General features: G+C 26.7%; 106 protein-coding genes, 8 tRNA genes and 1 pseudogene (2 of these 115 running past the window's edge). 59 read left to right on the plus strand and 56 right to left on the minus strand.

Annotated features, from left to right (window positions below; genetic code table 11):
• The 7 genes from AAQM_RS02300 to AAQM_RS02330 all read left to right on the plus strand — a co-directional run.
• Nucleotides 1-259, plus strand: partial view of a DUF6394 family protein gene (locus tag AAQM_RS02300; protein WP_128985355.1) — the 3' portion only. It extends 86 nt beyond the left edge of the window; only the last 259 of its 345 coding nucleotides appear in the window; its start codon lies beyond the left edge, outside the window; its stop codon occupies nucleotides 257-259.
• The gene (gene leuS, locus AAQM_RS02305; RefSeq protein ID WP_129094323.1) at nucleotides 259-2,724 is read left to right on the plus strand and encodes a leucine--tRNA ligase; all 2,466 of its coding nucleotides are present in this window, start codon (nucleotides 259-261) and stop codon (nucleotides 2,722-2,724) included. Before AAQM_RS02300 ends, leuS begins: the two co-directional genes overlap by 1 nt.
• 6 nt (nucleotides 2,725-2,730) lie before the next feature.
• Nucleotides 2,731-3,255 carry an LPS assembly lipoprotein LptE gene (lptE, locus tag AAQM_RS02310; RefSeq protein ID WP_129094322.1) on the plus strand — a complete coding sequence of 175 codons (525 nt, stop codon included), beginning with the start codon at nucleotides 2,731-2,733 and terminating at the stop codon, nucleotides 3,253-3,255.
• Nucleotides 3,256-3,257: 2 nt separating this feature from the next.
• Nucleotides 3,258-4,430: a folylpolyglutamate synthase/dihydrofolate synthase family protein gene (locus AAQM_RS02315; RefSeq protein WP_129094321.1), complete on the plus strand. Its 1,173-nt coding sequence runs from the start codon at nucleotides 3,258-3,260 to the stop codon at nucleotides 4,428-4,430.
• The gene (locus tag AAQM_RS02320; RefSeq protein ID WP_228722699.1) at nucleotides 4,414-6,540 is read left to right on the plus strand and encodes a DEAD/DEAH box helicase; all 2,127 of its coding nucleotides are present in this window, start codon (nucleotides 4,414-4,416) and stop codon (nucleotides 6,538-6,540) included. Before AAQM_RS02315 ends, AAQM_RS02320 begins: the two co-directional genes overlap by 17 nt.
• A gap of 11 nt (nucleotides 6,541-6,551) precedes the next feature.
• Nucleotides 6,552-8,177, plus strand: coding sequence for a cation:proton antiporter (locus AAQM_RS02325; protein WP_129094320.1), 1,626 nt, complete (start codon nucleotides 6,552-6,554; stop codon nucleotides 8,175-8,177).
• A 151-nt stretch (nucleotides 8,178-8,328) separates the two neighbouring features.
• On the plus strand, nucleotides 8,329-8,844 hold the full coding sequence (locus AAQM_RS02330; protein ID WP_129094319.1) for a rhodanese-like domain-containing protein: 516 nt from the start codon (nucleotides 8,329-8,331) through the stop codon (nucleotides 8,842-8,844).
• 25 nt (nucleotides 8,845-8,869) lie between these two features.
• Here the strand turns inward: AAQM_RS02330 and olsF are convergent, their stop codons facing one another.
• A complete protein-coding gene (olsF, locus tag AAQM_RS02335; RefSeq protein ID WP_129094318.1) occupies nucleotides 8,870-10,582 on the minus strand; it encodes a bifunctional ornithine lipid synthase OlsF in 1,713 nt (570 codons plus the stop codon).
• 118 nt (nucleotides 10,583-10,700) lie between these two features.
• On the opposite strand from olsF, the gene AAQM_RS02340 reads away from it, so the two are divergent.
• Entirely contained in the window at nucleotides 10,701-11,408 is a 708-nt protein-coding gene (locus AAQM_RS02340) for a DUF445 domain-containing protein (protein WP_129094317.1), read from the plus strand.
• Nucleotides 11,409-11,455: 47 nt separating this feature from the next.
• On the opposite strand, the gene AAQM_RS02345 is transcribed toward AAQM_RS02340, so the two are convergent.
• Nucleotides 11,456-11,692 carry a hypothetical protein gene (locus AAQM_RS02345; RefSeq protein ID WP_129094316.1) on the minus strand — a complete coding sequence of 79 codons (237 nt, stop codon included), beginning with the start codon at nucleotides 11,690-11,692 and terminating at the stop codon, nucleotides 11,456-11,458.
• Nucleotides 11,693-11,826: 134 nt separating this feature from the next.
• On the opposite strand from AAQM_RS02345, the gene AAQM_RS02350 reads away from it, so the two are divergent.
• Together AAQM_RS02350 and mfd are read left to right on the plus strand one after the other, a co-directional pair.
• Nucleotides 11,827-12,132 (plus strand): hypothetical protein, encoded by a 306-nt coding sequence (locus AAQM_RS02350; protein WP_129094315.1) that lies wholly within the window; start codon nucleotides 11,827-11,829, stop codon nucleotides 12,130-12,132.
• Nucleotides 12,132-15,119: a transcription-repair coupling factor gene (gene mfd, locus AAQM_RS02355; protein ID WP_129094314.1), complete on the plus strand. Its 2,988-nt coding sequence runs from the start codon at nucleotides 12,132-12,134 to the stop codon at nucleotides 15,117-15,119. Before AAQM_RS02350 ends, mfd begins: the two co-directional genes overlap by 1 nt.
• 155 nt (nucleotides 15,120-15,274) lie before the next feature.
• Here mfd and AAQM_RS02360 read toward each other — a convergent pair whose 3' ends face one another.
• Nucleotides 15,275-16,276, minus strand: a complete 1,002-nt coding sequence (locus AAQM_RS02360; RefSeq protein WP_129094313.1) for an endonuclease/exonuclease/phosphatase family protein — start codon at nucleotides 16,274-16,276, stop codon at nucleotides 15,275-15,277.
• Nucleotides 16,273-18,387 (minus strand): cache domain-containing protein, encoded by a 2,115-nt coding sequence (locus AAQM_RS02365; RefSeq protein ID WP_129094312.1) that lies wholly within the window; start codon nucleotides 18,385-18,387, stop codon nucleotides 16,273-16,275. The genes AAQM_RS02360 and AAQM_RS02365 overlap by 4 nt, the downstream gene beginning before the upstream one ends.
• A 141-nt stretch (nucleotides 18,388-18,528) precedes the next feature.
• Between AAQM_RS02365 and AAQM_RS02370 the strand changes: the two genes are divergently transcribed.
• The 16 genes and pseudogenes from AAQM_RS02370 (at nucleotide 18,529) to AAQM_RS02440 (ending at nucleotide 34,271) form a co-directional block, all read left to right on the plus strand.
• Nucleotides 18,529-18,993 (plus strand): Spy/CpxP family protein refolding chaperone, encoded by a 465-nt coding sequence (locus AAQM_RS02370; protein ID WP_129094311.1) that lies wholly within the window; start codon nucleotides 18,529-18,531, stop codon nucleotides 18,991-18,993.
• A 25-nt stretch (nucleotides 18,994-19,018) separates the two neighbouring features.
• Entirely contained in the window at nucleotides 19,019-19,699 is a 681-nt protein-coding gene (locus AAQM_RS02375; protein WP_129094310.1) for a response regulator transcription factor, read from the plus strand.
• Entirely contained in the window at nucleotides 19,696-20,943 is a 1,248-nt protein-coding gene (locus AAQM_RS02380; RefSeq protein WP_129094309.1) for an ArsS family sensor histidine kinase, read from the plus strand. Before AAQM_RS02375 ends, AAQM_RS02380 begins: the two co-directional genes overlap by 4 nt.
• A 29-nt stretch (nucleotides 20,944-20,972) precedes the next feature.
• On the plus strand, nucleotides 20,973-22,079 hold the full coding sequence (locus tag AAQM_RS02385; protein WP_206731540.1) for an aminoacetone oxidase family FAD-binding enzyme: 1,107 nt from the start codon (nucleotides 20,973-20,975) through the stop codon (nucleotides 22,077-22,079).
• A gap of 584 nt (nucleotides 22,080-22,663) precedes the next feature.
• Nucleotides 22,664-23,140: pseudogene (locus AAQM_RS12830) on the plus strand (methyl-accepting chemotaxis protein); the annotation flags it as partial.
• A gap of 48 nt (nucleotides 23,141-23,188) precedes the next feature.
• Entirely contained in the window at nucleotides 23,189-23,560 is a 372-nt protein-coding gene (locus tag AAQM_RS12835; RefSeq protein ID WP_228254493.1) for a CZB domain-containing protein, read from the plus strand.
• The gene (locus AAQM_RS02395; RefSeq protein WP_129094306.1) at nucleotides 23,557-23,934 is read left to right on the plus strand and encodes a response regulator; all 378 of its coding nucleotides are present in this window, start codon (nucleotides 23,557-23,559) and stop codon (nucleotides 23,932-23,934) included. The genes AAQM_RS12835 and AAQM_RS02395 overlap by 4 nt, the downstream gene beginning before the upstream one ends.
• Nucleotides 23,935-25,974, plus strand: coding sequence for a PAS domain-containing protein (locus tag AAQM_RS02400; protein ID WP_129094305.1), 2,040 nt, complete (start codon nucleotides 23,935-23,937; stop codon nucleotides 25,972-25,974). It abuts the gene before it with no gap.
• The gene (locus tag AAQM_RS02405) at nucleotides 25,971-28,358 is read left to right on the plus strand and encodes a PAS domain-containing sensor histidine kinase (RefSeq protein WP_171920640.1); all 2,388 of its coding nucleotides are present in this window, start codon (nucleotides 25,971-25,973) and stop codon (nucleotides 28,356-28,358) included. Before AAQM_RS02400 ends, AAQM_RS02405 begins: the two co-directional genes overlap by 4 nt.
• A 46-nt stretch (nucleotides 28,359-28,404) precedes the next feature.
• Nucleotides 28,405-29,229, plus strand: a complete 825-nt coding sequence (locus tag AAQM_RS02410) for a TIGR00282 family metallophosphoesterase (protein WP_129094150.1) — start codon at nucleotides 28,405-28,407, stop codon at nucleotides 29,227-29,229.
• A 79-nt stretch (nucleotides 29,230-29,308) separates the two neighbouring features.
• Entirely contained in the window at nucleotides 29,309-30,100 is a 792-nt protein-coding gene (locus AAQM_RS02415; protein WP_128985378.1) for a P-loop NTPase family protein, read from the plus strand.
• Complete coding sequence (locus AAQM_RS02420) at nucleotides 30,097-30,345, plus strand: hypothetical protein (RefSeq protein ID WP_129094151.1); 249 nt, start codon at nucleotides 30,097-30,099, stop codon at nucleotides 30,343-30,345. Before AAQM_RS02415 ends, AAQM_RS02420 begins: the two co-directional genes overlap by 4 nt.
• Nucleotides 30,346-30,370: 25 nt before the next feature.
• Nucleotides 30,371-31,081 (plus strand): bifunctional demethylmenaquinone methyltransferase/2-methoxy-6-polyprenyl-1,4-benzoquinol methylase UbiE, encoded by a 711-nt coding sequence (gene ubiE, locus AAQM_RS02425; protein WP_129094152.1) that lies wholly within the window; start codon nucleotides 30,371-30,373, stop codon nucleotides 31,079-31,081.
• A 19-nt stretch (nucleotides 31,082-31,100) separates the two neighbouring features.
• On the plus strand, nucleotides 31,101-32,354 hold the full coding sequence (xseA, locus tag AAQM_RS02430; RefSeq protein ID WP_129094153.1) for an exodeoxyribonuclease VII large subunit: 1,254 nt from the start codon (nucleotides 31,101-31,103) through the stop codon (nucleotides 32,352-32,354).
• Between the two features lie 72 nt (nucleotides 32,355-32,426).
• Entirely contained in the window at nucleotides 32,427-32,906 is a 480-nt protein-coding gene (locus AAQM_RS02435) for a chemotaxis protein CheW (RefSeq protein ID WP_128985382.1), read from the plus strand.
• Between the two features lie 12 nt (nucleotides 32,907-32,918).
• Entirely contained in the window at nucleotides 32,919-34,271 is a 1,353-nt protein-coding gene (locus tag AAQM_RS02440; RefSeq protein ID WP_129094154.1) for a response regulator, read from the plus strand.
• A gap of 22 nt (nucleotides 34,272-34,293) precedes the next feature.
• Here AAQM_RS02440 and AAQM_RS02445 read toward each other — a convergent pair whose 3' ends face one another.
• Nucleotides 34,294-34,827 carry a peptidylprolyl isomerase gene (locus tag AAQM_RS02445; protein ID WP_129094155.1) on the minus strand — a complete coding sequence of 178 codons (534 nt, stop codon included), beginning with the start codon at nucleotides 34,825-34,827 and terminating at the stop codon, nucleotides 34,294-34,296.
• Between the two features lie 145 nt (nucleotides 34,828-34,972).
• Between AAQM_RS02445 and AAQM_RS02450 the strand changes: the two genes are divergently transcribed.
• The 7 genes from AAQM_RS02450 (at nucleotide 34,973) to AAQM_RS02480 (ending at nucleotide 40,382) form a co-directional block, all read left to right on the plus strand.
• Entirely contained in the window at nucleotides 34,973-35,335 is a 363-nt protein-coding gene (locus tag AAQM_RS02450) for a (2Fe-2S) ferredoxin domain-containing protein (RefSeq protein WP_129094156.1), read from the plus strand.
• Between the two features lie 14 nt (nucleotides 35,336-35,349).
• Nucleotides 35,350-35,733, plus strand: a complete 384-nt coding sequence (panD, locus tag AAQM_RS02455) for an aspartate 1-decarboxylase (RefSeq protein ID WP_129094157.1) — start codon at nucleotides 35,350-35,352, stop codon at nucleotides 35,731-35,733.
• Nucleotides 35,726-36,046 (plus strand): YbaB/EbfC family nucleoid-associated protein, encoded by a 321-nt coding sequence (locus tag AAQM_RS02460; RefSeq protein WP_129094158.1) that lies wholly within the window; start codon nucleotides 35,726-35,728, stop codon nucleotides 36,044-36,046. The genes panD and AAQM_RS02460 overlap by 8 nt, the downstream gene beginning before the upstream one ends.
• 3 nt (nucleotides 36,047-36,049) lie before the next feature.
• Nucleotides 36,050-36,910, plus strand: coding sequence for a polyprenyl synthetase family protein (locus AAQM_RS02465; protein WP_129094159.1), 861 nt, complete (start codon nucleotides 36,050-36,052; stop codon nucleotides 36,908-36,910).
• Between the two features lie 141 nt (nucleotides 36,911-37,051).
• Nucleotides 37,052-37,309 (plus strand): co-chaperone GroES, encoded by a 258-nt coding sequence (groES, locus tag AAQM_RS02470; protein ID WP_129094160.1) that lies wholly within the window; start codon nucleotides 37,052-37,054, stop codon nucleotides 37,307-37,309.
• Nucleotides 37,310-37,358: 49 nt separating this feature from the next.
• Nucleotides 37,359-38,993 carry a chaperonin GroEL gene (gene groL, locus AAQM_RS02475; protein WP_129094161.1) on the plus strand — a complete coding sequence of 545 codons (1,635 nt, stop codon included), beginning with the start codon at nucleotides 37,359-37,361 and terminating at the stop codon, nucleotides 38,991-38,993.
• Nucleotides 38,994-39,161: 168 nt separating this feature from the next.
• Nucleotides 39,162-40,382 carry an HD-GYP domain-containing protein gene (locus AAQM_RS02480; protein WP_164967016.1) on the plus strand — a complete coding sequence of 407 codons (1,221 nt, stop codon included), beginning with the start codon at nucleotides 39,162-39,164 and terminating at the stop codon, nucleotides 40,380-40,382.
• A gap of 210 nt (nucleotides 40,383-40,592) precedes the next feature.
• On the opposite strand, the gene AAQM_RS02485 is transcribed toward AAQM_RS02480, so the two are convergent.
• From AAQM_RS02485 to AAQM_RS02525, 9 genes are read right to left on the minus strand one after another with little or no spacing between them, the layout of a single operon-like run.
• A complete protein-coding gene (locus AAQM_RS02485; RefSeq protein WP_129094163.1) occupies nucleotides 40,593-41,969 on the minus strand; it encodes a sensor histidine kinase in 1,377 nt (458 codons plus the stop codon).
• The gene (locus AAQM_RS02490; protein ID WP_164967017.1) at nucleotides 41,959-42,630 is read right to left on the minus strand and encodes a response regulator; all 672 of its coding nucleotides are present in this window, start codon (nucleotides 42,628-42,630) and stop codon (nucleotides 41,959-41,961) included. Before AAQM_RS02490 ends, AAQM_RS02485 begins: the two co-directional genes overlap by 11 nt.
• Complete coding sequence (locus AAQM_RS02495) at nucleotides 42,627-43,364, minus strand: metallophosphoesterase (RefSeq protein WP_129094165.1); 738 nt, start codon at nucleotides 43,362-43,364, stop codon at nucleotides 42,627-42,629. The genes AAQM_RS02490 and AAQM_RS02495 overlap by 4 nt, the downstream gene beginning before the upstream one ends.
• On the minus strand, nucleotides 43,361-43,816 hold the full coding sequence (locus AAQM_RS02500) for a hypothetical protein (protein ID WP_129094166.1): 456 nt from the start codon (nucleotides 43,814-43,816) through the stop codon (nucleotides 43,361-43,363). The genes AAQM_RS02495 and AAQM_RS02500 overlap by 4 nt, the downstream gene beginning before the upstream one ends.
• A gap of 3 nt (nucleotides 43,817-43,819) precedes the next feature.
• The gene (locus AAQM_RS02505) at nucleotides 43,820-44,341 is read right to left on the minus strand and encodes a YceI family protein (RefSeq protein WP_129094167.1); all 522 of its coding nucleotides are present in this window, start codon (nucleotides 44,339-44,341) and stop codon (nucleotides 43,820-43,822) included.
• The gene (locus AAQM_RS02510) at nucleotides 44,334-45,308 is read right to left on the minus strand and encodes a hypothetical protein (RefSeq protein ID WP_129094168.1); all 975 of its coding nucleotides are present in this window, start codon (nucleotides 45,306-45,308) and stop codon (nucleotides 44,334-44,336) included. The genes AAQM_RS02505 and AAQM_RS02510 overlap by 8 nt, the downstream gene beginning before the upstream one ends.
• Nucleotides 45,290-46,855 carry a hypothetical protein gene (locus AAQM_RS02515; RefSeq protein WP_129094169.1) on the minus strand — a complete coding sequence of 522 codons (1,566 nt, stop codon included), beginning with the start codon at nucleotides 46,853-46,855 and terminating at the stop codon, nucleotides 45,290-45,292. The genes AAQM_RS02510 and AAQM_RS02515 overlap by 19 nt, the downstream gene beginning before the upstream one ends.
• A complete protein-coding gene (locus tag AAQM_RS02520) occupies nucleotides 46,839-47,474 on the minus strand; it encodes an ABC transporter ATP-binding protein (protein WP_129094170.1) in 636 nt (211 codons plus the stop codon). Before AAQM_RS02520 ends, AAQM_RS02515 begins: the two co-directional genes overlap by 17 nt.
• Nucleotides 47,471-48,553: an ABC transporter permease gene (locus tag AAQM_RS02525; protein ID WP_129094171.1), complete on the minus strand. Its 1,083-nt coding sequence runs from the start codon at nucleotides 48,551-48,553 to the stop codon at nucleotides 47,471-47,473. The genes AAQM_RS02520 and AAQM_RS02525 overlap by 4 nt, the downstream gene beginning before the upstream one ends.
• A 193-nt stretch (nucleotides 48,554-48,746) precedes the next feature.
• Here AAQM_RS02525 and AAQM_RS02530 point away from each other — a divergent pair, with 193 nt between their 5' ends.
• The 16 genes from AAQM_RS02530 (at nucleotide 48,747) to AAQM_RS02605 (ending at nucleotide 67,257) form a co-directional block, all read left to right on the plus strand.
• Nucleotides 48,747-49,520: an inositol monophosphatase family protein gene (locus AAQM_RS02530; protein WP_129094172.1), complete on the plus strand. Its 774-nt coding sequence runs from the start codon at nucleotides 48,747-48,749 to the stop codon at nucleotides 49,518-49,520.
• 83 nt (nucleotides 49,521-49,603) lie between these two features.
• Complete coding sequence (glmS, locus tag AAQM_RS02535) at nucleotides 49,604-51,406, plus strand: glutamine--fructose-6-phosphate transaminase (isomerizing) (protein WP_129094173.1); 1,803 nt, start codon at nucleotides 49,604-49,606, stop codon at nucleotides 51,404-51,406.
• Complete coding sequence (locus AAQM_RS02540) at nucleotides 51,406-53,178, plus strand: Na/Pi cotransporter family protein (RefSeq protein WP_129094174.1); 1,773 nt, start codon at nucleotides 51,406-51,408, stop codon at nucleotides 53,176-53,178. The genes glmS and AAQM_RS02540 overlap by 1 nt, the downstream gene beginning before the upstream one ends.
• Nucleotides 53,156-53,386, plus strand: a complete 231-nt coding sequence (locus tag AAQM_RS02545; protein ID WP_129094175.1) for a hypothetical protein — start codon at nucleotides 53,156-53,158, stop codon at nucleotides 53,384-53,386. Before AAQM_RS02540 ends, AAQM_RS02545 begins: the two co-directional genes overlap by 23 nt.
• 172 nt (nucleotides 53,387-53,558) lie before the next feature.
• Nucleotides 53,559-54,773 carry a methionine adenosyltransferase gene (metK, locus tag AAQM_RS02550; protein ID WP_129094176.1) on the plus strand — a complete coding sequence of 405 codons (1,215 nt, stop codon included), beginning with the start codon at nucleotides 53,559-53,561 and terminating at the stop codon, nucleotides 54,771-54,773.
• Between the two features lie 14 nt (nucleotides 54,774-54,787).
• Nucleotides 54,788-55,654, plus strand: coding sequence for an acetyl-CoA carboxylase, carboxyltransferase subunit beta (gene accD, locus AAQM_RS02555; RefSeq protein WP_129094177.1), 867 nt, complete (start codon nucleotides 54,788-54,790; stop codon nucleotides 55,652-55,654).
• Nucleotides 55,655-55,657: 3 nt separating this feature from the next.
• Entirely contained in the window at nucleotides 55,658-56,269 is a 612-nt protein-coding gene (locus AAQM_RS02560) for a thiamine phosphate synthase (RefSeq protein ID WP_129094178.1), read from the plus strand.
• Nucleotides 56,259-56,714, plus strand: a complete 456-nt coding sequence (locus AAQM_RS02565; RefSeq protein WP_129094179.1) for a 23S rRNA (pseudouridine(1915)-N(3))-methyltransferase RlmH — start codon at nucleotides 56,259-56,261, stop codon at nucleotides 56,712-56,714. Before AAQM_RS02560 ends, AAQM_RS02565 begins: the two co-directional genes overlap by 11 nt.
• Before the next feature lie 60 nt (nucleotides 56,715-56,774).
• Nucleotides 56,775-57,788 (plus strand): hypothetical protein, encoded by a 1,014-nt coding sequence (locus AAQM_RS02570; RefSeq protein ID WP_129094180.1) that lies wholly within the window; start codon nucleotides 56,775-56,777, stop codon nucleotides 57,786-57,788.
• Nucleotides 57,788-58,720, plus strand: a complete 933-nt coding sequence (locus AAQM_RS02575) for a tRNA dihydrouridine synthase (protein WP_128985400.1) — start codon at nucleotides 57,788-57,790, stop codon at nucleotides 58,718-58,720. Before AAQM_RS02570 ends, AAQM_RS02575 begins: the two co-directional genes overlap by 1 nt.
• 90 nt (nucleotides 58,721-58,810) lie before the next feature.
• The gene (locus AAQM_RS02580) at nucleotides 58,811-59,629 is read left to right on the plus strand and encodes a 50S ribosomal protein L11 methyltransferase (RefSeq protein ID WP_129094181.1); all 819 of its coding nucleotides are present in this window, start codon (nucleotides 58,811-58,813) and stop codon (nucleotides 59,627-59,629) included.
• Between the two features lie 3 nt (nucleotides 59,630-59,632).
• The gene (gene ftsH / locus AAQM_RS02585; RefSeq protein WP_129094182.1) at nucleotides 59,633-61,651 is read left to right on the plus strand and encodes an ATP-dependent zinc metalloprotease FtsH; all 2,019 of its coding nucleotides are present in this window, start codon (nucleotides 59,633-59,635) and stop codon (nucleotides 61,649-61,651) included.
• A gap of 335 nt (nucleotides 61,652-61,986) precedes the next feature.
• Complete coding sequence (locus AAQM_RS02590) at nucleotides 61,987-63,540, plus strand: 2-isopropylmalate synthase (protein WP_129094183.1); 1,554 nt, start codon at nucleotides 61,987-61,989, stop codon at nucleotides 63,538-63,540.
• 1 nt (nucleotide 63,541) lies between these two features.
• Nucleotides 63,542-63,874, plus strand: coding sequence for a thioredoxin family protein (locus AAQM_RS02595; protein WP_228722700.1), 333 nt, complete (start codon nucleotides 63,542-63,544; stop codon nucleotides 63,872-63,874).
• A 3-nt stretch (nucleotides 63,875-63,877) separates the two neighbouring features.
• Nucleotides 63,878-64,300: a heme-binding domain-containing protein gene (locus AAQM_RS02600; protein WP_129094184.1), complete on the plus strand. Its 423-nt coding sequence runs from the start codon at nucleotides 63,878-63,880 to the stop codon at nucleotides 64,298-64,300.
• Nucleotides 64,297-67,257 (plus strand): MutS-related protein, encoded by a 2,961-nt coding sequence (locus AAQM_RS02605; RefSeq protein WP_129094185.1) that lies wholly within the window; start codon nucleotides 64,297-64,299, stop codon nucleotides 67,255-67,257. Before AAQM_RS02600 ends, AAQM_RS02605 begins: the two co-directional genes overlap by 4 nt.
• A 19-nt stretch (nucleotides 67,258-67,276) precedes the next feature.
• Here the strand turns inward: AAQM_RS02605 and AAQM_RS02610 are convergent, their stop codons facing one another.
• From AAQM_RS02610 to AAQM_RS02630, 5 genes are all read right to left on the minus strand, one after another.
• Nucleotides 67,277-69,133 carry a GGDEF domain-containing protein gene (locus AAQM_RS02610; RefSeq protein WP_129094186.1) on the minus strand — a complete coding sequence of 619 codons (1,857 nt, stop codon included), beginning with the start codon at nucleotides 69,131-69,133 and terminating at the stop codon, nucleotides 67,277-67,279.
• An 84-nt stretch (nucleotides 69,134-69,217) separates the two neighbouring features.
• The gene (hisA, locus tag AAQM_RS02615; RefSeq protein ID WP_129094187.1) at nucleotides 69,218-69,925 is read right to left on the minus strand and encodes a 1-(5-phosphoribosyl)-5-[(5-phosphoribosylamino)methylideneamino]imidazole-4-carboxamide isomerase; all 708 of its coding nucleotides are present in this window, start codon (nucleotides 69,923-69,925) and stop codon (nucleotides 69,218-69,220) included.
• 17 nt (nucleotides 69,926-69,942) lie between these two features.
• A complete protein-coding gene (locus AAQM_RS02620; RefSeq protein ID WP_129094188.1) occupies nucleotides 69,943-70,794 on the minus strand; it encodes a TIGR01777 family oxidoreductase in 852 nt (283 codons plus the stop codon).
• 9 nt (nucleotides 70,795-70,803) lie between these two features.
• On the minus strand, nucleotides 70,804-71,412 hold the full coding sequence (hisH, locus tag AAQM_RS02625) for an imidazole glycerol phosphate synthase subunit HisH (protein WP_129094189.1): 609 nt from the start codon (nucleotides 71,410-71,412) through the stop codon (nucleotides 70,804-70,806).
• 40 nt (nucleotides 71,413-71,452) lie between these two features.
• Nucleotides 71,453-72,025 (minus strand): ComF family protein, encoded by a 573-nt coding sequence (locus AAQM_RS02630; protein WP_129094190.1) that lies wholly within the window; start codon nucleotides 72,023-72,025, stop codon nucleotides 71,453-71,455.
• A 299-nt stretch (nucleotides 72,026-72,324) separates the two neighbouring features.
• Here AAQM_RS02630 and AAQM_RS02635 point away from each other — a divergent pair, with 299 nt between their 5' ends.
• Complete coding sequence (locus tag AAQM_RS02635) at nucleotides 72,325-72,528, plus strand: hypothetical protein (protein WP_129094191.1); 204 nt, start codon at nucleotides 72,325-72,327, stop codon at nucleotides 72,526-72,528.
• A 111-nt stretch (nucleotides 72,529-72,639) separates the two neighbouring features.
• On the opposite strand, the gene lepA is transcribed toward AAQM_RS02635, so the two are convergent.
• The 4 genes from lepA to AAQM_RS02655 form a co-directional block, all read right to left on the minus strand.
• Nucleotides 72,640-74,427, minus strand: a complete 1,788-nt coding sequence (gene lepA / locus AAQM_RS02640) for a translation elongation factor 4 (RefSeq protein ID WP_129094192.1) — start codon at nucleotides 74,425-74,427, stop codon at nucleotides 72,640-72,642.
• Between the two features lie 125 nt (nucleotides 74,428-74,552).
• Nucleotides 74,553-75,614: an OmpA family protein gene (locus AAQM_RS02645; RefSeq protein ID WP_129094193.1), complete on the minus strand. Its 1,062-nt coding sequence runs from the start codon at nucleotides 75,612-75,614 to the stop codon at nucleotides 74,553-74,555.
• A 143-nt stretch (nucleotides 75,615-75,757) separates the two neighbouring features.
• Nucleotides 75,758-76,774, minus strand: a complete 1,017-nt coding sequence (locus tag AAQM_RS02650) for an OmpA family protein (protein WP_129094194.1) — start codon at nucleotides 76,772-76,774, stop codon at nucleotides 75,758-75,760.
• Between the two features lie 59 nt (nucleotides 76,775-76,833).
• Nucleotides 76,834-77,766 carry a ribose-phosphate pyrophosphokinase gene (locus tag AAQM_RS02655; RefSeq protein WP_129094195.1) on the minus strand — a complete coding sequence of 311 codons (933 nt, stop codon included), beginning with the start codon at nucleotides 77,764-77,766 and terminating at the stop codon, nucleotides 76,834-76,836.
• Nucleotides 77,767-78,029: 263 nt separating this feature from the next.
• Here AAQM_RS02655 and AAQM_RS02660 point away from each other — a divergent pair, with 263 nt between their 5' ends.
• The gene (locus AAQM_RS02660; RefSeq protein ID WP_129094196.1) at nucleotides 78,030-79,151 is read left to right on the plus strand and encodes an Opr family porin; all 1,122 of its coding nucleotides are present in this window, start codon (nucleotides 78,030-78,032) and stop codon (nucleotides 79,149-79,151) included.
• A gap of 32 nt (nucleotides 79,152-79,183) precedes the next feature.
• Here AAQM_RS02660 and mnmA (AAQM_RS02665) read toward each other — a convergent pair whose 3' ends face one another.
• From mnmA (AAQM_RS02665) to AAQM_RS02680, 4 genes are read right to left on the minus strand one after another with little or no spacing between them, the layout of a single operon-like run.
• Nucleotides 79,184-80,221, minus strand: coding sequence for a tRNA 2-thiouridine(34) synthase MnmA (mnmA, locus tag AAQM_RS02665; protein WP_129094197.1), 1,038 nt, complete (start codon nucleotides 80,219-80,221; stop codon nucleotides 79,184-79,186).
• Between the two features lie 11 nt (nucleotides 80,222-80,232).
• Nucleotides 80,233-81,336, minus strand: a complete 1,104-nt coding sequence (mnmA, locus tag AAQM_RS02670) for a tRNA 2-thiouridine(34) synthase MnmA (protein WP_129094198.1) — start codon at nucleotides 81,334-81,336, stop codon at nucleotides 80,233-80,235.
• A gap of 10 nt (nucleotides 81,337-81,346) precedes the next feature.
• Nucleotides 81,347-81,835 carry a 2-amino-4-hydroxy-6-hydroxymethyldihydropteridine diphosphokinase gene (folK, locus tag AAQM_RS02675; RefSeq protein WP_129094199.1) on the minus strand — a complete coding sequence of 163 codons (489 nt, stop codon included), beginning with the start codon at nucleotides 81,833-81,835 and terminating at the stop codon, nucleotides 81,347-81,349.
• A 19-nt stretch (nucleotides 81,836-81,854) separates the two neighbouring features.
• Nucleotides 81,855-82,880 carry a M24 family metallopeptidase gene (locus tag AAQM_RS02680; RefSeq protein WP_129094200.1) on the minus strand — a complete coding sequence of 342 codons (1,026 nt, stop codon included), beginning with the start codon at nucleotides 82,878-82,880 and terminating at the stop codon, nucleotides 81,855-81,857.
• 76 nt (nucleotides 82,881-82,956) lie between these two features.
• Between AAQM_RS02680 and aroQ the strand changes: the two genes are divergently transcribed.
• The 3 genes from aroQ to sppA are packed head-to-tail and all read left to right on the plus strand — an operon-like array spanning nucleotide 82,957 to nucleotide 85,538.
• Nucleotides 82,957-83,427: a type II 3-dehydroquinate dehydratase gene (aroQ, locus tag AAQM_RS02685; protein ID WP_129094201.1), complete on the plus strand. Its 471-nt coding sequence runs from the start codon at nucleotides 82,957-82,959 to the stop codon at nucleotides 83,425-83,427.
• A gap of 10 nt (nucleotides 83,428-83,437) precedes the next feature.
• On the plus strand, nucleotides 83,438-84,661 hold the full coding sequence (gene mqnF, locus AAQM_RS02690; protein ID WP_129094202.1) for an aminofutalosine deaminase family hydrolase: 1,224 nt from the start codon (nucleotides 83,438-83,440) through the stop codon (nucleotides 84,659-84,661).
• Complete coding sequence (sppA, locus tag AAQM_RS02695) at nucleotides 84,654-85,538, plus strand: signal peptide peptidase SppA (RefSeq protein ID WP_129094203.1); 885 nt, start codon at nucleotides 84,654-84,656, stop codon at nucleotides 85,536-85,538. The genes mqnF and sppA overlap by 8 nt, the downstream gene beginning before the upstream one ends.
• A gap of 57 nt (nucleotides 85,539-85,595) precedes the next feature.
• Here sppA and AAQM_RS02700 read toward each other — a convergent pair whose 3' ends face one another.
• From AAQM_RS02700 to AAQM_RS02815, 24 genes are all read right to left on the minus strand, one after another.
• A complete protein-coding gene (locus tag AAQM_RS02700) occupies nucleotides 85,596-86,798 on the minus strand; it encodes an acetate/propionate family kinase (protein ID WP_129094204.1) in 1,203 nt (400 codons plus the stop codon).
• 28 nt (nucleotides 86,799-86,826) lie between these two features.
• On the minus strand, nucleotides 86,827-87,822 hold the full coding sequence (gene pta / locus AAQM_RS02705; RefSeq protein WP_129094205.1) for a phosphate acetyltransferase: 996 nt from the start codon (nucleotides 87,820-87,822) through the stop codon (nucleotides 86,827-86,829).
• A 279-nt stretch (nucleotides 87,823-88,101) separates the two neighbouring features.
• Nucleotides 88,102-89,295: an acetate/propionate family kinase gene (locus tag AAQM_RS02710; protein ID WP_129094206.1), complete on the minus strand. Its 1,194-nt coding sequence runs from the start codon at nucleotides 89,293-89,295 to the stop codon at nucleotides 88,102-88,104.
• 83 nt (nucleotides 89,296-89,378) lie between these two features.
• The gene (locus AAQM_RS02715) at nucleotides 89,379-90,311 is read right to left on the minus strand and encodes a cation diffusion facilitator family transporter (protein ID WP_228254486.1); all 933 of its coding nucleotides are present in this window, start codon (nucleotides 90,309-90,311) and stop codon (nucleotides 89,379-89,381) included.
• Between the two features lie 102 nt (nucleotides 90,312-90,413).
• Nucleotides 90,414-91,034: a 3'-5' exonuclease gene (locus AAQM_RS02720; RefSeq protein ID WP_129094207.1), complete on the minus strand. Its 621-nt coding sequence runs from the start codon at nucleotides 91,032-91,034 to the stop codon at nucleotides 90,414-90,416.
• Nucleotides 91,027-92,868: a putative nucleotidyltransferase substrate binding domain-containing protein gene (locus AAQM_RS02725; protein ID WP_129094208.1), complete on the minus strand. Its 1,842-nt coding sequence runs from the start codon at nucleotides 92,866-92,868 to the stop codon at nucleotides 91,027-91,029. Before AAQM_RS02725 ends, AAQM_RS02720 begins: the two co-directional genes overlap by 8 nt.
• A 124-nt stretch (nucleotides 92,869-92,992) precedes the next feature.
• Nucleotides 92,993-94,624 (minus strand): cation acetate symporter, encoded by a 1,632-nt coding sequence (locus tag AAQM_RS02730; RefSeq protein WP_129094209.1) that lies wholly within the window; start codon nucleotides 94,622-94,624, stop codon nucleotides 92,993-92,995.
• Nucleotides 94,624-94,941 carry a DUF485 domain-containing protein gene (locus tag AAQM_RS02735; protein ID WP_129094210.1) on the minus strand — a complete coding sequence of 106 codons (318 nt, stop codon included), beginning with the start codon at nucleotides 94,939-94,941 and terminating at the stop codon, nucleotides 94,624-94,626. The genes AAQM_RS02730 and AAQM_RS02735 overlap by 1 nt, the downstream gene beginning before the upstream one ends.
• A gap of 187 nt (nucleotides 94,942-95,128) precedes the next feature.
• Nucleotides 95,129-95,761 carry a 3'-5' exonuclease gene (locus AAQM_RS02740; RefSeq protein ID WP_129094211.1) on the minus strand — a complete coding sequence of 211 codons (633 nt, stop codon included), beginning with the start codon at nucleotides 95,759-95,761 and terminating at the stop codon, nucleotides 95,129-95,131.
• A complete protein-coding gene (locus tag AAQM_RS02745; RefSeq protein ID WP_129094212.1) occupies nucleotides 95,761-97,581 on the minus strand; it encodes a DUF294 nucleotidyltransferase-like domain-containing protein in 1,821 nt (606 codons plus the stop codon). Before AAQM_RS02745 ends, AAQM_RS02740 begins: the two co-directional genes overlap by 1 nt.
• A gap of 97 nt (nucleotides 97,582-97,678) precedes the next feature.
• Nucleotides 97,679-99,574: a sodium:solute symporter family protein gene (locus AAQM_RS02750; RefSeq protein ID WP_171920642.1), complete on the minus strand. Its 1,896-nt coding sequence runs from the start codon at nucleotides 99,572-99,574 to the stop codon at nucleotides 97,679-97,681.
• Nucleotides 99,575-99,585: 11 nt separating this feature from the next.
• The gene (locus tag AAQM_RS02755) at nucleotides 99,586-99,840 is read right to left on the minus strand and encodes a DUF4212 domain-containing protein (protein WP_128985468.1); all 255 of its coding nucleotides are present in this window, start codon (nucleotides 99,838-99,840) and stop codon (nucleotides 99,586-99,588) included.
• A gap of 164 nt (nucleotides 99,841-100,004) precedes the next feature.
• Nucleotides 100,005-100,667, minus strand: coding sequence for a response regulator transcription factor (locus tag AAQM_RS02760; RefSeq protein WP_129094214.1), 663 nt, complete (start codon nucleotides 100,665-100,667; stop codon nucleotides 100,005-100,007).
• Complete coding sequence (locus tag AAQM_RS02765; RefSeq protein ID WP_129094215.1) at nucleotides 100,648-102,231, minus strand: sensor histidine kinase; 1,584 nt, start codon at nucleotides 102,229-102,231, stop codon at nucleotides 100,648-100,650. The genes AAQM_RS02760 and AAQM_RS02765 overlap by 20 nt, the downstream gene beginning before the upstream one ends.
• 73 nt (nucleotides 102,232-102,304) lie before the next feature.
• Nucleotides 102,305-102,381, minus strand: a tRNA-Asp gene (locus AAQM_RS02770).
• An 87-nt stretch (nucleotides 102,382-102,468) separates the two neighbouring features.
• Nucleotides 102,469-102,544 (minus strand) — tRNA-Val (locus AAQM_RS02775).
• 19 nt (nucleotides 102,545-102,563) lie between these two features.
• Nucleotides 102,564-102,638 (minus strand) — tRNA-Glu (locus AAQM_RS02780).
• 26 nt (nucleotides 102,639-102,664) lie between these two features.
• Nucleotides 102,665-102,740 (minus strand) — tRNA-Lys (locus tag AAQM_RS02785).
• 15 nt (nucleotides 102,741-102,755) lie between these two features.
• A tRNA-Asp gene (locus tag AAQM_RS02790) sits at nucleotides 102,756-102,832 on the minus strand.
• 87 nt (nucleotides 102,833-102,919) lie between these two features.
• Nucleotides 102,920-102,995: transfer RNA gene (locus AAQM_RS02795), tRNA-Val, on the minus strand.
• A gap of 19 nt (nucleotides 102,996-103,014) precedes the next feature.
• Nucleotides 103,015-103,089 (minus strand) — tRNA-Glu (locus AAQM_RS02800).
• Between the two features lie 26 nt (nucleotides 103,090-103,115).
• A tRNA-Lys gene (locus tag AAQM_RS02805) sits at nucleotides 103,116-103,191 on the minus strand.
• 64 nt (nucleotides 103,192-103,255) lie between these two features.
• Nucleotides 103,256-103,762 (minus strand): CinA family protein, encoded by a 507-nt coding sequence (locus AAQM_RS02810; RefSeq protein WP_129096105.1) that lies wholly within the window; start codon nucleotides 103,760-103,762, stop codon nucleotides 103,256-103,258.
• A gap of 138 nt (nucleotides 103,763-103,900) precedes the next feature.
• Complete coding sequence (locus AAQM_RS02815) at nucleotides 103,901-105,259, minus strand: FAD-dependent oxidoreductase (RefSeq protein ID WP_129096106.1); 1,359 nt, start codon at nucleotides 105,257-105,259, stop codon at nucleotides 103,901-103,903.
• Between the two features lie 219 nt (nucleotides 105,260-105,478).
• Between AAQM_RS02815 and ileS the strand changes: the two genes are divergently transcribed.
• The 4 genes from ileS to AAQM_RS02835 all read left to right on the plus strand — a co-directional run bounded on the left by ileS (nucleotide 105,479) and on the right by AAQM_RS02835 (nucleotide 110,476).
• Entirely contained in the window at nucleotides 105,479-108,208 is a 2,730-nt protein-coding gene (gene ileS / locus AAQM_RS02820) for an isoleucine--tRNA ligase (protein ID WP_129096107.1), read from the plus strand.
• 123 nt (nucleotides 108,209-108,331) lie between these two features.
• On the plus strand, nucleotides 108,332-108,610 hold the full coding sequence (locus tag AAQM_RS02825) for a NifU family protein (protein WP_129012850.1): 279 nt from the start codon (nucleotides 108,332-108,334) through the stop codon (nucleotides 108,608-108,610).
• 2 nt (nucleotides 108,611-108,612) lie between these two features.
• On the plus strand, nucleotides 108,613-109,206 hold the full coding sequence (locus AAQM_RS02830) for a hypothetical protein (protein ID WP_129096108.1): 594 nt from the start codon (nucleotides 108,613-108,615) through the stop codon (nucleotides 109,204-109,206).
• Nucleotides 109,187-110,476, plus strand: coding sequence for a UDP-N-acetylmuramoyl-L-alanyl-D-glutamate--2,6-diaminopimelate ligase (locus tag AAQM_RS02835; protein ID WP_129096109.1), 1,290 nt, complete (start codon nucleotides 109,187-109,189; stop codon nucleotides 110,474-110,476). Before AAQM_RS02830 ends, AAQM_RS02835 begins: the two co-directional genes overlap by 20 nt.
• Nucleotide 110,477: 1 nt before the next feature.
• Here AAQM_RS02835 and AAQM_RS02840 read toward each other — a convergent pair whose 3' ends face one another.
• Genes AAQM_RS02840 through AAQM_RS02860 form a run of 5 tightly spaced genes read right to left on the minus strand, consistent with a single transcriptional unit; the run spans nucleotide 110,478 to nucleotide 114,941 of the window.
• Nucleotides 110,478-111,827, minus strand: coding sequence for a PAS domain-containing sensor histidine kinase (locus tag AAQM_RS02840; protein WP_171920643.1), 1,350 nt, complete (start codon nucleotides 111,825-111,827; stop codon nucleotides 110,478-110,480).
• 36 nt (nucleotides 111,828-111,863) lie between these two features.
• Nucleotides 111,864-112,766, minus strand: a complete 903-nt coding sequence (locus tag AAQM_RS02845; RefSeq protein ID WP_129096122.1) for a VWA domain-containing protein — start codon at nucleotides 112,764-112,766, stop codon at nucleotides 111,864-111,866.
• Nucleotides 112,759-113,154: a hypothetical protein gene (locus AAQM_RS02850; RefSeq protein ID WP_129096123.1), complete on the minus strand. Its 396-nt coding sequence runs from the start codon at nucleotides 113,152-113,154 to the stop codon at nucleotides 112,759-112,761. Before AAQM_RS02850 ends, AAQM_RS02845 begins: the two co-directional genes overlap by 8 nt.
• Entirely contained in the window at nucleotides 113,151-113,984 is an 834-nt protein-coding gene (locus tag AAQM_RS02855; RefSeq protein ID WP_129096124.1) for a DUF58 domain-containing protein, read from the minus strand. The genes AAQM_RS02850 and AAQM_RS02855 overlap by 4 nt, the downstream gene beginning before the upstream one ends.
• Before the next feature lie 3 nt (nucleotides 113,985-113,987).
• Nucleotides 113,988-114,941, minus strand: coding sequence for an AAA family ATPase (locus AAQM_RS02860; protein ID WP_129096125.1), 954 nt, complete (start codon nucleotides 114,939-114,941; stop codon nucleotides 113,988-113,990).
• Nucleotides 114,942-115,177: 236 nt separating this feature from the next.
• On the opposite strand from AAQM_RS02860, the gene rpsB reads away from it, so the two are divergent.
• Nucleotides 115,178-115,343, plus strand: the 5' portion of a protein-coding gene (gene rpsB, locus AAQM_RS02865) for a 30S ribosomal protein S2 (RefSeq protein WP_129096126.1). It continues 626 nt past the right edge of the window; 166 of the gene's 792 nt are visible here — the first part of the coding sequence; it begins with the start codon at nucleotides 115,178-115,180; its stop codon lies beyond the right edge, outside the window.

Raw genomic sequence — 115,343 nt, forward strand, 5'->3', positions numbered from 1 at the left:
CGCGTTATTTATAGCAGCTGGAGTTAATGTAATTTCAACAATACTTAAACTAGGTGTTAAAAATTTACTTGCAGCTGAATTATTAGCAAGTTCATTAGTGGCTGATTTACACCTGATACCAGCTTTTATGGTGCTTGTTTTTAGTGATAATCTTGCTCTTGCTATCTCTTTAGCAATAGGTGCAGTTGTCGCAAATGTTTTCTCTATAGCATTAGCATTAATTGAAAGCGCAAAAAGTCAAGATAAGGAAGAATTTTAATGGAATATATTTCAAAAGATATTGAAAAAAAATGGCAAAATTTTTGGAGCGAAAACCAATCTTTTGAACCAAGTGATGATTTAACTAAAGAGAAAAAATATATTTTAAGTATGTTCCCATATCCAAGTGGTAGAATCCATATGGGGCATGTTAGAAATTATTGTTTAGGTGATGCTTTTGCTAGACATTTTAGAAAATCAAATTTTAATGTTTTACATCCAATTGGATGGGATAGTTTTGGAATGCCAGCTGAAAATGCAGCGATAAAACATAAACTTCATCCAAAAAAATGGACTTATGAAAATATTGATTATATGAGAGATGAGTTAAAAGCTTTAGGTTTATCTTTTAGTGAAACAAGAGAGTTTGCAACAAGTGATGAACTTTATACAAAATGGGAACAAGAGTTTATCATTAAAATGTATGAAGCTGGAATCATTTATAGAAAATCAGCAACAGTAAATTGGTGTCCACATGATTTAACAGTTTTAGCAAATGAGCAGTTAGAAGATGGTTGTTGTTGGAGATGTGGAACACAAGTTGTTCAAAAAGAGATGCCAGGATATTATGTAGGAATTACAAAATATGCTCAAGAGTTACTTGATGATTTAGAATTACTAAAAAATGATTGGCCAAGCCAAGTTTTAACAATGCAAGAAAATTGGATTGGAAGAAGTGAAGGCTTAGAGTTTAAGTTTGAATTATCTATAGAATCAAAAGCAAAATTAGAAAGAACATTTAGTAAATATTTTGTATTTACAACTCGTCCGGATACAATTTATGGAGTTTCATATTCAGCTCTTGCACCTGAGCATCCAATCGTAAAATATATAGTTGAAAATAATCTTTTACCAGAAAAAAAGATAAAAGCAATCAAAGATATGCAAAAAGTTCCTGAAAGAGATAGAGCTATTCAAGAAAAAGAAGGTGTTTGTCTTGAAATAGAGGTTATGCATCCATTAACAGGTGAAAAAATTCCTGTTTGGGTTGCTAACTTTGTTTTAGCTTCTTATGGTGGAGGAGCTGTTATGGCTGTTCCTGCACATGATCAAAGGGATTTTGAGTTTGCTAAGAAATATGATTTGCCAATTAAACAAGTAATTGTAGGAACTGAAGGAGTTATAGCTAATCCGACAGAAGCATTTACAGGTGAAGGAACTTTAATCAATAGTGAAAGTTTTACAGGATTACCAAATATAAAAGCTAAAAAAGCAATTATTTATCACTTCGAACAAAACTCTTTAGGAATTAAACAAGTTAATTTTAAGCTTAGAGATTGGGGTGTTTCAAGACAAAGATATTGGGGTGCTCCTGTTCCATTTATTCATTGTGATGATTGTGGATTAGTTCCTGAAAAAATTGAAAATTTACCAGTTGCATTGCCTGATGATGTAGAAATTACTGGAGAAGGAAATCCTTTAGATTCTCATCCTACTTGGAAACATTGTTCATGTCCAAAATGTGGTAAACCAGCAATTAGAGAAACAGATACATTAGATACATTTGTTCAATCTTCTTGGTATTTTTTAAGATATGCAACAAATCCAAAGGTTTGGAATGAATCAGGAATTTCAAAATCTGATAGTGATTATTGGATGGATGTTGACCAATATATTGGTGGAATAGAACATGCAATTTTACACCTTTTATATGCAAGATTTTTTACAAAAGTTTTAAGGGATTTAGGTTATACAAATTCTACAGAACCATTTAAAAGATTATTAACACAAGGAATGGTTTTAAAAGATGGTGCAAAAATGTCTAAATCAAAAGGAAATGTTGTAGATCCTGATTTAATTGTAGAAAAATATGGAGCTGATACTGCAAGATTATTTATGATGTTTGCAGCTCCGCCAACAAAAGAACTTGAATGGAATGATAGTGCGGTTGATGGTGCTTATAGATTTATTAAAAAATTCTTTGAAAGAGCAGAAAATGTAACAACTTCATCTGTAAAAGAACTTGAAAATATTAATCATTCATCTTTAAATAAAGAAGAGAAAGAAGCAAGAAAAAAAGTTTATGAAGCATTATTAAAATCAAATGAAGTATTTACAAAAACTTATACTTTTAATACATTAATTGCTTCTTCAATGGAAGCTTTAAATGCTTTACAAGCACAAAAAAATGAACTAGTTTGGGCGGAAGGTTATTATATTTTAACAAATATTTTAGAGCCAATTATTCCTCATGCTTGTTGGGAATTATCAAAAAAATTATTTGAATTAAAAAATTTTGATGGAAAAATAGAGATTAAAGAAGAAGTTTTTGCTTTAGAATCTATAGTTTTAGCAGTTACTATAAATGGTAAAAAAAGATGTGAAATTGAAGTAGCACCTGATGCTTCAAAAGAGGAAATTTTAGCTACTGCAAAAACTGCATCAGCTAAATGGTTAGGAAATAGTGAATTAGTAAAAGAGATAGTTGTTCCTAATAAATTAGTTAATTTTGTAATTAAAGGATAAAAAATTATGTATATTTATAAAAATTTACCTTTTCTTGTTTTTACATTCATTTTTGCTTTTTTATTTAGTGCTTGTGGATATAAACCATCTAGTTATTATGCAAAGCAAGAGATGCAAGGTAATGTTTTTGTAAAACTACAAGTTAGTTTGGAAGATCCAAAAAACTCTGTTTTGGTAAAAGATGCTGTAAATAAAATCTTAATTCAAAAATTAGATTCAAGAATAGTAAATGACATAAATAATGCAGATGTTATTATGAATTTAGCTATTAGTAGTGTAAGTATTACAGCTTTACAGTATGATAAAGAAGGATATAATCAACTTTATAAAGCTGTAGTTGTTATTAGTGTTAATTATTTTAGAAAAGATAATGGAATAAAAAAATCTTTTACAGTTGATGGAGAGTATGACTTCTCAATTGGAGGTGAAACAGTTATTACAGAAACTCAGAGATTTAATGCAATTACTAATGCTTCAAATAAAGCTGTAGATGAAATTTTATCAAAAATCGCTGTTTCGTCATTTAAATAAATATGCAATTAGATTTAAAAAAAGCAACTTTAAAAGAGTTTTTAGAACATAAAACTCTTTATTATGACAAGATAGATTTTAGTTATATAAAATCTTCTTGGACTATTTTATCTTCTAAAATGAAACTTCCTTTTGTTATTCATATTGTTGGGACAAATGGAAAGGGAAGTACAGGAAGATTTTTAGCTCACTATTTAAATAAAAAAAAGTTTAATGTTTTACACTATAGCTCTCCACATATTATGAAATTTAATGAAAGAATCTGGATAAATGGATTTGATGTTAGTGATGAAAAATTAGAAATTGCTCATCAATTTTTGCAAAAGTTATATGAAGTAGAACTTTTAGAAAAATTAACATATTTTGAATATACCACTTTGTTAGCATTTTATTTATCAAAAGATTTTGATTATTTAGTTTTAGAAGCAGGACTTGGTGGTGAGTTTGATGCAACAAATGTTGTACCAAATGATATTTCATTAGTTACAACAATTGGACTTGACCATCAAAATTTTTTAGGAAATAGTGTTGAAAAAATAGCAACTACAAAAATGCGTTCAGTTGATAATAAAATGCTAGTTGGTTATCAACTTTTTGATAGTGTTATTAAAACAGCTTATGAAGTAAAAGAACAGATTTTAAAAGAAAGAGATAAAAATATAGAAATTATTGAATTAAAAGAGTTTGATAAATATGAAATAAATCCAAAATTTGCCACTTATCTAAAACGAAATTTACATTTAGTAATTGCTTGTTTAAATGAACTAAAAATTCCAGTTGATTTAAAGCTTTTTGATGATACTCCACTTTTTGGAAGATGTCAAAGAATATTGCCAAATGTAACTATTGATGTAGGACATAATCCACTAGCTGCACAAGTTTTAGTAAAAGAGTTTGAAAATAAAAAAATAAATCTTATTTACAACTCTTATGGAGATAAAGATTATAAAAGTGTATTAGAAATTTTAAAACCAATAATAAAAAGTATAACTATTATTGAATTAAATGATAAAAGAATAGTAAAAAAAGAAGAGTTACAACAAGTAATATATGAACTAAATTTAACAAAACAAGAAGAAATAAAAATAGAAAAAAATGAAGAATATTTAGTTTTTGGTTCATTTTTAGTTGTAGAAAAATTTTTGTCTTTGATTGGTTATGATGGAAACTCTTGAAAAAAGATTAGATGAACTTTATATTCAAAAAACTAAAATAGAAGAAGAAATAGAACTTTTAAAAGAGCAAATAAAACAAAAAAATCAGTTAGCATCAATCAAAAAAAAATTTACAAAAGATGAAAAAATTGAACTTTTTAAATCTTTATTTATTGCACGATTTGATATATATGCTAAGAAATGGATAAGTCGTGATGGAACAAAACAGGGTTTTTATCCTGTAACTGCTACTTTTCAAGCAGAAGATTATCTTCCTTTGACAAATAAAGAGATTGAAGAACATTTAAGAGGAAATGTTTTTTTAGCGACTTATTGTATAAATCAAAATAATATGTCAAAATTCATTGTTTTTGAAATAGCTGATGAAGATAAATTTAAATTACAGATAGCTTTAAATTCTTTAAATATAAAAGCATATTTTGAACTTAGTTCTTATAATTCTTTATTTGTGTGGATATTTTTACAAGAGGAGATTTCTTCTAAAATAGCTTTTAATTTTGCCTTATATCTTTTGAAAAAAGCAAATATAAGTGCTAAAACTTATCCAAATAAAGAGTTTGCAACAAAAGAAAATCTTGGGAATAGTATAGAATTACCTTTACATTTAAAACATAGAGATAAAAACAGGACAGTTTTTATAGATGTAAATACAAATAAAATTTATGAAGACCAATGGAGCGTTTTAGCAAATGTTTCAAAAGTTTCAAAACAAATCATTTCTAATTTTGCAGATGTTCCAAATTCTTTAAGTATTGAAAAAAGTCAAAAAAAGATAGATTTCCCATTACAAACTATAGAGATGATTTTAGAAGATTATATCTATATTCCGACTCTTAAATTATCTAAGTCATTAATTAGTAAATTAAAATCTTTTGCTACTTTTGAAAATCCTCAAATAAAAGTTTTATTATCTTTGAGAAAACCACTTTTTAATACTCCTAAATATATTAGGTCATTTGAAGAGAATGAAAATTATTTGATGCTTCCAAGAGGATTAAAACAGATAATTGAAGATTTTTTTAATGAGTTTGCTGTTAAATATTCATTTATTGATAAAAGAGTTTATAATCAAATTGAAACAAAAAAAGTAACTTTTAATCTAAGACCAGAGCAAAATGATGCAATAAAAGAGATAAAAAAAAGTGATTATTCTATTTGTGTTGCTCCTCCTGGATTTGGTAAAACTCTACTTGGTGCTAAAATATTTGAAATAAGAGCTTGTAATACTTTGATAGTTGTGAATAAAAATATGCTTTTAAATCAGTGGATTGAAAGATTTGTGGATTATTTTGGATATTCAAAAAAAGATATTGGATATTTAGGAAAAGGACATAATAAATTAAATGGAATGATAGATGTTGCAACTATGCAAAGTTTAAAAAATGATTCTAAAATCATTGAAAATTACTCTTTTGTAATAGTTGATGAGTGTCATCACATTCCTGCTTTAACTTTTGAGCAAATTATTAAAAATTTTAGAGGAAAATATATTTTAGGTTTAAGTGCTACTCCAAATAGAAAAGATGAATTACAACCTATTTTATATCAGCAATTAGGTGAAATTTCTTATGAGTATAAAAAGAAAAGAACACATACAAATAAACTACAAATAATTAGAACAGAATTTGTAAGCAATGCTGATAACTATGCTACAATCATAAATGAATTATGTATAGATGAAAACAGAAATAATTTAATAATAGATGCTATAAAAGCAAATATTCAAAGAAAAATTTTAGTTTTAACTGATAGAATAGAACATATAAATATTTTGGAAAATTTATTGCAAAAACAAAATATTGATTATATTTGTGTTCATGGAAGTCAAAATAAAAAAGAACAAGTGGAGAATATGGCACTAGTTAAAACAAAATCTTTAATTCTTGCAACAACTTCATATTTTGGAGAGGGAATTGATTTCCCACATCTAAATACTATTATGTTTGTAACTCCTATTTCATATTATGGAAGATTAATTCAATATTTAGGAAGAATAGGACGTGGAAATCAAGAGTGTTTAGCAATTGATTTTTTAGATTCAAAAAATGCTATGTTAAATTCAGCTTATAAAAAAAGGCTTGAAGGTTACAAGCAAATGCACTATAAATAGAAAGGGGTTTTATGTTAGGAATAATAGTAGCAGCAACATCTATTGCTTTAATCATAAATTTGATATTAAAAAAAGTACATTTACCAACAATTATTGGTTATATTTTAACAGGTACAATAATAGCTTATGTATTTGATTTACATGAAGCTGTAAATAATCATGAATTAAGAGAAATAGCTGAGTTTGGTGTAGTTTTTTTAATGTTTACTATTGGATTAGAATTCTCTTTAAATCACTTAAAAAAGATGAGAAGAGAAGTTTTTTTAACAGGTAGTTTACAAATTTTAGTTACAGCTTTATTTGTATTTTTAATAGCAAGATATATAATTGGACTTGAAACTCAAACTTCTTTGATAGTTGGAATGGCACTGTCTTTATCTTCAACGGCAATAGTTTTAAAAACATTTAATGAAACTAAAGAGATTACAAAACCACATGGAAGAAGAGTTCTTGGAATTTTGATTATGCAAGATATCGCAGTTATTCCTATTCTTTTAATGATTTCATTTTTTTCCATGAAAGGTGATGCTTCATTAACTTTTACTATTGGAAAAACTGTATTAGCAGCTATTATTCTTCTTTCTTTACTCTATTTTGCAGGTAAATATTTATTAGAACCATTTTTAAGATATGTTTCATTGACAAGATCAGATGAATTATTTGTTGCATCTGTTTTACTTTTGGCTGTTGGGTCTGCTTATTTAGCTTATTATTTTGGATTTTCATACTCTTTAGGAGCATTTATAGCAGGTATGATGATTGCAGAAACAAAGTTTAAACATCAAGTTGAAGCGGATTTAATTCCTTTTAGAAATATTTTATTAGGGATATTTTTTATAACTGTTGGTATGCAAATTAATTTTAAAGTAATTTATGATTATGCATGGATAATAGCTATGTTATTACCAGCTGTAATGGCTTTAAAATTTGGTGTTATTTATGCTCTTGTTAGATATGAAGATAATAAAAGAGTTGCATTTAAAACTGCTTTATCTTTGATTCAAATAGGAGAATTTTCTCTAGCTATTTTAGAACTTGCAAGAAGTCAAAGTTTAATAGATACAACATATTCTCAAATTTTGATTGTAACAATAGTAATTTCAATGATTTTAACACCAATAATTTTAAAAAATCTTTCAAAAGCAGCAGCAAAATTAATTCCTGAAGATGTTATGATGATTACAAATACTCATAATGTTTCAGAAGATACAGAAAATCACGTTATTGTTTTAGGATATGGAAGATTTGGGCAAACTATTGTTGAAGAGTTAAAAGCATTTGGACAAAAGTATGTTATTTTAGAACATAATGTTAAATTTTATCAAATAGGAAAAGATAGAGGAGAACCTATTATTTTTGGAAATGCAGCTCAAAGGCATATTTTAAATTCATTAAATATCACAAAATCTTCAGCTGTTATAGTTGCTGTTAACAATCCTGAAGTTTTATATTTGATTTGTGAAGCAGTTGGTGAACTTACACACAATAGTAAGACAATAGTAACAGTTACAAGTGAAGCTGAAAAAGAACACTTAAAAGGTTTAGATTTAGAACATGTTATTGTTGCTACAAATCAAATAGCAAAAGCTGTTGTTGATGAAGTAATGTATTGTAGATTAAGTAATAGCCAATACTAATATCAGTTTACAATATAATTAATATTAATAAATAGTATATAAGAAATTATTATAATATTTTATATATCTTTAAACTCTTTTTTACTAAACTCTTATTATCAAAAGTGGCTAAAGTTAAGCTTTAGCTACTATTTTAATATAAGGGGTACAAATGAAACTTTCAAAAATTCTTTTTTCAGTTAGTTTAATAGCTAGTTCTGTTTTTGCATCAGAGTTTATTGATTATAGTAAATTATCAAAGTCATTAAAAGAAGAAGCAAAAAAAACTGGTAATTATGCAACAACAGAAGAGGTAAAAAAAGCTCTAACTCAAAAAGATTGGGCAGTTGTTGATGTAAGAACAGCAGAAGAATGGGCAGCTGGATTTATAAAAGGTACTCAAAGAGTAGGAAGAGAAGCACCTGAAAAAGCACTTGAAAATGTTGTTTTAGATGATGAAGATAAATTTGTAAAAGATAATTTAATAGTTGTTTGTAATACAGCTTCAAGAGCAGCTATTGAAGCTGAAACTTTTAGAAAAATGGGATTCAAAACAGTGAAAATTTATGATATGCACAAATGGATTGATGAGTGTAATCCTGTAAGTACAAAATATAGTGATGCAGAAGATAAAACAGGAACTAAAAATAAATTTGGTGCTTATTACGCTGAACATTGTAAAAAATAGTTTTATTAAAAAAGAGTAGTTTTTTCTACTCTTTTTCTATATATCTTTTTCTAGCACTATCTTTTATCTTATCAACTTCAACTAAAATGAAGCTGTCTATACAATCACCAAAATTTTTATCAATATTAAAATCTAAAAATTTTATACCATCATCCGTAGCAATTTCACCATATTGTTTATATAAAGTAGGAATAGATAACCCTATATTTGATAGGGTAGATTTGAGAAATTTAAAATCTTTTGTTTTATCATTTAAATCAAATAGTTCTTTTATTTCATTTACATTGTTTGAATAGTGATATGAATCTTTAGCCTCAACTAAAGTTAAAGGACTACTAAAATAGTGTGAATAATAAAAAACAATTAAATCTTTTGCTACATTAGGAAAAGAAGCACTTAAAGAAACAGGTCCAAACATATATTTAATATTTGGGTTGTTTTTTAAATAAGCACCAATTCCAAACCATAAATAATCTAATGCTCTAGTTCCCCAATATTTTGGTTGAACAAAACTTCTTCCTAGTTCTATAGAGTTTTGTAAATATGGCATAAAATCTTCGTTATATTTAAATAAATTATTTGAATAAAAGCCTTTAACTCCAATATTTTTAAATATAAAATCAGAATTTCCTATTCTATATGAACCTACAATTTCAAGTTCATTTTCATCCCATAGAATTATATGTTGATAATAAATATCGTATTTATCTGTATCTCTTTTTTTATTTACGCCTTCTCCAACTTTTCTAAAAGATATTTCTCTTAATCTTCCAAGTTCTTTTAAAACTATAGAGTCCTCAACATAATCATATAAATAGATTTTTTTTCCATCTAAGGTTTGACCTATTAGTTTGGATTTTTTTAATTCATTTAATAAATCAATTCTACTAACAGGATGAGCAATAGCACTTTGGGTTTCAAAAAAAGATTTTTTACCTTTTTTTAAAGCATAAAGATGCTTTTTATATAAATTTAATAAAAATTTTTTATCTATACCTTTTGGAACAATATTTTCATTTGGAATTATTTTCCCTATTTTTATGTTGATTCTTTTTGATTTTTTATTAAACATTTCATGTGATAAAAGTAAAGTTGAGAAAGTTTTATTAATAATAGAGATTGTATAAAAAGTTTTAGAGTTTTTTGCATCTAAAAATATCGGTAATATTGGTGCATTAGAGTTTTGTGCAAAATTTAAAAAACCTCTATTCCAAGAAGGGTCTTTTATTCCTTTTGTTGTTGCACGACTAACTTCTCCTGCTGGAAAAATAATAACAGCCTCTTCTTTGTTTAAAGAGTCATAAATTTTTTTTATATCGGTTTTAGATTGTTTTACTTTGTAATTATCAATCATAATTGTTAAAGAATTCAAAGCTTCAAAACCTGCTAAAAAATCATTTGCAACTATTTTTACATCTTTTCGAACAGTTGAAATAAGTCTTAATAAACATAAAGCATCTAATCCTCCTAAAGGATGATTTGCAATTATTACAACTTTTCCTGATGTTGGAATATTTTGTAAATCATTGCTTGAAATAGTATAATCAAAATCAAAATAATCCAATACAGCATCAACAAATTCAAAACCTTTTAAGTGAGAATTTTGTGATAAAAATTGGTTTATTGAATCTTCATGAACAATTTTTTTTGCTATTTTAAACAAAGATTTTTTTAAAAAATTCTCTTTTTCTTTTATTTTTGGAAATTTTTTTTCTATCTCTTTTTGAACATCAATCATTTATACTCCTATTTTAAAAATTCTAAATCAATTTGATTACAAAAGGGTGACAAATTAGTTTATAAAGGCTTTTAAAAAGTTATGATAAAATCCAATTTATTCATAAAAGGAGAGAATTATGAACAAAACAGATATAACAAATTTGGTAACTGTATTGATAATGGCATATGGTTATTCAAATGGAAATGATGTGATTTTTATGGTAGGATTATTTGCATTAAGTGGTGCTGTTACAAATACTTTGGCTATTCATATGTTATTTGAAAAAGTTCCATTTTTATATGGAAGTGGAGTAATAGAAAGTAAATTTTCAGTTTTTAAGAGTTCAATTCATTCTATGATTATGAACCAATTTTTTACACCACAAAATTTAACAAAATTTTTCCAAGAAGAGGTAAATAGTGCAAAAAATACTATAGATTTTGAGAAAATTTTGAATAAAACAGATTTTACACCTGCATATAATTCTTTGAAAGAATCAGTAATAGAGTCTCCTTTTGGTGGAATGCTAGGAATGTTTGGAGGAGAAGCTGCACTTGAGCCATTAAAAGAGCCTTTTGTAAAAAAACTTCAAGCTTCTATTATTTCAATTACAGGTTCTCAAGCTTTTCAAGAAGTTGTAAATGAAAGTCTTAAGTCGGAGGATTTAAGTGCAGATATACACCAAAAATTAAGCTTGATAGTTAGTGCAAGACTTGAAGAGTTAACTCCTAAAATGGTGAAAGAGTTAGTACAAGAGTTGATTAAAGAGCATTTAACTTGGCTTGTTATTTGGGGAGCTGTATTTGGTGGACTGATAGGTTTAGTTAGTTCATTGCTTGCATAAAATAAATTTTATTATTCAAAAGTTAGAATAGACTAACTTTTGAATATTTATGAGTAGTAAGAAAAAGGTTCTTTCTTTTCATCTTCTTTAAACTCTAAAGCAGATTTTAAAGCTTCTATCTCTTTTTGTAAATCTTTTTTTTCATCTTCTAATTTATTGATTTTAGATTTTAGATTTTCTATCTCAGTGTGTAAGATTTCATTTCTTTTTCTTAAAATCAAAGCTTCATTTCTTGATTTTTCTGATTCTTCCATAGCAATTTTACTTAATAATTCGTAATTCATTTTGAATCCTTAAAAAGAAATTTCTTATTTATATTGTTATTTTACTCTAAATCGGATAATTTTACTATTTTATTACACAATGAATAACAAAACTTTAATATGTTAGAATAAATTAAAAATTTTTAGGGATGTTTATGGCTGGAATAGAGGTATTAGTTTTACTTGATGTTGGTGGTTTAGAAGATAAAGAGAAATTTGATAAACATGTTAAAAAAGAGGGATTCAAAGCAGTTGATGGAGAAGATTTTGTATATACAGCAAATTCTACAACTACAACTTTTTCTACAAAAGCGTATATTTTAGAAGTATTTAAAAAAGGTCTTTTAAAAAATAACTTTAATGATGCAAATTTAATATTCTTATTAAATGAAACGCCTTACCCTACATATTATTATGATAAAGAAACAAATGATTTTGAGTTATTACAAGTAGAAAAATAGTGAAAAATATTTATGAATTTTTAAAAAATTTAAAAGAAGAAAAACGATTAAAAAAGTGTCAGCTTTTAATCGTAAATGATGATAGACAAGCTCAAATAGCTTCTGATATAGTTTCATATTTAGGTTTTAAGCCGTTTGTTTTAGCTGATTTTAGAGCAAATTTTGGTGATGACTTACTCTCTTTTAGCGATGAATTACATGAAATTACAAAGGCTTTAGGAGATTTTTACTCATATAAAAAACAAGATAAAATCTTAATCTCTCCAATAAGAACTATCTCTTATCCTCTTCCAAAAGAAAAATGTTTTGAAAGTTTTACTATAAATTTTGCAGATACTTTACATTTAGAAGAATTGAAATCAAAACTTTATAATTGGGGATATTATTTTGTAGATATTGTTACAAGTGAAGGTGAAGTATCAATTAGGGGAGATATTATTGATATTTGCCCACTTGGTAGTGAAGCTGGATATAGAGTAAGTCTATTTGATGATGAAGTTGAAAGTATTAGAAAATTTGATATTGAAGATCAAAAATCATCAAAAGAAGAGATAGAAAGTTTTTCTATAAATCCAGCATTCTTAGCACTTGATGAAGCATCTTTTGAAGAGATAAATGAACAAGTTCAAACAGTTTCAAGTGATGCGTTTATAAAAGATATTCACTCTTTAGGATTTTGGTATTTAAATGATTTAGGGGAATATTTACCTCAAAATTTAAGCTCATTTATTACTCAAGAAGCATTGGAAGAGTTGGATGAAGTTTATGTTTTTGAAGAAAAAAGAATAAACAAAGATAAGTTTTTATTAACACCTCAGATTTACAATAGTAAAAATTATCAAGAGATAAATCCAGCAAATGTAAAAGAGTTTATCTCTTTTCATAAAGATAAAAAAATCACAATTATCTCTGGAACTGAAGCAAAAGTAAAAGGTTATGATTTAGATTTAAGTGATAAAAATATCAAATATATTTTTGATAATCAAATCATAAACCTTGTAAGTGACAGTGAAGTAATAATCTCTTTAAATAAAGAGGTAAAAAAACGAAGAAAGAAAAAAGTAAAACTTGTTCTTGATGAACTTCAATACAATGATTTTGTAGTACATGAAAAACATGGAATTGGTCAATACAAAGGAATTGAACCTGTTACTGTAATGGGAGCAAAAAGGGACTTCGTAATTGTTCAATATCAAGGAGAAGATAAACTTTTAATTCCTGTTGAAAATATAGATTTAATTGATAGATATGTTGCTGATGGAAACTCTTATGCTGTTGTTGATAAGCTTGGAAAAGGCTCATTTGCTAAACTAAAAGAAAAAGTTAAAGATAGACTTTTTGCTATTGCAAATGATATTATAAAACTAGCAGCTGCAAGGGAACTTGTAAATGGTATCAAAATAAATACTGATAAAAAAATCCTTGAAGATTTTCCAAAAAGTGCGGGATTTGAATATACAAAAGACCAAAAAAGAAGTATTAAAGAGATATTTAATGATTTAAGTTCAGGAAGAGTTATGGATAGACTTCTTTCTGGTGATGTTGGTTTTGGAAAAACTGAAGTTGCTATGAATGCTTTACTTGCTGTTATCATAGATGGTTATCAAGCAATTTTTGTATGTCCTACAACACTTCTTGCAACTCAACACTATCATGGAATAAAAAAGAGATTTGAAGAGTTTGGAATAAATGTTGCTAAACTTGATGGAAAAACAACAGCAAAAGAAAAAACTGCTATCAAAAAAGGTTTAGAAAACGGTGATATAAAACTAGTTATTGGAACTCACTCATTACTTGATATAAAAACTTCTAATTTAGCTTTAGTTATTATTGATGAAGAGCATAAATTTGGAGTAAAACAAAAAGAGAAATTAAAACATTTAAGAGAAGATGTACATATTTTCTCTATGAGTGCAACACCAATCCCAAGAACTCTAAACCTAGCTTTATCAAAACTAAAAGGTATGAGTTCCCTTCTAACACCTCCTAGTGAAAGAATAGGTGTTCGTACTTATGTAAAAGAGTATAGTGAAAAATTAATCAAAGAGATAATTTTAAGAGAAAAAAGAAGAGGTGGACAACTTTTTTATGTTCATAATAATATTGCTTCAATTGAAGCTAAAAAAGCTGATATTGAAGCAATAATTCCAAATATTAAAATAGATATTATTCACTCTCAAATAAAACCTGACCATGCTGAAAAAATTATAGAAGCCTTTGAAAACAAAGAGTTTGATATTTTACTAGCTACTTCAATAGTAGAATCAGGAATTCACTTGCCAAATGCAAACTCTATTATTATTGATGGTGCAGATAGATTTGGAATTGCAGATTTACATCAGCTTAGAGGAAGAGTTGGACGAAGTAATAAAGAGGGATATTGTTATTATGTGGTTGAAGATAAAAAACAAATCACAGATGATGCAGTAAAAAGACTTGTAGCTCTTGAATCAAACTCATATTTAGGAAGTGGAACAGCTTTAGCTCACCAAGATTTAGAAATCAGAGGTGGTGGAAATATCATAGGTGAAGCTCAAAGTGGTCATATAAAACAAATAGGATATGGTTTATATCTAAAAATGTTAGAAGATGCACTTGCAAGTCTAAGTGGTGAAAATAAACCAGAGAAAAAATCTGTTGATATAAAACTTGCAATTTCTGCTTATATTAGTGATGATTATATAAATGAAGATAGAGTAAGACTTGAACTTTATAGAAGATTGAGTAAGGCAATTGATATTCAAGAGGTTTACACCATAGAAGAAGAGATGGAAGATAGATTTGGAAAACCTGATGTAGTAACAAAACAGTTTATAGAGTTAATTATCATAAAGATTTTAGCTTTAAAACTTGGAATTCAAACTATTAGTTCATATGAGATGAATATTACATTTACAAAATCAGATGATATAAAAGAGACTATAAAAAGTCCAAGTAAAGATGATGATGATATTATCGCTACTACATTGAGGTATCTTAGAAAATAAAAAGAGAAAGAAAGCACACTTTCTCTTTTTTATGATAGGAAGAGCTTGTTTGAATTCAAATAGGTTAAAATTTTTAGTTGCTCTTATAATAAATCACTGCAAAATTTATTATGAAAGAATTATATAAAAATAAAGTGTAAGAAAAGTGTCTTTTTTTATAAAAATTCCAATTCGCAAACAACTTGAGCATGGTCGCTATTTAATAAAGAACCATTTTGATTTTTTTGAAGATGTATATCTAATATCTCATAATTTGTAACTTTAGCGATTGAATTTTTATTTTTTTTATCAAAATGTTTTGAAACAAAAATAAAATCTAAAACATTTCCTTTTCCTGCAAAATAGCTTGTAGGAGTTCTTTTTATACCCTTAAATTCAGGATGAGGATTATAGATTTTTTTTTCAAAAAGATGATAAGCATCAATTAATAAAAAATCATCTTTTTTTAGTGTTTCATTATGATATCTTTTATTTGTTAAAGCATCAATTGTTAAAGAAAATTCTCTATCATTTAAATCACATACTAAAATAGTTGGTTTATTATTTCGTTTTATATCACTAAATAAAGAACTTGCTTCACAAAGTCTTTGTTTTAATGACATTGAATAGTTATTTTCTAAAGCAGTTTTCACTTTTTTTAGTTTATCTTCTAATTTTTCATCTTTTGTAAATATATACTCAAATTCATTTTCTCTATTTGATTTAAGATGACAAACATATAAACTTATTTCTAATTGATTTGGGAAAATTATCGTAGCTTTTATTGGTTCTCTTGCAAATTTGAAAAAGCCTTCAACATTATGTTTTTTAAGAGTTGAGAAATCTATTTGTACTTTTTTTAGATTTTTAATTGGAAACTTTGAAGCAAGAGCAACTGTAGTGCTTATATAGACAGATTCATTTTTTTTATCTAATTTTGCATTATCAATAGTTTTAAAATATTTAAATCCTAATTCAAAAAGTAAATCTTTTAATGCATCTTTTGAAAAAACCTCTTGAAAACCAATAATATCACAGTCCATAACTTGAATTTGTTTTTTTATCCAAGCTGTTTTTTCTTCCCACTCTTTATTTGTAAATTTCTCTTTTTTTGTATACCATGAAAATGGTGGTTCAACAAACTGAAAAAGATTAAATGTTCCTACTTTTATTTTCATTTATCTTCATTATAGTAAATTGAATTTCTGCCTTGTTTTTTTGCTATATAAAGGTTATCATCAGCTTCTTTATAAAGTTTATCACTATTTTCTATATCTATTGCATATTTTGAAACTAATCCAATAGAAATAGTTAAGTGTTTTGAGATAGTACTTGATTTGTGTTCAATTTTAAGTTTTTCAATATCACTTCTTATAACTTCAGCAAATTCAATAGCTTTTTCTTTTTCCAAAGTAGTTATTATTGCAAACTCTTCTCCACCCAATCTAAATGCAAAATCACTAGCTCTGTTTGTTCTATTCGCTAATACTTTTGCTACACTCTCTAATACAAAATCACCTTTTTGATGACCATATGTATCATTGTATTGTTTAAAATAATCTATATCAAGAATCAATAAACAAAGAGTTTTATTTTCTCTTTTTGCTCTATTTATCTCTTCTTCTATTTTATTATTAAAAAATCTTCTATTATATAGTTTTGTTAATTCATCGGTAATTGAAAGTTGCTCAATATATTTTTTATCAGTAATATTATTTCTAATTGCTGTAAATCCTTGAATTTCATTATTGATTAAAATTGGCGTGATGATTGCATAAACCCAATAAGTTTTTCCATCTTTTGATTTATTTTTTATTTCACCTTTCCATTCTTTTCCACTTAAAAGTTGATTCCACATATCTTTGTAAAAATCACTTGAAGTTTCAGGATGTTTTACTAAAGAGTGAGTTTTTCCTATTAACTCATCTTTTGAATATCCAGAAACTTTACAGAAAGCTTCACTAACATTCTGAATTTTTCCTTCTTTATTTGTTGTTGAAATAATTACATTTTGATTTACTATTTGTATATAATCTTGTAATTTTTTTTCTACCATATTTTTATTTTCAAGGGTTTTATTTAAATTATCAGCAAGAGAGACAAACTCTTTATATGTTAACTCTTCAGTATTTATTTTTTCATTGTTTTGTGAAGCTTTAGAAAATGCTTGAATCAAACTATTAATATTATAATTGATAAAAGTTGAAATTCTTTTTGATAATAGATAAATAATTACAACTAAAAGTAAAAATATAATTAACATAGATTTTATTTGATTATTTATAGTCTCTTTAAACATTATCTCTTTTCTTTTTAATTCATTGTTCAATTCATCTAAGTAAACACCACAACCAATAATCCAATTATATTCATCATATTTTTTTATAAATGATACTTTATCAAATTCTTGAACAGTATTTGGTTTTTTAAATTTATATTCATAAAAATCACCATTTGGATTTTGTGCAGTTTCTAATTGTTGTTTCATTAATTCAGGAAAAGGATGAGGTTTTACTTCTACAATATTTCCTTCAAAAACTAATGTTTCTCCATTTGTTGAATTAACAAAGATATAACCACTATTTTCAAATCTTAATGACGCAATCCAATTTAACAACTCTTTTTTGTTTTTCTCTCTTAGTTCATCAATATATTCACCAATTCCTATATGCCAATTAAAAGGTTCAAAAAGCTTTACATAAGATAGTTTTGAATATTGTTTAGTATCATTTGAATCAGGTTTTATAAAAGTACTTATTAAAAAACCCTCTTTTTTTTCCAAAGCTATTTTAGATTGATTTTGGATTATGAAATTTCCATTATCATCTTTTAAATTCCAAACATCATGATATTTATCAAATTTTATCTCTTTATTAAATAATATAGCTTGACCTTTGTTACTATTTATAAAAAAGTATGTATTATCATTTTCATAGGTTAAATCTTTTAAAGCTAGGGCAATTAGATATTTAATCTCTTCATCTGTTTTTTTATTTTTATTTGTTTCATAAATATTTTTTGCAATTCCATAGGCTAAATTAACTTTTTCTTTTAATCTTCTTTCAACTTCTTTTTTGAGTAATTCTTCTTTATGCTCAACTAGGTTATAAACCATTAGAACTTCATTTTTAATCTCTTTCTTTTTTTGTTCAGTGAACTCCTTTTTTATATGAATCATGTCATTTTCAAAATTATGATATTGATAAAGTACAGATATTAAAAAGGCCAACAATAAAGAGGAAAAAGCAGTTAAAAAAATAAATCTTCTTATAAATTTTGATAGTTTCACTTGTATATTCTTTTTTATTTAGATTTTATCTAAATAAATATTATTACTGGCTATATTTTGTTAAGTTTTCATTAATATAAAATTTAAATATGGTTAATTTGGAAATGTGATAATTTCACATATCAAAAAAAAGGATAAAAAATGAAAACTCAGAATAAAATTTTTAAAGGATTATTAGTAAGTGCTATTTTAGCAGGAGGTTTATATGCTTCAAATTGTGATATGAATAAAAAAGATAAAGATAGAACAAATTGTGATAAATCAAGTTGTATGATGCAAAAAGGCAAATCTCACAAAGGTTATCATAAAAAAGATGGACATATTTTTGCTATGTTCAAAGAGTTAAATTTGACACAAGAGCAAGAAAAAAAGGTTGAAGAGATTATTGCCCAAACTAGAAAAAATAATAAATCACCAAATGAAGCATTTTCAAAAGATGGTTTTGATAAAGCTAAGTATATTCAGATTATGAATGAAAAAAGAGATAATATGATAAAATCAAAAGCTGAAATAATAGAGAAATCTTATGCGGTTTTAACTCCTAAACAAAAAGAGCAGTTAAAAGTTTTAATAGATTTACAAAATGAAAAAATAGATAAAAAATAATAAGATAAATTCAGAAGGATAAATTTTGATAAAAATTGCAATGATAGAAGATGATTTAGAATTAGCTAGTGTTCTATGTCAATATTTAAAGCAATTTAATATAGAAGTTACCAATTATGAAGAGCCATTTTTGGCTCTTTCTGCTTTAAAAATAAATAAATATGATTTAATAATTTTAGATTTAACACTTCCTGGAATGGATGGATTAGATGTTTGTAAAATAATTGTAAAAGATTTTGATATTCCAATAATTATTTCAAGTGCAAGAAGTGATATAACAGATAAAGTAACTGCACTTAAAATGGGAGCAGATGATTATTTACCAAAACCTTATGATCCAAGAGAGTTGGAGGTTCGAATAAAAACAATTTTACGAAGATTTAATCACTCAAATAACCAAGAAGATGATAATAAAAATAAAATATTTATTTTGAATGAAGAGAAAAAAGAGATAACTAAAAATGGCAAATATCTAAAACTAACAGCAGCTGAGTTTGAAGTTTTATCACTTTTGATAAAAAGAGAAGGTTTTGTAATAAGTAGAGAAGATATTTTTGAAAATTCTGATATATTAAACCAAGATTATGAAAGTTCAGGTTCACTTGCAGTTATAATAAATAGAATTAGACATAAAATTGAAGATAATATAAAAGAACCTCAATTTTTGCATACAATTAGAGGAATGGGATACAAATTTATACAATGAATAGACAATCAATATTTTTTACAATTACAGTTAGTTTTATAATATCAATACTTTTGGTAGTGGTTAGTTTTTTAATTCTTTTAACACATAATTACAAAACTCAAGAAAATCAACTTTTAGATAAATATGTTTATGTTTCTAAAATGGTAAACAAACAAGATTTTAGATTTTCAGAGACTTTTATAAAAAATCTAGAAGATATAAATTATAAACTTATTTTTGAAAAATCACAAATAAATGCAATTACATATAATCCAAAAACAAAAGTTTTAGTAGAAAGAGTTCATCCAAAACATAATGACATTTTTAGAGTTTTAAATCTAGATGATGTAAATTATGTTTACATAAAAAAAAGAGGTGAAACTATTTTAATAAAAGATGAAGACACTTCACATAATGATACTTCAATTTATATTATTTTAGTTTTTGCTATTTTGTTTATTACTATTGTTTTAGTTTATTTAATAACTTTACGAAAATTAATGCCTTTAAAAATATTAAAAGATAAAGTTAAAACTTTAGGTGATGAAAATTTTGATTTTGAATGTTGTAATACAAAAGGAAAAGATGAGGTTTCATTATTAGCAGTTGAATTTAAAAAATCAGCAGAAAAATTGAAAAATTTAAAAGAAGCTAGAAATATTTTTATTAGAAATATTATGCATGAGTTAAAAACACCAATTACAAAAGGAAAATTTTTAACTTCTCTAGCGCAAAATGAAGAAAATAATGAAAAATTAAAATCAGTTTTTAATAGATTGGAATCTTTAATAAACGAGTTTGCTTCAATAGAAGAGTTAATCTCTTCAAATAAAAATATTGACAAAAAATTCTATTTTTTAGATGATATTATTGATAATGCAAAAGATATTTTGATGATTGAAGATGAACATGTGATTTCAAAATATGAAAATAAAAAGTTAGAAGTGAATTTTAAATTATTTTCAATAGCTGTTAAAAATTTAATTGATAATGCAATTAAATATTCACCAAATAAAGAAGTAATAATAAAAACAGAAGATGAAAATATAATTTTTGAAAATTTAGGATTAGAGCTTGAAGCTCCCTTTGAAAAATATTTTGAGCCATTTTTCTCAAATGAAGATAAATCAAAAGACTCTTTTGGTTTAGGTTTGTATATAGTTCATAATATATTAAAAGCAAATGGATATATTTTAGAATATGAATATAAAAATGAAACAAATAGATTTATTTGTAAAAAGGATGAAACATTTACGATATAGCAATAATTGGAGCAGGTGCAAGTGCTTTAATGCTTGCTTCAAATTTAGATAAAAAAAAGTATAAAAATATCTGTCTAATTGATACAAATACAAAATTAGCACCAAAAATAAAAGTTTCAGGTGGAGCTAAATGTAATATTACAAATGAGTTAGTAAGTAAAAAAAATTATTTAGGAGATAGAGATTTTGTAGAAAAATTATTAAATAAATTTTCAAAAAATGATTTATTAGCCTTTTTAAATAAAAATCAAGTTTTCCCAAAAATAAATCCAAAAATTGTAAAAGGGACATATTTTTGTGATTCAAGTCAAGATGTTATCGATATGTTTACAAAAATAACAAGCCATGTAAAAAAATATCTAGGAACAACTGTTTTAGATGTTGATTTTGAAAAGCATTATAAAATCAAAACAGATACAAAAATAATTGAAGCAAAAAAGTTAGTAGTTGCAAGTGGAGGTTTGTCGTATGCTAGTTTAGGAGCTAGTTCTATAGCTTTTGATATAGCAAAAAAATTTGGACATACTATAGAAAAACTTGAACCTGCACTTGTAGGATTTACGGTTCAAAAAGAACAATTTTGGTTTAAAAATTTAGCTGGTATTTCGATGATTGTTAATTCTTTTGTAGATGAAAAAAGTTTTGAAGGTTCACTTTTATTTGCCCATAAGGGATGTTCAGGTCCTGTTATTTTAACTACATCTTTATATTGGAAAAAAGGCAAAATCGCACTTGATTTTTTACCAAAACAAAAAATAGAGAAGTTTTTAGTTGGTAATAAAAATATTTCAACAGCAATTCCTCTTCCTAAAAGATTTATTCAAGAGTTTTTACAAAGTATTGAACTTGAAGATAAAAAAGTTTCTATTTTAAGTAGTGAGGAAAAAGAGAAATTAAAATTATTGAAATATTATGAATTCTCTCCTGCAGGAAATTTTGGTTATACAAAAGCAGAAGTTACAAAAGGTGGTGTAAATACTGATGAAATCAATCATAATAGTTTTGAAAGTTTAAAACAAAAAGATTTGTATTTTATAGGAGAGTGCTTAAATATCACAGGAGAATTAGGTGGTTTTAATTTTCAAATTGTTTTTAGTCAAGCTTATGTTTGTGCGCAGCAACTAAATAGCAATTAAAAGTTATTTTTAGTAAATATTTATTCATTTTTGGTTATTATCTTATATCATTCACCATTAATTGAGGTTATAAAATGTTTTTTGGAAATAAGCACTTAGAAGAAAAAGTTATCCTTTTAGAAAAAGAGATTGAAGAATTAAAAAAACAGTTAAATTCTAAAGACTCTTTAATTGAACAAATAGAATCAAATCATTCAAAAGAAATAGATAGTTTAAAAAATGAAGAGAAAAATAAACTACAACTTTTCAAAGAAATAGCAGCTTTTTCTCAAGAAGAAGGATTAGTTGTATTTGATGAAAACAACAAAGTTTTTTTTACAAATAAACTAGCAGGAGCTAATGTAAAAGATTTTTCTGTTGTCTTAGAAGCTGTTTTAGGAAATAGTAATAGATTAGTTTTAGAAGATTGCGAAGCAAATATTGAAATTAAAACATATAACCAATATAAAATAGTTTCTTTAAGAAAAACATCAATTCACGATAATAAAGATGGTGGTTTATTATCAAGACATAACAAAAATATGACGAGATCTCTTGATACTACTCAAAAAACTTATTTATCATTACTTGATGAATTACAAGAGATGTCAAAAGAGTCAAAAGAGACAGCAAGTGGTTCAACTGAAGGTTTATCTCTTATAACTGAAATTGTTGCAGATACAAATGAACTTCATAAAGAAATAGAATTAGAAAATGAAGTTGTTAATTTACTAGTTGCAAAAAGTAAAGATATTGCACAAGTTATCAATATAATTCAAGAAATAGCTTTCCAAACAAATATTTTATCTTTAAACGCGGCAGTTGAAGCTGCAACTGCAGGAGAAGCAGGAAGAGGTTTTGCTGTTGTTGCTCAAGAAGTGAGAAATTTAGCAAGTAGAAGTGCTGAAGCTGCAAAACAGATAAAAGATGTAGTAACTTCAATTCAAAATGAAACGCAAAAAATTAAAAATAGTTCAGAAGCTGTTTCAGGTGTAGTAAATGAAACAAAATCAAGAATAGATATTTTAAGTAAATTGATGAATACTTTCCAAAAAAATGCAAATAGATCAGTATATGAAGTTGAAAGTATTTCAAATAAAATATTTATAAATTTAGCAAAATTAGATCACGTGATTTATAAAAATAATGTTTATCAACTAATTTTCGGAGGAGAACATAATTTTAAAGCTGTTGATCATCATAATTGTAGACTTGGAAAATGGTACGATACAGGATTAGGAAAAGAACAGTTTAGTTTTGTGCCTTCTTATAAAGGTTTAGAAAAACATCATCATATTGTTCATCATGAAGCAAATATTTTAGCAAAAGAGTGTTCAGGACATAGTGTTTCTTGTTCAAAACAATTAATTGAAGATAAAATAGAATTAGTAGAACAAGCAAGTGAACAAGTATTTATTTACTTAGATAGAATTTTAGAAGAGAAAAATGAGGCTGTTATGAAAGATGCAGCAAAAAGATTATTTGATGGAGAAGTAAAATGAGTAAAAAATATTCTATAGCAATAGTTGATGATGAAACAGAAATTTTGAATGTATTAAGTAGATTTTTGACAAGAAATCCAAATTTTTCAGTAAATACATATTCAAATCCAGTTTCAGCAGTAGCGTCTGTTGATAATAGTAAGTATGACTTAATACTATTAGATATTATGATGCCCCAAATGAATGGTTTGGAAGCTTTAGAAAAAATAAAGTCAAAAAATCCCGAACAAAAAGTTATTATGATGACAGCTTATTCAACATTGGATAAGGTTTTGAAATCTCATAAAGAGGGTGCAACAAATTATGTAATGAAACCTTTTGATTCATTACAACTTTTAGAAAAAAAGATAATAGAAGTTCTTGAGTCAAAATAAATGGAGAAAAAAAGCCTAAATATTAGGTATTTTATCTATTTTGTAATATCTTTAGCTTTTATTGTAGTTTTTCTGAATTTTTTAAAAGAGAGAGAATTTAAATACTTTTTATTGGATTATGAAAAAAAAGTTCAAAAAGAGTATTTAGAAACTTTTGAACACTATAAAAACATTTCAGAACTTATTTATTTTAATGAATTTATTAAAAATTCAAATCTTATTAATATTTTAAAAGAGTTAGAAAGCAAAGATAAAGAATCTATAACAAATGAACTATTAGTAAATTTTGAAGATAGTTTTACTTTTTATAAAACTTTAGAGTTAGAAGAAACAACTATCTATTCTTCTCAAAATCAACTTGTTTTAAGTACAAATGAAGAACCAAAAGATAATTTCATTTCAAAAATTGTTAATAAAGTAATAACTTTTAAAAAAGATATTATTGAATATGAGATTGATGAAAAAAATGTATATTTGATATTTTCAAAACCAATTTTTGATGAAAAACTAAATTTTCTAGCGGTTATAAATCTAAAATTTAATTTTGATTCTTTAATAAACCATCTTGAAAAAAATAGTGACTTTAGGTTTAGAAAAATTGTTTCAAATGATTTTTCTTTAGATGAAAGCTTTTTTTTAAATATGACATCTCAAAATAGAAATAAATTAGTAGTTGATTTAAATAGACAAGTTGATGTTTCACTTATTTTAAAAGAAAAATTGATTGAATTTCCTTTGATTTTTAGAACTTTGTTTTATTCAGACTTTTATAAAAATAGTATTTATTTACTCTCTTATGATTTAACACAGGATAATCAAATTGAAAAAATAGATATGTTTTTTGATTATATAATGCTTTTTTTAATACTTATTTTGATTATTATATATTATTTATTTTATAAAATAAATAATTTTAAAATGCAAAAAGAGTTTTTGGATAAAGAGTATGAAGAATTATTTGAACAAATTGATAATTATATTTTAAAAGTTGAAACAGATTTAGAAGGAAATATTACTTTTGTTACAAAGAATTTTTGTAAAATATCTGGATATACAAAAGAAGAGTTAATTGGTAAAAATATAAATATTTTAAAACATCCAGATGTTTCAGATAAATTTTTTGAGAAACTTTGGAGTGATTTGCAAGATAAAAAGATTTGGGAAGGAGAGATTAAAAATCAAGATAAATATGGAAATTCATATTGGATAAAAGCTATTATCTTCCCTAAATATGATATCAATAAACAAATAATTGGTTATAACTCTATTAGAATAAACATTACAGATACAAAACAATTACAGAAAATAAATAGGCTTTTAAAAGAGGATTTATCAAATAAATTAAATGAAATAAAAGTAAAAGATAAGACATTAGTTGATTCAACAAAAGTTCATTTAATGTCAAAAATTTTGGATTCTTTATCTCATCAATGGAAAATTCCAATTTCAAAAATTTCATTTGAACTTCAAAAATTACATAAATTTAATCAAACAGATATTGAAAATAATATTGATTTAGAATTGAAAAATTTATCAAATATGTTAAATGAAATAAAATATCTTTTTAGTACAAGAAATAGTGAAAAAACAAATCTTTTATCAGTTGTTAGTGAATCAATATTTAATTTAAAAGAAGAGTTAGACAAAAGTGGTATACGAGTAAAATTTGATATTAAACCTGAAATTTATACAACAATTCCATTTAATGAAATAAAAAATATTATTTTAAATATATTAAAAAACTCTTTAGAACAAGCAAATATGAATAAATCTGAAAATGTTTTAATTTATATTATGGCAATCGATGAAAAAATTGATGGAAATAGTGATGTTGTAATTAAAATAGAAGATAATATAAAAGGGGAAAACAAAAGAGATTTTATAAATGAGATTTTAAGTGCAACTGATGATAAGTATTTTGATACTTATTTGTATTTATCAAAACTATTTATAGAAAAAAATGGTGGACTTTTTTGGTGTGATAATACTATTTATAATACAAGTTATTATATAAAATTAAATAAGCAAGATTCAAAATGAAAGTCTCATTTTATATAAAACTTTTTATTGCATTTGTGATATTTGCTATTTTATTACTTGGTTTTTCATCTTTTGCTTTTAACAATTTTTATACTTTTCATAATGAAAAAAAACATAAAGAACAAAACTATAATATTTTAAATCATCAAGAAGATATATTCAAAACTTATTTGAAAAATTATGATGAAAAGCTTTGGTTATTAAAAAATACTCTTTCAAATTTTAAAGATGAAGAAAAAAAGATTGAATTTTTAAAAATCTTTTTAAAAGAAGATAAAAATATTAAACTATTTAAAATAGTATCTTTAGATGCAAATGAAAAGTTAAAAATAGAAAAACAAAATGATGATATAAATATTTATAAACCTAATCAATTGAAGAGAATATTTACATCTTCATATTATAAAGATATTAGAGTTTTAAAAAATAGAGAAATTCTTCATTATATCTCTTCTTCTTCAACAATAAAATTTATTCTAAGAAACGAAGATAGTTTTTATATATTAAAAATAGATTTAAAAGAGATATTTTCAAAAATATATAATAATTTTTCTATAAAAACAGTTGTTTTTGATAGTAGTGAAAAATTAAATAAAGACTCTTTTTATAAAGAGATTTTTATAAATGAAAAACAATATTATACTTTTGTTTTGCAAGATATTTTAACAAATAAAGATAATTATATAAAAGATTATTATGAATCTGTAATAGTTATAGGCTTTTGTATGGCTTTAGTTTTATCTTTATTATTTAGTGAACCAATTGCAAAATTGAATAAAAAAGTTGAAGAAGAGAATAAAAAACTAGATTTAGATATTAAGCAAAATTTTTTAGAACTAAATGAAAATCAACGAGTAATAGATAAACATATAATGTTTGTAAGACTTGATAAAAATTATATGATAATTGATTCAAGTGAAGCTTTTTGTTATTTTTTAGGATTTTCAAAAGGTGAATTAATAGGACATAGCTACGAAATTTTGATTCATAAAGATATGAAAATAAAAGAGAGAATCAAAATTTTAAAATATCTTAAAAATAAAAAATCATATATAGCAGAAATAAAAGGAAATAAAAAAGATGGTGAAGTATTTTGGATTAATCTTTTTATTGAAGCTATTTTTGAAAAAGAGCAAATAGTTGGATATACAATAATTTGTACAGATATTACAAATAAAAAAAAGATTGAAGAATTATACATAGATTTAAATAATCAAGTAGAACAAGATAATGCTATTTTTGAAAGTGTAAATAGTGGAATTGCTTTGATAAATTTAGAAGGTGAGTTTATTAAATCAAATAAGACTTTCAATAAATTTTTAGGTTATGAAAATAGTGAGCTTCTTCAAATGAATTGTATAGATATTATAAATCCCGATTCAAAAAATCTTTTAAAGAAGATTTTAAAAGAGGTAGAAGATATAGGAAATATTTTAAATTTAGAGAAAATATTTATAAGAAAAGATGGAACGCCTATTCATCTTGAATTATCTTTGAGTCTTTTATCAGATCATAAACATCTTGTTTTTGTAGTAAATTCTTTGGAAGATAAAAGAAAATTACAAGAGTTAAATCAACATCTAGAAGAAAAAATAAATCAAGAAGTAGAAAAAAGTATCCAAAAAGATAAACTTCATCAACAAGAACAGATAAAAAATGCAAAATTAACCTCAATCGGTTCTCTTGCTGCTGGAATTGCTCACGAAATTAATACTCCACTTACATATATAAAAGGAAATCTTGAATTAATGTCCTATGATATTATGGATTTACCAAAAAGTGAAATTCAAGAAAGAATGAAATTTGATAGTGAAAAGATGAAAGAGGGAATTAATAGAATTGCAAATATTGTTGAATCAATGAGAGAAATGTCTCAAAGTAGTAAAGAGGTAAAAGAGAGTATAAATATTTATGCGACTTTGATTACTTCATTAACAATGGCATATAATCGTTCAAGACAGGTTGCAAAAATATTTTTAAATGATAAGCTTTTTGATATAGATTCTATAAATAAAAATGAGTTTGTATTTTGTAGTAAAGTTCAAAAACAAAGAATTGAACAGGTTTGGATTATTGTGATAAATAATGCTTTAGATGAATTAGTAAAAATTGATGATTATGAAAAAAGAGCTTTAAATATAATTTTATTTGAAGAAGAAAATGAAATTGTAATAAAATTTAAAGATAGTGCAGGTGGAATAAAACAAGAGATTCTTGAAGATATTTTTGAGCCTTTTATTTCATCAAAAGAGCATAGTGGTATGGGTGTTGGATTAAATATTGCTAAAAAAATAGTTGATGAACAAGAAGGAATAATTAAAGCTTATAATGAAGATTTAGGTGCAGTTTTTGAAATAAGATTAAAAAAATGTGAAGAAGAATAAAAGTTTATTTTTATACAATTAGAAAAAAATTAAATAAAGAAGATAGATGAGAATAGGATTTATAGGCGATATTGTAGGACGACCTGGAAGAAAAATAATAAAAGAAAATTTAATAAAAATCAAAAATGAATATGAAATTGATTTTATAATTGCCAATGGTGAAAATGCAAGTCATGGTTTTGGTTTAACAATTGAAGGTTCAAAAGAGCTTTTAAAAAGTGGAATAGATTTAATAACAGGTGGAAATCATAGTTTTGATAAGAAAAAAGATATGATGGTTTTACTTGAAACTTCTAATGTTTTAAGACCTGATAATTATCCTGAAGGTTTGATTGGAAGTGGGATTAAAATCTGTGAGATTGAAACACAAAATGGGATAGAGAAATTAGCAGTTATAAATCTAATGGGAATTTATGGTATGCCAACTGTTGAAAATCCTTTTAATTGGGCTAAAAAATTAGTTTCAAATCTTCATGAACAAAATATAAAAAATATTTTTATAGATTTTCATGCAGAAGCAACAAGTGAAAAAAGAATAATGCTAATGATGTTTAAAAACCAAGTAAGTGCAATTTGTGGAACACATACTCATGTGGGAACAGATGATTTGCAAATTTTTGAAAACACTGCATATTTAACTGATATTGGCTTAACAGGATGTAGAGATAATGTAATAGGAATGGATTCAAAAGTTCCTATTCAAAAAGTTACTACAGGACTTGGAGGACATTTTGAAGTTCCAAATTCCTGCAAATCAATTTTACAAATGATGGTTGTTGATATAGATGATGGTAAAGCTTCAAGTGCTTTTAAAATAAAAAAATATTGTCATAATCCTAAGATTTTTGTAACGGAAGCCTTTATTGATTAACATTTAAACTATACGGAATTAATAAATATTACGATAAAATAAATGAACTATATAATTACAAAATCCAAAGGTTTAATTGATGATTATAATTCCACAAACAAAAGGTGGCGTAGGTAAATCTACTGTTGCTATGCAAGTAATTGCACCATATTTGTATAAAAAACATGGCAAAAAGATTACATATATTGAAATTGATGATGAAAATAATGACTCAAGATCATTCACAAGAACAGAAATCGTAAATAAAAAAATGTTAGGAACAAATAGATTAACAGAACTTGATGAATTAATCTTAATGGATGATAATCATGAGGTTATTGTTGATGTTGGTGGTAATAAAACTTCATCTTTGGTACTTGATGAGATTAAAAAAGTAGGTTCTTTTGGAAATGTTAAGTGGATTATTCCTTTAGGTGATGGTGAACTTGATGGGAAAAATGCAATTGCTACTATGAAAAAAATTAGAAAAATAGAAAAAAATCCAGAAGATAATATAATTTTTGCTTTAAATAGAGCTATCTCTATGGATGAAGATTATTATAATGAACAATTTATAAACTTTTTTGGACATAAATACCTTGATTCAAACTCTGTAATTTGTGATTTTGTAAAAGAACCAAAATATTTTCCTGTAAAAAATGACAAAGTCATAACTATGAGTAGATACCTAGGTTCAACAGTTTGGGAAATGGCTTATAATAATACAGATTTTGCGGCAAAAGCTATTCAAGCAAAAGAGGTTGGAGATATTGAAAGTGCTAGAAAATATCTATTTTTTAGAAGAATTCAAACAGAAGCAAAAGATTATGTTTTAAATACTTTAAATAAAATATTTTGTGATTTAGATAGATGGATTGAAATTAAAAAATGAGTGATATGAGCTTTAAACAAGCAAAAGAGCTTGTTGAAAGAATGGAGTTTTCTGAAATTGCTTTACGAAAAGCAGTTGATAATTTGGAAAAATCATCACAAAATTTTGAAATAACTTTAAAACACCAAGAAGATATTATAAATAAACTTCCTTATGCAGATAAAAAATTGTCATATATGTATATTGCTATTGCTGTTAATATAGGGCTTATTGTTGGATTATTAATAGGAAAATATCTTTTATAAAATAAGAAAATTAGGAAAAATAAAAATGGAAAAACAACAAAAAATTGTATCAATGTTCAATGATATTGCAGGAACTTATGATGTTGCAAATAGAGTTTTATCAATGGGGATTGATAAATCTTGGAGAAATAAAGCTTGTAATAAAACTTTTGAACTATATGGTCAAAAATCTATAGAAAAAATAGTTGATGTTGCTTGTGGAACAGGAGATATGATTTTATTTTGGGAAAAAGTAGCTAATGAAAATTCTATTGAAATAAAAAACATTATTGGAATAGACCCAAGTGTTGGAATGATGGAAGTAGGAAAAAAGAAACTTCCTCACGTTGAATTTATAGAAGCAGGAGCAGCTTCAATGCCTCTTGAAAGTGAATCTACTGATATAATTTCTATCTCTTATGGAATTAGAAATGTAGTTCAAAGACAAGAAGCATTTTATGAATTTGCAAGAGTTTTAAAAAAAGATGGATTAGTTGTAATAAATGAATTTACAAAAAATAAAAAAGAGAAATTACTTGACCATTTAACAGATTTTTATATGAATAAAATTTTACCAGTTTTAGGTGGATTGATTTCGAAAAATAAAGAGGCTTATACATATTTACCAAATTCAATTGATGAATTTTTAACAACTGAAAATTTGTGTAAAGAGTTAAAAAAAGCTGGTCTTGAGCCAATTCATGTAAAAGCTTTTTCTATGAATATATCAACTTTAATAATCGCTAAAAAATTATAGTTTTTTAGCACTAATTAATATGAATAAACCAATATCTGTATCAACACTTAATGTTCAAATTAAATCTCTTTTAGAAACTACTTTTATTCAAGTTTATGTGGAGGGTGAAATTTCGAATATTACACATCATAGTTCAGGACATATATATTTCTCAATAAAAGATGAGAGTTCAACCCTTTCTTGTGTAATGTTTAAAGGAAATACAAAATATTTGAAATTTCAACTTGAAAATGGTTTGAAAGTTGTAATTACTGGAAATATTACAGTTTATGCACCAAGGGGAAATTATCAACTTTTATGTAATAAAATTGAACCTTCAGGTCAAGGAGCATTAGCATTTGCATTTGAGCAATTAAAAAATAAACTTGAAGCAAAAGGGTATTTTGATGGTAATTATAAACAACCACTTCCTAAATATCCTAAAAAAATTGTTTTAGTTACTTCACCTACTGGTGCTGCTATTGAAGATATGAAAAAAGTTGCAAGTCATAGATGGCCTTTGACTAAATTTATTTTAGTTCCTACTTTAGTTCAAGGGGAAGGAGCTGCTTTTGATATTGTAAATTCTATAAAATATGCAGATAAATTAGCTTGTGATATTATGATTGTTGGACGTGGTGGCGGGAGTATTGAAGATTTATGGGCATTTAATGAAGAAATAGTTGCTAATGCAATACATGAAGCAAAAACGCCAATAATTTCAGCAGTAGGGCACGAAATTGATTATATGATTTCTGATTTTGTGGCTGATATAAGAGCTGCAACTCCATCAAATGCAATTGAAATAGCATTACCTGATATAAATGAACATAGAATTTATTTAGATTCTTTGGTAAATGAGTATAGTAATCGAATGAAAAGTATACTTTTTAATAAAGAACAAGAACTTTTAAATATGAAAAGATTGTTTGAGCAAAATTCAATAGAAACAAAATTTAGATTTATTCAAACAGAGATAAATCTTTTAAAATCATCTTTTAAAACAGATTTATCACAAAAAATTTTAAGTTCTCAAAATGAGTTGATTTTATTAAAAAATAGTATGAAAAATAGTTTTTCAGCATTTTTACTAAAAACACAAAATCAAGTTGATTTATTAAAATCAAATTTTGAATTAAATCATCCAAACAAAAAAGATAAAAATGGCTTTGTACAAATCTCTAAGAATAATAAAATAATTTCTTTAGAAGAGTTACAAATAGGAGATAAAATAGAGTTGCAAACACCAAAATATATTGCTAGCTGTACTTTAAATAGCTTAGAACAACAATAGAGTTTAAGTTTAGTGTAGGTAGAATAATAAAAAATTAGCAAAACAAAAAGAGTTAAATTAAAAGGATAATTTATGGAAAGCAGTGACAATAAAGTTATAGATTACGCAAATACAAGTGAGTTTATGACATTTGAATTAGGTGCAATGAAATATGCTATAGAATTACCTAAAATAAGAGAAATATTGACATATCCTGATAATATTACTCCTCTTCCTAATACTTCAAAATGGGTTAAAGGACTGATAAATTTAAGAGGAGAAGTTGTTCCAATTTTAGATATTAGAATCAAGTTTAACACAGGTCCAGGAACTTATGATGAGAATACTTCAGTAATTGCAGTAATCACTGAAGATAAAAGAATGATAGGAATAATTGTTGATTTAGTTGATGATGTTCAAAGATTAGATACAAGTGTATTAGCACCTGTTTCTGAAATGGGTTCTGCAATTCCTGCTAAATACTTAAAAGGCTATGTAAGATTAGATAATAATCAAATGCTTGTTGTTATGGATATAGAACGAGTTGTAGCAAAAGAAGAGTTAAAAGATTAAGAATTAATTTTTATGAGTATAGATAAAAATTTATTAAAAAGATTAACTTTATTATATGTAGAAGATGATGATACTATTAGAGGTGAATTAACTGACTTGTTAGGTAATTTTTTCAAAAAAGTATTTTCATCAAAAGATGGTAAAGAAGGTCTTAGAACTTTTTTAGAGAATGAAGATGAAATTAATATCATATTAACAGATATAAATATGCCTGTTTTAAATGGTATTGAAATGATTAGAAAAATTCGTGGAGTAAATGAAAAAGTTCCAATAATATTTGCAACAGCTTATTCAGATAATGAATTTTTGGCTGAAGCCATAAAATTAAAAGTAAGAGAATATATAGTAAAACCTATTGATATTAGAAATTTACTCTCTTTAATGAATGAAATAGCATCAAAATTGTATCAAGAGTTTTTATTAAAACAACAACAAGATGAACTTTCAAAATATAAAGAGATTCTTGATAGTAATAATATTGTTATAAAAACAGATATTCATCTTAACATTACTTATGTAAATGAACTTTTTTGTCAAATTTCAGGATTTCAAAAAGATGAATTAATTGGTAAAGAGTTTAAATATCTTAAATATCCAGATGTTGCCAATGATATTTATACAAATTTATATGCAAATGTATTAAATAATAAATCTTGGCAAGGTAAATTAAAAAATATTAAAAAAGATGGCACTTTTTATAACACTGATGCTTATGTTATACCTACCTTAGATGATACAGGAGAGATGACAGGTGCTATTTCTATTCAAAAAGATATCACGGAAGAATTAAATAAAAAAAGAGAAATTCAATTAGCTTTAATGAAAGAAAAAAGTGATATTTATATAAGAAGTAAAGAGGGTAGTTTAGAACAAAACTTAATAATAAATGATTTAAAAAATAGGCTTGAGATTGCGCAAATAGAGTTAGAACAAGCTATGAAAAATTTAGATAAATATATTTATAGTAATGAAAAATATAGATTAGAAAATAAGAATTTGAAAACAGAAATTGGTTTATATAAGAAAAATTCTAATACAAATATAGCTTTTAAACTATCAAAAGAGAATAGTGATTTAAGATTAGAAGTTAAGAAATTAAAAGAAAAATTGACATCATTAGAACAAAATGATGAAAAAAGATTTATACAATTAAAAATTAATTATGAAGAAAAAATCACAGAACTTGAAGAAAAAATAGCAGAATTAACAGAACAGTTAGATTCTGTACAATCTGATGATGTTCTTTTACAAAAACTTGAATATTGGAAAGATAAAGCTAAAGAAGAGACACAAAGATTAGAAAATCTTGAGAAACAAATAATTTCTTTTGCTGATAAAAATCTTTTAAGTAAGATTTTTGGTTAAATAAATCAAGATTTTTCTTGATTTATTCTTTTATAGAAATAGAGATAATTTTAATATCTTCTAAGGGTTTGTCACCTCTATATTTACCATTTGTTTCAACAGATTCAATTTTTTTTACAATATCAAATCCTTCAGTTACATAACCAAAAATGGTATGTCTACCATTTAGCCAATAAGTAGGAACAGTAGTTATGAAAAATTGACTACCATTAGTGTTTGGACCTTTATTTGCCATTGCTAAAATTCCTGCTTTATCAAAAACAGCATTCGGAGCAAATTCGTCATCAAAAGATTTGTTCCAAATAGATTCTCCACCAGCTCCTGTTCCAGTTGGATCTCCACCTTGAATCATAAAGTTTTTTATAACTCTATGAAATATTAACCCATTATAATAACCATTTTTTGCATGTGTAACAAAGTTTTCAACAGCTTTTGGCGCTAAATCAGGTCTTAATTCTATTTGTATATTTCCTTTTGTTGTTTCAAATAAAGCAGTAGGATTTGATGCTTCTAAAAGTAACATAAAAGAACAAAGTATAATTAAAATTTTTTTCATTTAATTCCTTTTTTTTGGTTTTGTTGGTTTTAGTATATTATATATGCTTTGAAAAAATGATAAAAAAAATATTTTATTAAAATTTAAAAAAAAAGTGTTAGAATTCCTCAAATTATTATAGAATGTATTTTAACAAGGAAAATCAATGGAAATGCCAACTCTACCACAGCCTACATTTTACATATTTAAGTGCGAACAAAGTTCCCCTCCTGGAATGCCAAAACCTTCGTGTGTAAATGAAAATAGTAGAGATTTATTTAATCATACACTTCAAACTTTAATGAAAAGTGGTGTAATGGGACCTGTTCAACTTGTAAGAACTTCATGTCTTGGTAGATGTCAAATGGGTCCATTGATGTTAGTTGAACCTGGACATTATATGTATGCACAGTTATCTAAGGAAAAAATAGATAAAATAGTAGAAGAACATATATTAGGTGGAAAGCCCGTAGAAGAATATTTAATACCATCTTCTTATTGGGGCGAACCTGTAAATTTAGTAAAATAAAGAGGGATTTATATATGACATTTGATATGCTATATTGTAAGATTCATAGAGCAACAGTAACAGATGCAAATTTGAATTATGTTGGTTCAATTACAATAGATGAAGAGTTAATGAGTGCAGCAAACTTGATGGTTGGTCAAAAAGTTGATATTGTAAATATTAATAATGGTGAGAGATTCCAAACATACGTTATAAAAGGAAAAGCTGGCTCTAAAGATATGTGTCTTAATGGAGCAGCTGCTAGAAAAGTTGAAATTGGTGATAAGATAATTGTAATAGCATATGCAAGTTATAGTCCAGCAGAATTAGAAAATTATAAACCTACAGTTGTTTTAGTTGATGATAAAAACAATATAGAGTTAATAACTAATGAATTAGTAGGAAGCGATAATGTTTGATGGTATCGATTTAAAAAATTTAAATTTAGGTGATATGTTGAATCAATTTCAAGATATGGCAAAAAATGCTAAAGATGAAAATGCTTCTAAAATATTTACTTCAAAAGCTGGTGGTGGAATGGTTGAAATTTCAATCAATGGAAACTCAGAGGTAATAGATTTAAAAATTGATGATTCATTACTTGAGGATAAGGATTCTTTACAAATTTTGTTAATTTCATGTATGAATGATGTTATAAAACAAAGTGATGAAAATAAAAAAATGATTGCAATGAACTTAATGGGTGGATTTGGCTCTTTTGGTCAAAAATAATTTATGAAAAATTTATTAAACTCTTTTGAAGATTATTTATTGAGTAATCTTCCTTTATCAAATACTTTTCATCCAAACTTCCAAAATGCATTAGGTGATATGTTAAAAGCAGGGGGAAAAAGATTTAGACCTATGCTTTTACTTTCAGTTGTAAAATCAAATAAATCGTTACTTATTTCTAATTCTATGCCAGTAGCTTTAGGAATAGAGTTTTTACATACATACTCTTTGATTCATGATGATTTACCAGCTATGGATAATGCAGATTTAAGAAGAGGTTTTCAAACTTTACATAAAAAATATGATGAAGTTACAGCTATTTTAGTTGGAGATGCTTTAAATACAGAAGCTTTTAATTTAATTTCCAATGCTTCTTTATCTAATGACATAAAAATTGATTTAATTAAATGTTTAGCTTCTAATGGTGGGATTGATGGTATGATAATTGGTCAAGCTATTGATTGTTTCTTTGAAAATCAGAAATTAGAATTAAATCAATTAGAATTTTTACATATTCATAAAACTGCCAAATTAATTGCAGCAAGTTTGAAAATGGGTGCAATAATTAGTGAGTATGATTTAGAAACACAGGAAAAATTATATAGTTTTGGAATTGATTTAGGATTACTTTTTCAAATTCAAGATGATATTATTGATGAAACTTTAACAAGTGAAGAAGCTGGTAAAACAACAAAAAATGATAATTTAAAGAACTCTTTTGTAAATTTGTTAGGACTTGAAGGTGCAAAAAAAAGTGCTGATAAATTAGCAAATAAATGTAAAGAGAGTTTAAACTCTTTTGATTATAAGTTAAAAAACTCTTTAGAAGAGTTACTTTTAAGCTACATAAATAGACATAATTAAATTTTCAACAAAACTCTTAGTCAAATTAACTCAAATCTCTTGACAATTATTGAAAAATTTTATAAAATTTAGCACTTAGAATTTCAGAGTGCTAAATTCTAAGTTTTAGCAGAAATATTAATTTTTATAAAAGGACGTATCATGAATTTTAAACCACTAGGAAAAAGAGTACTAGTTCAAAGAACACAAGCAGAAGAAAAAACTGCAAGCGGGATTATTTTAGTTGATTCAGCAAAGCAAAAACCAAATACTGCTGAAGTTAAAGCAATTGGTTCAGAAGTAACTGAACTAAAAGTTGGTGATACAATTGTTTTTGAGCAATATAGAGGAACAGAGTTTACTTTAGATGGTGAAGATTATTTAGTATTAGAAATTGAAAATATAATTGGTGTTTTATAAGATTTTAAAATCTTAATTAATATTAGATAAAAAAATAAAGGAAATTAAAATGGCAAAAGAAATTACATTTAGTGACAACGCAAGAAATAGATTATATGCAGGTGTTGAAAAGTTAGCAGATGCAGTTAAAGTTACAATGGGACCAAGAGGAAGAAATGTGTTATTGCAAAAATCTTTTGGTGCTCCAACAATTACAAAAGATGGTGTATCAGTTGCAAGAGAAATTGAATTAAAAGATACTTTAGAAAATATGGGTGCACAACTTGTAAAAGACGTTGCTTCTAAAACTGCTGACGAAGCAGGAGATGGAACAACAACAGCGACAGTTTTAGCTCATTCAATTTTCAAAGAAGGTTTAAGAAACGTAACAGCAGGAGCTAATCCAATTATTTTAAAAAGAGGTATGGATAAAGCATGCGAAGCTATTTTAGCAGAACTTAAAAAAGCTTCAAGAGTTGTTGCTAATAAAACAGAAATTGAACAAGTTGCTACTATTTCAGCAAATTCAGATAAAGCTATTGGAAGTATGATTGCTGAAGCTATGGATAAAGTAGGAAAAGATGGTGTTATTACAGTTGAAGAAGCAAAAGGTATTTCTGATGAATTAGAAGTTGTTGAGGGAATGCAATTTGATAGAGGATATTTATCTCCATATTTTATTACAAATGCTGATAAAATGATTGCTGAATTTAATAATCCATTTATTTTATTATATGAGAAAAAAATATCTTCTTTAAAAGAGATGTTACCAATTTTAGAAGCGGTTAATCAAACAGGAAGACCTTTAATAATCATTGCAGAAGATGTAGATGGTGAAGCATTAGCAACTTTAGTTGTAAATAGATTAAGAGGTTCTTTAAATATTGCTGCTGTTAAAGCTCCAGGATTTGGTGATAGAAGAAAAGCAATGTTACAAGATATTGCAGTATTAACAAAAGCTACTGTTGTATCTGAAGAAATGGGAATGAAACTTGATACTTGTGGTATTGAAGTTTTAGGAACAGCTTCAAAAGTAGTAATTGATAAAGATAATACTACAATCGTTGATGGAAGTGGTGATACTGAAGCTGTAAAAGCAAGAGTAAATCAAATTAAAGCAGAGATAGCTAATACAACTAGTGAATATGATAAAGAAAAATTACAAGAAAGATTAGCAAAACTTTCAGGTGGTGTTGCTGTTATTAAAGTAGGAGCTGCTACTGAGACTGAAATGAAAGAGAAAAAAGACAGAGTTGATGATGCTTTAAGTGCAACAAGAGCTGCAGTTGAAGAAGGTATTGTGATTGGTGGAGGAGCTGCATTAATTAGAGCTGCTGCAAAAGTTAATCTTGAACTAGAAGGTGATGAATCAATAGGAGCTGCTATTGTTTTAAGAGCTATTAAAGCGCCTATGAAACAAATTGCAATTAATGCTGGATTTGATGCAGGTGTTGTTGTAAATGAAGTTGAAAAATCTTCAAATGAAAATTTAGGATTTAATGCAGCAACTGGAGAATATGTAGATATGTTTGAAGCTGGAATTGTAGACCCTGCTAAAGTAGAAAGAGTTGCAATGCAAAAAGCTGTTTCAGTTGCTTCACTTTTATTAACAACTGAAGCTACTGTAACTGATATCAAAGAAGATAAACCAACAATGCCAGCAATGCCTGACATGGGTGGAATGGGAATGCCAGGAATGATGTAAAAAATCATTTAAAACTTTTTTAAAACTGTACTCTTATGAGTACGGTTTTTTTTATTTCAAAACAACTAATAAATGAGATAAAATCACTCCAAATTCCACAAAATAATTTTCAGAAAATCTATTTTTTTTGTTATAATGAGAGCAATTTTCAAAAAAAGGGATTTTTTTATGACTTTAAGCCTTAATAAATTTCTGTTTTCAATATCTTTTGCCTTAGATTTGGCGGAGAGTGAAATAAAGTGTACTTCGTTAAAACATAGTAAAAGAGTTGCCTATATTTGTTTACGAATGGCAGATATTATGGGATTAAGTGATGAAGAGAAATTTGATTTATGTTCATATTCATTGTTACATGATAATGGTTTGATAGAGAGCTTTTGTAATTTTACAAGTGAATATAACTTAAGTAATGTAGAAGACTATTTTAATGTGGTTAATTTTTCTGAACATTGTTCAATTGGTGAAAATAATATTAAAGATTTTCCTTTTTTGACATTTCAAAAAAATATAATTCTTTATCATCATGAATATTATGATGGTTCAGGATTATTTGGTAAGAAAGAAAATGAAATACCCATTTTTGCTCAATTAATATCATTTGCTGATACTTTAGATACAAATTTTGATTTGTCAAACATTTGTTATGATAAAAAAGAATTAATTTTAGATTTTGTGAAAATAAATGAAAAAAAGCTTTTCTCAAAACAAATAGTTGATGCTTATTCAATATTAAGTGAATCTTTTTTATTTTGGGGAGATTTAGAGTATTTTGATGAAGTAAATCCTTTAGAAAAAATTCTACCAAATTTTGCTATTGAAGTTCCCCTTGAAAGTTTTTTATCTATTACAAAAATATTTTCAAAGATTATAGATGGTAAATCTAAATTTACAGCTAAACACTCAGTTGATTTAGAAGAAAAGTCTTTAAAACTTGTAGAATATTTTAATCTAGATGATGAAACAAAACTAAAAATACAAATTGCTTCAAATCTTCATGATATAGGAAAACTTGGTACGCCAAATGCTATTCTAGATAAAGAAGGTAGCCTTACAAATCAAGAACTTTTTGAAATAAAAAAGCATGCTTATTTAACTCACTCTATTTTAAGTAAAATTGATAACTTTAGTGATATTACAAAATGGGCATCTTCTCATCATGAAAAGTTAGATGGTTCAGGTTATCCTTTTGGCTTAACATCAAATGAATTGGGATTAGAAGAGAGAATAGTCTCTTGTTTAGATTTTTATCAAGCATTAGTTGAAGATAGACCATATCGAAAATCAATGACTCATAAAGAGGCTGTTTTGATATTAAGAAAGAATTTAAGTGATTATGAAATAGATATAGATATTGTAAATGCAATAGATATTGTTTTTGATGAAAAATAAAAAAAGGTCCTATAAAAATAGAACCTTTAAAAATTATTTATTAAGTAAATAAAACTTTTATTTACTTAATTCACTTGTAAGTAAATTTATTTTAAGTTAAATTTTAACAACCATAAAAAGTGAAATCTTCGTCATTTAACCTCCTATATTGTTTAAGATAATGTAATTATAACATCTTTTTAAATTAAAAAAAACTTAAATTATAAAAAATTATTTTTTGTAAAATGATAAATAAATAGTAGTTCCTATATTTTCAATACTTTCAATATTTATTCTTCCATAATTTATATCTATAATTTTTTTCATAATAGACATACCAAGTCCAGTTCCACCTGAATTTTTGTTTCTACTTTTGTCTGTTCTATAAAATTTCTCAAAAATTTTTGATTGTTCATCTTTGGGAATACCAATTCCAAAGTCTTGAATTGAAACAATTATCTCATCATTTTTTTCAAAAATATTCAATATTACTTTAGTATTTTTATGACTAAATTGAATTGCATTTTTTATTGCATTTTTTACGGCAATTTTTAAAAGATTTGGAAATCCTTTTATTTCAGCTGAATCATTAACTAATAGTTCTAAAGTAACTTCATTGAGTTTTGCGAAGCCTTTTAGTTCACTAATTGATTCATCAACTAACTCATCTAAATAAAATATTTCTTCTTTTTCATAAATTAAATCTTTTTTATTTTTTGCTAAAAATAATAAATCATTTATTGTTTGTTCAATAATTGTTATTTCATTTAAAGAGCTATTTAATGCTTCTTTATACTCTTCTATTGTTCTATCTTTTCTAAGCGCAATTTCGATTTCACCTCTAATAATTGTAAGTGGAGTTTTGAGTTCATGCGAAGCATCTGAACTAAATTGGGTAATTCTCTCAAAAGATTCTTCTAATCTTTCTAATAAATTATTTACTTCTATAATTAGTTGATTTATCTCATCTTTATTTTGTGTTGATTTTAATCTTGCTGACAAATCATTTGCGTTTATCTTCTTTAATTCTTCAAGTATATTTTCAATAGGAAGAAAAGATTTATATATTAAGAAATTTCCTCCAATAACTGCAAATATTAAAACTATTGGAAGAATAAAACTTAATATATATAAAATATTCTCTAAAGTTGAAGATAATATATCTTTTGTTGTAAGTACTTCAATAATTACTTTTTGTTTATTGTGAAAATTAATTTTTATTCTACTAACTAAGTAATCACTTTGTTCTTCAAATACAACTATCCCTTCTTTCAATCGATTTAAATTTTCATCTTTATGTTCAATGTTTTGAGGAAAATTTGAAGTTTGAATGATAGGTTTTAATGTATTATTATCTAATATTCTAATAAATAATGGTTCAAAGTTATACTCTTTTTCTTCATCAAGTAAGGCATCTGTTATTTGAGTTTCTTCGAGTAAATCATCTGTCACATCAAGAATTATAACTTTTAATGTAGTTTGTAATTTATCTAAAGTAGAAATTTCAAGTGCCTTATAAAGTGAAAAAGAGAATATTCCTAAAATAATAGCTTGTATTAAAAAACTATAAATTAATAATTTTTTTTTGATAGATAATTTATTCGTCACTTATTTTAAATCCTATTCCTCTAACTGTTTTTATAAGTTTCTTTTCAAAATTTTTATCTATTTTATTTCTTAATCTATAAATATAAACATTTACAATATTACTAATATTTGAATCTTCAAATGAAGATAATGCTTCATTTATTGTTGTTTCACTTAAAACTCTATTTTTATTTTTGATTAAATACTCAAGTAATGAAAACTCTTTTGCAGTTAGCGTTATATTCTCATCTGCTCTTTTTGCTGTTTTTTTTAGTAAATCAAGCTCCAAATCACCAATCGTTAGTTTTGTTTGTTCTGTAAAATTAGTTGTTCTTAGTTGCACTCTAATTCTTGCTAATAGTTCTGCAAATGAAAAAGGTTTTGCAAGATAATCATTTGCACCAATATCTAAGCCTTTGATTTTATCTTCTATAGAGTCTTTTGCTGTAAGCATTATTATTGGTGTTTGAATGTTGTTTTTTCTTAGAGTTTTACATACTTCTATCCCATCTTTAATTGGAAGCATAATATCAAGTAGGATTAAATCATAGCTATGAACGCTAGCAAGATATAATCCTTCATCACCATTTGTTGAATAATCAACTATATAACACTCTTCTTCAAGACCTTTTTTCAAAAAGTTTATGATTTTTAAATCATCTTCAATTATTAATATTTTCATAGTAATAATTCTACTCTTTTAGTAATTAATTTAATTAAAGTTATTTCTGCATCAGCTTTATATCTAAAATCAATTCCCCAATATCCTAATCCTTTATTTATATAAATGGCAGTATTTTTTTTATAAAAAAGTCCTGCTAAAAAAGGTTGTACAAGTTTTACAAGATAGTGAAAAGGATAGATTTGACCTCCGTGAGTATGTCCACATAAAAAAAGATTTGAGTTTGAATTTAAGGCAATTTTATAATCTTTTGGTTGGTGTGAAATAAATATTGAAGGAGAATTATTTAAATGTTTTTCAATCTTTTTAATATCTCTTTTTATTCCAAAAAATTTTGAAAATCTATCAGGAAGACCTGCTATATGAATAATCTCATTTTTATAGATAAACTCTTTACATTCATTATCCATAAAAATAAAATTTGTAAGTTTTTTTTTTAAATCGTCAATTCCATAAAATAAGTCATGATTTCCACTTATGTAGTAAACAACTCCATTTATTTTATTTAAAATTTCAAGTTTTTCTTTGATGAATTTTACTTTGCAATCTATTATATCTCCAGTAATAACACAAATATCAAATGAAGTAGAATTACAAAAATTTATTAAATCATTTAGATGCTTTATTGAAGTTTTTTTATTTATGTGTAAGTCACTCAAATGAAGTATTTTAAATGAATCTAGTTTTTTGTTATCTACTAATATTTCAAGTTCATTGAATGGAAGAGAATTCATTTTAAAATCTCTTCCAATTCAAATATTGAATTTAAATATCTTATATTTTTTACAATACCATTTTCTATTGAATATACAGTTATTTTATTTTCTACTTCTAAAAATTTCGCGCTTTTCTCATCGTAGATTAATAAAATTGAATATTTATAGTCTCTTAACTTTGGTAATGTAAACATTCTTGTAAATATATTTGGCCAACAAGAGATATTTGCAATAAATATTGCATTATTTCTTTCAAGAAAATCTTTCTCTTTTTTTGATAAAAAATCGTTTATACTATTTAAAGTCTCTTTTTCAAAAGTAATTACTATAGTACTTACATCACTTGTAATTGTATAAATTTTATCAAATTGGTCTGTTAAAGAAAAATTACTTATTTTATCATTCAACTTTAGTGGAGAACTATATACTAAAGTTGAAAGTATTGTTGATAATATAAGTTTTCTAAACATAATTTATCTTTTTAATTCAATATTGTAATTAATATCAACTTGGTTTCTAACTGTTAAAAAAAGTAATGTTGGTGGTTCTAAATTAAAATCAGTAAGATTAAAAGAAAAACCTCCAACCATAACAATTTGATTGTTTTGTTCATTTATATCACTTTTTACAGTAATCTCTTTTTTTACACCATTTAATGAAATTACTCCATTAATATCATAATTTGTATCATTTTTTACAATATTTTTTATCGTAAAAGATATAACTTTATGTACTTCTGAATCTAAAAGTTTATACATATGTTCATCTCTATCTTTTTTTGAACTAACTAGTGATAGTGTTTCAAAAAATACTTCTCCTTTTATTGACTCTATTTTGTCAGCTATTGTTAATAAACTTTTAATATGAGTTGTTTGAGGGTTGATTTCACTATCTCCAAAAACTTCTGTATGAGCTTTAATTTCACCCTTTACAATGCTTAAATCACTTGCAAATGCACCTAAGCTTAAAATTAAAAATAAAGCAACTTTATACATATTTAACTTCCTTTGTTTGATTTGATAAATAATCTTTAGTAATAACTCTAATAATTGCAACTAAAAGAGTTACTGGAACAAATAATATTAAATTTGATAGAGCAACAAATAGCCCACCACCTGAAGCTAACCATCCAATAAATATCATATAAAGAGTAATAGTTTTAAAATCTTTTTTTCTAATTGATTGTAAAATTACTACGTTGTAATATGAAATTACAAATGGGTAAATAAATGCTAAAATAAATCCCTCCCTTAAAAAATAAAATAGATATGAAAGTGCAAAAAGTGTTAGTATTAATAACTCTTTTTGATTTTTTTCAATATTAAAATATAAAGCACAAAATACTCCAATAATATGAAATAGTGCAATTTCCATTGTAAAGCCATCTCTCCAAATAGAAATTGTAGTATCTCTTGATAATGATTCAAAAAGTGCAGAATCTAAAAATACCCATAAAACCATAATTAAAAGAGAGTGAGAAGTTGTATTTGATTCTTTTTTATTTGGTAAATTTGGCAAAAACAGTGTTGTAACTAAAGTAATTATTGTTAAGAAAATAGCAATAAATCCTCTATTTGAAACTTCATAATTGAATAAAAAAGTACCAACTACATAAGAGATACTAAGCGCTAATCCCAACTCTACTAAAGATGTTTTTTTAACTTCATTTATTATTAAAGGAGCCAAACTTCCAACTGCAATTCCTAAAATAAATAGTGTGATTAAATTAAAGTTTGGATATACAAAACTCATCATTAATTGAATTATTAAAAATATAAATATCTTATTTTTATTTTCAATATTAATATATGAAACTAATAATGAACCAATAACTCCTCCAATTGGAAGTGGAGCAATTAAAAATAAATCAGATGAAAAATATTCCACGATACCTGTTTGAGCTATTAGTAAATAGTAACAAAGCTCACTTGCTATAAAAAGTATTAACATAAATCTTTGCATAATTTCTCCTTATTATAAAAAAAGATTAAATAAATAAACACAAATGATAAGTCAAATAGACAAATTATAAGTGCTTCAATTCCCAGTCTATTACTTGAATAAAGTGCAAAAAACATAGCACTTGCAAATACTCTAATTATTACTGTTAAAATTGTAAAATTAGGGTTTTTAAGAGCTAAAAAATGGATGATTCCAGTAAGGCTTACAAAAGTAAATACAACATATTCATATACTCCATTAAATGAGAAACCAAATAACGGATAAGTAAAACTTGCAAGTAGGATTAAGAAAATTCCTCCTAAACCATCTGCACCAATTCCAGCTAAATTGTAAAGTTCAAGTTTTGAATAATTTGTTCTAATTTTTATAAATGCAAATATAAAACCAAATGCAACAAATCCAAAAAGAGTTCTAAGAATCCATAATTTATCTGTTGGAATTGTGCTAAATCCAGCTTGTGTAAATCCAGAAATAGATAACACTGTAAATATTCCTAAAATTCCTACTAGATAAAACTTTAAGAAGATTCCTTTATGTAACTCTTTTATGTGATTTATGAACATTGAAATTACCATGAAGAAAACTGCAATTCCCATAGCAACGTGAGCATGAGCAACTATTAAATCATTTCTATGAAATAACCATCTAATTTCTGGAATAAAAAGAATATTTCCTTCAATATCAACAAAAAGAAAAGCTAAAATAGAAATTAATAAAGCTTTTTTTGCATGAATTTTGATATTTGAATCTTTATACCATCTGTATAGAAGAGGAACATAAAGTAGTGTTAAATATTGAGCAAACCACTCTTGATTGTAAGTTAATGGTTCAAAAAATATTCTATATAAAACTGTTCCAAAATAAAATAGTGTAGGAATTATCCATAAGATATTCCATCTAGCTTTAAATTCATTTTCATTTAATAGTTTAATAATTAGATAATAAATAGGAATTAAAGCTAAACTCATTCCAAGTGTATTATCCCCATGAGGACCTGTAACTGTACTTTCTACTTGTCCAATTATTGGATTCATAAGAATTAAAAGTGTGATTGGAGCAATAATAACAACTCTAAGACAAACTTTTATCCAAAAAGGAAGTACTTTATATAGTTTGATAAATTTATATAAAGCAATAATATAAAATACCCCTGCAATTGCAAGTAAGAAATTTAATTCATAAGCAAAATCATAAAAAGCTAAACCTCTATTCTTACCAAGAAGAAGTGAAATAACCATAAATACTAAAAAAATGTACCAAATAATAGTATATAAATTTAAGTATCTAATTCCTTCATCGCAAACACCAACTTCTTTATTTATTAGTAAAAATGGTAAATATGAAAGCATTAATGGAACAAATCCATAAAGCATTAAACTTATGTGAATAGAACGCATATTTACTGGATTTAAAGTTTCAGAATCAATTGAAAATCCTAATAAATTAATAGAATAGATTATTCCAAAAATTAATCCTAAAGCAAAAAATGCGATAGAGATTTTAAAATGATTAGAAATAAAATTTTCAAAATTAAATGATTTTTTCATCGATTTTTCCATCCTTTAGCTCGTAAATTTTATTAGCCATTTTGGCTAAGTTTTTATCATGAGTTGCAACAATAATTGTTGTTCCTTTTTTTGAAAGTTTTTTAAAAAGCTTAAATACTTTTAGTGAGTTATTTGAATCTAAATTTCCTGTTGGTTCATCAGCAAAAATCACTTTTGGATTGTTGATTAATGCTCTAGCAATTGCTACTCTTTGTCTTTGTCCTCCTGAGATTTCATTTGGATATTTGTCTATTAAATTTTCAATTCCAAGAGTTGATAAAAGATTTTTTATCTCTTCATCTTTCACTCTTTTATTTGCTAATTTGATATTTTCTTTTACTGTTAAATAATTTATTAAATAGTGGAATTGAAAAATAAAACCAATATTTTCTTTTCTAAATTTATCAATATTTAAAATATCTGTATAATTTAAATTATTGAAATATACATCTCCGCTAGTTGGTTTAAGAAGTGTTGATAAGATTGATAAAAGTGTTGATTTTCCACTTCCACTCTCTCCAATAAAAGAGATAAATTCACCACTGTTAATATTTAGTGAGATGTCATCAATAGCTTTATCATTGTTGTAATAGTGAGTTAAATTTTTTATTTTAATCATATTTTATTTCCTTGAATTAACTCAATTGGGTCAATTTTTGAAGCATTAATCGCAGGAATTATAGAGCCGATAATTGCCATAGAAATTGAAGTTATAAATATATACAACGCTAAAGTTGTAGATATTTCTCCATTTACATATCCTTGTAAACTTTGTACATTTTTTATTAGGTACAAAACAATATTTGAGATAAAAAATGCACAAATAAAACTTAAAAATCCTAAGATAATACTTTCAAATATAATTGAATATACGATTTCTAAAGTAGAAATTCCAAGAGCTCTTTTTATCCCAAACTCAGCTCTTCTTTGATTGATTGTTATTGTCATCAAACTTACAATTCCTAAAAGACCCATACCAAAAGCAATTGCTGAAATTACATTTGATGAGGTTTTTATAATTTTAAATTGATTGTAGTTATCCACAAAATTTTGTGTTGATTTCACATCTATTTCATTTGATAACTCTTTTATATTTTCGATAATTTCATTGCTATTTGAATCAATAGTTGTATTTACTAAAATCATTGAAGCAGATTTATTAAAAATAGTTCCAGCATCTTTAATAGTAAGAACAACACCTCCATTTTCAAATCCAATTTCGCTTTTGAATACACCAGATACTAGAAAAGTTTTATTTGCTATTTGAATCTGTTTTTTGTTGTTTAATTGTTCATAAATAGAATTTCCAATAATTACTTCATTTTCTTTTGGATAATTACCTAAAATTAATTCATATTTTTTAAATCTATTTTTTGTTGAACCATAAATTGCAACTATTGGAAGGTTTTCAACAGGACTTGCACCTACTATTAATGCTGAAGTCTCTTGTATTCCGGCAAACTTATTTATTTTTTCAATTAAGTCAATATTTACGTTTGAGAAAAAAGTATCAGAAATTTTTGCTTGAGTAATTATAATATCTCCGTCACTTTTTAAAAGTGTAGAGTACATAGAGATTACTCCATTTGAAATAGAACTAATTAAAAAGATTGACACAATTGAAAAAATAAGGCTTAAAAAAATTAGTAGAGTTTTTAGTTTATTTGCAATTAGTGCTTTTAATGCGTATGAAATCAAAAGTTATCCTTCCATTTTTTTGAAAGTTTAACTTTTGAATATGAATCAGTTATGAATTAATTATGAATTTTTGTTCATATTTGTTTTAAATATTTTGAATTTTTTAAAAAATAATTATTTTTGTATAAATAAAGTGTTTATTTTTTGTAAGTTAGATAAAATACAAATAAAATTAGAGATAAAAGAGAAAAAGATGAAAAAAGAATTAATAAAAGTTATAAAAAAAGCAGGAAAAATACTTAAAAAAGGATATTACTTAGATAAAGAAGTAAGTTTAAAAGCAAAAAAAGATTTAGTAACAAAATATGATGTAGCGGTTGAAGAGTATTTAAAAAAGAAATTTTCAAAAAAATTTAAAGAGTTTAATATAATTGCAGAAGAGTCTGATAATAGTTCAATTGAATTTAATAATTCAATAATAATTGATCCAATTGATGGAACAACAAATTTTGTAAATAAAGTTCCTCATACAGCTATTTCTGTTGGAGTTTATAAAGATAAAAAACCTTATTTAGCAGTTGTTTATAATCCAATTTTAGATGAATTATATGAAGCAAAAATTGGATGTGGTGCTTATTTAAATGGTAAAAAGTTAGAAGTTTCACAAGAAGATAATTTTCAAAAAGCATTAATAGCAACAGGTTTTCCATATTCAAGTGGAACAGATAGTGATGATTTAAATGATGTGATAAAAAAAATAAAAGATATTTTACCTTTATGTCAAGATATTAGAAGATTAGGAAGTGCATCAATTGATTTATGTATGGTTGCAAAGGGTGTTTTTGAAGGATATTATGAGATGAATTTAAAAGCTTGGGATGTTAGTGCAGGAATTTTAATACTTACAGAAGCAGGTGGAAAAGTTACAAATATAGAAGGTGATGAATATAAACTTTTTGAAGACAAATATATAGTTGCAACAAATAGTAAAATACATGAAGAGTTTATAAAAAATTTAAACTTATAAAATAATCAAAAAAGATAGAAAAGGGCAGATTTAGTTATTATTAAATATAATAAATACTTTAAAATAAGAATAAGAGGTTTTTTATGTGTGGAATAGTTGGTTATATTGGTAAAAATGACACTACGAAAATATTGTTAGATGGATTAAAAGAGTTAGAGTACAGAGGATACGATAGTGCAGGGATTGCAGTATTAAAAGATGATAGAATCGATGTATTTAAAGCTTTAGGAAAACTTGTAAATCTTGAAGAAAAGGTTAATACATCAGCAAGTAGCAATTATAATTTAGGAATTGGACATACAAGATGGGCAACACACGGAAAACCAACTGAACTAAATGCACATCCTCATTTAGGTGAATATTCTTATGTTGTTCATAATGGAATTATTGAAAATTATAAAGAGTTAAAAGAAGAATTGATTTCAAAAGGTCATAAATTTGTATCTCAAACAGATACAGAAGTTATAGTTCATCTTTTTGAAAATTTTTATAATCAATTAAATGATACAACAAAAGCTTTTCAAAGTACAATAGAAAAACTTGAAGGAGCTTTTTCAATTTTACTAATTACAAAGGTAGATTCATCAAAAGTGTTTTTCTTTAAACATGGAAGTCCATTAATTGTAGCGAAGGGAAATGAAAAAGAAGAAGTTTTATTCGCTTCTTCTGATGCTCCACTTATTGGACTTGCTTCAAATGTTGTCTATTTAGAAGATGGAGTTGGTGGAGTTGCAAGTGCTGATTCTATTGAGTTTTTTTGTGATAATTATTCATGGTCAACACTTCCTACTTCAAAGCAATTTGCACAAAAAGATGGATATAGATTCTTTATGGAAAAAGAGATTTATGAGCAAAGTAGTGTTGTTAGTGATTGTATGCTTGGAAGAATTAAAGATAGTGAAATTTTATTTGATGAAATTGAAACATCAATAATAGATGGAATTAACGAAATAAAAATTTGTGCTTGTGGAACTTCTTATCACGCAGGATTGACTGCTTCATATTTATTTGAGAGACTTTCAAAGGTTAAATGTAATGTAGAAATAGCAAGCGAATTTAGATATAAAGAGCCATTATTAACAAAAGATACTTTGTTTATTGTAATCTCTCAAAGTGGTGAAACAGCTGATACTTTAGAAGCTTTAAAGATGGCAAAAAATGCAGGTCTTAAAACACTTGTAGTTTGTAATGTTGATAATTCTTCGATGACAAGAACAGCAGATGCTACAATTTTAACAAGAGCTGGAATTGAAAAAGGAGTTGCTTCAACAAAGGCATTTTCTACTCAAACAGTAGTTCTTTGGATGTTAGCTCTATTTTTTGCAAAAGCAAAAAACGTGATTTCAGTTGAAGTTATGCAACAAGAGTTACATACTTTAAGAGAAGTTCCAAAATCACTTTGTATTAGCGATAAAATTCATGAAAAAATGAAAAGATTATCAAAAAGATATTTACATGGACATGGATTTTTCTTTATTGGTCGTGATGTTTTTTATCCTCTTGCTTTAGAAGGAGCTTTAAAATTAAAAGAGATTTCATATTTACATGCAGAAGGTTATCCAGCTGGTGAAATGAAACATGGTCCTATTGCTCTAGCAGACCCAGAATTATTTACAATTGCACTTATGCCACAAAATTTACTTTATGATAAAATTAAATCAAATGTAGAAGAGTTAAGTGCTAGAGATTCTACTATCTGTGCTATTTCACCATTGGATTTTGATTTGGCAGATGATTTTGTGAAAATAAATTCTTGCGATCATTATATGTTGGAATTTTTTGAAATGCTAATAGTTTTACAACTTTTATCAATGGAAATTTCAATAAGACTAGGAAATGATGTTGATATGCCAAGAAACTTAGCAAAATCAGTAACGGTTGAATAATGAAAAAATATTTATCTTACATATTATTAGCTTTACTAGTTTATTTACTTTATGTAAATGAAGACTCAAAATATATAGTTGCTGGAGTTGGAATTTTTATAATTGGTATGCATTTTATGGAAGATGGGTTTAAACTTTTTAGTGGTGGAATTTTAGAAAAATTAATTGCTAAAAGTACAAATACAACTTCAAAATCAGTATTTTTAGGAATAACGGCAACTGCAATTTTACAAAGTTCTTCATTAATAGCAATTATTGTAATCTCCTTTTTGTCAGCAAAAATTATTTCACTTGCAGGTGCCTTGGGAGTTGTATTTGGATCAGCTGTTGGAACAACTGCTACAACATGGGTAGTTTCAACATTAGGAGTAAAAGTTGATGTTGCAGCTTTTGCTTTACCTATGATTATTTTTGGAGTAATCTTTAGATTTTATAAGAAAAAAAATATTCAAGGAATAGGAAATATTCTTTTAGGTTTAGGTTTCGTTTTTCTAGGTATTGGATATATGAAAGATGGATTTGAAGATTTAAAACAAGGAATAGATTTAGCTCAATTTTCAATGGAGGGCTATGCCGGAATTGTTATTTATACATTAGTTGGAGCAATTGCTACTGTTATTATTCAATCAAGTAGTGCAACTATGGCATTAACAATCACAGCTCTTGCAACAGGTCAAATAATGTATGTAAATGCTATGGCTATCGCTGTTGGAGCAAATATAGGAACAGCAACTACAGCAGCAATGGGAGCAATGGTTTCAAATGCAAATAGTAAAAGAATGGCTGTTGGACTATTTATATTTAAAGGTGTTACCGCTGTTATTACTTTGGCTTTATTATATTTTATAGTTGATTTAGTTGATTATTTGTCGAGTATTTTAGGAATAGGTGCAGATGATTGGGCTATGAAACTAGCAGTTTTTCATACATTATTTAATTTAATAGGGCTTATAATATTTTCATTTTTCATTCCTAAATTAGTAAGTTTTTTAAAGAAACTTTTTGTGGAAGATGTAGAAAGCTATATATTAAAACCAAAATATCTTGATATGGAAGTAGTTGCTGTTCCATTTGCTGCGTTAAAAGCTACAAGAAAAGAGACTATTCATTTATATGATAATGCCACTGAAGTTTTAAGTCATGCTATTATGTTACATAGACATAGATATTTGGGAAAATCTGATATAGCAGTTGTAGTAAAAGAATCATCAGATATTATTGATTTAAATATTGATGATTTTTATCAAACAAGAATAAAATCTTTATATAGTGATATTATTGATTATTCAACTTATTTTATAAATGAACTAGATAATGAAAAAAAACTTTATTTATATGATTTAAGAAGTGCTTGTAGAGATATAGCAGAAGCTGTTAAAAATACAAAAGAGTTGCAAAAGAATATAAGTAAATATCTTTCAAGTGATAATAATTATATAAAAGATGAATATAATTATTTAAGAGAAGCTGTTGCAAAAACAATGAATACTATCAATGAGATTAAAAATAGTAAAGATGAAATAGATGTGTTATCAAAAGCTGAATTATTAAAAGAGTATTTAAAAAGTTTAGATGTAATTGCAACTGGAAGAATTGATGTTTTAATTAGAGAAAAAAGAATTGATAAAAAAATGGCTACTACATTGTTAAATGACAATGCACATGCAAATATTGTAATCAATAAGTTGATAAATGTTGCTAAAGTATTATGGATTGAAGACCTAAGTATCAAACAACTAGGAGAAGATTATGAAGCTCTTAAAACTTTATGAAAAAGCAAAGAAATATCTATCACTGATTAGTGAAAAAGAAGATGTTGAAAAGAAAAAGATAGAAAAATTACGAGATAAAATAGAAGAAAAAATTTCAAAATTAGAGAAAAAAATTAGAAATACAAATAATCAAGAAGAGAAAATAAAACTAAAAGAAGAGAGAGAAATACTTAAAGATTTTAGAAAACAATTAAAACAAAAAAAGTAAATAACAGCAATTTTTAGTTAAAATTATAAACTTTTTGTCTTTATGGCAAATTGAATTCTTTAAATTTTTATTTTAAATTTCTTACAAATTATAGAAAACAAAAAAATGGAAAACAAAAGATGGAAAACAACTCAAGATTTTTCTTGTGGAAAACAAAGGATGGAAAACAAAAATGGAAAAAAAAAGACAATACTTATTTACAAGTGAAGTAGTAAGTCCAGGACACCCTGATAAATGTGCAGATATTATAGCAGACTCGATAGTAGACAGATTAATTATTGAAGATAAAGATAGTAGAGTTGCTTCTGAGGTATTTGTTGCAGGGAAACATGTAGTTATTGGTGGAGAAGTAAAATCAAGTGCAAATTTATCAATAGAAGATTATGAAAAAATAGTAAAAGACGCTCTTGCAAAAATTGGATATGATGGAAAATCAGCTTTTACAAAAGAACAATGTCTGCATCCTGATGATGTAAAAGTTCAAGTTTTATTAAATCAACAAAGCCCTGATATTAATCAAGGAGTTGATCAAGTTGATGGGGAAATTGGAGCTGGTGATCAAGGAATTATGTTTGGATTTGCATCAAGTGAAACTGCTGATTTTATGCCAGCTGCTATTACTTATGCTAGAATGTTGTGTGATAAAGTTTACAATTATGCTTTACATCATAATCAAAAACTTGGAGTTGATATTAAAACACAAGTTACAGTTGATTATGGAACAAAAGAAAATTTTGAAAATTGTAAGCCTCAAAAAATTCATACAATAGTTGTAAGTGCACCTTCAGTTGAAGGAATGCCAATAGAAGAAGTAAGAGAATTAATCCAAGGCTTAATAGATGATTCTGGACTTCCAACAAATATGTATGATAAAAAGAGTACAATTATTCATATAAATCCAACAGGAAGATATGTAAATCACTCTTCTTTACATGATAGTGGGTTAACGGGAAGAAAATTAATCGTTGATTCATTTGGTGGATATGCACCAATTGGTGGTGGAGCTCAAAGTTCAAAAGATTATACAAAAGTTGATAGAAGTGGACTTTACGCTGCTAGATGGATAGCAAAACATATTGTTGCTTCTGGTTTAGCTAAAAAAGCAGTAGTTCAAATCTCTTATGCAATTGGAGTTGCACGACCAACTTCTGTTTCAGTTGATACAATGGGTTCTTATACAAAATTTGATGATGATAAATTATCAGCTTTTGTAATGGAAAATTTCCCATTAACTCCAAGATGGATTACACAAAAATTTGCTTTAGATAGACCAAGTGAAAAAACATTTCTTTATGCAGATGTAGCAGCTCGTGGTCAAGTTGGACAAAGCGATTATCCGTGGGAAAAACTAGACGAACTAGATAAATTTGAGAATATTCAAAACTAAGAAAAAGGATTATTATGGATTTAAGAAACCTATTTAGCAAAATATCTTTTGATAGTAAATCAAAAGAGCAACCAACAAAAAAAGATGCACCAAGTCATTGGATTAAATGTCCAGAATGTAATTCTTTGATGTTTTTTAAAGAAGTAGAGGCTCAAGATAATATTTGTCCAAAATGTAATTTTCATATGAGAATTGGTGCAAAAAGAAGAATTGAAATTATAACTGATAAAGATAGTTTTGTTGAATATGATGTTGAATTAAAACCAAATGATCCTTTAAAATTTGTTGATAAAACTTCTTATAAAAAAAGAGTAGAAGAAGCGTTAAAAAACACAGGAAGAACATCTTCTGTTGTTAGTGGAGAAGCAAAAATAAATGAAATTCCAGTACAACTAGTAGTTTTTGATTTTGCTTATATGGGTGGAAGTTTAGGTTCAGTTGAAGGTGAAAAAATTGTAAGAGCAGTTAATAGAGCTATTGAAAAACAACAAGGATTAATTATTGTTTCAGCTTCTGGTGGTGCTAGAATGCAAGAATCAACATTTGCTTTAATGCAAATGGCAAAAACTTCAGCAGCTCTTAAAAAACTTGATCATGCAAAACTTCCATATATTTCCATATTAACAGACCCAACAATGGGTGGAGTTTCTGCTTCATTTGCATTCTTAGGTGATATTATTATGGCAGAGCCAGGTGCATTAATTGGATTTGCAGGACAAAGAGTTATTAAGCAAACTATTGGAGCTGATTTACCAGCTGGATTTCAAAGAGCAGAATTTTTACTAGAAAAAGGTTCTATTGATATGGTTGTAAATAGATCAGAAATGAAAAAGACTCTAACTGATTTATTAACAATGTTTCAAAAAGAAAAAATTAGTTAATAAATGATTTCAAATTTAGAAAAGGCTTTAGGTTTCGAACTTAAAGCCTTTAATTATTTATATGTCTTATGTGATTATGAAACACTACATAAAAAAAATATCACTTTAGAAAAATTTGTAGATTTATGTAAAAAGAGTGATGTAAAATTAGTTCAGTATAGAGATAAAACTTCATCTTTACAAGAACAAAAAACAAATCTTTTATACTTAAAATCACAGCTCAATATACCAATAATCATAAACGATAAAATAGAATTAATAGAATTTGCTGATGGCTTGCATTTAGGACAAGAGGATTTTTTAGCAATTCATAAAGACAAAAAAATAGCTACAAAATTAATAAGAGCAAAAATAAAAAATAAACTACTTGGACTTTCAACTCATAATGAAATAGAAATTTTAGAGGCTAATGATTTAGCTTTAGATATGATAGGTTTAGGTGCTTACAGAAATACAAGTACAAAAGATGTAAGTTCAATAATAGGTTCTAAAATTTCATATTTGGCAAAAATCTCAAAACATCCAGTTTGTGCTATTGGTGGAGTTAAAATGAATGACATTATAGAAAATATTAAATTTAATGTAATAGGAAGTGGTTTTTTTAATGAAAATTAATATTTATTCTATTTTAAAACCAAGTAAGGATAATTTTGATTCGATAATTCAAGATTTTTTAAAAATGTCATCAAAATATGCAAAAGTTGAAGTTCATTATATTTTTAATAAAAATATAGCAAAAGCCCAAACAATAGGCGAAAAAGAAGCCCAACAGTCATATAGTGAAACCTATGATCCTTTATTAAGAGGATTTAATATCGCACTTGATGTTTTAGGGAAAAAAGTTGATACTTATGCTTTTTCTTCATTACTCGAAGATAAAAATGAAGTTAATTTTTTTATTGGTGGTGCATATGGATTTCAAAGGGAATTTTTACAAAAATGTGATAATGTAATTTCTCTTAGTGATTTAACAATGGCTCATAAAGTTGCAAATGTTGTTTTAACAGAACAGATTTTTAGAAGTTTATGTATTCAAAACAATCATCCCTATCATAAGTAATTTATAAACATTTTTGTATAATAAAAATATAATAAAAGAAATTTAAAAAAAGGAAAGAAGATGGGTTTAAAAAAATATATCGCAGCCACAATAATTTTTCTTGTAGTGGTTTTTGGATATACATATAGCTTAGAATTAGGTAGTTATGAAGCTTCACTACTTGGATATTCACTTAGTTTACCTATATCTGTATGGATAGTATTTCCAGCTGCTGTTTTAGTATTAGTTACATACTTACATATTGTATTTTATGGACTAATAAATTATTTTAAACAAAGAGCAGTTTTAAAAGACCATGAATCAATGATAGAGTTTGTAAAAGCTGAATTACTTGAAAAAAATAATACGGTAAAATTTAGAACAAAAGAGTTTAAAAATTTATCTTCTATACTTAATCAATTTAAAATTTCAACAAAAGATGAGAGATTTACTTCTTCAAATGAAGATTTAAACAAAATTGTAGGAAATATACAAGATATAAATGATGGTAAATTTGTAAATGATAAATCATTTAAAGTAAATGAAACTACAAAGTTAGCTAATTTAAATATGTTAAATAAAGTAAATGAACAAATTGATTTTGCAGTTGATGTTCTTAAAAAACCTGAAAATTATTCATCAAATGTTGTAAAACAAGCTTTTGAAAATGTTTTAAGAGAAAAAAGCATGACAACTGTTAAAAAACTTTATAAAAATATAAAATTGGATAAAGAACAAGCATTTAAACTTTTCGAAAAAGATGCTTCAAATAATGAATTTGGATTTACGCCAGATGAAATTTTACAAATTGTAAAAAGTTTAGACTTTACAAAAGATGATTATTTAGTTTTAGCAAAAAATTATGAAAAGATTTTAAAGCCAGATCAAATTATTGCCCTATTTGAAAAATTATCATCTGAAATTGATGAAGCAACAACTGCATATTTACATGTATTATGTGAGTATGAAATGATAGAAAAGGTTAAAGAGATAGTTACTTTAACTCCTGACAATGAATTTGCAGCTTTTAAAGCTTTATTGGATTTAAAAGATGCAGGGAAACATTATAATTTAGAAGCGATATCTTATAAATAATGAAAAATAAACTTGATTTTAGCCGACCCCTAGTGGTGTTGGCGCCACTTGCTGGTTATACTGATTTACCTTTTAGGTCTGTTGTGAAGAAATTTGGTGCAGATTTAACAATCTCAGAGATGATATCTTCAAATGCTTTAGTTTATAAATCTGCACGAACGCTTAAAATGATAGAAAAATCACCAACTGAAGATCCTTATTTTGTACAAATAGCAGGAAATAGTGTTGAGTTAGTTCGTGATGCTGTTTTGCTTTTAAATGAAGTTGAAGGAATTGATGGAATTGATTTAAATTGTGGATGTCCTGCACCAAAAGTTTTTAATCATGGTAGTGGTTCAAATCTTTTAGGAGATTTAAAAAAGCTTGAAGAGATACTTTCAACAGTTAAAAAATATTCTAAGAAACAATATACATCTGCAAAAGTAAGACTTGGTGTTAATGAAAAAATACCAGTTGAAATTGGAAAAGCAGTTGAAGCTTGTGGAGTTGATTTTGTATCTGTTCATGGAAGAACAAGAGCTGGAAAATATAAAGCACCTGTTGATTATGACGCAATTAAAGCTATGAAAGAAGCTGTTTCTATACCTGTAATAGCAAATGGTGATATAAAAGATTATGATAAAGCAAAAGAGGTTTTAGAATATACAAAAGCAAATGGAGTTATGATAGGACGAGGTGCTATTGGAAAACCTTGGGTATTCTATCAGTTAAAACATGGAATTGAAGATATTTCAAATGAGATGAAAAAAGAGATTATTTTAGAACATTATGATGCCATGCTTAAATTTCATGGTCCTCATGGGGCTATTATGTTTAGAAAATTACTTCACTCTTATTCAAAAGGGTATACAGGAGCCAATGAATTTAGAGATATTGTAAATAAAATTTCTGATATTGATGTTATGAGAGATTTAATAGAAAACTTTTTTTAAACTTTTTTAACTTGATTCAAAAGTTATTTAGATAGAATATTGCACTTTTTAAAAGTAAAAAATAAAAATATTTTTTAATAAAGGAATTATTTGTCTAAATATTATTTTGAATTAGCTTTTAAACCAAATAATCATTATGAACTTTTTTTAGATTTGTTAGAATCAATAACTACAGATGCTATTGAAGAGAATGATGGAGTTTTAATAGTAAGAAGTGAAGAAGAACTAGAAGATTTAAAATTTGGAATTGAAGAGTTCTCAAAAGCTTTAAACACAGATTGTGAAATTTTATATGAAAAAAAAGAGAATATTGATTGGATAAAAGAGTATCAAAAATCTGTTAAATCAGTTGAAATTGGTAACTTTTTTATTAGACCATCTTGGGAAGATAAAAAAGAAGAAAAGATAGATATTATAATAGATCCAGCATTATCTTTTGGTTCAGGACATCATGAAACCACATCTTCGTGTATTGAAGCTATAGATGAGTTTATAAAATCTAAGCAGACGGTTTTAGATGTTGGAACAGGAAGTGGAATACTTGCAATTGCAGCTTCAAAAAAAGGTTGTTTAGTTGATATTTGCGATACTGATGAAGTATGTATTATTGATACTAAATCAAATTTTGAGTTAAATAATGTTTCATTTAATGATTCATGGGTTGGTTCTACTAATAAAACTACAAAAAAATATGATGTTGTAATTGCCAATATTGTTGCAGATGTTTTAGTAATGATAGCAAATGATTTAAAAAAATGTTTAAATGATAATGGAATATTAATAATTTCAGGAATATTAGACAAGCATACTAATAAAGTTTTAAATAAATTTAAAGATTTAACTCAATTAAAGCTTATTCATAAAAATGAATGGGTAACTATTGTATATGAAAACAAAAAGGAGTCTTAAAATATGGTAAAAAAGCCTAAAAATAACAATCAGAATAATAACCAGAATTTTAACAACAATAATAACAATAACAACAATAATAATTTTTTTAATAATAATCCATTGTTGATATTTGTAATTTTTTCAATTGTTACAATTTTTGCATTCAAAGCAATTTTTCCAGAAGAACAAATGGGAAATGCAACAAACTCAAATATGCAAGCATTTGGTCAAACATCAAATAAAACAATTGCATATTCAGATTTAAAAAGAATGATTAGTTCAGGTAAAATTGAATATGTTGGAATTGGGAATACTCAAATTAGAGCTATTTCAAAAGGTGATAGTGGACAAGTTATAACATACACTGCAAGAAGAGTTGTTCCTGATGAAACACTTATTCCTGAGTTAGAAAAAAATGGTATAGGATATGGTGGAATCAATGAAGAAAATATCTTAGCTGATATTTTATTTGGTTGGGTTTTACCTATTTTTATATTTTTCGCTATTTGGATGTTTATTGCTAAAAGAATGCAAAAATCAATGGGTGGTGGTTCAGGAGGAATTCTTGGAATTGGTTCATCTAAGAAGATGATTAATTCTGAAAAACCAAATGTAAAATTTGATGATATGGCTGGAAATAAAGAAGCGAAAGAAGAAGTTCAAGAAGTTGTTGATTTTTTAAAATCTCCTGATAGGTATGTAAGACTTGGTGCTCAAATTCCAAAAGGTGTATTATTAGTAGGACCTCCTGGAACTGGTAAAACTTTATTAGCAAAAGCAGTTGCTGGAGAAGCTGATGTTGAGTTTTTATCAGTTTCAGGTTCTGCATTTATTGAAATGTTTGTTGGAGTAGGTGCAAGTAGAGTTAGAGATTTATTTGAACAAGCTAAAAAAGTAGCACCTGCAATTATTTTTATTGATGAAATTGATGCAATTGGTAAAAGTAGAGCAAGTGGTGGTCCAATGGGTGGAAATGATGAAAGAGAACAAACATTAAATCAACTTTTAGCCGAAATGGATGGATTCTCAACTGAACATGCTCCGGTTATAGTATTAGCTGCAACAAATAGACCAGAAGTTCTTGACCCAGCACTTTTAAGACCAGGAAGATTTGATAGACAAGTTTTAGTTGATAAACCTGATTATGAAGGTAGAATTGAAATTTTAAATGTTCATATCAAAGATGTAAAATTAGCAAAAAATGTGGATTTAAAAGAAATTGCAAAAATGACAGCAGGACTTGCTGGTGCAGATTTAGCAAATATTATAAATGAAGCTGCACTTTTAGCAGGAAGAGCTAATAAAGAAGAAGTTGAACCAAGTGATTTTAAAGAAGCAGTTGAAAGACAAATTGCTGGATTAGAAAAAAAATCAAGAAGAATTTCTCCAAAAGAGAGAAAAATTGTTGCTTATCACGAATCAGGACATGCATTAATTGCTGAGATTACAAAAGGTGCAAATAAAGTAAATAAAGTATCTATTGTTCCAAGAGGTTTAGCTGCTCTTGGATATACATTAAATACTCCAGAAGAAAATAAATATTTAATGCAAAAACATGAGTTATTAGCTGAAGTTGATGTTTTACTTGGTGGACGTGCAGCTGAGCAAGTATTTATTGGTGAAATTTCTACAGGTGCTGGAAATGACCTTGAAAGAGCAACTGGAATTATCAAATCAATGGCTACTATTTATGGTATGAGTGATATTGCTGGATTAATGGTACTTGAAAGAAGAACTAATCAATTCTTAGGTGGACAAACACAAAAAGATTTCTCTGATGCAATGGCAAAAGATTTAGATGACCATGTAAAAAAAGTATTAAATGAAAGATATGAAATTGTTTTACAAGCATTAAGAGATAATAGTGCTGCTATTGAGCAAATGACTGCTGAATTATTAGAAATAGAAGTAATTACAGGCGAGAGAGTAAGAGAAATCATAAAAGAAAATGGTGGAAAAGTTTTTGAAGATGAAGATTTACATACAGAAGCTTTAAAAGACACAGAAACTGAAGAAAAAAAAGAAACTACTGAGGAATAACTATAAAAAAGAGTGAATAAATTACAGTATTCACTCTTTTATCTTACAAAATAAATTTAAAAAATAATATCATTTTATATTGACAAAATAGAATTTATTAATTATACTTAACTACTTGAAATACAAATATACTTAAAATAAGGAGAGATATATGAAAATATTTAATTTTTCAAATAACCATTTTATCAAAAGCGTTAACTCTCTTCTGCTTCTTTCTTTTTCTCTCTAATTATAAATTTTTATAATTATTAATTTACAAAAAAACAATTAAATTTAGGTTTTCTTTTTTTAAATAAAAAAAGATATAATATATGACATTTTAAAAGGTTAATACAATGGATAAAAATAAAATTATAGTATTTGATACAACATTAAGAGATGGGGAACAAAGTCCTGGTTGTTCTATGAATACAGAAGAAAAAATAAAAGTAGCTTTACAGTTAGAAAAATTAGGAGTTGATGTTATAGAAGCTGGTTTTGCAGCTGCAAGTCCTGGAGATTTTGATGCTGTTAGTAGAATTGCAGAGATTGTAAAAAATTCAAGTATTTGTTCTTTAAGTAGAGCTATTGAAAATGATATTAAACAATCAGGTTTAGCAGTTAGTAAAGCTCCTAAACATAGAATTCATACATTTATAGCAACTTCTCCTATTCATATGAAATACAAATTGAAAATGACTCCAGATGAAGTAATCAAAAGAGCAATTCATGCAGTAGAATATGCAAAAACATTTGTAGATGATGTTGAATTTTCTTTAGAAGATGCAGGAAGAAGTGAAATCTCTTTTATGAAAGAGGTTATGGATGCTGTAATTGGTGCAGGTGCAAGAACTATCAATTTACCAGATACGGTTGGATATAGATTACCAACAGAATTAGGTGCAATGGTTAAAGAATTAAGTGATTATGCAGCTGATAGAGCGATTATTTCAGTTCATAATCACAATGACTTAGGATTAGCAACTGCAAATACTTTAGCTGCTGTTTTAAATGGTGCTAGACAGATTGAAGTTACAATTAATGGTTTAGGAGAAAGAGCTGGAAATTCAGCTTTAGAAGAAGCTGTTATGGCTATTAAAACTAGAAAAGATGCATTTGGAGATTTATATACAACTATTAATACTCCTGAAATATATGCAACTTCAAGATTAGTTGCAACAATTACAGGTGTTGAGCCTCAACAAAATAAAGCAATTGTTGGTAAAAATGCATTTGCACATGAAAGTGGAATTCATCAAGATGGTGTTTTAAAACACCAAGAAACTTATGAAATTATGAAACCTGAAGATGTTGGAGTATTTAAAGACTCTACTTTAATTTTAGGTAAACATTCTGGTCGAGCAGCATTTAGAGATAAAATAGTTCATTTAGGATTTGATAAAGTAACAGATGAAGAGTTAAATGCAGCATTTGAAAGATTTAAAGTTTTAGCTGATAAGAAAAAAGAAGTAACAGATGATGATGTTAGAATGTTAATAACTGATGAATCTTTAAATCATGACAAAACTTATGAATTAATAGGATTACAAATCAGTGATTGTACAGCAGGTGTTCCTACAGCAGCTGTGGCTATTAAATACAAAGATGAAGTTTTAAGAGATGCAGCTATTGGTGATGGAACTATGGATGCTATATTTAAAACAATTGATAGATTAACAGGTTATAACGGTGAATTAAAAGATTATAAAGTAATCTCTGTAACTGAAGGAAAAGATGCTTTAGCAAAAGTTACAACAAGAGTATCTTTTGATGAAACAAGTCCTGCTTTTGTAGGACACGGGTTGAGTATTGATACGATGTTAGCAACGGCAAAAGCATATTTAGGAGCTTTAAATTCTTATCTTTCTCAAAAAGAGAGACTTTCTAAAAGTTGTGAGCATCAAGTATAAAATGATGGAACAAATAGAAACATTAGATGAGTTTCAAAATAGAATTAATACAGGAAATCCTGTATTAATCTATTTTTCTGGTGAAAATTGTTCTGTTTGTAAAGTTTTAAAACCTAAAATTGAAGAAGAGATAACTAAATATTATCCAAAATTTAAACTTTTTGAAGTTAAAACAGATATATCTGTTGAGCTTACTGCTCAATGTATGATATTTTCTATTCCTACAATAATAATCTATTTTGATAAAAATGAGTTCAAAAGATATGGAAGAAACATGAGTATTCCACTTTTTATAGATGAATTAAAAAGACCATATAATTTAATGTGTGAGTAAAAAATGAAATTAACCCTTTTAATATTTTTGATTATTTTTATAGTTATGCAATTTATTCAACCAAATAAAGAAAATATTGTTGTTGATAAAAATCTTGAAATAAAAGCACCAACTGAAGTGATGAATTTATTCAAAACATCTTGTTTTGATTGTCATTCAAATGAAACAACTTGGCCTTGGTATTCAAAGATTGCACCATTTTCTTGGGTAGTTGCAAATCATGTAAATACAGGAAGAAAAGCACTAAACTTTTCAACTTGGGAAAATTATTCACCTCAATTAAAAGAGGAGAAGTTAAAAGCTATTTATAGAACAGCTTATGCTTCAATGCCACTTCCTAGTTATATTTATGCCCATGAAGAAGCTAATTTAACAAAAGAACAAAGAAGTATGATAAGAGATTGGACAGGAGTTCGGTCTAAGTGAGAGAAGAAGTAGCTGAACTTTTAGAGAGTAAAAAAGAGTTATTAACAATTACATATTTTAAACTTCAGAAATTATTTGAAAAAAAGTATGGAGTAAATACTGTTGTTCTTATGGAAATAGGAACATTTTTTGAAGTTTATGAAGTTAATAATGATGAAGAAAAAATAGGAAAAGCAAAAGAGATTGCAGAACTTCTAAATATTCAGCTTACAAGAAAAAATAAATCTATTTTAGAAAACTCAAAAGAAAACCCTATAATGGCAGGAGTTCCTGCTATTTCATTTGAAAAACACTTAGCAAGAATAATAGCTGAACAAAAATATACAGTTGCAATTATCAGGCAAAAAGGAGTTCCTCCAAATGTAACTAGATATTTAGATACAGTTGTAAGTCCTGGAACAAACTTTGATTTTGTAATAGACCAAGATGAAAATAATATCACTTCACTTTTAATTGACCAAATAAGAGGAATTTATTTAGTTGGCTATAGTGCTATTGATGTAACAACAGGAAAATGTTATTACAACGAAGTTCATGGAACAAGTGAAGATAAGTTTTTTGCTTTAGATGAAGTATTTAATTACATGAATATGCATAAAACAAATGAAGTTGTAATTACATTTGCTGATAATAATATAAATCAAAAAGAGGTTATAGATTATTTAGAATTAAAATTAAAGACTTTTCATATAGGAACTTTTAGACCAAAAATAAATTATCAAAATGAGTTGTTTAAAAATGTTTTTAATATTCAATCATTATTAACTTCTATTGAACATCTTGATATGGAAAGAGTTCCGCTTAGTACAGAATCACTTGCAGTGTTAATTGATTTTGTTATAGGACATGATTCAAATATTATTCAAAAACTTTCACACCCTTTTAAACTTGATGTAAGTAGATATGTCTATTTAGGAAATAATGCATTAGAGCAACTAAATGTTATTGAAACAACACATAATCCGAGTTTACTGAAGCTTTTAAATAATACTTCAACAGCTATGGGGAAAAGACTTTTAAAAGAGAGACTTACTCATCCTATAAAAGATAGTAAAGAGATTTTAAGAAGACTTGCTTTGTCAAAGGAGTTGTATGATTATCATGCTCCAATAGAGAATGAATTAGCAAATATTTATGATATAGAAAGACTTACAAGAAGAATAAAGTTAAATAGACTTCATCCTTTTGAGTTAAACTATTTATATGATTCTTTACTTAGTATAAAAGAGGTAGTTAAATTTATGGAAAATTATAAGTTTTTAACACCTCCTTGTAGTAGTGCTGATATTGAATTATTTATTCAATCTATTAATTCAACTTTTGATTTGTCAGTTAGTGGTAAATATATGCTAAAAGATGTTGATGATAATATGATAAATGTTGGAATTAATACAAAAATAGATGAGTTAAATCATCAAAATGAAATTTTATATTCAAAACTTGAGTTATTAAAAGCTCATATTTTAACTTATATAAAATCAGAAGATTTAAATTTTGTAGGAATAAATAGACTTGATAAAGAAGGTTTCTTCTTAACATTAACAAAAAATAGATATAACTTAATAAAAGATGAGTTATTGAAATCTCACATAATTATCGACAATGAATTGTATTTGTTTAAAGATTTCATTATTAAAATTCAAACAAATTCAGTAAAAATATTTTGTAAATTAACAGAAGATATTTCTGATAAATATGTTCATAATTTACGAAAAATAGTAGAGTTAAATAAACTTGTTTTTAAAGAGAAAATTTTTGAATTTGAAAAAAAATTTACTATTTTATTAGAAGAATTAGTACAATTTATAGCTGAAGTCGATTTAACTGTTTCAAATATAAAAATAGCAAAAAAATATAATTATTCTTGTCCTAAAATTGTAAAAACAAAAGATGATGAAAATTTCTTGGAGTTAATAGATTTGAGGCATCCAATAATTGAAGCAAATGAAGAGCAGGGAATTTATGTACCAAATGATATTATTTTAGGTGAACTAACTTTAGCTTCAAAAGAGTATAAAGATAATGTAATTATAAAAAATTCAAATCCAGTAAATATATATAACAACAAAATGCATGGGATTTTACTTTATGGAATTAACTCTTCAGGTAAATCTTCACTTATGAAATCTATAGGAATTGCAGTAATCTTAGCTCAAGCTGGATTTTATGTACCTTGTAAATCTATGAGATTTTCTATTTTTGATTCTGTATTTACAAGAATTAGTGGAGCTGATAATATTGCAAAGGGATTGTCTTCATTTGCTGTTGAGATGTTAGAATTAAAAAATATTTTTAATAGAGCAAGTAAGAAATCACTTATTTTAGGTGATGAAATTTCACATAGTACTGAAACTATGAGTGGATTAAGTATAGTTGCTAGTTCTATTTTAAAGTTATCAAAACTTGAAGCTATTTTTGTTTTTGCAACACATTTACATCAACTTCCAGAAATTGAAGAGATACAAAAATTAAAAAATATAATAGCTCTTCATTTATCAGTTATCTATAAAGATGAAGAAGATAAGCTTATTTTTGATAGAAAATTAGGCTTTGGTAGTGGTTCTTCTATGTATGGTTTAGAGTATGCAAGATCTCTTCATATGGATAAAGAGTTTTTAAATAAAGCAAATGAGATAAGAAAAAGACTTACTGATGATTATGATAAGGTTGAAAGATTAAGTCAGAAAAAAACATCAAAATATAATAACAATCTTTTTACGACTACTTGTGTTATTTGTGGGAAACCTTGTGATGAAGTTCATCATATAAAAGAACAAGCTAGAGCAAACAAAGATGGCTTTATTGGACATATAAACGCAAATCATAAATATAACCTAATACCACTTTGTAAAGAACATCATAAAATGGTACATGATGGAAAAATAAATGTAAATGGTTTTGTTTCCACTTCAAATGGATTGGAATTGCACTATACTATGATGCAGATAATAGATTAAATGTAAGAAAAAAGAGAGATTAATATCTCTCTTTATCTCCATTTTTAAGAAGCTCTTTTGTAAATTTTACTACTTTATTTCTTCCTGTTTCTTTTGCCTCATAAAGAGATAAATCAGCAAATTTAATACACTTCCAAATTTGGTCTGTATCACTTGGGAAGAAAGCATAACCAATACTTACAGTTTTACTAAATGATTCATTATTAAATGTGAAAATTAATTTTGAAAAATCTTGATTTATTTTATTGGCTAAAGCTAAAGCACTCTCTTGAGTTGGGTTTTTCATAATAATTAAAAACTCTTCTCCCCCAAATCTAATAATAAATTCATTTTCACTAATTGCATCTTTCATTGTTTTTGAAAGTTTTTGTAAAATAGCATCTCCTGCATCATGTCCGTAAGTATCATTTATCATTTTAAAATAATCAATATCTAAGAACATAACAGCATAAGTTGTACCTTCTTTCAATTCGTAAGGCATTTTTTTATCTATAAATTCATCTAGATATTTTCTATTATAAAGACCTGTCAATCCATCTACTAAGTTTCTTTCTCTTAGTACATCCATTAATAATTTACTTTCTAGTATAGGTTTTGTTTCTTCTAAATATTTTTTTATTATTCCAATTTGATATTTTGTGTGTTTTAAGCACTCTTCATTGTTACAAATAATATGAATAACAACATTTTTTTGTTCATTTATTAAAAATGGAATACAAATATGATTTGAGTTATTAGGACAAATAGCAAGTCTACAAATTTCTGGAAAATTTTCAGATGCAACAATTGTATTTGTTCTTTCTGCTCTACATTTTTCTTTTATATTTTTTGAAATATTACAACAAGGAACAACTTCTTTTGTTGAGTAGATAACTTTTCTTTCATCTTTTATCAAATCTGTTTCAAAAATAAAGAAATTTTCTATTTTTAATTTATCTTTTAATACTTGAATTAATCTATAGTAAATATCATCTTTTGTTAAATCTGTTTCAATAGTTTTCTTATAATTATAGATTTCTGATATATCTTCTATAATCTCTTGGGCACTTAATAATTTATCATTATTTATGTTTGATGAACGATTATGAACAAAAGTTGTAAGATTTTTTTCAATTCCAGTTAAAACTGTTTCTAATTTTTCTATAAGTTCATTTAACCAAGTTGAAGCTTCTTTATCTTCTTTTAAAACACCATCTTTTGCTCTTACTGAATAATTTCCTTCATGAACTTGTTTTAAAACTTCAGTAATTGAATCAAATGAAGAAGTATAAGGTTTGATTTTTCTACTGATGTAAATTAATATAAATATTAAAAATACTGAGATAATTCCTACTATGTTTAAAAGTACAGCAATACTAGAAATTCTATCTTCTTGAATATCAAAAGTTACAGAAATTGCACCTAAAACTTCACCTTCTTGTGCATTATGACAAGAAATACAGTTAGGTTTATCAAGTGATGAAGCTGTATATGGAATAGTTATTCGTAGAGTTGCATTTGTTAAAGATTCATCAATTATGATTTTTTCTTTACCATTTCTTAAAACTTCTTTGTCAATATCATCTCTTGGAACTTCATTTGCGAGATGTGATTTACCAAACTGTTCACTCACACTTTTAGCTCTGATAATCCATAAATCATTTACTTCATTTAACTGACCAATACTATTAAGAAAAACATCTCTTTGATCCATATTCCCGTTAATCATATGAGATGTGAGAGATTTTTTTACTATATCAGCAGTTAAATAGGCTCTTTTTTTTGCACTATCATAACCACTTTGCCTAGAACCCAAAGCAACTAAGGCAACTATTACTACTGTTAGTAAGGAAACCATAGTAAAGATAATAATTGTTACTTTTTTATTTGAGTTCATTAAAAGGCCTTTATAAATCTTTTAGTTTATAATATCATAAAATTATTTTTATTTGAAGATATTTTTATAATAATTTAATAAATTTTATAAAATTTTGAAAGCTTCCTCTAAATCAAGGGTTCCTTCGTAGAAAGCTTTTCCTACAATAACTCCAGAAATATTTCCATTATTTTTACAATTAATGATATCTTGAATATCTTTTACTCCACCACTAGCAATAGTATCAACTTGGCTAGAAAGTGCTATTGATTCTGTAAATTCTACATTTACACCACAAAGCATTCCATCTTTACTAATATCTGTACAAATAATAGCTTGAACTCCTGCATTTGCAAACTCTTTTGCTAAATTAGTTGCTTTCATAGTTGAAACTTCAGCCCAACCTTCAACCGCAACCATTCCATCCATGGCATCTATCCCAACTGCAATTGGATATTTTGAAGCCATTTTTTTTACAAATTGAGGATCTTTTACAGCAATTGAACCAAGAATAAGTCTATCAACTCCAAGCTCTAGATACATTTTGATAGTTTCTTCATCTCTTATTCCTCCACCAAGTTCTATTTTTAGGTTACAATTTTCTCTAATTTTTTTTATTTGTTCTAAATTTGCAGGTTTCCCTTCAAATGCTCCATTTAAATCAACAATATGAACCCATTTTGAACCTAATTCTTCAAATCTTTTAGCTACTTGCCATGGTTCATCAGAATAGATTTTTGCACTATCCATTAATCCTTTGCTTAGTCTTACAGCTTTTCCATCTTTTAAATCAATCGCAGGTAATATATCCATTAGTTTTCTCCTTTGTGTTATTTACATAAATCTTCAATTGTTTCTTCAATAGTATTAAATTTGAATTTAAAACCTAACTCTAATAATTTTTTTGGAATTGCACTTTGTCCATCTGTTAGAACTCGTGCTCCTTCACTAAAAATGATATTTAAAACAAATTGTGGTACTGGAAGTATAGTAGGTCTTTTTAGTGTTTTTCCTAAAGCAAGAGTTAAGCCTTTGTTTGTTGTTGGAATAGGTGCTGTAAGGTTAAATGTATCCTCAAATTCATTTTCAATAACAAATTTATAAGCATTTAATAGGTCATTTATATGAATATAAGAAAAAGCTTGTTTTCCATCACCGATAGTTCCACCTAATCCCAATTTAAAAGGAGTTATCATTTTTTGTAATGCTCCTCCATCTTTTCCCATAACTATTCCAAATCTAAAAATAGAGACCTTAGTTGATTCATTTTTTGCTTTTTTTGCTTCTTTTTCCCAATCTTGACAAAGATTTGATAAAAAATCATTTGAATAAGAACCATTTTCATCATAAGTTGTTTTATTATTATATATTCCAACAGCAGATGTAGAAATAAGAAGTTTTGGTCTATTTTGAATACTATTTATAGCATTTACTATTTTTGATGTTGTTTCTATTCGGCTTGAATATAGAAGTTTTTTATAAGATTCACTCCATCTGTTTATGATATTCGCACCAGCAAGATTAATAACAATATCTGTTTGATTTAAAGTTTCTTCTAGTTTTTTATTGTCGTTTAAAACATCTCTTGAAATAGATATTATTTTATATCCTAAAGCAGAAAAATATTTTTTCAAACTTGTTCCTACAAATCCACTTGCACCTGTAATTGCTATAGTTTTCATAAATATCCTTTATTTTATATTTACAAAGTTCTTCAAAATTCTAAGTCCATTATCATGAGATTTTTCTGGATGAGGCTGAAATCCATAAATATTATCTTTATTTACAGCACTTGTAAATTCATATCCATAAGTTGTTGTTCCTATGATGTTTTTTTCACTTGTTACTGCATGAAAAGAGTGAACAAAATACAAATAAGGATTATGTAAGCCTTCAAATAAAGGATGCTCTTTATTTACAATCGTATTCCACCCCATGTGAGGAATTTTAAAATCTTCATTCATTTTAGATTTATCAAATTTTACAACTTTCCCATCAATTAAACCTAACCCATCTGTATGACCAAACTCTGTTGAACTTTCAAAAAGTAGTTGCATTCCAAGACAAATACCAATCATTGGTTTACCACTTTTAGCATACTCATAAATAGCTTCATTCATTCCAGATTGAACTAAATGTTCCATAGCATCTTTGTACGCTCCAACACCTGGTAATATTACTCTATCAAAGTTTTTTAAATCAGCTGGGTCTTTTACTATGGTTGCTTTTACATCTATTAGATGACAAGCATTATAAACGCTTGCAAGATTTCCCATATTATAATCAATAATTCCTATCACAATATTCCTTTAAATTGGCTCTTGAATTTAGCTTATTATACTAAAGTTTAGCATCAGCAAGGGTTAAAGAAAATAGAACTTGATTATTTTTCTTTTCAAGAGCTTTTTTTGCTTGTTTAATTGTAGCACCTGTTGTGATTAAATCATCACATAAAATTGTCATTTGATTAGATATATTTGTAATTTCAAATTTTCGAGGATTTTTTTGTCTAAATTCTAAATCTTTTCCTGCGTATTTAACTATATTTGTAGCTTTTAAGCAGTTGTATTTTGGAGTTATAAATTGAGATTTTAAATGTTTTGCCAAAATTGCTGTGTGAGAAAAATCATGTCGTGTGTGGTCATCAATAGGAATTGCTAGAATTTGGGAAGTAAAAATAAAGTTTTTAGCAAATTTAGCAAAAGATAGTTTGGCAAGAATATTAAAAACTCTATCGCCATGAAAATAGTATTTTGAAGAGATTAAATCTTCAAGTTCTGAAAGAGTATAAAAAGAGTAGTTAAAAAATCCATCTTCTATTTCTCTTTTGTGGAAAGAGGGGATTAAAAGATTATTTTGACAATCTTTGCAAATAATTTCAAATGATAGGTTTTTACAAGTTAGGCATAACATAGAATAATAATATCATAAATTATATATTCTTTTCTTTTTAGTAAAGAAAAGAACCAAAAGATGTAATCCTGCTTGCAGGCAAAAGCGTTCTCAGAGTTTCAAAATAGCTAAAAAATCTATCTAAATTCTAAAATTTGAAAACTCGGTTTCGTTCCTCCACCTCAAACAGTTCAAATTTCTTTACGAATTTAGATAGATTTTTTTTAACGCTATTTTGAAAATGCTCACATTTAAGAGTGTAGTTTGAATTTTGCTATAATGATTGAAATTATAATAAAGAGAAATTTATGTAAAAAATCATGTTAGTAATTATTAGTATTTTTATTGGTTTTCTTGCTTCTATTACAAAAGATTATCAAGAATATTTAGCTGAATATTCTAAAATTAATCAAAAAACAATGAATGATTATAAAAGTGTCTCAATTGATGAATTAAGTGATTTTACAAAAGAATATCAGAAGTTTTTAAATATTTTAGAATTAGAATCAAAAAAATATTGTTGAGATTTAAGATTTAGTGCAGATTCAAGATGGAGCTTTAGTTTTAAAGCAGAGTTTACTATATGTAAATGAGCATTTAAAATTGAAGTGACAACGTAGAATATGTGCTGAAGATTAAATCTTCAACACAGCCATAAATGCTTCTTGTGGTACATTCACCTTTCCAATCGCTTTCATTCTTTTCTTACCTGCTTTTTGTTTTTCTAGTAGTTTTCTTTTTCTTGTAATATCTCCACCATAACATTTTGCAGTTACGTTTTTACCTGTTGATTTTACTGTTTCTCTAGCTATAATCATACTTCCAATACTAGCTTGAATTGCCACTTCAAAAAGTTGTCTAGGAATTAATTCTTTTAGGGCTTTTACAAATTCTCTTCCTTTTGCAACAGCTCTATCATCAGGAACAATAATCGACAAGGCATCAACAACATCTCCAGCAACTCTAACATCAAGTTTTTTAAGATTTCCAGGTCTAAATCCAACTGGTTCATAATCAAAAGATGCATAACCCTTTGTTGTTGATTTTAATTTATCATAAAAATCCATTACAATTTCATTCATAGGTAAATCATACTCTAATAAAACTCTTTTTCCTAAGTAATCCATTTTTACTTGAATACCTCTTTTATCATTGAGGAGTTTTATTACATTTCCTAAAAATTCATCAGGTACTAAAATAGTTGCTTTTACATAAGGTTCAAAAATTGTTTTTATGTAATTTGGTTCAGGAAGTTCACTAGGATTTTGAATTTCAATAATTTCTCCATCTGTTTTTTCAACTTGGTAAACAACTGTTGGAGCAGTTGCAATTAAATCTAAATCAAATTCTCTTTCAAGTCTCTCTTTAATAACTTCCATATGAAGCATACCTAAGAAACCAGTTCTAAATCCACTTCCTAGCGCTGCTGAACTTTCTGGTTCAAAAGAAATTGAAGAATCATTTAATTTTAATTTATTTAAAGCATCTCTTAAATCTTCAAATTTATCAGTTTCGATTGGATAAATTCCAGCAAATACAAACGGTTTTGCGGGTTCAAATCCATCTATTGCTTCAGCTGTTGGATTTTTTGCATCAGTCATTGTATCACCAACTGCAATACCATCTAATGTTTTAAGACCAAGTACAACAATACCAATTTCACCAGTTTTTATTTCCAATGTATCTTGACGTTTAAGTGGGTGTGGATACATTAAACTTAAAACTTGGTGTTCAACTTTTGTATTCATAAGTTTAACTTTTTGACCTTTTTTAATACTTCCATCATAAACTCTAACAAGAGCTAAAGCTCCAAGATAATTATCAAACCAAGAATCATAGATTAAAGCTTTTGTAGCTGCATTTTCATCTCCAGTTGGGCAAGGAACTCTATCTACAATAGAATCAATTAAATCTTTTACTCCAAGTCCTGTTTTTGCTGAAATTAAATTGTGTTGTGTACAATCAAGTCCAATGGCTTCTTCAACTTCTTCTAAAACTCTAATTGGGTCAGCACTTGGTAAATCTATTTTATTCACAACAGGTAATAATTCTAAATCATTATCCATAGCTATATAAACATTTGCAATTGTTTGTGCTTCAACACCTTGCGTTGAATCAACAATAAGTAAAGCACCTTCTGATGAAGCTAAAGATCGGCTTACCTCATATGAAAAGTCAACGTGACCAGGAGTATCAATCAGATTTAAAACATATTTTTGACCATCTTTTACATAATCAAGTCTAACACTTTGAGCTTTAATAGTAATTCCACGTTCTTTTTCAATATCCATTGTGTCCATAACTTGAGAAGTCATTTCTCTATCAGTAATTGCTCCACATTCTTGAATAATTCTGTCTGCAAGTGTTGATTTTCCATGATCAATATGTGCAATAATACTAAAATTTCTAATATTTTTTTGCAAAGGCTATCCTATTATTTGTTTATTATTTCATTAATTAATGGCGATTATATCTAAAGTTTTGTAAGTTTATAGTTAAATGATTTTAGAATTATTTAAGAGATTTAGAAAATCTAAATCTCTTAAAATTATTGATTTATTAGAGCAGTAACTCTTCTATTTTGAGCTTTACCTTCTTCTGTTTCATTAGTAGCAATTGGTTGAGTTTCTCCATATCCAATAGCTCTCAATCTTGAAGATTCAATCCCATAAGATTTAAGTGCATTTACTACAGATATAGCTCTTCTATCAGAAAGAGTTTGATTATAAGCATCACTACCTTTTGAATCAGTATGTGCTTCTATAACTGCTGTCATAGTTTTGTTATCTTTCAGCATATTTGCAAATTGAGATAATTTATTTTGATACATACTTTTTATTTCTGCAGAATTGTTGTCAAAATTAATATTTAAATTCATAGTATCAACACAACCATCTTTATTTACTTTTACCCCAGGTGATGTATTAGGACATTTATCAAGGTTATTAATAACTCCATCATTATCGTCATCATTGCTTCTTATAGGTAAAGATTCTTCTTTTTCTTCGAAAATTTTTCTTGGAGGTTCTTCTACTGTTTCAGGAACTTTCGCCGTGATTTGATCATCTTTATACTTTTTACCAAGAGGCATTCCTAAACCTAAAGTATACATAATATCATTTTGATTCTCTTTTACAGCTATAAGATGTCTAACATCACCTTTTAATGCAATTCCATAATAAGGAATATCATATCTTAATCCAATACCATAATTAAAAACAGCAGAATCTTGATGTTTATCTAATTCTTGTGTTACATCTTGATAACCAATACCTGCTAAACCATACGCTGCTAATCTGTCAGTTAACTCAAATCTTTTAATAGCATTTAAAAAAGTTCTGTTAATGTTTGTATTTCCAGTAGTTTTTTCATATCCTACACTTTGACTTCTCATATAAGCTATTTCAAGTTGATCAATAAAAGAATCATCTAAATTTTTTGCTAAAGATATACCTGCATTAAAATAATTATCTTTTTCTAATCCAGCTTTGCTATCTGTTAAGATTCCAGATGCAAAAGGTGTAACTTCATAATTATAAGTTTTACTAGGATCACTAGCTGCAAAAATTGTGGATGCACATAAGATAGATGTTAATAAGATTTTTTTCATTAATATTTTCCTTTTATGAAATAATTTTATATATTATAACTTAAAAATAATATTATTATTATTAAAATAATTAGAAATTTTAAAAAATAAAAAAAGGGGTCGAGTAGAAACTCAACCCCTTAAAATAGAATAATTAATTAAAATTATTTAACCATTACAGCTTCAACTCTTCTGTTTTCAGCTCTTCCTTCAGCAGTTTCATTTGAAGCAACAGGTCTTGTTTCACCAAATCCAACAGCTTTAATTTTAGTGCTATCTACACCTAAATCAGTTAATGCTTTAACAGTAGAAGCAGCTCTTCTTTCTGATAATTTTTGATTGTATGCATTTGAACCAACTGAGTCTGTATGTGCTTCAATTGATGCTTTTAATTTTGGATTAGCTTTCATCATTTTTGCAAATTCAGCAATTCTTGAATTGTAAGAATCTTTAATTACAGATTTATCTGTATCAAAATTAATGTTTAAGTTAATTAAAGTCATACATCCAACAGTGTCAACTTTAGCACCTTTCATTGTATCTGGACATTGATCTAATTCATCAATTACACCATCAGCATCAGAATCTTTAGGAGTTTCAACAGGAGCAGGAGTTTCAACAGGAGCAGGAGTTTCAACAACAGGAGCTGGTTTTGAAACTTCTCCAAATGGTACTGCAAGACCTAAAGTATATAATAAATTATTGTCTCCATGATCGATTTCAATTAAATGTCTAACATCAAATTTTAAAGCTAATTGATCAGCTAATTGATATTTAACTCCAACCCCATAGTTTCCAAATAAACCATCTTCATTGTATCCATCTTCTTTATCAAATATTTCAACACCTGCTCCAACTAATGTATATAATGAAGTATTTGCTCCTACTGGATATTCTTTAATTAAGTTAGTAAATACTCTTGTAATACCAGTATCATTATTTGTTCCTCTGTATCCAACGTCTTCAATTGATCTTAAAAATCCTAATTCAACTTGATCGATAAAAGAATCAAATTGATTGAATCCTAAACTCAAACCAGCATTTGCATAACTTCTATCTAATCCTAAGTTACCTTCAGTATAAACTCCACCAATTAATGGAGTGATTTCATATTTATAATCACTATTTGCAGCTAATGCTAAAGAAGCACAAGCAATTGTAGATAATAGAACTTTTTTCATCTTTTTTCCTTTTTACTAAATAATTTGGCGAATTATATCATATTTTTTCAATTTTAACTTTAAGAGTTAAAAATTGAATTAACTGATTCATTATTATGAATTCTTCTTATAGCTTCACCAATGATTGTAGATGCCGTTAACACCGTTATTTTTTTAGCGTTTTTTTGTGTAGGAATTGTGTCTGATATAACTAATTCATCTAATTCACCTTTTTCAATTCTTTCATAAGCAGGACCACTTAAAACACCATGTGTACAACATGCCATAACTGATGTTGCACCTTTTTTCTTTAAAACTTCTGCAGCTTTTACTAAAGTTCCAGCAGTGTCAACCATATCATCAACTAAAATAACATCTTTACCTTTTACATCACCTATGATATTCATAACTTCAGCAACATTTGCTTTTTCTCTTTTTTTATCAACAATTACTAAATCGTAACCTAATTTATCAGCATAAGATCTTGCTCTTGCAACACCACCAATATCAGGACTTGCAATAATTGGATTTTTTAAATTTTTACTTCTAATGTAATTAACAAATAAAATAGAACCAAATAAATTGTCTGCTGGAATATTAAAGAAACCTTGAATCTGAGCAGCATGTAAATCAATAGTTACAACTCTTGTGATTCCAGCAGCTTCTAATAAATCAGCAACTAATTTAGCTGTAATTGGAACTCTAGGCGCTGCTTTTCTATCTTGTCTTGCATAACCATAATATGGAATAACTGCTGAGATTGATTTTGCACTTGAACGCTTAAGTGCATCTACCATTATTAATAATTCCATTAAATTATCGTTTGTAGGAGCACATGTTGGTTGAATTATAAAGACATCTTGTCCTCTTACACTTTCTGTTATTTGAACAGATATCTCTCCATCACTAAATTTATTAAGTGTTGCATCTGATACTGGCATACTTAGGTATTCACCCACTTTTCTTGCAAATTCAGGATTAGCTGAACCACTAAAAAGTTTAAATGTTGACATAAAAAATTCCTTACTTTTGATTAAAGTATGATTTTATCTAAACTGCACTTAATGAATATTAAGTTAAAGAATTATTAAGTAATTTATGTATAAAATAATAATCATTATCGTTTATAAAGATTTTGGGGATTGATTGTATATTTTATATGCATAAAATTTGTTTTTGAAAGAATAAAAAATGTTATGATTTTGATGTTCTTCTAAAATAAAAATTAAACACTTGCCGCGAAGTGTTAAATTAAAATAAATAACAAGGAAAAGAAATGAAAAAAATTTTAAAAAATAAGTCTATTAGTTTAATAGCTTGTGGGGTAATCTTATCTTCAAGTACTGTATTTGGGGCTGATACAATTGATGCAGCGTTTAAAGAAGGAAAAGTTTCTGGAAGCTTAGGAGTTTATGGTCAAAAAATTGATTATGAAAAAAATGGAAGAGAGGGGTATGCAAACGGAAATGCAACTATTGGATTTGAAACAGCTTCTTTTTATGGTTTAAGTGCAAAAGCTGAGTTTAAAGGAAATCTTGATTTAGGTGAAGTTCATAATAATGATAGAGATAATGCACCATTTGAAAATGATGCTTTAATGACAGAAGCTTATTTAAAATATGCCGTTGATGGTTTTTCTTTAAGTGCTGGTAGACAAGCTATTGATTTAGAATGGTTAGCAGATTATAATGAATCTGTAGTTGCTGCAATTACAGCTATTCCAGATACAACAGTAGTTTTAGGTTATACATATAGAAAAGCTGAATCAGGTATTGATTTAAGTGAAGATTTTTATAAATTAAATGAAAATAAAGGTGCTTATGTATTGGATGTTAAATATACAGGTTTAAAAGGTGTTGAGTTTAATCCTTATGCATATTCAGCTCCTGAAGTAGCTGATTGGTATGGTTTAAAAACAACTTTTACAGCTGATATGTTTGGTGCAATTGCACATTATGCAGCTTCAAATGAAGATAGCAATAAAAGAGGTGCTACAAATAATGGTTCAATTGGACATCTTGAATTAAATACAACAATTTCTGATTTTACAGCAGCTTTAGGATATATAAAAACTGATAAAGATGTTGGAGTTGGTTCAATGGAAGTAGCAGGTGATAATATTTCTCCTTTTGAAGAAGGAAATAATACTTATGCAGCAGATGCAAAAACTATTTATGGTTCTTTAGGATACACAATTGCAGGTGTTGAATTAGACGCTTTATATGGTGAAACAAAATATGCTACTGATTATAAAGAGAAAGAGTTGAATCTATCAGTTGGATACTCATTTACAGAATCATTAGCAGCTTCTATTCTTTATGCTAATATAAATGCTGATGAAAATAATGCAGAAGTTGATTATGAGAAAGTTTTAGCAAGTGTAGAATATACATTCTAATATAAGAGTAATTTAGGAGATTAACTCCTAAATTATTTAGTACTTTCTATCCAAGCACTTCCAATTACTTTTTGTCCATCATAAAATACTGCTAGTTGTCCAATTGCTACACCAAATACTGGCTCTTTTAAAAAAATATAAATTTTGTTATCTTTTATTTCAACATCACAAATTGTTGAAATTGCTCTATATCTTAATTTTACACTACAAGAAAATTTTCTATCCTCAACAAACATATTTAAATTTGTTCCAATTACTTCATTTACTTCTAATGCTTCTTTTTTACCAACAACAATGGTGTTATCTTTTGGATTTAATTTTGTAACAAAATGGGGTTCTTGAGCACCTTTAACTGTAAATCCTCTTCTTTTCCCAATTGTATAGTGTGCAAAACCTTTATGAATTCCGACAACATTACCCTTTTCATCTAAAACATCACCTTCTTGGTCAATATTTGCATGTCTTTTGATAACATCAGTATAAACAGTTTCAACAAAACAAATTTCTTGAGATTCACTTTTTTCTGTAATTTTTTTATAGGCTACATCAAGCTTTGCACCAAATTTTACGATATCTTCTTTTTTATAAGTACTTAAAGGAAACATCATAAAGGCAAGGGCATCTGGACTTACTTGAGATAAAAAATAACTTTGGTCTTTTGTTTTATCATCAGCTTCATAAAAAAACTTGCCATCAGTTTTTGCATAATGTCCAGTTGCTAAAAAACTTGCACCTTGACTTTTTGCAAAATCAAGCATAGCACCAAATTTAATTTGTCTATTACATTTTACACATGGATTTGGAGTTGTTCCAGTTAGATAAGAATCAACAAAATAGTCATAAACTTCTTTTGAAAACTTATCAGTTAAGTCTAATATATGGTATTTAATATTTAAAAATTTAGCTACATCTTCAATATAACCTAAATTTTTTTCATGATAACCGTCAGTTCGATTATGAAGTTTTAGATAAACACCTTCAACTTCATAACCATCATTTTGTAGCATATAAGCTGTAACAGATGAGTCGATTCCTCCACTCATTCCAACCATTACTTTTTGTTTATTCATTATTTGCCTACTTATTTATAGAAACTAATGAATCCACCACCAAGACAATAATCACCAGAATATAAAACAAGGCTTTGTCCTAGAGTTACTGCTCTTTGAGGATTATCAAATTCAACTACTACTTTTTCATCACTTGTCTCAACAACTGTACAAGCTTGTTTTTGTTGTCTATATCTAACTTGTGCCATTAGTTTATCTCCAACTTTAGGTGCCTCTTCAAGCACCCAATGCATATGGCTTGCTTCAACTGTTTTACTCATTAGTAGTGGATGATTTGTATCTTGAACAATTGTTAAAGTATTATTTACTACATCTTTAGAAGCTACAAACCAAGGTTTGTGTGTATTGTTTTTATTTTCATTACCTTTAATACCACCAAGACCAATACCTTTTCTTTGTCCCAATGTATAACAAACTAAACCTTTATGTTTTCCTATAACTTTTCCATTTTCATCTATAATATCTCCAGGAATTGCTTTAAGATGTTGAGTGATAAATTCATCAAATTTTTGATTACCAATAAAACAAATTCCTGTACTATCTTTTTTATCACTTACAGGAAGATTATGCTCTCTAGCTATTTCTCTAACTTCTTTTTTTGTTAGGTCACCAAGAGGAAACATAGCATGACTTAATTGTTCACTTGATAATGCATGTAAGAAATAACTTTGATCTTTTGAACTATCTTTTGGAGTATCTAATACAAAATGGTCTTTGTATTTTGCAATTTTTGCATAATGCCCAGTTGCTATCATATCAGCACCCATACTTTTTGCTTCATTTAAAAATACATTGAATTTTATTTCTTTATTACATAAAATATCAGGATTTGGTGTAAGACCTTGTTTTAAACCTTCTAAGAATACATCAAAAACTCTATCTCTGTACTCTTTTACGAAGTCTTTTCCAATTACCTCTATTCCTATTAAAGCACCAACTTTTTTTGCATCTTCAAATTCTATACGGTTAGGACATTGGCTTCCTTTGATTCCATACTCCCAGTTACGCATGAATAGTCCAACAACATCGAAACCTTGTTGTTTTAATAATAACGCTGTAACAGATGAATCAACTCCACCTGACATTCCTACAACTACTTTTTTATTTTTGTTCATTTGTTTACCTTTAAAAGTTGTTTTTCATATATTTTAAAGGAATAATCACTGACTCTCTATTTGCCCAATTTTTGTGAGGGATAATAAGATTTTTTGTATCTATTTTCTTATTATCAAAAAATATAATATCTATATCTAAGGTTCTAGGCGCATCTTGAAAGGATCGCTTTCTTCCAAATTTAGTCTCATATCTTTGCATAGCTTGTAAAAGCTCATTAGGACAAAGATCTGATTTAATCGTGATTATACCATTTAAAAAATCATTTTGTTCTAAAAATCCAAATGGAGGATTTTGTAGAAGTGGAGAAGTCATAAGTAAAGTAAATCTTGAATCTTTTTTTAAACATAAAATTAATTTATCAAATATTTTTTTCGTATTTCCAATATTCCCCCCAATTCCAAGAGTTACATCGTATTTTTTTGATGAATTGTTGTTAAATTTTTTAGGAAAATTATTACTATAAAATAGTGTTAAATTTTGTGATAATTTTTTTTTCAAATTTCTCTCTTTTTTTGATTTAAAGTATTATTGCTTTTCCATTTTTCATTACAATAGTATCTTCAATTCTAACACCAAATTCATTTGGAAGATAAATACCTGGTTCTATTGTAAATACCATATTGTCTTCAATAATTAAGTCAGATTTTGAATTTATATTTGGGTATTCATGAATATCAAGTCCAACTCCATGACCAGTACTATGAACAAAATATTTCCCATAACCTGCTTTTTCTATTATATCTCTAGCTAATTTGTCAATTTCAGAAGCTTTCATTCCACTTCTTGCTTTTTCTATAGCAGTTAATTGAGCTTTTAAAACAATATCATAAACTTTTTGATGTTTATTGTTTTTAAATTTTTGCTCTCTTTTAAATGAAAATTTTTCAAAATTAACAACACTTGTACATGTTCTATCTGAACAATATCGTTTATATTTAATTCCAGCATCAACTAATAATAAATCATTTAATTTTAACTTTTTTGAAGTAGGAAGGGCATGAGGTTTTGCTGCATTTTCATTTATTGCAACGATTGGTTCAAAACTAATATCGAGTTTTCCACTTTGGCTCATTTTTTCAAAAGCTTTAAAGTATAAAAACTGTTCGGTTTTATCAAAACCATTTTTTCTTATGTATTTTGCAAGTTCATTAAATCCAACTCTTCCTGCATCTGCTGCTTTTTTAAGTAAATTAATTTCTTTTTCACTCTTGATTAATCTTTTTTCTTTTGAGAAATTGGGTTTTTGAATAAATTCAATTTTTAAATTTTCACATAATTTTGAATAAGTAGCAAAACTAAAATCATTTGGGTCAAATATTATTTTTTTAATTTTATTTTTCTTTAAAATTTCTTTGGTTGTTTCTATTAAATTTGATGATTCTATCACTTCACAATTTTTTGCATACTCTTTAGCTTCTATAGTGTATCTTGCATCGGTTATAAAAAATCTCTCTTTTCCTAAACTTAAAAAAATTACATTATCACAAGAAAATTTACATTCAAAATATATAGCATTCTCATTTTGAAGAATGAAGTTTTTCATAAAAAGCCTTTAATTTGGGATGTTTTAACTAAAATTTAATTATAATCTTACCTAAAATTTATAAAAGGAATATAATATGAAAATTGCCGTAATTCAAGGACCAAACTTAAATATGTTAGGAATTAGAGAACAACACATTTATGGTTCTATGAGTCTTGAACAAATTCATGAACAATTAAAAGCAGCAGCTTCTCAAAATGGAGTTGAAATTGAGTTTTTTCAATCAAATTTTGAAGGAGAGATTGTAGATAGGATTCAAGAGTGTTTAGGAACAGTTGATGGAATTATGATTAATCCAGCTGCATATTCTCATACATCAATTGCTATAAAAGATGCTTTAAGTGCTGTAAATATGCCAGTAGTTGAAGTTCATATTTCAAATATTTACAAAAGAGAAGAGTTTAGACAAAAGTCAATTACTGCTGGTGCATCAACAGGAGTAATTTCAGGATTTGGACCATTTGGTTATCATATGGGTTTAATAGCTTTAATGCAAATTATTGCAGAATTAAAAGCTGTAACACAAGCTCAACAAGCAAACGCATAATTTAAAATTTATGAAAATTATAAGTGCTAATTGGGTTATAACTTGTGACGAAAACAACAGAATTATAAAAAATGGTGCTGTTGTTTTTGATGACAAAATAATTGAAGTAGATTCTCTTTTAGAAATAGAAAAAAAATATCCTAATATTGAAATAAACAAATTAGATAAAAACTCTGTGTTAATGCCAGGACTTATAAATTCTCATGTTCATTTAGAGTTTAGTTCAAATACAACAACTTTAAAATATGGAAATTTTTATTCTTGGTTAAATTCTGTTATTAAACATAGAGAAGAGTTGATTAATAAAGCTACTAAAGAGTTGATTTCTACAAAATTAAGTAGAATGAAAAAAACTGGAACTACAACAATAGGTGCTATTTCTTCTTATTCTTTTGATATTGAACCATGTGTGAAATCGCCTATAAATACAGTTTTCTTTTGTGAGGTTATTGGTTCAAAAGCAGATATGATAGATACTTTATTTGCTGATTTTAAAAATAGATTGAATAATGCAAAAAAGTATGCTTCAAAAAGTTTTATTCCAGCTATTGCTATTCATTCTCCATATTCTGTTCACCCTTTTTTATTAAGAGAGAGTTTAAATTTAGCAAGAAATGAAAATTTAGCAGTTAGTGCACATTTTTTAGAATCAAAGGAAGAATTTGATTGGTTGCATAAAGATGAAGGTTCTTTTTTAGAGTTTTTTAAAAATTTTTTAAATCAAGAGAAAGCAGTTTCAAAACCTATGGAATTTTTAAATCAATTTACGAATATAAAAAATTTATCTTTTACACATTGTGTTGAAGCAAGTGAAAGAGATTTAGAAAAAATCAAAAATTTAGGTGCAAATATTAATCATTGTGTTACCTCAAATAGACTTTTGAATAATAGTAAATTAGATTTATCAAAACTAAAAGATATCCCTTTTACTATAGGAACAGATGGACTTAGTTCAAACAATTCTTTATCAATGTTTGATGAATTAAGAAATGCTTTAATGGCTCATTATGATAAAAATATCAATGATTTTTCAAGAATGCTTCTAAAAGCAGCAACTATAAATGGAAGTAGGGCTTTAGGACTAAATAAAGGTGTTATAGAAAATGAGTTTGATGCTGATATGATATCTTTTACATTACCTGATGAGGTTGAAGATATTGAAGATTTGCCAATGTATGTTATTTTACACACAAAATTTGTAGATAATACGATTATAGGAGGTGAGTATGTTTAATTTTTTTAGATTTTTGTTTTCTCCAATTATTGCAATATTAGATTTTATAACTAAATATTTCAAAACTATAGTATTTTTAACAATTATTTATTTTTTTGTTTTTAGTTCAAATGATGAGTTAACAAATACAAATAATTTAGCTAATTTACAAAAAATAGAGTTGAGTGGTCCAATATTAGATGTTAATAAGGTATTAGAAAATATTGATAAAGCAAAAAAAGATAACAATATAAAAGGTGTAATGCTTGTAGTTGATTCTCCTGGTGGGGCAGTTGCTCCTTCTATTGAAGTTGCTTATGCAATTAAAGAGTTAAAACAAATAAAACCAGTTGTTGTCTATGCAAGTGGAGTAATAGCAAGTGGTAGTTATTATGCCTCAATTTGGGCGGATAAAATTATTGCAAATCCTGGGAGCATTGTAGGCTCTATTGGAGTTATAATGCAAGGTGTTAATGCAGAAGAGTTAATGGAAAAAATAGGAATTTCAACTCAAACTGTAAAGGCGGGTAAATTTAAAGAATCAGGAACACCTAGTAGAAAATGGACTGATTTTGAAGAAAAACAACTTCAAAGTGTAATAGATGATACTTATAATATGTTCATAACTGATGTTGCAAATGCTAGAAATCTTGATGTTAGAAATCATACATTATTTGCTGATGCAAAAATTTTCACTTCAAAACAAGCAAAAGAGGTTGGATTAGTAGATGAAGTTGCTACAATTTCATTTGCTCAAGATGAGCTTGTAAAATTATCAAATGTGCAAAATCCGATTTGGAAGAAAGAGGATAAATTTGAAAAATTTATGGATAATTTGGTTACGGAAACAATTTCAAAAGTTAGTATGAATTTAATTAGTGGATTAAAAGCTTATTGATTTTATCTCAAATAAAAAAGGGGATGAATTTTACTTCATCCCCTTTTTTATGTTAATTTATTTTTGTAATTCAGAAACAATTTTAAATGTATCATTTGCAATAACAAATTCTTCATTTGTAGGAATAACAAATATTCTTGACGCAGAACCATTTGTTGCAATATCTCTTGCATCTCTTGATTTTCTATTATTTTTAACAGGATCTATTACTAATCCCATTGAATCTAATCCAGCACAAACTTTTTCTCTAATTAATGCAGCATTTTCACCAATTCCACCTGTGAAACATAATGCATCAACACCATCAAGTGCAGCTACATAAGCTCCTACATATTTTTTGATGTTATAAGCAACCATATCAACTGCTAATCTACATTTATCATCACCATTTTGCATACCTTCTAAAACTTCTCTTAAATCAGAAGATTTCCCAGAAATTCCTAAGATACCAGATTTTTTATTCATTACATCAAGAGCTTGATCAATTGTTAAATTTTCTCTAGTCATCATATAAGAAATTGCACCAGCACCAACGTCACCGGCTCTTGTACCCATCATTAAACCTTGAACAGGAGTTAATCCCATTGAAGTATCAATACATTTACCATTTAAAACAGCACTAACAGAAGAACCATTTCCTAAATGACAAACAATAATTCTTGTATTTTGCTTTTTATCTAACATTGCTCTTGCTTCATTAGAAACAAAGTAGTGTGAAGTTCCGTGGAATCCATATTTTCTTATTCCATGTTTTGTATACATATCATGTGGTAAAGCATACATATAAGCATAATCAGGCATAGTTTGGTGGAATGCAGTGTCAAATACAGCTACATTTGGTTTACCAGGCATTAATTGTTGACAAATTTCCATTCCCATAATATTTGCAGGATTGTGTAATGGAGCTAAAGGAATTAATTCTTTCATTTTTGCAATTACTTTATCAGTAACCATAACAGAAGATGCAAACTCTTCTCCACCATGAACGGCTCTGTGTCCAATTGCATCAATATCATCAACAGAATTGATAACTTTCCCTTCACTTTCAACTAATGTTTTTAAAACTAATTCAATAGCTTCTTTGTGAGTTGGCATTGGAATTTCTAAAGTTAATTTTTGACCTTCACCAAATTCATGTTTTAAAATTCCATCAATTCCAATTCTTTCACAAAGACCAACAGCTAAAACTTCTTTTGTAGTTGGATTCATTAATTGATATTTTAAAGATGAGCTTCCTGCATTTAAGATGAATACTAACATATTTACTTTCCTTTTGTTTTAAGTTTAATTATTTGATTTGAGTTGCAGTAATTGCAACTAAGTTTGCGATATCTTCTACTGAACAACCTCTTGATAAGTCATTAACTGGTTGATTTAATCCTTGAACGATTGGTCCATGAGCTTCTGCTCCTGCAAATCTTTGAACAAGTTTGTAACCAATATTTCCAGATTGTAAATCAGGGAATACTAAGATATTTGCTTTTCCAGCTACTTTTGAACCTGGTGCTTTTTTTGCTCCAATTGCTTCAACAATAGCAGCATCTGCTTGTAATTCTCCATCAAATGAGAAGTCAACATTTCTTTCAGTTAAAATGTCACAAGCATATTGAACTTTATCAACTAATGGATGTGCAGCACTTCCTTTTGTTGAAAATGATAACATAGCAACTCTTGGCTCTAATCCAACAACAGAACTTGCAGTTGCAGCTGTAGCACAAGCTATATCAGCTAATTGTTCAGCATTTGGCTCTGGAATAACAGCACAGTCAGCAAATAAAATTAAACCATTGTCTCCAAATTTTCCATCAGCTGTTTCCATAATAAATGCAGAAGATACTGTATTTATTCCAGGAGCTGTTTTAATAACTTGAATTGCAGCTTTTAAAACATCAGCAGTTGGAGAGTTTGAACCTGCAACTAAACCATCAGCATCACCAAGTCTTACCATCATACAACCAAAAAATCTAGGTTCTGTAGTCATAATAGTAGTTGCTTCTTCTTTTGAAAGGTTTTTACTCTTTCTTAATTCAACTAACTCATTAATATATTTATCAATATTATCAAATTTTTTAGGGTCAACAATTGTTGCACCTTCAATATTTGCTCCACATTTAGCTGCATCAGCTTTAATAGTTTCAGCATTTCCAATCAAAACTATTTTTGCAGTTTTTTCTTCTAAAACTTGTTGTGCAGCTTTTAGAACTCTTTCATCTTCTGGCTCTGGAAGAACAATAGTTCTTAATTGCAGTTTCGCTTTTTCTTTGATACTTTCAATTAAACCCATGGGTAAGTTATCCTTTCTACTTTAATCTATGTGGAAAAATTATAATTAAGAAGCGTAGCATTAAAATAGCAATCTCTTATAATCTCTCATAGGATAATTTTATAAAATAAATAAAAAAAAGTACATAAAACATACATAATTGTAAAAAAAAATTTAATTATTTAGAAATAGTGTTAAGATATGGCAATATTTTGCTTTGATTGAATATAATTAGTGAGCATTATGTACAATTATTGTACATAATACTCAATTTTTCTAATTTTTCTAAAATGTAACAGTTTAAGATTTTTTGATTAGATTGAAAGTATCTTTTGCGATTACTAACTCTTCATTTGTAGGAATAACAAATATTTTAGTTTTTGAAGATTCTTTATTTATCTCTTTTATTTGTGTAAATCTACCTTTATTTTTTTCAGTATCAATTTCTATTCCCATAAAATCTAAGCCTTGACAAACTTTTTCTCTAATTAAATCAGAATTTTCTCCAATTCCAGCAGTAAAACATATAGCATCAACTCCATGCATTAGTCCAGCATACGAGCAAAGATATTTTTTTATTCTTCCACATAACATTTCAATTGCTATTTTAGATCTTTTGTCTCCATCATTAGAAGCTTTTATAACTTCTCTTAAATCAGAACTAACTCCTGAAACTCCTAAAATTCCAGATTTCTTATTTAAGTAATTTATTATTTGATGAGTATCTAAGCCTTTTTTTTCCATTAAATAAGGAATAACACCCGCATCAATATCTCCACTTCTTGTACCCATGATTAATCCTTCAAGAGGAGTTAATCCCATTGAAGTGTTTATTGATTTTCCATCTTTTACAGCACAAACAGAAGAACCATTTCCTAAATGGCAAACTATAATTTTTGAATCTTTTTTATTTAAAATCTTTATTGCTTCATTTGAAACATAATAATGACTTGTTCCATGAAATCCATATTTTCTTAAGTGATATTCTGTATAGTCACTATAAGGAACGGCATATAAAAAGTTTTCTTCTGGCATAGTTTGATGAAATGCTGTATCAAAAGTTGCAACATTTGGAACATTTGGCATCAATTGTTTACATATTTTGATACCTAAAATATTTGCTGGATTATGTAAAGGTGCAAGAGGGATTAATTCTTCAATTTTTTTTATAACCTCTTCATTAACTATAATTGACTGTTTAAAATACTCCCCTCCATGCACAACTCTATGTCCAATAGCTTCTATTTCTGTTATAGAATTTATTACTTTTGTTTCATCATTTGTTAAAATTCTTAATACTAATTCAATAGCTTCTTTATGAGTAGGAATAGGTAATTCAAAAGTTAATTTTTTATTTTCACCTATTTCATGTTTTAATATTCCATCGATACCAATTCTTTCTACTAGTCCACTAGCTTTTAATTCACCTGTTTTAGCATTTATTAGTTGATATTTTAAAGATGATGAACCAGCATTTAATACAAACACTAACATATAATTTCCTTTTTTTAAACTTAAATAAAATTTAATAAATATTTTTAATTTTTTAAAATAATAACTTATTAAAACTTAAAATTTTACTCAGCCCATTCAAAATCAGTAGTAAATACAATTGTAAGCCAAAGGTCAGGATCTTCTTTCCCTAGTTCTTTTTCTATTTCATCTCTTAATAAATCCCATTCTTCTAATTTTTTAGGAGGCCAACTTTTGGGAACAATAAAATATAGTTCTATTTGTCTACCTCTTCCTACTCTTGCTACATATGCTCTAAATGAATTAAATCCGTATTTATTTACTATATTTTGTGCAACTTTATCAACGTGAGATTTTAATTCAGAAGGAGTAACTAATAAAATATCAGCCAATGCTTTTTTTACTGTTTTTAAAGGCATAGGAATTACTAATATTGTAACTATAATTAAAATAGTTGGATCTATATAAGGTGTAATCCATTGAAGATTAGTATTCATAGCAAAATATCCAAATCCAAAAGCAATAAGATAACCAAATGACATGGAAGCTGAAATTAACCAACTAATTGAATCGAGGGTAAGAAATTCTGAATTTATAGTTTTATTTGCTTTTTTGATATAAAAACCTAGACTAAGTTCAATAACAATTGATATTAAGGTTATGATTATTGCGTAACCAAATAATATCTCTCTTCCACCTAATAAAAAACTATCAATAGCATTTATAAAAGCATAAGTAGCAGCACTAATTAATAAAATACCATTAACCCCTAAAACGATTGGTTCAAGATGCCAAAAGCCCATAGTAAAATGTTTTTCAAGCCTACTATTAACAAAATCTTTTGAAGTAGAGTTTATAATTAGTTTTGCAACAATTAAAGCTAGAGTTGTCATAACTGCATCAATTAATCCATAAATACTATCAAAAATAATAGTCGATGAACTAGCAAGTAATCCAAAAATTATTCCAATAATTGCTAGTACAATGGTGCTAAATATAGAAATTTTAAGTAAATTAGCTTCTGTTTTTAAATTCATATAAATTCTCTTAAATATAGTCATACAAACAAAAGATATTTTGTATTGTGAATTAATATTATATTTAAAAATGGTTACAATAAAGTAATCGTTTTTTATAAATTATTTTATTTTTACATTTGGTAAATTTTTTAATTTTATGAAAATCATTGAAGTCATTAATGCATCATTATAAGCATCATGTTTACCTAGACTTGGTATTTCTAAATCTTCCATTATTGTATTAAATCTTAAATCAATATAACTTTGAGGAATAACATCTATCTTATAATCATGATAAATTTCAGAGACTTCAAGAGTTTTATTTGGAAGTTTAATTCCTAATTTAGGTTTTAAATATTTATTTATCATCGCAATATCAAATTCTAAAAAATATCCTACTAAAGTTCTATTTCCAATATATTCTAAAAATTCTTCAATTACATCATCAATATCTTCAGCATCTGCTAAATCACACTCTCTTATATGATGAATTTTTATAGCATCAGCTTGTAATTTTGTTTTTGGTTTTACAAATTTTACAAATTTTTTACTAGAAACAATAGTATTGTTTTTTATTATAACAGCACCAATAGATACAATATCATCAATTTTAGAGTTTAGCCCAGTTGTTTCACAATCGAAACAAACATATTCATCTTCCATTGGTTTATCAAATAAAAATAAGTATTTTTCATCTTTTAAATTTTTTTTATTAAAATAGTTTTTTATAGTTCTAAACATAGTTTAACTTAAAATGGAATTCTAGTTTTTTCTTTAGTTTATTTATAATTTTAAAAGAGTCTTTTAATAAATCTTTTTCCATTGTATTTAAATTATTTGGATTTATATAATTATCAATTTCCTCTTTTTTATCTAATTTATCCAAATTCGATTTTAATCTTAGATTTGTTAAAAAATTAAATGCCATAGTTAATTCTTTTGCTAGCTCTTCTTCTAAAACACCTTTTTCTAATAATTTTCTTATTCTTTTTGCTGTGTTAGCATTAAATATCTTGTTTTCTAAACTTAGACTTCTAATCCCTTGTACAATTATAAAAATTCCACCTTTTTTTATGTCAATTTCATTTTTATGTTTATTATCTTTACTATTAAATACAAAACCATCAAAGAATCCTAATGGAACATCAAAACTTGTTATTACTTTTGCAAAATGTGCGTAAAAAGTTTGGCTATTTGAAGATACTTTAAATAAATATTCTTTTAAAGATGTGATTAAATTTTTATCTCCTGAAACACAAACTGCATCGTAAAAAATTGCAATATTCATAAAATTGTCACCTGATGGTTCATTTACCCATTTGAAAATCAAGTCTTTAAAATCAGATTTTTTTCTACACCAATAAGGATTAGAAACCATTATATTTCCTTGACATCTTGGAAAACCAAAATCAACTAATGTTTCAGTAAATATATGAGTAAATTCATTGAGTTTTTCATCACTAATAGTACAATCATCAGCTAAAATCAATGCATTATCTTGGTCCGTTTTAAGGATTTGTTCTCCTCTTCCTTCACTTCCCATAACAACTAAACATGATTTTTCATATAATTCTACTGGTGCTAAAATTTTATAAAGTTTATCTAAAAGCTTTTTATTTAATTGATTTATTAATTTTGAAATAAACTCTATTTTTACACCTTTTGCATTTAATGATTTAATGATTTTAATGAAAGACAAAGAAGCTTCTTTTAATTCTTCAACTGTTTCTGCTTTTACTATTTGATTTGATACTGCAAAAGTATTTGTAGCAAAAAAAGATGATAATGATATTTGATCTAAAATACCAATTATTTCTTCTTTTTCATTTTTTACAACAACTCTTTTTATACCATGTTTTGCCATTAGAAGTTGTGCATTAAATAAAAAATCGTCTTCATATACAAAAATTAATCCTTTTGATGCAATTTTGATAACTTTATCATCAAAATTCATACGATTTAAAATAACTTTTTGTCTAAAATCTGAATCGGTAACTATATACATTTCTTCATAAGTATCTTTTAATAAAACAGTTGGTACTTTCTCTTTTTTTATTATGTTTGCTGCTTCATAAATAGTTTTTTCTGTATCTATAATAACTGCTTTATGAATTTTTGCATCTTTAACTTTTGCAACCATGATATTTGCCATATCTTTATTTTTTTCATGAGAAATATTGTTGTTTAATTTTTCTGAAATAGATTGAAAAAAGTAATTTTCTAATTCTTGATTTTCATGTAAAACTTCAATAAATATTTTTCTAGGTAAAATATAACATATTGTCTCTTCTGTTGTTACAAATGAATTTTTTGAGTAATTTTCTATTAAAGATATTGAATCAAATATCTCATTTTTTGAGTAAATAGATAAAACTTCATCTTCTTGTTTTTCTTGAATTAATCCTTTTAAAATAAAAAACAGAAATTCAGGAGAAGAACCTTCCTCTTGAACAATTTCATTTGCTTTATAATAAGCAATATCTAAATTATCTACGAAATCATCAATTTGATCTGAAGTCAAATTTTGAAAAGGATGAATTGATGAAATAAATGCTTTTTGTTCTAATATACTCATAAGACCTCTTTAAGAATTGGTATAAAATGATAGCTAAAAATTAATAAGATTAGTATTTTAAAAAGTTATAAATTAAGTGATTGTAAAAGAATTTACCAAAGGAAAATCCTTTGATAAATTAAAGTTAGTGAGAAACTGCTCCAGCAGCACCAATACCAGTGTTCGCTCTAACATTTTGTCCTCTAAATAATTCTCTTTCATGTTTTGCTCTATCTGATGTGTCAATTTTAGAGAAAAACCAAATTGAAACAAAAGCAACAGTTACAGAGAATAGTGCAGGGTGTGCATAAGGGAAAATAGCTTTTTCATTTCCTAAAATCTGTACCCAAACATTAGGACCTAAAATAACTAATGCAACAGCAGTAATTAATCCCATAAATCCACCAATAAATGCACCTCTTGTTGTTAATCTTGACCAATAAATTGATAAGAATAAAATTGGGAAGTTAGCTGAAGCTGCAATACCAAATGCCAATCCAACCATATATGCAATGTTTTGAGATTCAAAAGCGATACCTAAAGTAACTCCAATAATACCAACTAAAACTACAGTGATTTTTGAAATTTTTACAACTTTTTCATCAGTTGCATTTGGATTAATTACATTTGCATAAATATCATGTGAAATAGCTGATGCCCCAGCAAGTGTTAATCCTGAAACAACCGCTAAAATAGTAGCAAATGCAACTGCAGAAATAAATCCTAAGAAAGCGTTTCCACCTAACATATGTGATAAGTGAACAGATGCCATATTTGAACCACCAAATAATTTACCATCTACAAAATATTGAGCACCTTCAGCACTATTTAAAAATGCAATAGCTCCAAACCCAACAATAGTGATAATTATCCAGAAATATGCTACAAATCCAGTTGCATAAACAACAGACTTTCTAGCTTCTTTTGCATTACCAACTGTAAAGAATCTCATTAATACGTGAGGTAAACCAGCTGTTCCAAGCATTAATGCCATACCTAATGAAATAGCAGAAATAGGGTCACTTATAAATCCACCTGGACTTAAAATAGCTTCACCTAATGAGTGATTTTCTACTGCTTTAACAGCTAAAGATTCAAATGAAAAATTAAAATGATATAAAACCATAACAGCCATAAATGAAACACCAGAAAGTAATAAAACAGCCTTGATGATTTGTACCCAAGTAGTTGCAAGCATCCCTCCAAATGTTACATAAATAATCATTAATGCTCCAACCATAAATACAGCGTATTCATATTCCATACCAAATAAAACTTGAATTAACTTTCCAGCTCCAACCATTTGTGCAATTAAATATAAAATTACAACAGATATAGAACCAAATGCAGCAAGAGTTCTAATCTCTTTTTGACCTAATCTATAAGCTGCAATATCAGCAAAAGTAAATTTACCTAAATTTCTTAATTTTTCAGCCATTAAGAATAATATAATTGGCCAACCAACTAAAAATCCAATAGCATAAATCATACCATCAAATCCATGTAAAAAAATCATTCCTGAAATACCAAGGAATGATGCAGCTGACATATAGTCTCCTGCAATTGCTAGACCATTTTGGAATCCTGAAATTCCTCCACCTGCTGTATAAAAATCTGAAGCTGATTTTGTTTTACTAGCAGCCCATTTTGTAATACCCATAGTTCCTACGATAAATATAAAGAACATGATAACAGCATTAATATTTAAAGCTTTTTCCCCATCAGCAGCAAATAATGCTAAAGATGATAAAGCTAATAAAGTAAATATTTTTAACATTATAATAAATCCTTTGCGTCATTTTTAATAGCTATTTCTAAGTCTTCAAACTCACCATTTGCTTTTACAACATAAATTATTGTTGTAATAAATGCAATTAAAATTATCGTAACAGCTATTGGCCATGCAACAGTCATAACACTTTCAGCTGATAATTTTGTAGCAAAAAACTCTCTATTGAAAGCAATAGTTAGAACGAAACCGTAATATATTACTAACATAAAAACTGCTAATTTAATAGCGAAAGAACTTCTTTTTGAAACAAGTTCAGCATATTTAGGATTAGCTTTAATCCTTTTTACTAATTCTTTGTCCATTTCATATCTCCTTGTAAAGATTTTTTTTTCGAAAGTGGAAATCATAAACTATTATGATAGCAATAACATAGCATCGAAAAAAAAGTTAAATTATTGTAATTAAAATATACTTAATTAGTAATATTAGTTTATTAACTCAAGGAATAAGTAAAAAATAAGTAGTAAAATGTAACGTTCTTACTTATTTTTAACTTGTGTAAAATGTTGTTTTTGCTGGGGTTAAATCTTTTAGTTTTAAAAACATCATAGAGGTCATTATAGCGTCATTTAAAGCATCATGTTTACCAAGAGCTGGAATATTTAAATTCTTTAAAATAGTGTCAAATTTTAAATCAATGAATTCAAAATCACTAGACTTTTTTCTTGTTTTATAATACATTGATGATACTTCAATTGTTTCATTTGGAAGTTTTACACCAATATATTTTTTTGTGTATTTTGAGATGATAGTTACATCAAATTTTATATAATAACCAACAATAGGTCTAGAACCAATAAAATCAAGTAATTTATAAATAGCATCCTCTGGATCATGACCATTCTCTAAATCAATTGGTCTTATATGGTGAATTTTTATAGATTCAGGATCTATCTTATTTGATGGTTTTAAAAAAATATTAAAAGTTTCACGCATTAATATTTTATTATCTTTAATTTTTACTACACCAATTGATAAAATTTCATCTTTTTTGGGATTAAGACCAGTTGTTTCACAATCTAAAGATACATATTCATTTGGTAATGGTTCTTCAAATAAGAAATCATATTTCTTATTTTTTAATCTTTTTCTATTCCAATTTTTTATAAATGATTCGAACATTATGAAATCTTATCTATTTTAAATGTATAATTTATGAACTTTTTAAATTCGATAACTATTTTAAAAGAATCTTTTAATAAGTCCCTTTCAATTTTTCCTAAACTATGAGTATCTATTTCATTGTTAATTTTTTTACCAGTTTGAATATCTTCTAATTGAGATTTTAATCTAAGTGTATTTACTACATCAAATGCTTCTAATAATTCTGCAGCTTTATTTTTTTCTATAATTTTCTTTTCTTCTAGGATTTTTATTCTTTTAACAGTTGTTGTTTCTCTAATTCTTTCTCTCAATGCTAAACTTCTAATCCCTTGAACTATTGGAAAAACAGCTGCTTTTTTTATATCGATAAAATGAGTTTTAGTCATAAAATTCCCAATAGTTGTAGGTGTGTCAAAAGCTAATGTTGCCCTTGCAAAATAGGCCATAAACACATCTTTATCATGAAGTTTGTTAAATAAATCATCTTTTAAATTTATTAATAATTCTTTATCTCCCGCAACTGCAAAAGAATCAAAAAATATCGCTAAATCCATATAATTTTGCATATCAGGAGCTTCAATCCATCTTGCAGTCTCTTTTTTATATTCATTAACAGTTTTACACCAAAATGGATTAGAAACCATTATATTTCCTTCACATCTTGGATAACCAAAATCTATTAAATAATCAGTTATCTTATTCATGTAAGGTCTATATTGTTCAACATCTATTCCATCTTTTACAACAAGTGCATTATCTTGGTCTGTTTTTATAATTTGTTCATTTCTTCCTTCACTTCCCATTACGATTAAACAAGCATCTTTTTGCAATTCTTTTGGTAGAACCAAATTATAAAGTTTTTGGTAAACTTTTGTGTTTAACTGTCCAATCAAATTTGAAATATGATTTACTTTTACACCTTTTGCATGAAGACTTTTTATAATATTTAGTAAATCATTACTTGCTCTTTTTAAATCTTCAATATTTTTTGCTTTTTTAATTTTAGAATCAACAACATAAGTATGATTTGCAAAATGAGAAAGAATATCTATTTGTTCTAAAATACCAATCATTTCACCATTACTATTTGTAACACCAACTCTTTTTATATTTTTTTTGATTAAAATAGTAAGAGCTTCAAATAAATAATCATCATTATTAACAGTAAGAAGTGGAAAAATAGCTATATCCTTAACCGGAATTGTCAAATCTCTTTGTTCAAGTAATACTTTAACTTTTAACAAAGAATCAGTAATAATCCCATATCCTCCTTTAGAGTTTTTTACAATTATTGTCGATGTTTTATATTCTGTTGATTTTTGAATAGCATCAAGTAATTTTGTATCTTCTTCTACAATACAAGCTTCGTGAATTAATGTGTCTTCAACTTTTGCAATCATAAATGAAGATAGTTGAGACGTATATTCTTTATCTTTTAGAGTTTGAATTTTGTTTACTAAGTCTTTTAAAAAATAATCTTTAAATTGTTGATTTTTTTCAATCAAATTTAAAAATGCAGATTTATCTATTTCATAACAGATTAAATCCTCATATACTTTAAATGTATTTGTACATTTTCCATAAATCAAAGAGTTAGAATCAAATGAATCTTCATGTTGATAATCCATTACTATTATATTTTCAGGAGAATACTCATGTACTGTCCCTTTAATGATTATGAAAAAATGATTAGGAATTTTTTCAGGTGTAATAAGTATTGAATCTTTAGGATAATAAGCTATATCCATATGTTGAATACACATAGACATTTGACCTGGACTTAATACTTGAAATGGATGTATATTTGAAAGAAAAGCTTCTTGGTCTTGTATACTCATTCGATTATTCCTTTTATATTAGTACTTTTTTATATTAAAACTTTTAACATAAAAAAATACTAAAAGTATACCATAAGGTATACTTTTAGTTTTGATGTTAGTGATCTAATGCCTCACCAGCACCAGAAGGAATTCTGATTTTTTCAACCAACTCTTGAATATGAGCAGGAGGTGGAGGAGTCATTCTTGATACAACTATCGCAACGATTAGATGTAATAATGTTCCTAAAGTTCCAATACCAGTTGGAGCTATTCCAAATAAGTAATCTTCTTTTGCTCCACCCATGAATACAAAGTACACAATATATCCAAAAGTGAATATTAAACCAGTTAAAATACCAGCAATAGCACCTTCTTTATTCATTCTCTTATCAAATACCCCAAGGATAATTGTAGGGAAGAATGCAGCAGCTGCTAAACCAAATGCGAACGCAACAACTTGTGCAACGAAACCAGGAGGGTTAATTCCTAAGTATCCAGCAATTAAGATTGCTACGATTGCTGAAATTCTTGCCCACATTAACTCTGTTTTTTCATTTAATGTAGATTTACCAGTTGTTTTATCTTTAAAGATAATTTGACCCATTAAATCGTGTGAAATAGCTGAAGCAATTACAAGTAATAATCCAGCTGCTGTTGATAATGCTGCTGCTAAACCTCCAGCTGCAATAAACGCAATAACCCAGTTTGGTAAGTTTGCAATTTCAGGATTTGCAAGAACCATAATATCAATGTCAACATACAACTCATTTGCAATACCATGATTTTTAGCTAATTCAGCTTCATCAGCAGGTCCTTTTGCGTTTGTTGTTAATTTATGTCCATCTTCTGCTCTTTTATCTCCATCAAATGCAGGTTTCCCACCTTTACCATCAAATGCAGGTCCAGAAGCGTATTGAATTTTACCATCGCCATTTCTATCATTCCATGCTAATAATCCACCATGTTCCCATGTAGCAAACCATTTACCATTGTTAGCAGTACCATCTTCAAATTTAGCTTCTCCATTAACAAATGCTTTATATTCAACATTTTGAACATTTTTAATTAAATTTACTCTTGAAAAAGAAGCAACAGAAGAAATAGTTGTATACATAATAGCAATAAATACTAATGCCCAACCAGCACTTACTCTAGCATCTTTAACTGTTGGAACAGTAAAGAATCTAACTATAACGTGTGGTAAACCAGCAGTTCCTAACATTAATGCTGTTGTTAACATGAACATATTCCATAAGTTACCAGGCTCTGTATATGCTTTAAACCCTAAATCTAATAAAGATTGGTCAAGTGCATGTAAAAGGTAAGTTCCTTCAGGAATAACTTGAACACCCGTATTAAATGCAAAAGTTGTAGTTGCAAAAATACCTAATTGTGGTAAGAATGTATCTGTTACTTGTAATGATAAGAAAATTGCAGGAATCATATATGCAAAAATCATAACAACATATTGAGCAACTTGAGTATAAGTAATACCTTTCATCCCTCCAAGAACTGAATAGAAGAATACAATTGCCATACCAATAATAACACCTGTATTTACATCAACTTGTAAGAATCTTGAGAATACAATCCCAACCCCTCTCATTTGTCCAGCAACATATGTAAATGATACGAAAATAACAGAGATAACAGCAACTAATCTAGCTGTATCAGAGTAATATCTATCACCCACGAAATCTGGAACTGTAAATTTACCAAATTTTCTTAAATATGGAGCTAGTAACATAGCAAGTAGAACATATCCACCTCTCCATCCCATTAAGTAAGCACCACCATCACTTCCTTGGAAAGCAATAATACCAGCTAATGAAATAAATGAAGCTGCTGACATCCAGTCTGCTGCTGTTGCCATACCATTTGCAACTGGATGAACTCCTCCACCTGCAACGTAAAAGTCTTTAGTTGAACCAGCTTTTGCCCATAAAGCAATACCGATATAAATTGCAAAAGAAACACCTACGAATAGGTAAATTAGTGTTTGTAATTCCATTATGCTACTCCCTATTCATGTACGCCATATTTCTCATCAATTCCTGTCATTACTTTTACATAAACAAAAATTAAGATAACAAATACATATATTGCACCTTGTTGTGCAAACCAGTAACCTAATTTAACACCACTAATTTCAATAGCGTTAAGCTCGTTGATAAATAAAATACCACAACCAAAAGAAACAATGAACCAAACTATAAGAAGTTTGATAATCATAGAAATATTTTCTTTCCAGTATGCTTGTGCTTTTTCTGGACTCATTCTGCTCTCCTTTTTGAATTTTATTAAACAATAGATATTGTTAAATAATTAACAATGAAATTATAATAATTGTAGATAGCAAAAAGGTAGCAATTAGAATTTTTTTGAAAATTTAAAGCAAATTAGTTTTTTATGAAGCTAGAATAACCAAAATATGGTTATTCTTAAACAGAATAATATCTATCAATTTTATATCCAAGACCTCGAATATTTTTTATAAAATCCTCTTTCAGAGCTTTTTTTAGTCTTGAAATTTCTGCTCTTATTGTTGGATTATCTATATTTTCACCTTCCCAAACATCAATTCTAAATCTTTCAAAGTCTACAATCATATTGATATTTAAAGCTAAAATGTGAATAATTTCAAGCTGTTTTTTTGTAAGATTTTGGGGCTCTCCATTAAAATATAGAGTTTGTTTATCTTTTGAATAAGAATAATTTTCAGAAAATCTAATGTGTGAAGTATTATTTTGTTCTTTTTTTAATATTTGATTGATTTTTATTCCTAATTCACCTAGATGAAAAGGTTTTTTTATGTATTCTCTACATCCTAAATTATATGCTTTTGTTATATCTTCTATATCTATTAAAGCTGAAATAAAAATAGTTGGTATGTATATTTTTCTACTATTTAACTCAGATAAAATTTCAAAACCATCTTTTGTAGGTACATTTATATCTAATATAAGTAAGTCTAATGTAGTATCTATATTATCCAAAACTTCTTGTCCATCAGAATAGCTTTCAACCATATGTCCAATATTTCTTAAATATTCACTAATTGCATTATTTAGCATCAATTCATCTTCAAGTAATAGTATTTTCATTTATTTTAAACCTATAAGTAAATTTTGTCTCTTTTTCGTTTGATTGAAGGTTGATTATAACTAAATTTTTATCACATATATCTTTGACTATTTTTAAGCCCAATCCAAAACCTCCTCTTGCATTATTTTCTCTATAAAAATCATCAAAAATTTTATTTGTATTATCTATTTTTTTAGAGTTTGTAGCAATTGAAAATTCAATTTCATCATCATTTAGATAGTAGAGCTCAATTATGATTTTTGAATCGGAATAAGAGTATTTTATTGCATTAGAAAGATTATTATCAATGATTCTTTGTAATTCTGTGATATTGAATTTTATGTATAAATCATCTTCAATCATTGAATTAAATGATAATGAATTTGATTTAGCTATTTCATCAAAAAAATCAAGTCTATTCTTTAATATTTTGGTAAAGTCTAAATACTCTTTTTCATAGATAACTCTATCTCTTTTTACAAGATAAGATAAATCATCATAAATATTTTGAATGATTTTTGAACCAGATTCAATATTTGTTATATATTTATTATTGGGTATTTTCATTTTTAATAAGTCAATATTAGTTTGAATTATAGATAAAGGGGTATTGATTTCATGCACTGAGTTTTTTATAAATTTTTTTTGAGATTCAATTAAATTTGTTAGTTCTTTGGTTTTTTCATTTACTTTATATTCTAGATTTTTATTTAAGTCTTCGAGCATGTGAGTTTTTAATTTTATATTATTCATTGCATCTGTTGCATAATTTGCTATAACTTTGAATTCCCCAAATATAATCCTATTTTGATTTATAGGATCATCATTTTTTTGAGATTCTTTAAAATATTTTCCTATCTCTTTTACATCATTTACAATTAATATAGTTGCATTTTTATATATAAATATTGAGTATAGAACTAACATTATTGTCAATGAAGTTATTTGTAAAGTATAATTAGAAATTTTTTCGTTGTATTCTTCCTCTTTTATTTGTACTAATTTATCTATTTCATCTAAATAGACTCCCCTTCCTATCGTCCAATTCCATCTATCATAAGATTTTGCATAAGATATTTTATTTGTTTCTTTATCTATCTCTGGATTTAACCATACATAATCAACATATCCTCCAAATTCTTTTTTTGAAGTTTCTATTAATTCTTTAATTACTTTTTTACCATTAGAATCTACAACTTCTATAAAATTCTCTTGATGATTATCTTTTAAAGTTGTACTTTTTACAACTTTTCCATCAAAATTATATATAAAGATGTATTCATTAGGATTTTTTGTAATTTTTAATAATTCTATTGCATTAAGTATCTCTTTTTTGATATCCTCAATAGGTTTTATATTTTTATTTTGATTATAGTAATAGTCTATAAAATTAATTACATAATTTACATGCTCTTTTATTAAAGTTTTTTGACTATTTGTGTAATCAGTTTTGAGAGTTTTGATTTTTTCCTGTAGTTCTTCATGTGCATTATTAATTATAATAAATGTAAAAAATGAGATTAGCATAATAATAAACAGTATGCTATAAACTATTAGATGATATAGACTTTTTGCTTTTAACATTAACAACCTTTTTTTAAATTAAAGGTATAATATCTAGTTTTATATGATAAGTTTCTTTGAAAGGTAAAATAAGTGGCGCGGTTGAAGGGACTCGAACCCTCGACCTCCTGCGTGACAGGCAGGCATTCTAACCAACTAAACTACAACCGCACTATAAAGATACTATTTATAAATATAAATAGAAGTCACAAAATAAAATTTAAAAATCAATAGAACTCTATTTTAGATTTTTAAAAGTGGTGGTCGATATAAGACTCGAACTTATGACATCTACCTTGTAAGGGTAGCGCTCTACCAACTGAGCTAATCGACCGTTTGTTGCATACAAAACTTGGTGACCCCTAGGGGATTCGAACCCCTGTGGCATGGATGAAAACCATGAATCCTAACCGTTAGATGAAGGGGCCAAGACTATGACTATGCAACAATAAAATGGTGACCCGTGATGGATTCGAACCATCGGCCCCCTCATTAAAAGTGAGATGCTCTACCGGCTGAGCTAACGGGTCTTAACAATCTTAAAGTGGCGCGGTTGAAGGGACTCGAACCCTCGACCTCCTGCGTGACAGGCAGGCATTCTAACCAACTAAACTACAACCGCACTATAAAGATACTATTTATAAATATAAATAGAAGTCACAAAATAAAATTTAAAAATCAATAGAACTCTATTTTAGATTTTTAAAAGTGGTGGTCGATATAAGACTCGAACTTATGACATCTACCTTGTAAGGGTAGCGCTCTACCAACTGAGCTAATCGACCATTTGTTGCATACAAAACTTGGTGACCCCTAGGGGATTCGAACCCCTGTGGCATGGATGAAAACCATGAATCCTAACCGTTAGATGAAGGGGCCAAGACTATGACTATGCAACAATAAAATGGTGACCCGTGATGGATTCGAACCATCGGCCCCCTCATTAAAAGTGAGATGCTCTACCGGCTGAGCTAACGGGTCACATTGTTTCCAGTTTTAGTAGATGTTCTACTTAAATTGGACTGGAATTATAGTGCAAATTTATTTATTTGTCAAGAGTATTTTGAATAAATTTTGAAATTTCTTTCAAAGATGTTTTTGCTGCTTGGATTTGTACCTCTTCTCTTGAACCATTAAAATGGTATATATTAACGATTTTGTGGGCTTTTGAATCACAAATTCCTATTACTACAGTACCAACTGGTTTATTTTTTGTTTCGCCTGTAGGACCAGCAATTCCTGAGATAGCTATAGCATAATTTGCATCAAATTTTTTAACTACACCATTTAACATTTCATTTACAACTTCACAACTTACAGCACCAAATTTTTGTAAAGTTTCATTTTTTACATTTAATTCTTGATTTTTTATTTTATTTGAATAAGTTACTACACTTCCATTGAAGATATCAGATGAACCAGAAATTTTTGTAATCATACTAGCAACTAATCCACCTGTACATGATTCTGCTACTGTAATAGTTTTATTGTGTATTCTTAATATGTTTTGTAGTTTTATCATATCATCATTATCAAATATATTGTTATACATATTTTTACCTTTTAATTTATATTGTTTAGTTAAAAATATTGTAGTGAGTATTTAATTAAAAATTGGATTTATAGTTTGAGATTTTATATTGAAAAGAAATATAAAGTTTAAAATAAGAGGAATAACCTCTTATTTTTATTATTCAGCGTCTGTAAAATCTGCTAAGAATTTATCTTCATAGAAAGTTTTACCTAAAGATTGACATACTTTTTTAATATCTCTTTCTGCATTTCCTAAACAAGAAGTTGCACCTGGAGATGGAGTCATATTAAATATAATACCTTCTAATTCAGTAATTGAAGCTTCACCAAGCATTAATTTCTTTTCAGTTTTATTTAAAACTTGAGGTCTAACTCCTCCAAATCCTTTTGCATATTCAATATCTTCTACACTTAAAGATGGAACGATTTTTTGTGCATCTTTAACAAATAGTTTCTTATTAATTCCTGGAACTTCGAATAAGAAGTTTCTAAATACATAATTTCTGATATCTGAATCTTTTAATAAATCCCAGAAAATTTTCATAATGCTTCCATCGAAGTTCATAGTTTTTAAACATTGGAAGAATGATTTTCCACCTTTGTATCTTTCAAGAACTAATAATGCTAACGCAGTTGGACCGAATCTTGTTTTTCCATTTTCTAAAATATCTGGATCTCCATGAAGAGCAGCAAATGGTAATTTGTCATTTTGAACCATATAAACTTTACCATTTAAGTAAGTTCCATTTGTGATATAGAACGAACCAGCCATTGATAAAGAACCCATGTGTTTTCCGTAACCCATTTTGTGAGCTAAATATAAAGAATGCGCACCAGCATTTACAACAACGAAATCGGCTGTGTAAACAGTACCATTTACAGTTGTTAATTTGAATTTTTTACCAATTTGCTCAATCTCTTCAACTTCAGAATTAAAGAATACATCTGTAGTTTTAGAAGAATCTGCAGTTTGACCAGCTTTAACTAATTCTTTAGTCATTTCTCCAAAATCAACAGTTGTATATTGATCACTTGCTCCCATAGCAACGATTGGTTCTGGTCTATCTTTTGTTCTTTCTTTATCAGCATAAACTAATAAAGGCTCTTTCTCTCTTAAAGTATCTTTATCCCATAACTCTAAGTAAGGGAAAATTTCTTTAAATTTATTATATCTATCAGTTATAAACTGAACTTCTTTTTCTCCAACACCTAAAGCCATTTTTTGGTGTTTAAACATGATTTTATCTTGAAGATTATACATTAAGTTAAACTTCTCAATCATTTTTGCAGTTCTTTTTGTTATTTTTGCTTTATCAAAAGTATAATTTGTTTCAATATCTCCCACGTGGATAGTTTGAGAGTTACTAGTTCCTTTTGAGTTTAGAGTTGCTAAGTCCTCATATTTTTCTAATAGACACATACTATTTACATCAGAGTACTTCGCTAGTTCAAAAAATAGAGCTGCTCCAGAGATTCCTCCACCAACAATTACTACTTCATAGTGTTTTTCATTCATTTATCTTTCCTATGCTTTTTGTGAAATATTTGGTGATTCTAACATATATATTTTTTATTTTACATAAAGGCTACATAAATTTGAACAATTATAATTTAATTCATAGATTTTAGTAACAAAAATAATTTATATGCCATAAATATTGTTTTAAATTTAATTAGATATAATCTACGATTTATTAAAATGAAACTATAAATATTTGAAAATGAAGGTGTTATAATGGATTATAAAGAGAGTTTACTACTTCCTAAAACAGATTTCCCAATGAGAGGGAATCTTCCTCAAAATGAACCTATTAAATATAAACAATGGGATGAAAAAAAAGTTTATGAAAGAATGAAACAAAATAGAGTAGGTTGTGAATCATTTACTCTTCATGATGGACCTCCATATGCAAATGGGAATATTCATATTGGTCATGCTTTAAATAAAATTTTAAAAGATATTATCAACAAATTTCATTATTTTGAAGGAAAATCAATTAGATATGTTCCAGGATGGGATTGTCATGGTTTACCAATCGAACAAAAAGTTGAAGAGAAGATTGGTGCTGAAAAGAAAAAAGTTCTTCCAAAATCAAAACTTAGACAATTATGTCGTGATCATGCAACTAAATTTGTAGATATTCAAAAAAGTGAATTTAAACAATTAGGAGTTATTGCTGATTGGGAAAATCCTTATTTAACTATGGATTTTAAATTTGAAGCAAATATTTATAGAGAGTTATGTGCAATTGCAAAACAAGGGTTATTAATTCAAAGAAGTAAGCCAGTCTATTGGTCTTGGGCTGCTCAAACTGCGTTAGCTGAAGCTGAAGTTGAATATGAAGATAAAACTTCACCATCAATTTATGTAGCATTTAAACTTGAAAATATTGATGCAAGTATAATTATCTGGACAACTACTCCTTGGACACTTCCTGCAAATACGGGAATTTCTTTAAATGGTGAAGAAGAGTATGTAAAAACTAGTGATAAGTTTATAGTTGCAAAAAAATTATATAACTCTTTAATAGAAAGTGGAGTTATAAGTGGTGAAGTAGTTGAAACTATAAATCCAAAAGATTTAGAAAATACATTTGCTATAAATCCATTAAATGGAAGAACTTCTAAAATTGTTTTAGGTGACCATGTTATGATGGATTCTGGAACTGGAGCAGTTCATACAGCACCAGGTCATGGAGAAGATGATTATAAAGTTGGATTAAGATATAACCTAGATGTAATTATGCCAGTTGATGCATATGGTAAATATGATGAGACAATAGTAAGAGAAAAACTATTTAAAGATACAGATAAATATTTAGGATTAAATGTATTTAAAGCAAATGAGTTAATTTTAGAAGAGTTAGGAAGTGCTTTATTAAAAAGAGTTGATATTAGACACTCTTATCCACATTGTTGGAGAACTCATACACCAATTATCTTTAGAGCAACAAAACAATGGTTTATTTCTATTGATGATAAATATGGAAATAAAAACAATACATTAAGAGAAAATGCTTTAGAAATTGTTGAAAATTTAAAATTCTATCCAGAGTGGGGAAGAAATAGATTAAAAGCAATGTTAGAAGGAAGACCTGATTGGTGTATTTCAAGACAAAGAGATTGGGGAGTTCCAATTGCATTTTTTAGAAATAAAAAAACTGATGAAATAGTTTTTGATGAAAAAGTTTTAAACTATACAGCTATGATTTTTGAACAAAAAGGTTGTGATGCTTGGTATGATTTGGAAATTTCTGATTTATTATATCCAGGAAGTGGCTTAAATCCTGATGATTTAGAAAAAACTACGGATATTTTAGATGTTTGGTTTGATAGTGGTTCAACACAAAATGCAGTTTTAAGAAGTAGAAATTATGATGCTGGAACTTTCCCTGCTGATATGTATTTAGAAGGAAGTGACCAACATAGAGGTTGGTTTCAATCTTCACTTTTAACAACTTTAGCTTCAAGTGAAATTGCTCCTTATAAATCGATTTTAACACATGGATTCACTGTTGATGAAAAAGGTGAAAAAATGTCTAAATCAAAAGGAAATGTTGTTGCTCCTGATAAAGTTTTAAAAGAGTATGGAAGTGAAATTCTAAGACTTTGGGTTGCAATGAGTGATTATCAAAGTGATTTAAAAATCTCTGATAATATTTTAAAACAAAACGGTGAATTATATAGAAAAATTAGAAATACAGCAAGATTCTTACTTGCAAATGTTTCTGATTTAGAAGAAATTGTATCAGTTGATAAAATGGGAATTCTTGATATTTGGGTATTAGGAAAAGCTAAAAAAGTATTTGATGAAATTGAAGCTGCATTTAATGTATATGAATTTTCAAAAGGTTTAAATAAATTAAATAACTTCTTAGTTGTTGATTTATCTGGAATTTATCTTGATGTTTGTAAAGATAGATTATATTGTGATGATAAAAATGATATTCACAGACTAGCATCTCAAAGTGCAATGGCATTGATTGCCAAAAAATTAATCTCTACAATGGCTCCTATATTGACATATACAATGGATGAACTATTAGAGTTTGCTCCAAAAATTTTAAGAGATGATTGTGTTGATATTTTTGATTATAAAAAAGTTGTTTTACCTGAAGTTGAATCAAATATTGATGAAACAATTTTATTAGCAGCAAAAGAAAAATTCTCTGAAATCAAAGATGCATTAAGTAAAGAAAAAGTTATTAAATCAACTTTAGAGTTAATGATTTATACAAATTGTGAAGAAATTTTAGCTTTAGATGAAGTAGAATCAAGTGATTGGTTTTTAGTAAGTTCTGTAACAAAAGATAAACAAAACTCTGATATACTTGGAAGTTTCCAAATTGATGGAAAAGATTTTGAAGTTTATAAAGCAACTGCACATAAATGTCCAAGATGTTGGAAATATACAGCAGTAGAAGAAGAAACACTTTGTAATAGATGTGAAGAAGTTTTAAAATAGGAAAAAAATGTTTCAAGAAGAAGTAACACTTACTTTTATATTTCAAACAATAGCAGTAATTTTAGTTGTAACTGCTATTGGAATATTTTATGTAAAGAAAAAAGCAAAAGAGGTAAAAAACAAATGATGCCATTTTCTGATGAAGATTTACAATTACCTGTTAGTACCATTATTGAAAAAAAAGTAGCTCCAATGTTAGCACGTGATGGTGGAGCAATAGAACTTTTAGATATAAAAAATGGAAGAGTATTTGTACAATTAAAAGGTGCTTGTGTTGGATGTAGTGCAAGCGGAAGTACTTTAAAATATGTTGTTGAAAAAGAGTTAAAATCAGCAATTCATCCAGATTTACAAATAGTTAATGTACCACAAGGTATGGAAAACAATTTAGAGGAATTATAATAATGATAAATGAGAGTAGATTATTAAATGAAGCAAATTCTTTTTTTGTTCAAAAGAAATTTGATAAAGCTTTGTTTTTATATTCACAACTGTCATCAAATTTCCCACAAAATAAAGAATACCCAATTTATGCGCTTTTCTGTGACATTGCAACTGAAGATGTACAAAAAGCAATGTCACTATATGATTATTTTTCAATAATAAAAGATGAAAATTTAGATGAAGCTATAAGATATGTTGAGGATATTATCAATGCGTATGATGGTGATATTGATAAAATGATGGAAATATTAAAAGATTTAAGTACATCAACAGTTGAATCTTTGGATGCAATAAGATATGAAGATTTCAAAAAATTGATTGAATCAAGAGGTTCTTTTAGAATTGCTTTTGAGGATATAATGTTTTCAACAAAAGTTGCCATAGAAAATAAAGATGATTTTTTTGATTTTGTTACAAAATTGATTGATAATGATTTTAATACTACAGCTTATACTTATCTTGATGGCTTTAATGAGTATTTTTCTTATGATAAAGAGATAGAAAAATTATATAAAAAATTAGAAGAGAAAAAACTTGCAATTAATCATAAATAATAAGATTTACACAGATAATTCAAATGAAGCAAATAAAGATTCAATTTTTGTTGTTTCTAAACAGAATGAAAAATATAAAGAATTAGCAATTGCTAATGGTTGTGAACAAATAGTTGAAGCAAAAGATTTAAAAAAACATCTTGATATGTCAAGTATAAAAGTTATTGGAATAACTGGAACTAATGGAAAAACAACAACAGCAGCAGCAATTTATTCAATTCTTTTAGATTTAGGATATAAAGTTGCACTTCAAGGTACAAGAGGATTTTTTATAAATGATGAAAGGGTTGAAGAGTATTCTTTGACAACTCCTGTTCAACTTGGAAACTTTGCTCATATTCAAAAAGCAATGAATAATGGATGTCAATTTTTTGTGATGGAAGTTAGTTCACATGCAATTGAACAAAAAAGAATAGAAGGTTTAGAGTTTGCTCTAAAAATTCATACAAATATTACAAGAGATCATTTGGATTATCATAAAACAATTGAAGAGTATATACGAGTTAAGAACTCTTTTTTTGAAGATGAAACTTTAAAACTAATCAATAAAGATGATGAGAAAGTAAGGTATAACATTAAAAATAGTTTTGCATATTCTTTGGAAAAGCCTTCAACTTATAAAGTTGATGCATACTCTTTTAAAAATGGAATGCATGTAATGTTTAATCACTTTGGAAAACACTACTCTTTTTCATCAATGATGATGGGAATTTTCAATGTTTACAATCTAATGGCGGCAGTTGCAGCAGTACATATAACTACTCAAAAACCACTTGAAGAAATTTGTGAAGCTCTTGAAGGTTTTGGAGGAGTTAGTGGAAGGATGGAAACAATTTCTTCTAATCCTTTAGTAATTGTAGATTTTGCTCATACGCCAGATGGAATGGAAGAAGTTTTAAAAAGCTTTAATGAAAAAGATATTATTTGTGTATTTGGTGCAGGTGGAGATAGAGATAAACTTAAACGTCCATTGATGGGAACAATTGCATCTAAATATTCAAAACATATTATTGTTACAAGTGATAATCCAAGATTTGAAGACCCTGATAAAATTATTGAAGATATATTAGCTGGAATAAAAAATCATCCAAGTGTTCAAATTGAAATAAATAGAAAAGAAGCTATTAAGAAAGCAATTGATATGGCTGATGATAATTGTGTTGTTTTAGTTCTTGGAAAAGGTGATGAATCAACTCAAATAATTTATGACAAAAAATTCCATTTTTCTGACAAGGAAGAGATTTTAAAAATTTTAAATAAAGATAAATAATTTATTTATCTTTATTTAATGGAATAGATATTGTAAAAATAGCTCCACTATAACTGTTATTTAAATATTCAAAATCTATATTAGAAGCTTCAATTGACCCATTTAGATGTTTTGTAATTATCTCTTTACTCATATAAAGCCCAATTCCAGTTCCTTGTTTTTCACTTTTTGTAGTAAAATACGGATCAAAAATTTTATCTATAATATTTTCTTTAATACCTCTTGCTGTATCTTTAATTTTTATAACTATTTTATTATTAAATTCTTCAACATCAATAAAAATGTATTTATCTTCATCTATATTTTCAAATGCATCAATTGAATTATTTATTATATTTATAAAAACTTGTATTAATGCACTTTCATAAGTATCAAATTTTATCTCTGCATAGTTGTTTTGAATTATTTTAATATCTTTACTTTTCAATCTTGATTGTGTTAATTTAAATATTTTTTCAAATAATTCTTTAAAATATATATTCGTTTTATTATTATCTTTTTTGAAAAAATTCTTGAAATCATCAATAGTTTTTGATAAATATTGAGCATTTTCATTTATATTATCTAAAGACTCTTTTTCATATTCTTCATTTGAAATATTTAATTCCTTTTGTAATTTCATTCCTGTTGAAAGGGTAGAAATAATAGATAAAGGTTGTCGCCATTGATGAGCAATATTTGCAATCATTTCACCCATCGTTGCTAGTTTTGATTGTTGAATAAGTAACTCTTCTTGAGTTTTTATCTTATTTTGATTATTAACTTGTTCTGTAATATCTTCACTAACTCCTAAAACACCAATGATTTTTCCTTTATCATCAAACAATGGTACTTTAGAAGTATTTAATATTTTTAATACTTTATTTTTAGTTGTTATTGTTTCTAAATAGTTTAATTTAGGTTGACCAGAAGATATAACAATCATATCATCATTTATAAAATTTTCTTTTTCAAGAATAGAAAAATCAGTATCAGTTTTACCTAATAATTCATCTTTTGAACTTAAATTCATTAATTGTAAGAATTTACTATTACATCCAAGATAAACACCTTTATTGCTTTTCCAAAAGATTATAAGAGGTGCATTTTCAATAATTTTCTCTAAAAGTTCATTTGATTTTAAAAGTTCTTCTTTTTTTGACTCTATTTGAGTAAATAGTTTATATGAAATAAAATATATTAAAATTGAAGAAAAAGTTATAAATAACCAACCCTTTATAGTTTGTAGAAATTGTAGTTTTTCTAAATCTTTTACCAATAAATTTATTGCATTATCAGAAAAATAAATCCATAAAAGTCCAAATAAAAAATAAGTAATAGATATTTTTAAAGCTAAAGATATATATTTCATTTTAATTCTCCAAAAATATTATAACCTAATTTTTTCTTATTCTTTATTTTTTAAATAAATAAATATTATTAAAGATAAAACAGCTATAAATAAAGGGTAAAAAAATAAATAATCTTTTAAAACAATTTTATTTTGTTCAATTTGAGATTTTTCTAACTTATTTATATCTTCATATATTTTTATCAAATCATTTCTTGAGTAAGCAAAATAGGATTTTCCATTTGACTCTTTGGCTAATAAATCTAAGATATTTGTATTAAATCTTCCAATTCCAATAGAATAAATTTTTATATGATATTTATTTAATAATTTTATAACTACATCCAAAGGAATCTTACTTACATTATCTTCTCCATCACTTAGCAAAATTATTATATTTGATTTTGCTTCTTTATTTTTTAAAATATTTACACTTGAAGCAACGGAGTCAATCAAAGCTGTATTTTCGCCAGCCATTCCAATATCTAAATAATCAATCATCTCTTTTTGCGAATTTTTATCAAAACTTAACGGACTTGAAATTAGTACAGAATCTGCAAAAATAACAATACCTATATTATCATTTACTCTTTTTGTTATGAAGTCTTTTACTATCTCTTTTACAATTTCAAAACGATTTTTAGTATAATTTTCATCTAAATCTTGTTCATACATTGAAAAACTTGTATCTAAATTTAGTATTATATTTACACCTTCATTTTTTAAAATTATCGAATCATTTATTTTTATAGGACTACTAAGAGCAATAATAGAAAAAATAATAATTATGTATTTTAATACTAGAGTAAATAAAATAGATTTTTTATTGGATTGTTGAAAAATATGAAGATGTGGAATCAAATAAGAAGGCGATTTTGCTTTACAAATAAATTCACAAATAATAAATAATAAAATTAAAAGTAAAAAATATGGGTATTCAAAGCTTATGTTATTAAACATCTAAAGATTCCATAAAAATAGAGTATTTTGCTTTTATATGATTATCTATTTTTCCCACGTTTTTTTTGTATTTGAATTTTTCTAGTTCTTCTATTAGTTCATTTGCTAATTTTTTTTCTCTATCGTTTATTGCAAGTAATCTTGCATATTTTGAAAGAGTATAAGCACTTTTTTTTGAATCATCAAAATCTATTTCTTTTAATATTTTTAAATATTTTTTTCTAGGAGTGTTTTTTTTGTTTTTTATAAATTTAATTAAAAAAAATAAAACTAATAAACAAAATAAAATTCCTAAAAATACTAAAAGTATAAGAATAAAAATAGAGTAATCAGGTATTTTTTCTAACTCTTTTATATCATGAAGTTTTGATAAAAGATTTTCATTCATCTTAAAACACCTAATAGCTTTTTTATTGGATTTTCATTTGTATAAATTTTTGTAAATTTAACGGTACAATTTTGTAAATGATTAAAAAGCTTATGGTCATTTTGTAAAACTTTTTTTTCATACTCTAAAATAGAATTTTCATTTAAAATAGAATCAAATATTTTATTGTTACTTGGATCTATGAAACTAACATTTCCAAGTTCAATAGGTCGTTCTTCAAATTTATCTCTTACAATTAAAACAATAACTTCATGTTTTTGGCAAAGAAGTTTCAAATCAAGTTTTTCGATGTCAAAAAAATCTCCAATTAAAAATATTAAAGATTTCTCTTTTATAAATTTAAAAAGTTCTTTTGTGATTTTTTCATAATCTATATTTTTACCAATTACATTGTAATTATAAAGTTGTTCGGCCATAAAATTTACATTAAAAATTTGTTTTGATTTTTTAGTACAAATTTCAAGCTTCTCGTTTGCTATAAATGAAGAAAAAGGATTACCTTGTTTAACACAAATAAATCCCAATGCAGTTGCAACTTCAGTGATAATTTCTTGTTTGAAAACATCCGTTCCAAAATAAGTAGAACCATTTAATAAACAAACAATATTTACATTCAATTCTTTTTGTGCATGAAAAACTTTTACATAAGGTTTTTGCATTTTTGCACTTATTATCCAATCAATATTTTTTACATCTTCCCCATATTCATACTCTTTTAACTCACAAAAATCATAACCTTCACCTTTTAATTTTGTGCTGTTATTTCCTATAATTTCTGAAAAAACTTGTTTTTTTGTTTTTATAACTATTTTTTTTAAAGCTTGATTCATATTTTATGGAATTGTTATCTTTTCTAAAATTTTTTGGATTACATCATCTACATTTATCTCTTTTGCCATGGCTTCATAAGTTAAAATAATTCTATGTCTTAAAACATTTTTTACAACCATTGCAATATCAATGGGACTTACATAATCATTTCCTCTTAAATATGCGTTTGCTTTTACTGCTTTAAACATATCAATAGTAGCCCTTGGACTTGCACCAAAATGAATAATATCAACTAAATTATCAAGAGCATAATCTTTTGGATTTCTACTTGCATCAATAATATCAATGATATATTCTTCTAATTCTTTATCAATGTGAATATTTTTAACTGCTTTTTTTAATTCTTCTAAAGTTTCTTTATCTAAAACTTTATTTATTGTTTCAAAAGAGTTCATCGTAACTTTTTTTGCTATTTCATACTCTTGCTCTTTTGTATTATAACTTACAACAATTTTAAACATAAATCTATCAAGTTGAGCTTCAGGTAGACTATAAGCTCCTTCTTGTTCAATTGGATTTTGAGTAGCTAGAACTAAGAAAGGAGAATCAACTTTAAATGTATTTTCTGCAATTGTTACTTGTTTTTCTTGCATAACTTCAAGAAGTGCAGATTGTACCTTCGCAGGGGCTCTATTTATTTCATCTGCTAAAAGTAAATTTGTGAAAATTGGACCTTTTTTAATTTTAAACTCATTTGTTTTCATATCAAAAATTTGAGCACCAATAATATCGCTAGGAAGTAAATCAGGAGTAAATTGTATTCTTTTAAAATCTAAATTTAATGCTTGTGAAACTGCTTTTACAGTTGTTGTTTTAGCTAAGCCTGGAACACCTTCCAGTAAAATATGACCTGAAGTTAAAAGACCTATTAAAATAGAGTTAATCATTTCTTCTTGACCGATAACTCCCTTTGAAATCTCTGTTTTTAGTTCATTTAGTTTATTCTGTAAATGCAAGTTATTGTCCTTTTTTTTGTTAAAAACATTCTAGCCAAATAGAATTTAAATATTTATTCATTATGGTTAAAGTTAAATTAAACTTAATTTAGCTAAAATCACCACTCTAATTTTAAATTAGAACCTCACATGTGTCAATCCTTGTACGGGTTGTGACTGAAGAAATTTAGGCATTAAGGGACACAGAGGCCAAAACCCTATTTCAAAAAATATAATTAATTCAAGGAGAATTACTCATGGTTACAATGAAAGACCTATTAGAGTGTGGTGTACACTTCGGACACCAAACAAGAAGATGGAATCCAAAAATGAAAAAATTCATTTTCGGTGTTAGAAAAAATATCTATATTATAGATTTACAAAAAACATTAAGATATTTCAGATATACATATAATGTTGTTA

The organism is Arcobacter aquimarinus (genome assembly GCF_013177635.1).
Lineage (GTDB): Bacteria > Campylobacterota > Campylobacteria > Campylobacterales > Arcobacteraceae > Aliarcobacter > Aliarcobacter aquimarinus.

What these genes read in the sequence shown, in the direction of transcription:
- AAQM_RS02420 (WP_129094151.1), top strand. Translation starts at nt 30,097, where the DNA reads ATGAGTGATATGAGCTTTAAACAAGCAAAAGAGCTTGTTGAAAGAATG.
- AAQM_RS02510 (WP_129094168.1), bottom strand. Translation starts at nt 45,308, where the DNA reads ATGCAAAGATTTATGTTAATACTTTTTATAGCAAGTGAGCTTTGTTAC.
- AAQM_RS02765 (WP_129094215.1), bottom strand. Translation starts at nt 102,231, where the DNA reads ATGTTAAAAGCAAAAAGTCTATATCATCTAATAGTTTATAGCATACTG.
- ubiE (WP_129094152.1), top strand. Translation starts at nt 30,371, where the DNA reads ATGGAAAAACAACAAAAAATTGTATCAATGTTCAATGATATTGCAGGA.
- groL (WP_129094161.1), top strand. Translation starts at nt 37,359, where the DNA reads ATGGCAAAAGAAATTACATTTAGTGACAACGCAAGAAATAGATTATAT.
- ftsH (WP_129094182.1), top strand. Translation starts at nt 59,633, where the DNA reads ATGGTAAAAAAGCCTAAAAATAACAATCAGAATAATAACCAGAATTTT.
- AAQM_RS02315 (WP_129094321.1), top strand. Translation starts at nt 3,258, where the DNA reads ATGCAATTAGATTTAAAAAAAGCAACTTTAAAAGAGTTTTTAGAACAT.
- mnmA (WP_129094197.1), bottom strand. Translation starts at nt 80,221, where the DNA reads ATGAATAAACAAAAAGTAATGGTTGGAATGAGTGGAGGAATCGACTCA.
- AAQM_RS02370 (WP_129094311.1), top strand. Translation starts at nt 18,529, where the DNA reads ATGAAAACTCAGAATAAAATTTTTAAAGGATTATTAGTAAGTGCTATT.
- AAQM_RS02595 (WP_228722700.1), top strand. Translation starts at nt 63,542, where the DNA reads ATGATGGAACAAATAGAAACATTAGATGAGTTTCAAAATAGAATTAAT.
- AAQM_RS02650 (WP_129094194.1), bottom strand. Translation starts at nt 76,774, where the DNA reads ATGAAAAAAGTTCTATTATCTACAATTGCTTGTGCTTCTTTAGCATTA.
- AAQM_RS02645 (WP_129094193.1), bottom strand. Translation starts at nt 75,614, where the DNA reads ATGAAAAAAATCTTATTAACATCTATCTTATGTGCATCCACAATTTTT.
- metK (WP_129094176.1), top strand. Translation starts at nt 53,559, where the DNA reads ATGGAAAAAAAAAGACAATACTTATTTACAAGTGAAGTAGTAAGTCCA.
- AAQM_RS02730 (WP_129094209.1), bottom strand. Translation starts at nt 94,624, where the DNA reads ATGTTAAAAATATTTACTTTATTAGCTTTATCATCTTTAGCATTATTT.
- AAQM_RS02700 (WP_129094204.1), bottom strand. Translation starts at nt 86,798, where the DNA reads ATGTTAGTATTCATCTTAAATGCAGGAAGCTCATCTTTAAAATATCAA.
- AAQM_RS02445 (WP_129094155.1), bottom strand. Translation starts at nt 34,827, where the DNA reads ATGAAAAAAATTTTAATTATACTTTGTTCTTTTATGTTACTTTTAGAA.
- AAQM_RS02715 (WP_228254486.1), bottom strand. Translation starts at nt 90,311, where the DNA reads ATGAATTTAAAAACAGAAGCTAATTTACTTAAAATTTCTATATTTAGC.
- AAQM_RS02565 (WP_129094179.1), top strand. Translation starts at nt 56,259, where the DNA reads ATGAAAATTAATATTTATTCTATTTTAAAACCAAGTAAGGATAATTTT.
- AAQM_RS02810 (WP_129096105.1), bottom strand. Translation starts at nt 103,762, where the DNA reads ATGTATAACAATATATTTGATAATGATGATATGATAAAACTACAAAAC.
- hisA (WP_129094187.1), bottom strand. Translation starts at nt 69,925, where the DNA reads ATGGATATATTACCTGCGATTGATTTAAAAGATGGAAAAGCTGTAAGA.
- AAQM_RS02530 (WP_129094172.1), top strand. Translation starts at nt 48,747, where the DNA reads ATGAAAAAAGAATTAATAAAAGTTATAAAAAAAGCAGGAAAAATACTT.
- AAQM_RS02520 (WP_129094170.1), bottom strand. Translation starts at nt 47,474, where the DNA reads ATGATTAAAATAAAAAATTTAACTCACTATTACAACAATGATAAAGCT.
- AAQM_RS02460 (WP_129094158.1), top strand. Translation starts at nt 35,726, where the DNA reads ATGTTTGATGGTATCGATTTAAAAAATTTAAATTTAGGTGATATGTTG.
- AAQM_RS02570 (WP_129094180.1), top strand. Translation starts at nt 56,775, where the DNA reads ATGGGTTTAAAAAAATATATCGCAGCCACAATAATTTTTCTTGTAGTG.
- AAQM_RS02635 (WP_129094191.1), top strand. Translation starts at nt 72,325, where the DNA reads ATGTTAGTAATTATTAGTATTTTTATTGGTTTTCTTGCTTCTATTACA.
- AAQM_RS02830 (WP_129096108.1), top strand. Translation starts at nt 108,613, where the DNA reads ATGATAAATGAGAGTAGATTATTAAATGAAGCAAATTCTTTTTTTGTT.
- AAQM_RS02465 (WP_129094159.1), top strand. Translation starts at nt 36,050, where the DNA reads ATGAAAAATTTATTAAACTCTTTTGAAGATTATTTATTGAGTAATCTT.
- AAQM_RS02720 (WP_129094207.1), bottom strand. Translation starts at nt 91,034, where the DNA reads ATGTTTAGAACTATAAAAAACTATTTTAATAAAAAAAATTTAAAAGAT.
- xseA (WP_129094153.1), top strand. Translation starts at nt 31,101, where the DNA reads ATGAATAAACCAATATCTGTATCAACACTTAATGTTCAAATTAAATCT.
- AAQM_RS02395 (WP_129094306.1), top strand. Translation starts at nt 23,557, where the DNA reads ATGAGTAAAAAATATTCTATAGCAATAGTTGATGATGAAACAGAAATT.
- AAQM_RS02825 (WP_129012850.1), top strand. Translation starts at nt 108,332, where the DNA reads ATGATGCCATTTTCTGATGAAGATTTACAATTACCTGTTAGTACCATT.
- AAQM_RS02385 (WP_206731540.1), top strand. Translation starts at nt 20,973, where the DNA reads ATGCTTGCTTCAAATTTAGATAAAAAAAAGTATAAAAATATCTGTCTA.
- AAQM_RS02840 (WP_171920643.1), bottom strand. Translation starts at nt 111,827, where the DNA reads ATGAAATATATATCTTTAGCTTTAAAAATATCTATTACTTATTTTTTA.
- lptE (WP_129094322.1), top strand. Translation starts at nt 2,731, where the DNA reads ATGTATATTTATAAAAATTTACCTTTTCTTGTTTTTACATTCATTTTT.
- AAQM_RS02845 (WP_129096122.1), bottom strand. Translation starts at nt 112,766, where the DNA reads ATGTTTAATAACATAAGCTTTGAATACCCATATTTTTTACTTTTAATT.
- AAQM_RS02610 (WP_129094186.1), bottom strand. Translation starts at nt 69,133, where the DNA reads ATGAACTCAAATAAAAAAGTAACAATTATTATCTTTACTATGGTTTCC.
- AAQM_RS02755 (WP_128985468.1), bottom strand. Translation starts at nt 99,840, where the DNA reads ATGAGTCCAGAAAAAGCACAAGCATACTGGAAAGAAAATATTTCTATG.
- mqnF (WP_129094202.1), top strand. Translation starts at nt 83,438, where the DNA reads ATGAAAATTATAAGTGCTAATTGGGTTATAACTTGTGACGAAAACAAC.
- AAQM_RS02620 (WP_129094188.1), bottom strand. Translation starts at nt 70,794, where the DNA reads ATGAAAACTATAGCAATTACAGGTGCAAGTGGATTTGTAGGAACAAGT.
- AAQM_RS02490 (WP_164967017.1), bottom strand. Translation starts at nt 42,630, where the DNA reads ATGAAAATATTAATAATTGAAGATGATTTAAAAATCATAAACTTTTTG.
- AAQM_RS02760 (WP_129094214.1), bottom strand. Translation starts at nt 100,667, where the DNA reads ATGAAAATACTATTACTTGAAGATGAATTGATGCTAAATAATGCAATT.
- accD (WP_129094177.1), top strand. Translation starts at nt 54,788, where the DNA reads ATGGATTTAAGAAACCTATTTAGCAAAATATCTTTTGATAGTAAATCA.
- AAQM_RS02655 (WP_129094195.1), bottom strand. Translation starts at nt 77,766, where the DNA reads ATGTCAACATTTAAACTTTTTAGTGGTTCAGCTAATCCTGAATTTGCA.
- AAQM_RS02410 (WP_129094150.1), top strand. Translation starts at nt 28,405, where the DNA reads ATGAGAATAGGATTTATAGGCGATATTGTAGGACGACCTGGAAGAAAA.
- AAQM_RS02480 (WP_164967016.1), top strand. Translation starts at nt 39,162, where the DNA reads ATGACTTTAAGCCTTAATAAATTTCTGTTTTCAATATCTTTTGCCTTA.
- AAQM_RS02680 (WP_129094200.1), bottom strand. Translation starts at nt 82,880, where the DNA reads ATGAAAAACTTCATTCTTCAAAATGAGAATGCTATATATTTTGAATGT.
- sppA (WP_129094203.1), top strand. Translation starts at nt 84,654, where the DNA reads ATGTTTAATTTTTTTAGATTTTTGTTTTCTCCAATTATTGCAATATTA.
- pta (WP_129094205.1), bottom strand. Translation starts at nt 87,822, where the DNA reads ATGGGTTTAATTGAAAGTATCAAAGAAAAAGCGAAACTGCAATTAAGA.
- AAQM_RS02575 (WP_128985400.1), top strand. Translation starts at nt 57,788, where the DNA reads ATGAAAAATAAACTTGATTTTAGCCGACCCCTAGTGGTGTTGGCGCCA.
- AAQM_RS02545 (WP_129094175.1), top strand. Translation starts at nt 53,156, where the DNA reads ATGAAGCTCTTAAAACTTTATGAAAAAGCAAAGAAATATCTATCACTG.
- groES (WP_129094160.1), top strand. Translation starts at nt 37,052, where the DNA reads ATGAATTTTAAACCACTAGGAAAAAGAGTACTAGTTCAAAGAACACAA.
- AAQM_RS02345 (WP_129094316.1), bottom strand. Translation starts at nt 11,692, where the DNA reads ATGAATTACGAATTATTAAGTAAAATTGCTATGGAAGAATCAGAAAAA.
- AAQM_RS02630 (WP_129094190.1), bottom strand. Translation starts at nt 72,025, where the DNA reads ATGTTATGCCTAACTTGTAAAAACCTATCATTTGAAATTATTTGCAAA.
- AAQM_RS02400 (WP_129094305.1), top strand. Translation starts at nt 23,935, where the DNA reads ATGGAGAAAAAAAGCCTAAATATTAGGTATTTTATCTATTTTGTAATA.
- AAQM_RS02435 (WP_128985382.1), top strand. Translation starts at nt 32,427, where the DNA reads ATGGAAAGCAGTGACAATAAAGTTATAGATTACGCAAATACAAGTGAG.
- AAQM_RS02735 (WP_129094210.1), bottom strand. Translation starts at nt 94,941, where the DNA reads ATGGACAAAGAATTAGTAAAAAGGATTAAAGCTAATCCTAAATATGCT.
- AAQM_RS02850 (WP_129096123.1), bottom strand. Translation starts at nt 113,154, where the DNA reads ATGAATGAAAATCTTTTATCAAAACTTCATGATATAAAAGAGTTAGAA.
- aroQ (WP_129094201.1), top strand. Translation starts at nt 82,957, where the DNA reads ATGAAAATTGCCGTAATTCAAGGACCAAACTTAAATATGTTAGGAATT.
- AAQM_RS02750 (WP_171920642.1), bottom strand. Translation starts at nt 99,574, where the DNA reads ATGGAATTACAAACACTAATTTACCTATTCGTAGGTGTTTCTTTTGCA.
- AAQM_RS02745 (WP_129094212.1), bottom strand. Translation starts at nt 97,581, where the DNA reads ATGAGTATACAAGACCAAGAAGCTTTTCTTTCAAATATACATCCATTT.
- AAQM_RS02450 (WP_129094156.1), top strand. Translation starts at nt 34,973, where the DNA reads ATGGAAATGCCAACTCTACCACAGCCTACATTTTACATATTTAAGTGC.
- AAQM_RS02415 (WP_128985378.1), top strand. Translation starts at nt 29,309, where the DNA reads ATGATTATAATTCCACAAACAAAAGGTGGCGTAGGTAAATCTACTGTT.
- AAQM_RS02320 (WP_228722699.1), top strand. Translation starts at nt 4,414, where the DNA reads ATGATGGAAACTCTTGAAAAAAGATTAGATGAACTTTATATTCAAAAA.
- AAQM_RS02660 (WP_129094196.1), top strand. Translation starts at nt 78,030, where the DNA reads ATGAAAAAAATTTTAAAAAATAAGTCTATTAGTTTAATAGCTTGTGGG.
- AAQM_RS02360 (WP_129094313.1), bottom strand. Translation starts at nt 16,276, where the DNA reads ATGAAAATAAAAGTAGGAACATTTAATCTTTTTCAGTTTGTTGAACCA.
- AAQM_RS02350 (WP_129094315.1), top strand. Translation starts at nt 11,827, where the DNA reads ATGGCTGGAATAGAGGTATTAGTTTTACTTGATGTTGGTGGTTTAGAA.
- leuS (WP_129094323.1), top strand. Translation starts at nt 259, where the DNA reads ATGGAATATATTTCAAAAGATATTGAAAAAAAATGGCAAAATTTTTGG.
- AAQM_RS02330 (WP_129094319.1), top strand. Translation starts at nt 8,329, where the DNA reads ATGAAACTTTCAAAAATTCTTTTTTCAGTTAGTTTAATAGCTAGTTCT.
- ileS (WP_129096107.1), top strand. Translation starts at nt 105,479, where the DNA reads ATGGATTATAAAGAGAGTTTACTACTTCCTAAAACAGATTTCCCAATG.
- AAQM_RS02600 (WP_129094184.1), top strand. Translation starts at nt 63,878, where the DNA reads ATGAAATTAACCCTTTTAATATTTTTGATTATTTTTATAGTTATGCAA.
- AAQM_RS02540 (WP_129094174.1), top strand. Translation starts at nt 51,406, where the DNA reads ATGAAAAAATATTTATCTTACATATTATTAGCTTTACTAGTTTATTTA.
- AAQM_RS02815 (WP_129096106.1), bottom strand. Translation starts at nt 105,259, where the DNA reads ATGAATGAAAAACACTATGAAGTAGTAATTGTTGGTGGAGGAATCTCT.
- AAQM_RS02590 (WP_129094183.1), top strand. Translation starts at nt 61,987, where the DNA reads ATGGATAAAAATAAAATTATAGTATTTGATACAACATTAAGAGATGGG.
- AAQM_RS02340 (WP_129094317.1), top strand. Translation starts at nt 10,701, where the DNA reads ATGAACAAAACAGATATAACAAATTTGGTAACTGTATTGATAATGGCA.
- mnmA (WP_129094198.1), bottom strand. Translation starts at nt 81,336, where the DNA reads ATGAACAAAAATAAAAAAGTAGTTGTAGGAATGTCAGGTGGAGTTGAT.
- olsF (WP_129094318.1), bottom strand. Translation starts at nt 10,582, where the DNA reads ATGATTGATGTTCAAAAAGAGATAGAAAAAAAATTTCCAAAAATAAAA.
- glmS (WP_129094173.1), top strand. Translation starts at nt 49,604, where the DNA reads ATGTGTGGAATAGTTGGTTATATTGGTAAAAATGACACTACGAAAATA.
- AAQM_RS02500 (WP_129094166.1), bottom strand. Translation starts at nt 43,816, where the DNA reads ATGTTTAGAAAACTTATATTATCAACAATACTTTCAACTTTAGTATAT.
- AAQM_RS02710 (WP_129094206.1), bottom strand. Translation starts at nt 89,295, where the DNA reads ATGTTAGTGTTTGTATTAAATGCTGGTTCATCATCTTTAAAATATCAA.
- AAQM_RS02560 (WP_129094178.1), top strand. Translation starts at nt 55,658, where the DNA reads ATGATTTCAAATTTAGAAAAGGCTTTAGGTTTCGAACTTAAAGCCTTT.
- AAQM_RS02515 (WP_129094169.1), bottom strand. Translation starts at nt 46,855, where the DNA reads ATGAAAAAATCATTTAATTTTGAAAATTTTATTTCTAATCATTTTAAA.
- AAQM_RS02325 (WP_129094320.1), top strand. Translation starts at nt 6,552, where the DNA reads ATGTTAGGAATAATAGTAGCAGCAACATCTATTGCTTTAATCATAAAT.
- AAQM_RS02740 (WP_129094211.1), bottom strand. Translation starts at nt 95,761, where the DNA reads ATGTTCGAATCATTTATAAAAAATTGGAATAGAAAAAGATTAAAAAAT.
- AAQM_RS02405 (WP_171920640.1), top strand. Translation starts at nt 25,971, where the DNA reads ATGAAAGTCTCATTTTATATAAAACTTTTTATTGCATTTGTGATATTT.
- AAQM_RS02495 (WP_129094165.1), bottom strand. Translation starts at nt 43,364, where the DNA reads ATGAATTCTCTTCCATTCAATGAACTTGAAATATTAGTAGATAACAAA.
- AAQM_RS02505 (WP_129094167.1), bottom strand. Translation starts at nt 44,341, where the DNA reads ATGTATAAAGTTGCTTTATTTTTAATTTTAAGCTTAGGTGCATTTGCA.
- AAQM_RS02855 (WP_129096124.1), bottom strand. Translation starts at nt 113,984, where the DNA reads ATGAATCAAGCTTTAAAAAAAATAGTTATAAAAACAAAAAAACAAGTT.
- panD (WP_129094157.1), top strand. Translation starts at nt 35,350, where the DNA reads ATGACATTTGATATGCTATATTGTAAGATTCATAGAGCAACAGTAACA.
- AAQM_RS02440 (WP_129094154.1), top strand. Translation starts at nt 32,919, where the DNA reads ATGAGTATAGATAAAAATTTATTAAAAAGATTAACTTTATTATATGTA.
- AAQM_RS02380 (WP_129094309.1), top strand. Translation starts at nt 19,696, where the DNA reads ATGAATAGACAATCAATATTTTTTACAATTACAGTTAGTTTTATAATA.
- AAQM_RS02725 (WP_129094208.1), bottom strand. Translation starts at nt 92,868, where the DNA reads ATGAGTATATTAGAACAAAAAGCATTTATTTCATCAATTCATCCTTTT.